Here is an 87,318-nt window from a genome sequence, read left to right as displayed (position 1 = left end):
CGCCGAACTCGCCCACATCGCAGAAGGCATCCAGGACTCCGGCACCACCCGCCAGGAAGCCGCCACCCTCCTCGCCGGCTGAATGGCGGCGGCCCGGCCTGGTGCTGTTTTGGGGGGCACCAGGCCGGACGTCGGCAGGAAAGTCAGCACGGCCCGGCAAGGCTCCCGGGGCGCTGCGGGGCAACCCGCTCAGCTGTTGCCGCGCACCACGGGGATACTCGCCGTCGGCAGCCCGCTGGGGAACACCGTGGGTTCCGGCTCTGCGACTGGCTCCAACGGCAGCTGCACGGGCGTGTTGCCCACCGTCACCCGCCGGCCGCGGACATCCACCTCCAGCGGGCCGCCGTCCTGGACCGTCAAGGTGATGGATCCGGAGGCGAGCTGGACCAACAGCAGACGGCCCCGGATCTTCAGGTGGAAGGCCAGACTTTCCCACTCCGCGGGCAGGCGGGGATCGAAGTACGGGACCGGGCCTTGGTCCCGCATTCCCGCGAACCCGCATACCAGCGAACTCCACACTCCCCCGCTGGAGGCGATGTGCACGCCGTCGATCGTATTGCCATGCGTGTCATCCAAGTCGATTAACGCGGCACTGGTGAAGTGCTCCAGCGCCTCCCTCGAATAGCCCACTTCTGCCGCCATGATCCCCTGGACGCAGGCGGAAAGCGTTGAGTCACCGGTGGTGATGGGGTCGTAGAAGTCGAAGGCCCGCTGCTTTTCACCTGCGGTGAAGTCCTGCCACTGCAGGAACATGGCCAGGACGGTGTCTGCCTGCTTCAGGACCTGGTGCCGGTAGATCACCAGCGGGTGGAAGTGCAGGAGCAGCGGATACTTCGACCGGGGCGTGGTCCAGTCCCATGCTTCCAGGGTCATGAAGTCGTTGTCCTGCGAGTGCACCTGCATCCGGTCATCGAACGGCAGTTGCATGCGGTTGGCGGCAGCCTCCCACAGCTGGCGCTCCTCCTGGGTGATGCCGGCATGCTCGAGCGCCGCGGCAGCACGCAGGTTGAAGCGGGCCATGACGTTGGTGTACAGGTTGTCGTTCACCACGGCCGTGTACTCATCAGGGCCGGTGACGCCGTGGATATGGAAGAGCCCGTCCTTGCCAAAGAAGCCCAGGGAGATCCACATGCGGGCCGTCTCGATCAGCAGTTCCGCACCCATGCCGTCCCGGAACGCGGCATCCCCGGTAGCCCAGAGGTACCTGTTGGTGGCGAAGGCGATGGCGGCGGCGATGTGGAACTGTGCGGTACCGGCCGCGTAGTAGGCGCTGGCCTCGAGCCCGTTGATGGTGCGCCACGGGAAGAGGGCGCCGTCCACACTCAGTTCCTTCGCCCGGATCCTGGCCTCGGGAAGCATGCCGTGGCGGAACTCGAGGACCTGCCGGGCTCCGTCGGGGTTGGTGTAGGTGAGGTACGGCAGCAGGTACACCTCCTGGTCCCAGAAGTAGTGCCCTTCATAGCCTGAGCCCGTCACGCCCTTGGCGGGGATACCGGCCACATCGGCACGCGCCGTGGCCTGGGCAAGCTGGAACAGGTTCCAGCGGATGGCCTGCTGCAGCCCGGGCCGGCCGCCCTCCACCACGATGTCGGAGGTAGCCCAGTAGGCGCGGTAGTGGGCCATGCTCTCGGCAAAGATGCTGTCCACCGGGCTGAGGGCCTCCTCAGCCACCGCGGCCGCATCCACGTCCGGGTCCTGGATGCTGCGCCCGGCCACGTAGCTGACGCTCTTCTCCAGCCGGAAAGGCTCGCCGGCATCAACCGCCAGGACGTACCGGACAGTGCTGTGGTCCTGGTCCACCACGGTTTCAAAGGGCTGCTGCCCGGCGGAGGTCCAGTGGTCCACTGCCAGGCCAACGCGCTGCTTGGATTCAGCCGCTTCCCAGGACAAACGCAGTGACCCGTCGCCGCCGTCGAGCCGCACAGGGAGCAGCACCCTGCCGGCGTGGCGTCCGGCCCGGCGGGGATCGTGCACGGAGTGGTCTTCCACCGGCTGGTCCTGGCGGTTGATCACGGCAGAGGTGACGTCCAGGGAGATTTGCCGGTCCGCGGCCACCTCCAGCGAGATGCCCAGGCTGCCGCGGGACTCATAACCAACGGCGCGGCGTTCAGTGGTGGTCACCGTGGCGCCGGACCGGCACTGCCACGTGATGCGGCACTCGTAGATCCCGGTGGAGAAGTCGACGCTGCGCCGGTATTCCTGCACCTCCGATTCGGCGAGGGTCAGGCTTTCGCCATCCACCACCACCGCGAAGTTGTTGGCGTCCGGGATGTAGAGGATGCGCTGCCCCGTCCGGGCAAAGCCAAAGGCATTTTCGGCGTGCTTGATGTCCCAGATCTCGTGCAGGCCATTGATGAAGCTGCCCGGCAGTTCGGCATCGGCCACGGCCCAGTGGGCGCCCCGGATGCCCAGGTGCCCGTTGCCCAGGGCAAACAGGGTCTCCAGGGTTCCCGCCGCGTCGGCTTCGTAGCGCGTTTCGACGATCTGCCAGGGAGTATCGGGGAACCGGTCGCGGTCCGCGGAAATCAGTGCCATGGTTGGGGGTCCTTTTGGCCTTGCTGTGGTGCCGGACTGGCCGGCACGAAGTATTCGGGGGAAGGGTGGTACTGGGATGGGCGCTGCCGGGGAAGCAGCGGTGTTGCCCCGGGGAAGGCAACGGGGGTCCTGCGGATTTTAGGGGATGAGTTCCTGGAGGTCGTTGACCACCAGGGTGGCGCCGGCGTCGAGGAGCGTCTGGCGGCCCGCGCCCCGGTCCACGCCGATGACGGAGTGGAAGGAGCCCGCGCGTCCGGCCTGGACCCCTGACACTGCGTCCTCCACCACCACGCACTCCGGACTGGAGAGGTCCAGCAGTTTGGCTGCGTACTCGTACGTGGCGGGGCTCGGCTTGCCGGGCAGCCCCTGCTCCGCGGCCACCACGCCGTCCACCACGACCGGGAAGTGGCGGCTGAGGCCGGCGGCTTCCAGGACGGCGGGGGCATTGCGGGATGAGGAGACGACGGCGACCTTGAGTCCGCGGGCAAGCGCGGCTTCGAGGAAGCGCACCGAGCCTTCGAACGGTTCGACGCCGGCGCTCACGATGTCATTGAAGACGGCGTTCTTGCGGTTGCCCAGGCCATGGACGGTCTCGTTTGCCGGATCGTCGTCAAGGGGGCCTTCCGGCAGCGTGATCCCCCGCGAAGCCAGGAAGTCACGGACTCCGTCAAAGCGGGGTTTGCCGTCGATATGGTCAAAGTAGTCGCTTTCCCGGTACTCGGGAACCTCCGGGTGCGAGGCAAGGTAGCCGTTGAACAATTCCTGCCAAGCACGCTCGTGGACGGTGGCCGTCGGGGTCAGGACCCCGTCCAGGTCAAACAGGATTGCCGCCGCGCCGGTCCAGTCGGCGGGCTTGGCTGCAGTTTCCAGAGTCATCGGCAGTGCGGTGTCCTTTCGGTTCGTGGACAGCCGGCCCTGCCGGGACAGCCTTAAGGAAGGTACTGCTGCGCCTCATGCGCGCAGCATCACTTCCTTGTCCGCCCACTGCAGGACCGATCATGGCCGTAGACGAGTGTAAGCGCTTGCAAATTTCGCTGGCAACTGTTTTTTCGTACCCACCGATGGGGCAGTCACACAGTCAGCGCAGCACGTAGTGGCGCAGGAAGGCGCTGACGTCCACCATTTCGGCCTTGGACATGGCGTGCCCCATGCCCGGGTAGGTCCGGGCCGTCAACAGCGTGTTCTCTTCAAGCCACCCGGCGGTGTAGGCAACGGCGTCTTCGTTGATCACCAGGTCCGCCTTGTCCCGCCCCCAGAAGAACGGAGGCTTGGTGTCGAAGGAGTCCATCGCGGACAGGAGCTCGTTGTTGAGCACGAAGCCGGACAGTCCCACAACCGCTTTGTAGTCGTCCGGGTGCAGCCGCAGGAGCGTGCTGGCCATGGCCATGCCCTGCGAATACCCCATCAGGGTGACGCTGCTGTGCTGGTCCCTCACTCCGTTGATCCAGGTCCGGACCGCAGTTGCTGCGGAGATGACATCAGCGAAATCGTTTGCCAGGAAGTAGTCGAGCAGGAACCAGCCCCAGTGGTCACCGATGGGCATAGGGGCCCGCAGCGCGGCGAAGGTGAACTCCTGTGGCAAGTATTCGAACAAGCGCACCATCCGCGACTCATCCGTGCCGTAACCGTGCATCATCACCAGCAAGGGAGTGCCGGCTCGCTGGCCTTCCGGCCTGGACCACACAACTGTTTCCACTGGTCAAGCCTAACCACGCGGAAGCCGACGCCCCGCCCGGATCATTGAATCCGCAACGACCGGACGGTAGCGTGACGCTTGACAGACAGCAGGCTTAGCTTTTGGCAGTGTACGCACCACCCTCCCGTATCGCCCTACCAGCGCCGCGCAGGCCGCGGCCATAAGGAGCAAGTCATGAGAATCGGCTCATCAATCTTCCTCATCGCCCTCGGCGCCATCCTTGCCTGGGCGGTAGCCCCCGGACTGATCCCCTTTGTGGACCAGCAACTGGTGGGATACATCCTGATGGCCGTGGGCGTGATCGGACTGATCGCATCGCTGATCCTTGCCTCCCCCGGCCGCAGCCGCCGGGTCAGCGAATCGCGTTCCGTCATCGATCCCAACACGGGCGAACGCATCACCCGCCACGAGAGCCGGGACGGCGGTATCTGACCACGCCGCCACCGGGGACGGGATCCGGGCCACCACTGATGAACCCGAAAAGCCGGGCTGGACCACCACGTGTCCAGCCCGGCTTTTCCATGCCCCCGCAAAGATTCCACACCGGATCTTGTTTCATGTTGGTTTCCATTGACAAACCAACAGAACCAAAGATAAAGTCAAGTAACTCAACATCAATGTGATGCCAGTCACGCCGAAGCCGGGAACGGAAGAGGCGGGCACCCAGCAGGACCTACGCAACGGAGGGTACGTGTTCGCCGAAGAGCGCCAGCAACAGATTGCCGAGCTTGTCGCCGGCAGCGGCCGGGTCAGCGTGACCCTGCTGGCTGAGCGCTTCCGTATCACCACCGAAACGGTGCGCAGGGACCTCGCCGCCCTGGAAAACGCCGGCACGGTGCGCCGCGTCCACGGCGGAGCCGTCGCGGCGGACCGCTTCAGCACCACGGAAGAAAGCGTCACCGAACGGGCCATCCAGCGGCCGGACCAGAAGGTCCGCATCGCCGAGGCAGCACTCGCCCTCATACCCCGGAACTCATCCGCCAGCGTCCTGATGGACGGCGGAACCACCACAGAGGTGCTTGCCGACCTGCTCGCCCGCCGCGCCGCCGTCGAGCCTTCCGAGGGAACGGGCCCCCGGCACGAACTGGTGGTCATCACCCACGCTGTACCCATTGCCAGCAAACTCTCCAACGTTCCCGGTGTTGCCCTGCAGATCCTGGGCGGCCGGGTCCGCGGACTCACCCAGGTGGCCGTAGGGCAGGCAACGGTCAACGCCGCCGCCCGGATCCGCCCTGATATCGCGTTCATCGGGACCAACGGCATCCACGCCACCTTCGGCGTCAGCACTCCCGATCCTGAAGAAGCCGCCGTGAAGGCAGCCTTCGTCCAGTCGGCACGCCGCATTGTGGTGCTGGCCGACTCCTCCAAGCTGGACACGGAAACCCTGGTCCAGTTCGCCTCCCTGAAAGATCTGGACACCTTGATTACAGACAGTGAACCCGGACCTGAACTCGCAGCAGCCCTGGAAGAGGCCGGCGTTGATGTGGTGGTCGCATGATCGTCACCTTCACGGCCAACCCCAGCCTTGACCGCACCGTAGCCCTCCCCGGCCCGCTTGAACGCGGCGAGGTCCAGCGGGCCGTCTCCGTCCGGCAGGAGTCCGGCGGCAAGGGCGTCAACGTCTCCCGCGCCCTGGTGGCCTCCGGACTGGAATCCCTGGCCGTCCTCCCCGGCGCGGACAGCGACCCCGTCCTGGCCGGCCTGCGCGAAAGCGCGGTGCCCTTCGTTTCGCTTCCCATCGACGAGCCGCTGCGCACCAACGTGGCGCTCACCGAACCCGGCGGCGTAACCACCAAGATCAACGAGCCCGGCCCTGCGCTGGATGGGAACCAGCAGGAAGCCCTCATCAAGCTCCTGGTGGAAAGCTCCCGCGGTGCCGGCTGGGTGGTCCTGGCCGGCTCGCTGCCGCCCGGATTCCCCGCAGACTTCTACGCGACGGTAGCCCACCGCCTGCGCTCCTCCGCCGACGGCGCCGCCCCGCGCATCGCCGTCGACTCGTCCGGACTGCCCCTCGCTGCCGCCCTCACCGGCGGCGCGGAGGGCATGCCGGACCTCCTGAAGCCCAACGCCGAGGAACTGGCTGAGCTGGCCGCAGCTGCCGGCTTCCCCCCGGCATCCGGTGACGAACTGGAAGCGGACCCAACGGCTGCCGCAGCCGCCGCAGCCGCCGTCGTACGTTCCGGTGTGGGTGCTGTGCTGGCAACTCTCGGTTCCAAGGGAGCTGTCCTCGTCACGGCCGACGGCGCGTGGTTGGCCACGCATCCGCCGGTCGCCGCAGTCAGCACGGTGGGCGCGGGCGACTCCGCGCTGGCCGGCTACCTGCTTGCCCACGGCCGGGGCGCCGCCCCCGCCGACTGCCTTCGCCAGGCGGTGGCCCACGGGGCCGCCGCTGCCTCGCTGCCGGGTTCCACTGTTCCGGCAGTAAACCAAACCACCCCGGATGCCGTAACCATCACGGCCCTTCGAAAGGATTGACAGTGACCCAGCTCATCACCACGGACCTGGTCGAGCTCGACCAGAACCTGGGCAACGCCCCCGAGACGGTGATCCGGCATCTGGCAAGCAAGGTAGCTGCCACCGGACGCGCATCAGAAGTCGAAGGCCTCTTCGCCGATGCGTTCGCCCGCGAGCAGAAGACCGCCACGGGCATCCCCGGCGGCATCGCCATCCCGCACTGCCGCTCCGCCGCCGTCACCGTACCCACCCTGGCCATGGCCCGCCTGAATCCGAAGGTGGACTTCGGCGCCAAGGACGGGCCCGCTGACCTGGTGTTCTTCATCGCCGCTCCGGACGGGGCGGACCAGGAGCACCTCAAGCTGCTCTCCAAGCTGGCCCGTTCCCTCATCAAGAAGGACTTCACCGCGGCCCTCCGCAACGCCTCCTCCGAGGCGGAGATCGTGGAGCTCGTGGACGGCGCACTGGCGGACAAGCCTGCCGCGCACGCTGCAGCTGCCCCGGCTGACGCAGTACCCGTGGGCGCCGGCGCAGCTGTTGGTGCCGCCGCCGGCAGCGCCCATTCAGGTGCCCCGGCAGCTTCCGCAGGCCGCGGACCCAAGCGCCTCGTGGCCGTGACCGCATGCCCCACCGGCATCGCCCACACCTACATGGCGGCCGACTCCCTGGTGGCAGCCGCCAAGGAAGTGGGCGTCGACCTGCAGGTGGAAACCCAGGGATCCTCCGGCGCCAAGGCACTGGACCCCGCCGTCATCGCGGCCGCCGACGCCGTGATCTTCGCCGTGGACGTTGACGTACGCGGAAAGGAACGCTTCGCCGGCAAGCCCGTCATCAACGCCCCCGTGAAGCGCGGCATCGACGAGCCGGACAAGATGGTCCAGGAAGCACTCGCCGCAGCCGACAACCCCCACGCCCGCCGCGTCCCGCACTTCGGCGCGGAGGAGCAGGCCGAGCACGAGGCTGAGGAGAAGGGCGAGCACATCGGCCAGAAGCTCAAGAAGGCCCTGCTCACCGGCGTCAGCTACATGATCCCGTTCGTGGCAGGTGGCGGCCTCCTGATCGCCCTCGGCTTCCTCATGGGCGGCTACCTGATCACCAAGTACGCGGACAACATCGTGGTCCAGAACAGCCTGTTCAACCTGCCCACCGAGTTCCCGGACAACGCGTGGGGTCCGCTGGGCGCCTACCTGGGTGCGGTGCTGTTCAAGATCGGCGCCCTGTCACTCGGGTTCCTGGTCCCTGCACTTGCCGGCTACATCGCCTACGCAATCGCTGACCGCCCGGGCATCGCCCCCGGCTTCGTCGCCGGTGCCGTGGCCGGATTCATGGGAGCCGGCTTCCTCGGCGGCATTGTCGGCGGCCTGCTCGCCGGTTACATCGCCCACGTGGTGGGGCGCCTGCAGGTAGCCCGCTGGCTGCGTGGCCTGATGCCCGTGGTGATCATCCCGCTGTTGGCATCGCTGGTGGCGTCCGGCCTGATGTTCCTGATCCTGGGCGGCCCGATCGTTGCCATCACCAAGGGCCTGAACGCCTGGCTGTCCGGCCTGACCGGTGCCGGCGCCATCGCGCTCGGCGTGATCCTGGGCCTGATGATGTGCTTCGACCTCGGCGGTCCCGTCAACAAGGTTGCCTACTCCTTCGCCGTCGCCGGCCTGGGGGCCGCAACCATCGACAACCAGGCACCGTGGCAGATCATGGCCGCCGTCATGGCTTCGGGCATGGTTCCGCCGCTCGCCATGGCGCTGGCTTCCACTGTCCTGAACAAGAAGCTCTTCAGCCTGGCGGAGCAGGAGAACGGCAAGGCAGCCTGGCTGCTGGGTGCGTCCTTCATCTCCGAAGGCGCCATCCCGTTCGCCGCCGCAGACCCGCTGCGCGTCATCCCCGCCAGCATGCTGGGCGGCGCGGTGACCGGCGCCATCTCCATGGCTGCCGGCGTCGGATCCAAGGCACCGCACGGCGGCCTGTTCGTCTTCTTCGCCATCGACAACTTCCTGATGTTCGTCGTATCGATCGCCGTCGGTACGGTAATCACCGCCCTCTCGGTCATCGCCCTGAAGCGCTGGGCAGTCAAGAAGACCGTTGATACGGTTGAACCGGTTCCCGTAACCGTCTGATCCGGTTTAGCCACATACCTTCCCGGCGCTGAACCATCAGCACGCCGAAAGACTAAAGGAGCAAAAATGCCAGAACGCACCGCAACCGTTGCCAGCCGCGTGGGCCTGCACGCCCGCCCGGCCGCCATCTTTGCCGAGGCAGCCGGAGAATTCGACCTGGACATCACCATTGCCCGTGAAGGCGAGCCGGCCGATGAGGCCATGGATGCCGCCAGCATCCTGTCCCTCATGAGCCTGGGCGCCTCGCACGGCGACGTGGTGGTCCTCCGCGCCGAAGGTGCCGGCGCGGAGGACGCGCTGGACCGCCTGGTGCAGATCCTGGAAACGGACCACGACGCCGAGTAGCAGCCATGCTGCCTCAGGCAGCGCAACGCGAGCGGCCGCCGTCGGGCTTTCCTCCGAAAGGGAAACGTCCGACGACGGCCGCTTGGCTTTAAGCCTTGGACACCCCGCCGGGGCGGCGTGGGTCAGCCGCGCTCGGCGAGCGCCTTTACGTCCGCCACGAGCTTGTCCCACATGCCCTTGGAGTGCGCGGCAGCTTCCTCGCTGGGGTTGTTGTCCTGCGACAGCGAAAGCTTTGTGGCACCGTCCTGGTCCTCCAGCGTCCATTCGAGCGTGTGGTAGTTCTCCGGCTGGTCCGCCTGGCCGGACAACGGGCTGAAGTGGGTGTACACCAGTTTCCGGCCCGGCTCGACCGCCAGGATCCTGCCCTTGTCCTGGAAGGGCTTCCCCTCCCACTCACCCTCCCAGGTGATGGGGCTGCCAACCCTCCAGTCAGTGTGCAGGGTGGCCCCGAACATGAACTCCTTCACGGCGGCGGGGTCGGTGATCACCTCCCACACACGCTCCGGCTCGGCGTCGATGGTGGTGACGGACGTTGCTACATGGTTTTCGGTCATGCTGCAGCCTTTCTTGCCGTGAAGAGCAGGTACTCCCACTCCATCTGGAACGGGGAATCGCCGTGAGCATCACCGAAGGAATCGGCAAGGTCGGTCAGGGCCTTGTCCAGGGCCTTGACCTTTTCCTGGTCCTCGGCGAGCGACTTGTACACGGAGATGATGGGTCCGTAGTGCGACTTGAAGTACCTGACGAAGTCCCCGGGCTGGTGGAAGCTCCTGACGGCAAGGTTCTGCTTGCGGGTGCGGACGTCCGTGATCCTCCCGCCCAGCAGTTCCCGGACGTGCTCTTCGCTCCCCCACAGCGTGGCCGGAAGCGCGCCCGGCGGGGGCGGCGGAGCGAACGGCTTCAGGACGGCGAACATCTGCCCGATGAATCCTTCCGGCGTCCAACACAGCAGCCCTATGGACCCTCCCGGTTTGCACACCCGGAGCAGCTCGTCGGCCGCCGCCTGGTGGTGCGGCGCGAACATGACGCCGATGCAGGACATCACAGCGTCGAATTCCGCATCGCCGAACGGCAGGGCCTCGGCATCCCCTTCCTGCCACTCCAGGCTGACGCCCCGGTTGGCCGCTTCCCGCCGCCCCGCCTCGAAAAGCTCCGGGGTGAGGTCGCTGGCCACCACTTTGGCGCCCATCATGGCTGCCGGGATGGCCGCGTTGCCGGTTCCTGCCGCTACGTCAAGGACACGTTGGCGCGATCTGATGCCGCAGGCCTCCACCAGGACGGCTCCCAGTTCCAGGAGCATCTCGTCCGCCAGGGCGGGGTAGTCCCCCGACGCCCACATGGCCCGGTGCTTTTTCTTTAGCTCCCGGTCCGCCTCCACTGCATCGGTCTGCTGGCTCATGTCCGTGCCCCTCTACGTGTCCGGTTCATCGGTGACAGCACGCTGTTGGCACAGCGGAGGCCGTGATGCGACTCATTGTGGACGCGATGAAGGCTGCTGTAAAGGCGCTGTTGCCGGGCGGCAGGCAACCCCGTCCAGCGCAGCCGGTCACGCCGGCTTGCGGGCCCTGGTGGTCTTGGCGGCGGGCTTGGCTGCGTCCTTCGTCCCGGACGTTTTGGTGCCCGTCGATTTCCCTCCGGCGGACTTGGACGCCGTTGACTTGGCCGCAACAGACTTCGATGCCGTGGACTTGGCGGAAGCGGAGGTCGATTTGGCAGATGACCGGGCAGGTTTTGCGTCGTCCGTCCCGGTTTTCACGGCCGCCGTCCTGGACGCGGCCGCCTTGGTGCCGGAGGTCCTGCGTGCCGGTTTGGCGGGCCCAGCCTCTTCGTCTCCGGCGTCCGCCTCGTCGTCGGACGCGCCATCAGCCGAGGCGGCCTCGCCACCGCCGCGCTTTCGGTCCAGGCTGCGTTTGAGGGCCTCCATGAGGTCGATGACCTCGCCCTTGCCCCCCTCGCCGGCCTCGACGCCGAAAGTCTCCTCCGTATCCAGCGATTCGCCCTGTTCCAGCTTGGCCTCGATCAGTTGGCGGAGCTGCACCTGGTACTCGTCGGTGAAGGACCCGGGCTCGAAGTCGGCAGCCATGGATTCCACCAGGGCCGCGGACATGTCACGTTCCTGCGCGGAAATCCTGATGTCCGCCTCCAGTGACGGGAAGCTTGCCTGGCGAACCTCATCCGGCCAGAGCAGGGACTGCAGCACCAGCACATCGTCCTTGATCCGCAGGGCACCCAGCCGCGTCTTCTCCCGCAGCGCAAACTGGACAATGGCCACCCGGTCCGTGTCCTCCAGGGCCCGCCGGAGCAGCACGTAGGCCTTGGGCGACTTGGAATCGGGCTCCAGGTAATAGCTCTTCTCGAACATCATGGGTTCGAGCTGCTCGGATGGCACGAACTGCACCACCTCGATTTCGTGGCTGTTCTCGGCGGGAATGGACTTGAGCTCGTCCTTGGACAGCACCACCGTGCGGCCGTCCTCCTCGAACGCCTTCTCGATGTCCGAGTAGTCCACCACCTCCCCGCAGACCTCGCACCGGCGCTGGTAACGGATCCTGCCGCCGTCGGCGTTGTGGACCTGGTGCAGACTGATGTCATGATCTTCAGTGGCGCTGTAGACCTTCACGGGCACGTTGACCAGCCCGAACGCGATGGCACCTTTCCAGATGGCTCTCATTCATACAGTCAACATCAGTGCGGGCCGGAGGTGAAGACCCGTGGCCGGCAGTAGGGAACGTGTCCGGGTGGCGGGACGCGAATTAACGCTCACCAACCTGGACAAAATCATCTATCCGGAGACCGGCACCACCAAGGCCGACGTGCTGGCCTACTATGCCGCGGTGGCCCACGTCCTGATCCCGGCCGCGGCCAACCGTCCGGCCACCCGCAAGCGGTGGGTCAACGGAGTGGGCACCGCGGACAAACCCGGCGAGGTGTTCTTCCAGAAGGACCTGGAGGATTCGGCGCCCGGCTGGTTGCCGCGGGCGGCGATTACCCACAAGGACCGGACCATCCATTACCCGCTGGTCAATGACGCCGCAACGCTGACGTGGTTCGGCCAGATCAATTCGCTCGAAATCCATGTGCCCCAGTGGCGGGTGGATTCGCACGGCAACCAGCTCAACCCGGACCGGCTGGTGCTGGACCTGGACCCGGGAGAGGGCGCCGGACTGCCGGAATGCCGGGAGGTGGCCCTGCTGGCGCGGGCCATCCTGGAGGATGTGGGGCTGGACCCGGTGCCGGTCACCAGCGGCAGCAAGGGCATCCACCTCTACGCGGCGCTGGACGGGACCCAGACCTCGGAACAGATCTCCGCCTTTGCCCGGGAACTGGCACGCGCCCTTGAAGCGGACCACCCGGACCTTGCCGTCAGCGACATGAAGAAAACCCTGCGAAAAGGCAAGGTGCTGGTGGACTGGAGCCAGAACAATGCCGCGAAAACCACCGTGGTCCCCTACTCGCTGCGCGGCAGGCCTACGCCCATGGTGGCAGCCCCGCGGACGTGGCGGGAAATCCAGTCGCCGAAGCTCAAGCACCTGGACTACCAGGAGGTGCTGCGCCGGGTGAGCGACGGCAAGGACCCGTTCGCCGCCGTCGTCAACGCTGCGGCGGGTGCCGCCGGCCAGGAGGACCCGCACGACGGCGACCCGCGCCTGGGCAGGTACCGCTCCATGCGGGACCCGCGGGAAACACCGGAACCATTTGCGGGGATCCCCTCCGGCGGCAACAGCTTTGTCATCCAGGAGCACCACGCCAGCCGGCTGCACTGGGACCTGCGGCTGGAACACGAAGGCGTCCTGGCGTCGTGGGCGCTGCCCAAAGGCATTCCCGAGGCCGGGGACAAAAACCACCTGGCGGTCCAGACCGAGGACCATCCAATGGACTACCTCACCTTCCACGGGACCATTCCCAAGGGGCAGTACGGGGCCGGTGAGATGACTATCTGGGACACCGGCACATACCAGCTGCACAAGTGGATCAACGGCAAGGAAGTCATCGTCACGCTGGACGGATCCGAAGGCGGCGGCCTGGGCGGCAGGAAGAAAGTGGCGCTCATCCACACCGGACGCGGCCAGGGCACGGACGACGGCGGCCAGTGGCTCATCCACCTGATGGACCAGGAAAAGCAGGGTGGACGACGGCGGCACGCGGCTCCGGCGGCACAGGAACCGTCCCGGGACACCAGCGGAAAAGAGCCTGCCGTTGCCCCGGCACCAGCCATCAGCGCGTCCGCGGACCCCCTGGATTACGCACCTATGATGGCTACCGCCGGGACGGCGGCAGACCTTCAGGGAAGTGCGTGGCAGTACGAACTCAAGTGGGACGGTGTCCGGGCCCTTCTGGTAGCGGACACCGAAAAGATCCGGATCTTCTCCCGCAACGGCAATGATGTCACCAGGACCTACCCCGAGTTCACGGACCGGGCCTGCTGGCCGGAGCAGCCGTTCGTGGCTGATGGTGAGATTATCGCCGTCGGGCCTGGCGGAAGGCCTGACTTTGGCCTGCTGCAGGGGCGGATGAAACTCACCCGGGCGGCCGACGTCGCCAAAGCCCGTACGGCCATCCCGGTCCAGCTGATGCTGTTCGATCTCCTGTTCCACAACGGAGAGGACCTCCGGCGGCTGCCCCTCAGCACACGGAGGCAGCGGCTGGAGGACTTTTTTGCGCCCTCCGGCTGCCCGGTGGACCTGTCCATGGTGCTCGAGGAATCCGTGGACCTCCTCCTCGACAGCGCCCGGGAGCTTGGCCTTGAAGGGGTGATGGCCAAGCGGACGGACAGCCGCTACGTGAGCGGGCAGCGGACCAGGACCTGGATCAAGCTCAAGACGGAGCAAACCCAGGAGGTGGTGGTGGGTGGCTGGCGGCCGGGAAAGGGCGGCCGCCAGGACACCGTGGGGTCGCTGCTGGTGGGAATTCCCGACGGCGGCAAGCTGCAGTACGTGGGCCGCGTGGGTTCTGGTTTCAGCAGCCGGGAGCTTACGGAACTGCGGCAGACGGTGGAACGCCTTGGCCGGAAGACGTCGCCCTTCCACGACGTACCCCGCCCGGATTCCGCCGATGCCCACTGGGTGTCACCGGAGCTGGTAGGCGAAGTAACCTACAGCGAATGGACGGGGCCCGGCAGGCTTCGGCATCCTCGCTGGCGGGGCTGGCGCGTGGACAAGGACCCGTCGGACGTGGTGCGGGAAAGCTGACCCGGGTTTTCGACGCGCCAACCATCCCACGACGCGCAAATTACCTGGCGCCCGCCAAATTTCGGGGGCGCCAGGTAATTTGCATGTCGAGAGTGGTTCCAGGTGTCGCCTACGAGGAGTGCGGCATCTGCGGCCGGCCGGTCCGGTGGACCGCCACCACGGCGGCCTCGTGGCCCATCCGCCCACGCCCCGCGTTGCGGTCCTTCGGGTGCTGCCGCTTCCCGTAACCGTCCGGCCAACCGCCCTGCCCTGCCAGGGGGATGCCCGCCCCGGTTGCTGCGGGTCCGGGGGCCACCGGTGCGTCCATGGCTGCGGCAAGGTGGTCCGCGACCTCAGGCTTGATGTGGAACTGGCTGGATTCTTCCATGGTCTGCTTTCCTTCTTTCCCTCGTTCTTCCTTGAAACGAAACGCCAACCAAAGCGCCCGGGCGCGTGGACTACCGCCCGGAAAGAAGTGTGTTCATCGCTCTACCATAGGCACGTCAAAGGCTCCTGTGAACCCCCTCCACGGACGGTGGCGGCGGTCACTTTTAGTGCGGCATCACCGGCCAAAACAGCCCCGGAACCGGCTGTGGACGAAAAAATTCGGTAACAATCCGCTTCGTCAGCCTGCTTCCCAATGATCACGCGGGAAAACCGCCGGAAAAATCTTCGGATCACCCCCGATCCAGGGGTTCAAACGGGCGTACCTTAGGCCATCCGGCGAGCCAACGGTACTGATTTCCCGTAAAATTGAAGGCCTGCCCGGAGCGGGGCAGCTACAAGTCGCAAGCAAATGACCTCCACAGGAGTTGCCCAAATGCCCACAGACCGAAGCAGTATCCACTCTCCAGCCGGCGTTGGGAACGCCCGCGGAACCGACCCGGCAGCCCCCGCGGCTGCCAAGAAGCCCAGGCTGCTGCCGCGGCGCCGGCTCAAGGAATCCGATGTCAACGTGGTTGACCAGCCGATGCTGAAAAAGGCACTCGGCGGAACCATCGTTGGCAACACCATGGAATGGTACGACGTAGGCGTTTTCGGCTACCTCATCACCACGATGGGCCCGGTCTTCCTCCCCGAATCCGATCCCACCACCCAGACGCTGTTCCTGCTGGGAACCTTTGCCGCCACCTTCATCGCCCGTCCGCTGGGCGGCGTGATCTTCGGCTGGCTGGGCGACAAGATCGGCCGCCAAAAGATCCTGGCCACCACGCTGATGATCATGGCGGCCAGCACGTTCGCCGTCGGCCTCCTGCCCGGATACGCCCAGATCGGCCTCTGGGCTGCGGCGCTCCTGGTCCTCCTCAAGGTCATCCAGGGCTTTTCCACCGGCGGCGAGTACGCCGGCGCCACCACGTTCGTCAGTGAATATGCCGCCGACAAACGCCGCGGCTTCTTTGCCAGCTTCCTGGACCTGGGCAGCTACCTGGGCTTCGCCATCGGCGCCGCCCTGGTATCAGTCCTGCAGCTGACCCTGGGCCAGGGCACCATGGAGGAGTGGGGATGGCGCATCCCGTTCCTCGTGGCCGGCCCGCTGGGCATCATCGCCGTGTACTTCCGGAGCAAGATCGAGGAATCGCCGCAGTTCCAGGCCACCCTTGATGCCCAGGAAGAGCATGCCCGGACCGCGTCCGAAGGTGAGACCGCACAGGCCAAGGGCCCCGTCGGTATCATCAAGGCCCACTGGCGCCCCATCATCGTCGCCATGGTGGTTGTTGCCGCCGCCAACACGGCAGGTTACGCGCTGACGTCCTACATGCCCACGTACCTGACGGACTCCAAGGGCTACGACGAAGTTCACGGCACGCTGCTGACCATCCCCGTGCTGGTGGTCATGAGCCTCTGCATCCCGCTGACCGGCAAGCTCTCCGACCGGATCGGCCGCCGGCCCGTGCTCTGGATCGGCGCGGTCAGCACCATCGTCCTGGCCATTCCGGCCTTCATGCTGATCGGTATTGGACAGATCTGGTCCACCCTTGCCGGACTGGCGCTCATTGCGTTCCCCGTGACCTTCTACGTGGCCAACCTGGCCTCGGCGCTCCCGGCCCAGTTCCCCACGTCCAGCCGGTACGGTGCCATGGGCATCGCCTACAACTTCGCGGTAGCCATCTTCGGCGGCACTACCCCGTTCATCGTGGCCGCGCTGATCGGCGCCACCGGCAACGACATGATGCCCGCATACTACCTGATGGCCACGTCCCTGGCCGGTGCCATCGCCATCTACTTCCTGAAGGAATCCGCCAACCGCCCGCTCCCGGGATCGATGCCCAGCGTCGACACCCAGGCCGAGGCGAAGGAACTGGTGGCCACCCAGGACGAGAACCCGCTGATCAACCTGGACGAGCTGCCGTTCGACACCCATGACGGCACCGACCCTCACTCCCACCGCGGGGTCCCGGCCAGGGCGTAGTCCCGCCGGCCGGCCGGGCATTCTTGTAGCCCACGCTCACAGGCCCGTCCCGCGTGGTTCCTTGGGGAACCACGCGGGACGGGCCTTTGCGTGCCCGCCTGATGTCCCCTTATGACTGACCGCATATGACGGTGCCCGCGGCGCGGTGGTACTTTCACAAGGGCCCCCGGGCTGCTGTGCCCCCACCAAAACAGGACAGGTCGACCATGAAGCGCGTCAAGGAGCAGGTGCGCGCACTGCACCGGCTCGAACCCGCCAACGGAGACCACCTTGCCGCCCTCCGCGTGGCCATCAGCGTGGCTGTCCCCTCGTTGCTCCTGCTGGCCCTGGGCCGCGCGGACCTCATCATCTACGCCGTCTTCGGCGCGCTGACCGGCATGTACGGCCGGCAGGAACCGCACCAGCTGCGGCTCCGCCACCAGGGCCAAGGTGCCCTGGTACTGCTCACCGGCGTGGCCGTGGGCGTAACCCTGTCCATCAACCACATCCATTCCTGGTGGCTGGTGGCCGTAGAAGCCACACTGGCCGGCGTAGGCTCGGTCTACGCGGACAGGGTGCGGCTGAAACCTAACGGGCCCTTCTTCGGGATCCTCGCCCTGGGTGCCTGCGCTTCCGTTCCCACCGCGGTCCCCTGGTACGCCGCCCTGCTTATCGCAGCGGGATCGTCGGTGTTTTCCATCCTGGTTGGATTCAGCGGCTGGGTGCGGCGGCGGTCCTGGGAGCCAGGGGCCACCCGGAGCGTTCCGCGCCGTTCGGCGGCGGGGCGCCGGGAGTTGTCGGTGCACGCCGCCCGGTACGTCCTGGCGGTGGGTGCTGCCGGGACGGTGGGCGTCATCAGCGGCAGCGGCCACCCGCACTGGGCCATGGCCGCAGCCGCCGTACCGCTCGCCGGTGCAGACCTCCCCAGCAGCGTCCGGCGGGGTGTCCACCGCATCGTGGGGACGTTCATTGGGCTGGGCGTCACCGCCGTCGTCCTCATTCCCGGGCCGTGGACCCTGTCCGCGCTGTACCCGGCCCTGCAGGAGCCGGTGCACCGGGGTGTGGTGCTGGCCCTGCTGGTGATCCTCTTCCAGTTCGCCACTGAACTGTTCATGACCCGGCACTACGGCCTGGCCATGGTCTGGTTCACCCCTGTCATCCTGCTGATGACCCAGCTGGCCTCCCCCATTGAACCGAGGGTCCTGATCCTTGAGCGGGCCGTGGAGACGCTGGTGGGCGCGCTGCTGGGGATCCTGGTGGTGGTGGCCGTCCGCAGGTCCGGTTCGAGGCCGCAGAAGGGGATTCCCCGGCTTCGAGGCAGGACCTCCGCCCTACTTCGGCTTCCGCGCCGGCCCGGCCATTAGCCGCGCCGGAGCCACCTTGGCCACCGCAGCCACCACTTTGTAGCGCTTGGACGGGATGGACACCGCCTTGCCGCGTTCGTTGTCCGCCAGGCCTTCCCGGACCACCCGCTCCGCCCGCAGCCACGTCCAGGACGGGGCCACCGATTTGTCCATCCCCATCCGGTCGTGGAATTCGGTGTGGGTGAACCCAGGGCAGACAGCGGTGACCTTGACGCCGCGCTTGCAGTAGGCCAGGTTTGCCCACCGGCTGAAACTCACCAGCCACGCCTTCGCAGCCGAGTAGGTGCCGCGCGGCAGGAATGCCGCCACGCTGGCCACATTGATGATCCTGCCGTCCCCGCGTTCCAGCATGCCCTTGAGGGCCGCGTGGGTAAGTACCATGGACGTTTCCGCGTGCAGCTTGAGGTGGCTCGCCTCCTCCGCCGGGTGGTTGTCCTCGAAGTTGTTCAGCAGGCCGATCCCGGCGTTGTTCACCAGGATCCCCACCGGCCGCGCAGGGTCCTTCAGGCGTTCGACGACGGCGGCGACGTCGTCATCCTTCGTCAGGTCCGCGGCGAGCACCTCAGCTGAGATGCCATAGCGGCGCTGGAATTCCTCCGCCGTTGCCGCCAGCCGGGAGGCGTTGCGCGCCACCAGCACCACGTCATGCCCCTGCGCGGCGAGTTGCTTTGCGAATTCGTGGCCCAGGCCGGCGCTGGCGCCGGTGACGAGTGCTGTGGTTCGGGTGCTGGTTGGCGTCATGCTGCAAGCCTAGCCAGCGGGAGCATGTTGTGGGCCGCTAGGCTGGTACCGCCGGCAGCCGGCCGGGCTGCTGCCGTGAGGGGGAAACATGGAACAGCAACACTCCGGGGCGCTCGGATTCCGCGAAGTGGACACACACGGACAACCCGTAGCGCCTGAAGCAGACGGTGCTGAGCCGGCAGGGACGCCAAGGTCATGGCCGGCGCCCAACCCGTTCATCGTGGCGCTGTGGCTGCTGTGCGCCGCAATGATTGCCGGCGGAGCGTCGGCGCTGCTGAACAACCCCATGTCCGTGTCCATGGGAGACCGGGCCACGTTCGACTATCTCGTGTTCGCCTTTGCCCCGCAGGGGATTTCCGGCGGGATTGCCGTCTTGATTGCCCTGCTGTTCTGGCACGCCTGGACCTGGCAGCGCCGGCGGGGCTGGAACCGGAGATGAGGCCCTGACTTGTGCACCAAATAATAAGCATGCTTTGCTTATGGTGACAGATGAACCTCCGCAAGCAGTTCGCGGCGGGACTGCCACCGCCGGCGGTTCCGTGAAGAAGCCCAAGGAAGAACATAATGACCACCGCAATGGAACACCAGCTGACGGCGTCCGGGGAAGGCACCCAAACAGCTGGCCCGGCCTTGTCCACCACCGTACCCGTGGACGCCGGCCTGCTGATGACCTTGAACTCGCGCATGCACTGCCGTACGCCGATGCAGCGCGTCGATCCGGACGAACTTCCGGTCCGGCAGCCCGTCTACGTGGACGGCAACACCGTCGTTGCCCTGCGTCCCGGCTCCGTGCCGGAGAGCATCGTCACCTACCGTTGCGCGTGCGGCTTCACCATCGACGATCCGGGAGCCGTAGCGGCAGTCAGCGACCAGGCCCTGGCCAGCTGACCACCGCCGGCACTCATGCCGGCGTCCTGGTGTCATCCCTCCGGCCAGTCGACAAACTGCTCGTAGCCTTCGTGCTTGCGAAGGTAGCTGGAAATAAACGGGCAGTGCGGGATGATCCGCTTGCCCGTGGCCACCACGTCATCCAGGGCAAAATGCGCCAGGACCTTTCCCAGCCCCTGGCCCTCAAAATCCCGGCCGGTTTCGGTGTGGGTGAAGTCGATGTGCCCGGGAAGGTCGTGGAAGAAGGCCTGCACCGCGAGCTGTCCGTCCACCAGGAGCTCGTACCAATGCTGCTCGTCGTTGCGCCTCAGCGAGACGTTGGCGGTGAACTTGTCCTCCGCGGACGTGGTGTACTCGGTCATGGTTCGACACTGGCACTACTTCAGTCCGCTGGCAATGGTCCATCGGCCATGGCGGCGCCGGAATGCCTGCCGGCGGCCCAGCGGTGAACCCCGCAGCAACAGGAGGGCCACCGAGAAACACACTGTTCCGGCTGCCAGCAGTCCCAGCGACAGTCCGCTGAGTGCGGCATCGGCCACCGGGATGAAGACCACCACGACGGCGGCCCCCGCCATGGCGGGCCGGCAGCGGATGGTGGCGGCCGGCGTCGTCCGGTCCTCCAGGCGTCCGAAGGCTGCGGCCACCGGCAGGAGCAGGATGACCAGCGCCAGCACCACCAGGGGCCGTGACCACCACCATGCGGCGGTGCCGGCGCCGGGCTTGGGAAACGGCACCAGGAGCAGCAGTCCCGACATTGCGCCCAGCAACGGCAGGTGCCACAAGTACACCGTCAGGGACCGGCGGCCCGCCATGGCCACGAGGCGGCCAATCCAGCGGACCTTGGCGAGCGCCGCCAGGACAGGCCGTGCCAGTTCCATCACGGCCAGCTGGGAAACGCCCAGAAGGACCAGGGTGAGGTTGGGTAGATTGAGGTTCACCAGCATGTTGCCGGTATACAGCCCCAGCCCCGTCACTAAGCCCAACGCAAGGTTTGCTGCCAGCGCGATGGCCAGCAGGCCGGAACGGGAAAGCCGGGCCGTCCAGCCGTCGGCCGCCAGGAAGCCCAGTTGCTGCACTGCGCACCAGACGAACACCAGGTTCGCGTAGGCAAGGTTCGGCAGCGCCTCCCGGAGGCAATCCACGGCAACCACGAGGCCGAGGAGCAGGCCGAGCGCCAGCCAGGGGGAACGCGCATGGAGCGCCGCCAGGACCGGAATGTTCAACTGCGCCGCGAGGTAGGCCGCCAGAAACCACAGCGGCATGCCCGCGCCGGTGGCCATGAGCTGGACTACCTGCTGGTCCACCCCGAGGGCACGGGCCAACGACAGTCCCAGGACCATCGCCGCGAGCAGCGCAGTGGCCGGACGGACCAGGCGCAGGAGCCGCGCACGGAGGAACTGGGCCGCCGTGCCGCCCCGCGCCTTAAGCCGGCGCCAGGACTGCAGCCCGGTCACACCCCGGTAACGAAGAACAGGGGCATCACCATGAAGATCCAGATGACCGGGACAAACCAGTCCTGGTCGCCAAGGGTGTTCTCCGTTGTCACGGTCCCGTCCGGGTGGAGGACCGGACTGACCATCATGGAATGCCCCACCACCACCAATGCCAGGCAGACGAAGCGGACAAGGTCGATCGCCGGATCACGGTCCGCCGTGTCCGCCCCGGTTCCTGTCCCCCGCCCTACGGTGCTGCGCATGGGACCTGCAACGATGCGACGCTGCCCACGGCTCTATTGTGCCCCCGTTACCTGCCCGGTTTGAGGACTTCCGTCCCTTCTGCCGCTATTGCAGCACTGCCAGCAGTCCGAGTACGACGGCGAGCAGCGGCGTGGTGCCCTGGGTTGCGGCCGCGCGGAGGTACTTGCGTCCGGTGAGCGCCAGGACGGCGGCCGCCAGCAGCATGGAGCCGCAGCAGCTGAAGATGAGGGTCCAGCCTGCCACGGCCTGCGCCGATCCGGCACCGGCGAAAGCCACAAGGCCCACGCCGATCAAGGCCCCAATGGCGAGGAACAGGTTGTAGAAGCCCTGGTTGTACGCCAGGGACTTGGTGGTTTCGGCGTCCGGCTGGGAGGCGACCCCGAACCGTTTCCACGTGGCGGGCCGGGTCCAGGTGAGGGACTCCATGGTGAAGATGAAGACGTGCAGCGCGCCGGCGAGGAAGGCAAAAAGAAGGGAGGCCAGGATCATGGCTCGATCCTAGCCTCCCCCCTCACCGCGGCTGTCCTATCGCGCCAGCGTGGCCAGCGTGGTGCCGGCAAACCCCTTCGCCGACTGGTTCCACAGCGCCAGCAGGCCCTGGAGGTTTTCACCGTCGGCTCGGTGGGCGGGAAGCTGGTCCTGGAGGGTGGCCAGCACGCCGGTCCGCAGTTCGGTGTTGAAGTTGACCTTGCCCACGTTCATGGCCGCGGCTTTGACCAGTTCTTCGGCCGGGATGCCGGAGGCGCCGTGCAGCACCAGCGGGATGTGGATCCGCGCCGCGATGTCCTGCAGCACGTCCCAGCGCAGCCTGGGCTCGCCCTTGTACTTGCCGTGGACGTTGCCCACGGCGACGGCCAGCAGTTCCGCGCCGGTGCGGGACACGAAGTCCTCCACCTGCGCGGAGTCGGTCAGGCCCGCCACGTCGACGCCGGACTGGCCGGGCTGGAAAGCACGGTCCTCGTCCCCTGCCAGGCCGCCCAGCTCCGCCTCGAGCACCACGTCTGCGCCGAGGAGGGCCCGGGCCGCCCGGACCAGCGCAATGTTGTCCTCATACGGGAGGGACGAACCGTCGGCGAGGACGGAGTCCGCCCCTGCCGCGACGGCTTCGGCCATGACTTTTAGGTCTGAAGCGTGGTCCAGCTGCAAGGCGACCGGCACGTCGGCAGAATCCGCCAGGCCCCGGAGGGCGGCAATAAGGCGGAGTCCGTTGGGGGTGGCGGCGGTCTTGGGGGCCACCAGCAGGATCACGCCCCGGCCGGATTCCTCGGCGGCCGCCACCACTGCCAGCGCGGTGGTGAAGTCGTAGCAGGTGAAGGCCGGCACGGCGGAGCCCTTCTGGAGGGCGGAGGTGACCAAGTAGTCCAGTCGGGTATGCATCAGGCGCCCAGGCCTCCCACCAGGATCCAGGCCACGAAGGTCAGCGCGAAGCCGGCCACGCCCAGGATGGTGGTCAGGACGGTCCAGGTCTTGAGGCCGTCGGACACCGTCAGGCCGTAGTACCGGACGACAACCCAGAAGCCGGCGTCCGTCACATGGGACAGGCCAAGGGCACCGAAACCGATGGCGATGACGATCACGGCGATCTGGGCCGGGCTGTAGCCGCCGCCGCTGACCGCAGCGGACAGCAGGCCGGTGGTGGTCACGATGGCCACGGTGGCTGAACCCTGGGCAGCGCGAAGGGCCAGCGAGATGATGAAGCCCAGGAGCAGCAGCGGCACACCGAGGGTGTCCAGGGTCTTGGAGAGGGCGCCGCCGATGCCGGAAACCTGCAGGACGTTGCCGAACACGCCGCCGGCGGCCACCACCATCAGGATCGAGGCGATGGGAGGCAGGGAGCCCTCGAAGATTTCGCCGGTTTCCTTGAAGGACCAGCCGCGGCGGACAGCCAGCAGGAAGAAGGACAGCGCCACGGCCACCAGCAGGGCCAGGAAGGGGTTGCCGATGAAGGAAGCGAGGCCGTACAGCGGATCGGACTTGGGGATGACGAGCGTGCCCACGGTGCCAAGCAGGATCTGCACGATGGGCGCTGCGATCAGGAAGATAATCAGGCCGGGGCGCGGCGGTGCGACGGCGGCGGCGCCGGGACCGTCGTGGCCTACCTTGACCAGTGACTTGGAACCGAACTCTTCAACCTGGGTCTTCACCGCGGGCAGCAGTTCGTAGTCCTTGCGGTTCATGATGGAAGCCACCCAGTAGGACAGGAAGCCCAGCGGCACGCAGATCAGGAGCGAGATCAGCGCGATCAGTCCGATGTCGGCGCCGAGGACGCCCGCGCCGGCAACGATTCCCGGGTGCGGCGGGACAGCCACGTGGATGGAGAGCATGATGCCGGCCATGGGCAGCCCAAACTTGACCGGGTGCACTTTGGCGATCTTGGCGAAGGCGTACACGATGGGCACCAGCACGATGATGCCCACCTCGAAGAAGACGGGAATGGCCACCAGGAAGCCGACGGCGGTCAGTGCCACGGCCACGCGGCGGGCACCGAGCTTGCGGGTGAAATGGTCGGCGAGGGACTGGACGCCGCCGGACACCTCGATCATGCGGCCCAGTACTGCGCCGAGCGCAATCAGGATGGCGACCTTGCCCATGGTGCTGCCCACACCGCTGGAGACCACCGTGAAGATGTCCTGCAGCGGGATGGTGGCGGCGACGGCCACCAGGATGCTGACGGTCAGCAGGGCCACGAAGGCCTGGATCTTGAAGCGGATGATCATCACCAGCAGGATGGCGATGCCCACCGCTGCGATGGTGAGCAGTACCGGGGTGCCCAGCTCAACGGCGGGCTTGATGGCCGGGGCATCGGCCGCCCGCTGCAGCAGCGGGTTCATCAGGTGGTTCACAGGGGGATGTCTCCTTTGACGTGCCGGTCCCGGGGCAGGGCGGCATCAGGGAATGGTGGGGTGGGGATAAACGTTGCGGGACTGCGCCGGCAACGCTGGGAGGTACGACGACGGCGGAGGGGGGACCGCCGTCGTCGTCGTACCTTTTGCCGCAAGGGCAGGAGGGTGGCTTATCAGGTGCGCTGGGCTACTTGGTGCGCTTTGCCGGCGCGACCACCTTGATGACGGCGGAGTCATCGGCGGCGGCGAGGCCCTGGGCCTGGCCCAGCAGGTAGAGCTGTTCGGCGGCGGCGGCAACGGGGGCCGCCAGGCCTGCGGCGCGGGTGGCCTTGCCCACGATGCCCATGTCCTTGACGAAGATGTCCAGGCGGGACAGCACCTCGGCGCCTTCCTCGTCGTAGGCCTCGAGGATGCGCGGGCCGCGGTTGGAGAGCATGAAGGAACCTGCCGCGCCTGCTTCCAGGGCGGCGAGGGTCTTGGCCTGGTCCAGCCCCAGGGCGTCGGCAAGGGCCAGGGCCTCGGCAGCGGCGGCAATGTGGACGCCGCACAGGAGCTGGTTGACCGTCTTCAGCGCTTGGCCGTCGCCGGGGTTGTCGCCCACCACGGTAAGCGTGGAGGCGAGCAGGTCCAGGGCGGGGGCGGCCTTTTCGCGGGCTTCGGGGGAAGCACCCACGACGATCAGCAGGTCGCCTTCACCGGCGCGCTTGGGACCGCCGGAGAGCGGGGCATCCACCAGGTCCACGCCGTATTCGGCCAGCCTGGCCACGGTGGCGGGGATGGCGTCGGTGCCCACCGTGCTGCCAAGGATCACCACGGCGCCGGGCTCCAGCACGGAGGCCACGCCGTTCTCGCCGAAGAGGACGTCGTTGAGCTGCTCGCCGTTGCGGACTGCCAGGAGGACGGCGTCAGCACCCTTGGCGGCTTCCCGGGCCGTGGTGAAGGTGGCAATCCCGGCTTCCCGGGCCAGCTCCAGGCGGGGCTCGGCGATGTCGAAGCCGTGGACGGTCAGCTGGGAAGCCAGGCGGGTGGCCATGGGCAGGCCCATGGCCCCGAGGCCCAGGACGGTGACGGTGTAGTTGCTGGTCATGGTGTTCTCCTTGAAATTTGCTGGGCCCACGCCGGCGAGGGCCCCGGCCCGAGCCTGCGAGGGTTGGGAGCCGGTGGGGACTAGAACTTGTTGCTGAGCTTGCGGGTGACCTGGGCCAGGGAATGGTCGTCGCCCACGTTGCCGGCGAAGACGATGTACGGGATGCCCTTGGCGGGACCGTCCACGGGCTCCCAGAGGCTGACGATGCCGGGGAGCATGGGTCCGCGGACGATCGCGTGGCGGATTTCCAGTCCGTGGGCTGCGACGTCCGAGGACGTGATGCCGCCCTTGGCGATGACGAACCGCGGCGGGAAGGTCTTCAGGGTCCGGTTGACCACGGCGACGACGGCGGCGGACACCGTACGGGCGATCCGCAGGCTTTCGGCGGGGTCGTCGGTCTTGATCAGCAGGCGGCTGGTGTGGACGATGACGTCCCCGGCGTGGAGGGCCTCGACGACGGCGTCCACGGTCTGGTCCAGGTGGGCTTTAGCGTCCGGTTCGGCACCGAGGAGCTTCTCGACGTCGATCTCAATGATCCGCGCGGAGCCGTGCTCCGCGGTGAGGACGTTGAGCTGGCGCGTGGTGACGCCGACGTGCGAGCCCACCACGATCAGGCCGCCGGCCCCGGACGGGGTGTTGCCGGCGTAGGCCTCCCCGGCCGTGAGTGCGGTGCGTACTTCCTGGCCGATGCGGCCGCGGACGAACGGCGGGCCAACGCGGTACAGGAGCTTCTTCCCGCGGCGCTCGGCTTCTTCCAGGCCCAGGGCCAGCGCGCGGAAGTCGTTCTCGGTGACGATGTCCGCGACGATGGGGGTGGAATCGGTGGCCGGCTCGATGGCATCGGCGATCGCCTTGGCGGAGATGGCCGGGTCCTGCGCGGAGGCACCTGCACGGATGATGTTCAGGTCCAGGACGATCACGGAGTCTGCCGGGAACCGGCCCTGTGACTTCTCTGCGATGTAGTCCGCCATGACGGACGTACTGAAGCCGAAGGAGGCGTCCTTGGCGAACTCGGTCTCGGAGACGGGGACCAGGGTTCCCGCCGCGTCACCGGTGCCGCGCATGTAATGGACGCCGCCAATGGTGAGCCGGCCGGCGTCGGGGAAGGCGGGGACCAGGACGACGCCGTCGGTCTTTTCGCCGCTGACTTCGGCAACCGTGGCTGCGATGACGTCCGGTTCCAGGGGGAAGTGGCCGCGGAGGGTGGAATCGCTCCGGCTGACGAATCCCAGCCGAAGACTGGAACCGGCAGACTCCGCCGAACCTGCCGCTTCAAGCGCGTTGCGGACCACTTCCTCGTTGCGGGCTGCAGCCTCGGCCGGGTCGAGGCTGCGGGTGTTGGTCAGGACATACACGGCGGGCTTGCCCTGGCCGAAGGCCCAGGTGAAATCTTCCACGTCCCAACGGGTGAGCACGGGCAGGTCAGCCACGGACTGCGTGCCGGTGGGGTCGTCGTCGAGCACTACCAGGACGCGGGGAACGTCCGCGTTGGAAGCGGCCAGCGTGGCAGCAACCAGCCTGGCGGGAATCTCGTGGTCTGCCGGATAGGCGGCCAGAACGTCTGCTTCATGCGTCACAGTGCACTCCGTTGTGTAGCGATCCGGGCTCGCGGATCCTGATGTAAAGAAAACTGTAAGATGTCAGACATCTTGCATTCGAAAATTAGTGTGGCACACGGTATACGGACGCGCAAGTACACTTGTCTGACATATCCGCCAGGAGTCGGCCGGGCAGAGTGATCGGGGGGAACATGGCAAGGAAGTCGCTGGTGGGCGTGGTGGCCGATGAGCTGCTGGACCGCATCATCGAAGGCGAGTTTCCGCCCGGTTCCGTCGTTCCCGGCGAGCATGAGCTGAGCGCCCGCCACGAAGTCAGCCGCATGACCGTGCGCGAGGCCATGAAGACACTGCAGGCCCAGCGCATCCTCAGCGTGGAGCGGGGCAGGGGTACCTTCGTCAATCCCTTGAGCCGCTGGGCCTCGCTGGAAGCCGTACTCCGGGCCGCGTCGGAGGGCAAGAACGACGCCGATGCCTCCATCCAGCTCATCGAGCTGCGCAGGATGCTCGAAACGGGCGCCTGCGAACTGGCAGCCGGACGGATTGCCGAGGAGGACATCACGTCCCTCTTCAACTACATTGCGGCGATGAAAGCCGCCCATGGCATTAACGACGTCGCAGCCTTCGTGGAAGCCGACCTCGCCTTCCACGACGTCATCCTGCGCGCCTCCGGCAACGTGTTCGTCTCTGTCCTCTTCGAGCCGCTGCACCGCGTCCTGGAAAAGCGCAGGGCCGAGACCTCCGCCGTTCCGGCAATCCAGGAGCACGCAATCGGCCACCACCAGAACATCGCCGAAGCGCTGGAGTCCCGCGATGCCGCCCGCTCACGCCAGGCCATGGATGCGCACATGCAGCAGACGCTCGATGACCTGAAGCAGCTGGTCCTGGACGCCAAGTAGCCGCCGTGCCCGCGGTTCCCGTTGCCATGGGACCCTGTTCAACGCTCCCGCAGGCCCACTAGGCTTCAGGGACGGCCCGCAACCGGGAGCATCGACGATCACGAGGAGCGAAGTTGTCCAACCACACGTACAGCATTTCTGAAATTGTTGGCACCTCTACCCAGGGAGTGGACGACGCCGTCCGCAACGGGATTGCCCAAGCCTCCAAGACCCTGCGGAACCTCGACTGGTTCGAGGTGAAGGAGGTCCGCGGCCACCTTGAGGACGGGAAGATCGCGGACTGGCAGGTGACCATCAAGATCGGTTTCCGGCTGGAAGAACACTAGGCCACGCAAACTGACCCGCAGCCGGCACCTTTCCAGCGCCGGCTGCGGGTCAGTCCTGTTTTAGGCGCCCCTAGTTCGCGGTGCCCGGGCTGCGCCGCCGCCATACGGTGGGCACGCCGTCGAACGCCGGAAAGACATGGCCTTCGAAGAAGGACAGGACGGTGTGTGGGTCCAGGTCCGGGCTCCAAAGACCCGAAGCCGGGCAGTGCGAACCGGTAGCGGTGGACGCGGCGCCGGCGGATGCCTGGCGTTCCTTCAGCAGGGCGATGCGTTTCATCGTTGAGACCATCCTGGGTGTCGAAAAATGGGCGTGGGTAAGCATGTACTCCCACCCTAGGAAAAGGCCGGCCGCCCACCAATGGGCGGCTGGCCAGAATCAACCCACTTCGATGGACGAATGTACAGTGGCCCACACCCGGGTCCCGCCAGGACGGACCGCTCAGCCCGCGGCTTCGGCCTGGGTGGCGGCAGCGGCGTCCCGTTCCGGGTCCAGGTCCGGCCCGGCGCCGAGGCTTCCCAGCAGGGCCAGCGCGTCCGACGACGGCGACCCCGGTCGGGCGGAATACACCCTCAGCGTCTGGTCGGGATCCTCCGGCAAGACCAGGTTTTCAAAGTTCAGTTCCAGGTCCCCCACGGACGGATGATGCAGCCGGATGGTCCCGGCAGCCCGAGTGGCCACACGGTGCCCCGCCCACCACTTGCGGAAGTGTTCGCTGTGGACAGCCAGTTCGCCCACCAGGTGGCTGGCCTGGGGATCATTGGGGTGCCGGCCCACGTCCAGCCGCAGGGATCCTGCCGCTTCGGCGGCAACCGTCTTCCAGTCCCTGAAGAGCTCCCGCGCCGCGGGGTCCAGGATGGTCCAGCGGGTCAGGTTGCGCTCTGCGGGGGGCAACGAAGGGAAGTCGGTGAACAGGAGGAAGGCCATCCGGTTGCCGGCCAGGACATCATTCCGGCGGCCCAGCACCATGGCGGGAACCTCCCCCACCGCGTCCAGGAGCTGGCGCAGCGCGGGCCGGACACCCTGGGCAGCGTTGGCACCGGGCTCGCGGGGAGCACCGGCGCAGTTCTCGAGCAGGTCCAGCATGTGCGCGTGCTCGCTGCTGTCCAGCCGGAGGGCCCTGGCTACGGCGTCCAGGACCGTGCGGGACGGGTGGATGTTCCGGCCTTGCTCCAGCCGGACGTAGTAGTCGGTGCTGACGCCGGCAAGCCGCGCCACTTCCTCCCGCCGCAGGCCCGGAACCCTGCGTGCCCCTGTGGTGGGTCCCGTCCCGGCGACATCCGGGCTCAGCCGGGACCGCATGGCTTTGAGGAATTTTCCGAACTCGGCGCTTTGACCCATGCAGACCATTGTGCCTGCGTGGGACGGCGCGCTCTACCACGAAGGTAGGACTGGCAGTCCTAGGAAAAACAGGAACAGCCTTGCCTGCTGACTTGCTGGACCGAAATGCATAGGCTCAGGAATGAGCCAGTGGAAACCGATTTCTCTTCCGCGGGGCAGCCGGCAGCAAACTCCGGCACCACCTTCCAAAAGGAGCACTCCCATGTCAGAGCTGACACTCAACAACGGCGTCACCATCCCCCAGCTTGGCTTCGGTGTTTTCCAGGTCCCGCCGGAAGATACCCAGCGGACCGTGGAGGACGCCCTGGAAGCGGGCTACCGCCACATCGATACCGCAGCCGCCTACCGGAACGAAGCAGGAGTCGGGGCAGCCCTCGCCGCCACAGGCATCGCACGCGAGGACATCTTCGTCACCACCAAGTTGCGCAACGGCGAACAGGGCAGGGCGCAGGAGGCATTCCAGAACAGCCGCAAGGCACTGGGCCTGGACTTCATCGACCTCTACCTCATCCACTGGCCGGTTCCGTCGCAGGGCCTCTTCGTCCAGGCATGGAAGGAGATGGAACGGCTTTACGAGAACAAGGAAATCCGCGCCATCGGAGTCTCCAACTTCCTCTCCGACCACCTGGACACCCTGCTGCAATCCACCGAAACCGTGCCGGCCGTCAACCAATTCGAGCTGCACCCCAGCTACCAGCAGGCAGACCTTGCCGCCAAATGCCGCGATTTGGGAATCGCCGTCGAGGCGTACAGCCCCCTGGGGCAGGGCGGGGACCTCAATGGAAACGCCGTCACCGCGATCGCCGCCGCCCACGATGCCACCACCGCCCAGGTGGTGCTCGCCTGGCACCTGGCCAGCGGCAACATCGTCATTCCCAAGTCCGCGAACCCTGCCCGCATCCGGGAAAACTTCGCGGCTTCGTCCCTGAAGCTGTCCGCGGACGAAATCTCCGCCATCACCGCACTGGAGACCGGCGCGCGCATTGGCTCCGATCCCGCCGTCGCCTCCTTCACCCAGATGTAGGTTCCAGCCTGCCCAACCACCGGCTTGGCATGCTTACCCGTTGAAAGGATTCTCCATGCAGTACACCCATCTGGGCCGCTCCGGCCTGAAAGTCTCCCGCCTCTGCCTGGGCACCATGAACTTCGGGCCGCAGACCGAGGAAGCGGACGCCCACAGCATCATGGACTCGGCCCATGAAGCCGGCATCAACTTCTTCGACACCGCCAACGTCTACGGCGGAGCCGACCACCGCGGCTGGACCGAAGAAATCATCGGGCGGTGGTTCGCCAAGGGCGGCGAGCGCCGGGAGCACACCGTCCTGGCCACCAAGCTCTACGGCACCATGACGGACCGCCCCAACGAGTCGAAGCTCTCGGCGCTGAACATCCGCCGCGCCCTCGATGCCAGCCTCAAGCGCCTGCAGACCGACTACATCGATGTCTACCAGTTCCACCACATTGACCGCGACACCCCGTGGGATGAGATCTGGCAAGCCATCGAGGTGGCAGTGCAGCAGGGCAAGATCCTGTACTCGGGCAGCAGCAACTTCGCCGGCTGGCACATCGCCCAGGCCCAGGAAGCAGCGCGCCGACGTAACTACACCGGCCTGGTCAGCGAGCAGTCCATCTACAACCTGTTCATGCGCCAGGTGGAACTGGAAGTCATCCCGGCGGCACAGCAGTACGGGCTGGGCCTCATTCCCTGGTCGCCGCTGCAGGGCGGACTGCTGGGCGGGGTACTGAAAAAGGAACGCCAGGGCGTCCGCCGCACCGAAGGACGGGCCGCGGAAACGCTGAAGAAGCATGAGGGCCAGATCCGCGAGTACGAGGACTTCGCGGACGAACTGGGCCACGAACCCGGCGACGTGGCCCTGGCGTGGCTCCTGCACCAACCCGCGGTGACGGCGCCGATCGTGGGCCCACGCACGCAGGAACAGTTGGACGCCGCCATCCGCGCACTGGATGTCACCCTTGACGCCGACGCCCTCAAGCGGTTGGACGACATCTTCCCCGGGCACCGTACGGCACCGGAAGACTACGCGTGGTGAGCCCAACCGCCACGGAGACGGTGGCGCCGAGGAGCATCCTCTTCATCGGCGGCACCGGGGTCATCAGCGCGGCGGCGGCAGAACGCGCCGCCGCGCTGGGCCACCGGCTGACCATTTTGAACCGCGGCCAGTCAGGCAGGCCTGCCCCTGAAGGCGCGGAAGTGCTGCACGCGGACGTCCGTGACGCAGCGGCTGTGCGGGAGGTGCTGGGCGGGAGGGAGTTCGACGCCGTGGCGGACTTCATCTCCTACACTCCGGACCAGGCGCAAACCAGCATGGAGTTGTTCCGGGAGCGGACGGGCCAGTACGTGTTCATCAGTTCGGCCTCCGCATACCAGAAGCCGCCCACCAGGCTCCCGATCCTCGAATCCACGCCTTTGAAGAACCCCTTCTGGCAATACTCCCGGGACAAGATCGCGTCCGAGGAGCTCCTCTTCAGGGCCTACCGGGAGGACGACTTTCCGCTGACGGTGGTGCGTCCGTCGCACACCTACGACCGCACCAAGATCGCCATGGTGGGCGGCTGGACTGACATTCACCGGATGCGCGCCGGGCTGCCGGTCATGGTCCACGGCGACGGTACTTCCCTGTGGACGCTGACGCACAGCAGGGACTTCGCCAAGGCGTTCGTGGGCCTGCTCGGCCGGCCGCAGGCAGTCGGTGAAAGCTACACCATCACCTCCGACGAATACCTGCCCTGGAACCAGATCTACCGGCTCTTCGCGAGGGCGGCCGGCGCCAAGGAACCCGAACTGGTCCACGTGGCGTCCGAAACCATCGCCGCCCACGACTCCGAACTGGGTTCCAACCTCCTGGGCGACCGGTCCCATTCGGTGGTCTTCGACAACGCCAAGATCAAGTCCCTGGTCCCGGACTACACGGCCACGATCCCGTTCGCGGACGGTGCACGGGAGATTGTTGAGTGGTACGACAGCCACCCGGAGCTGCAGCAGGTCAACGAGGCCTTCATGCAGCTTTCGGACAAGCTCACCGGCTGGGCGCGGCGGGGCGCCTGAGCCTGCGCCGCCGGCACCCCTGAGCCCTCCCGCATCCAGCGGCTGCCCGGCGGCGCCTGCCTGCTGTGCTAATTTCGGCGCATGACGTTGCCCCCTTCCGAACAGCCCGTCGACAAACCTGTCGCCGCCGCCATCGCGCTCCTGGCCGGCCAGGGTTTCGATGCAACGTCCGTTGAGGAACTTGCCGAAGCCTCGGGCATGAGCCGCAGCACGTTCTTCCGACGCTTCGGGTCAAAGGAGGACGTGGTCTTCGCCGACCACGAACGGATCCTGCGCCAGGTGAATGACCGGCTCGCGGAATCCAGGCTCGAGCCCCTGGCCGCCGTCGCGGACGCGGCACTGCTGGTCTTCGAACACCATGTTCGGAACCGCGATACGTCCCGGGCCCGGTATGGGCTCCTGCAGGCGGTTCCGGCCCTCAGGGACCGGGAACTGGTCACGTCGCACCGGTACGAGCGGGCATTCCTGCAATACCTGAACGAGCGGCTGCCGCAGGACGGGCGGAGCGGGTACAAGGCCGTGGCCTTCGCCGCAGCCGTGGTAGCCGTGCATAATGCCTTCCTCCGGCAATGGCTCCGCGCCTCGCCCGACCCCGCGGATGCTGGGGATGGGGACCGGAAAAGGGCCGCAGCCCTCGCGGCCGAACTTCGTACCCTGGCAGAAACCTTCCGGCCCGCACTCCTTGGCCCCGCCGCCACCGCACAACCCGCGCCGACCGTCGTCGTCACCGTTCTCCCGGGCCAGGCCGGCAGGGAAGCGATCGCCCAGGCCGTCCTCGACGCCCTTCCCTAGCTCGCTGCAACCTCCGTGGTACTCAGTTTCTTGACGTGGAACTGCGTTTCATAGCATCCTTGAACCGTGTGGGGCACGCCACACGGCCCCGGCCCCAGCGCCGCCGCTGATTCAAAGGATGCAGATACATGACGACGTCGTCACCCAGCCTCGCGCCCGCCGGCACCGGAGACCCTGCCGGCTTCCCGTCTGGAACGGTAGAGCCGGAGTATGTCCTGACCGAAGCCCTCGGGACGGACCCCGCATCCATCCTGGCCGGCGTCAGCGACGAGGACCGCAGGTACTGGGACCGAGCCCGAAACTTCGTCCAGGATGAGGTCCTCCCTGTCATTGACGGCTACTGGGAGCGTGGGGAATACCCGCTGCACCTCCTCCGCCGCCTGGGCGAACTGGACCTGCTCCGCGATGGCATCACGGTGGAGGGCTTCGCGCCCATGAGCAGCATGGCCGCCGGCTTGGTGAACATGGAAATCAGCCGGGGCGACGGTTCCGTAGCCACCATGATTGCGGTCCAGGGCGGCCTGGCCCTTCGGTCGGTTGCCGAGTGCGGATCCGCGGCACAGCAGGAGCGTTGGCTGCCCGCGATCGCCAAAGGCACGGAATACGCGGCGTTCGCCCTCACGGAACCAACCCATGGCTCCGACTCGGTGGCCCTGGAAACCACTGCCACCCGCTCGGAGGGCGGCTTCCTGCTCAACGGCGAAAAGAAATGGATCGGCAATGGTTCCGTGGGCGGCGTCAGCGTCGTCTGGGCCCGGGGCGACGACGGCCAGGTCCACGGCTACCTGGTTCCACAGGACTCCCCCGGCTACACGGCCAGGAAGATCGAGGGCAAACTTGCCCTTCGCGCCATCTGGCAGGCCCATATCCGCCTGGAGGACGTCTTCGTCCCGGAAGAAAACGTCCTGCCGGGCGCACGTACCTTCAAGGACACAGCCCGGGTCCTGCTGGCGACCCGCCTGGGCGTTGCCTGGTCCGCCGTCGGCCACGCCACGGCCTGCTACGAAACGGCCGTCCAGTACGCCAGGCAGCGCAAGCAGTTCGGCCGTCCGCTGGACGCGTCCCAGATCGTCCAGGAACGGCTGGCCCGGATGCTCAGCGAACTGGCCACCATGCAGCTGATGGTGGTGCAGATGACGCGCCTGGATGAGGCCGGGACGCTTACGCCCGAGCAGGCATCGCTGGTCAAGTACACCTGCACCCGGACCGCGCGCGGCATCGCCTCCAACGCCCGTGACCTGCTGGGCGGCAACGGCATCCTGCTGGAAAACCGGGTTGCCAGGCACCTTGCCGACATTGAAGCCATCCACACCTACGAAGGCACCGAAACCATGCAGGCGCTCATCATCGGCCGCGGCATCACCGGTACCTCCGCCTTCGCCTGAGCCTTGACCACCCGGCTCCGCCACCCGCCATCCCCCCCGAAAGGACTGTTCTTGAACCAGAACGCCAACATCCCCGTCATCCTGGGCGGCGCCCGCACCCCGTTCGGCAGGTTCCGCGGCGGCCTCACACCCTTTTCCTCCAGCGAACTGGGCGCCCATGCCATCCGCGCTGCACTGGAACGCACGGGCGTGGCGCCGGAGCAGATCGGGGCCGTCATTGTCGGCCAGGTGATCCAGGCCGGAGCGGGCCAGGGCCCCGCACGCCAAGCCAGCCTGGCCGCCGGAATCGGCTGGGACGTCCCCACCATCACCATCAACAAGCTCTGCCTGTCCGGACTCACCGCCGTCATCGACGCTGCCCGGATGATCCGCACGGGGGAAGCCGACTTCATCGTGGCCGCCGGCCAGGAATCGATGACCAACGCACCGCACCTGGTCCCCGGGCTGCGCGCCGGCGTCGTCATCGGCGATGCCACCATGCTTGATTCCCTGAACCACGACGGACTGCAGGACCCGGTCAGCGGGAAGCTGATGGGTGAGGCCACCGATTCCGGCAACGCCGAACGCGGAATCACGCGCGAAGAACAGGACGCCGTGGCGGCCCGGTCCCACCAGCGCGCCGAAGCCGCCCGCGCGGCCGGGATCATGGCGGAGGAGATCGCACCAATCGACATCCCGCAGCGCAAGGGACCCGCCGTGACGCTTGAACACGACGAGGGCATCCGTCCGGACACGACAGCGGAATCCCTGGCCCAACTACGCCCGGCGTTCTCCAAGGCGGACACGGCCACCATCACGGCAGGGTCGTCGTCGCCCCTTTCCGACGGCGCCGCGGCGCTGGTCATTGCCAGCAAGGCAGCCGCGGAAGCAGCAGGCCTGGAGTGGATTGCCGAGATCGGCGCCCACGGCCAGACCGCAGGCCCCGACGGCTCCCTGCACTCCCAGCCGGCGCAGGCCATCGAACGCGCGCTCAAGGACCAGGGGCTGACCGTCCAGGAGCTGGACCTGGTGGAAATCAACGAGGCCTTCGCGTCAGTCCTCATCCAGTCCGCCAACGATCTCGGCATCGACGCCGAAACCGTCAACGCCGAAGGGGGCGCCATCGCGCTGGGCCACCCCGTGGGCGCCTCGGGCGCGCGCCTGGTGCTGCACCAGGCGCTGGCGCTGAAACGCCGCGGCGGAGGCATCGGCGTCGTGGCCCTCTGCGGGGGCGGCGGCCAAGGCGACGCCCTCATCCTCACCGCGTAACCATCCCAACGAAGAAGCAGGACATGACCAACACCAACTCCGCCGACGGCTTCGCCACCATCTCCGTCGCAGCGATCCTCGCTGAATCAGCCAAGAGGACTCCCGGCAGCATCGCCCTGGTCGTCGGTGAAGACCAGGTCAGCTACGGCGACCTCTGGCGCCAGACCCGCGCCTACGCCGGTGCGCTGCGCGCCCGCGGCGTTGGTCCGGGAGACGCCGTCGCCGTCCTGATCCCCAATGTGCCGGACTTCGCGCGGGTGTATTACGCCATCCTCTCGCTCGGCGCCATCGTCGTCCCGGTGCACGCCCTGCTGAAGGCCCGCGAAATCGAATACGTCCTGCAGGACAGTGGCGCCCGGCTGCTCGTCTGCGCCGCTCCCCTGCTCACGGAGGGCGCTGCCGGCGCTTCGGCCAGCGGGGTCGATGTGCTGACGGTCATGGCGCCCGACGACGGCGGGTTTCCACGGCTGGAAGCGGAGGCGGCCGCCGCGGAGCCGATCCGGACGTACGAACCCTGCCGCCCATCGGACACGGCCACCATCCTGTACACGTCCGGCACTACCGGCAAACCGAAGGGTGCGCTGGGGACGCACTTCGCCCTGGTGGAGCAGACGTCGGTCCTGCTGACCAGCGTGATGGACTTCCGGCCGGGCGACACCCTCTTCGGCGGGCTGCCGCTCTTCCACACCTTCGGCCAGACGGTGGTGCTGAACACGGGCCTGCGCGCCGGGGCCACCATCGTCCTGATGCCCCGGTTCACGGGCCCGGATGCCCTGAAGCTGCTGGCACGGCACAACGTCAACATCTTCCTTGGCGTGCCCACCATGTATGTGGCGCTCCTGGAAGCTGCCAAGACCGTGGCGGAACGGCCCACCGCGCTGCGGTACGGCATCTCCGGCGGCGCATCCCTTCCGCTCGCCGTGATGGACCGCTTCCGCGACGTCTTCGGCGTGGAAATCCATGAAGGGTATGGCCTGACGGAAACTTCGCCGGTGGCGGCCTTCAACCACGTGGGCATGCAGCCGAGGCCGGGCACCATCGGGATTCCCATTTGGGGCGTCGACATCGAGATCGCCCGTCCCGAGGTGACCGAGCGGATCGAGCTGCTGCCCAACGGGGAACTCGGCGAGCTGGTAATCCGGGGGCACCTGCTGATGAAGGGCTACCTCAACCGGCCCGATGCCACCGCCGAGGCCGTGGTGGACGGCTGGTTCCGCAGCGGCGACCTTGGCACCAAGGACGACGACGGCTACCTCACCATCGTGGACCGCAAGAAGGACATGATCATCCGGAACGGCTACAACGTGTACCCGCGGGAGGTGGAGGAAGTCCTGCTGACCCATCCCGCCGTGGTCAGCGCGGCCGTGTACGGCGTCCCGCACGACGTCCACGGCCAGGAAATCGCGGCCGCCATCGTCCTGGACGCGGGGGCGACAGTCACCGAGACCGAGCTGATGGACTTCGCCAGCGCCCGGCTCGCGGCCTACAAGTACCCGCGCGTGGTCAGGATACTTTCCGAACTCCCGCTGGGGCCCAGCGGCAAGATCCTGAAGCGGAAACTGGCGGAGGAACCGGCCTAGGCTCCACCGGCAGTAACCTGCGGGCCGTCCCGAATCGCGGGCACCGGGAGCCGGGACGGCCCGCAGGGGGCAGACTGGTCGCATGACACTTGCACCGCTCATCCACCTCAATGACGGCAACAGGATTCCGCAGCTGGGGCTTGGCACCTGGCCGCTGGACGACGAACAGGCGGCCGCCGCCGTCGTGCAGGCTGTTGAAGCCGGGTACCGGCACATCGACACGGCCGTGAAGTACGGCAACGAGCGCGGCGTCGGGAACGGCATCCGGGCCTGCGGCGTGGATCGCGGCGAGCTCTTCATCACCACCAAGCTCGACGGCGAGTTCCAGGGCCTCGACCGCGCGGTGGCCGGCCTGGAAGGGTCACTGGGGCGCCTGGGCCTGGATTACGTGGACCTGTTGTTGATTCACTGGCCGCTTCCCGGCAGGGACCAGTACGTTTCCACGTGGCAGACGTTCGAACGCCTGCAGGCTGAGGGGAAGGTCCGGTCTATAGGCGTGTCCAACTTCAAGCCGGCGCACCTGGAACGACTGATGGCGGAGACTGACGTTGTGCCGGCGGTGAACCAGATCCAGCTGAGCCCGGCTATCACGCGGCGCGCAGAGCGGGAATTCCATGACCGGCATGGCATTGTGACAGAGTCCTACAGTCCGTTGGGCGGGTCGGGGGCAGGTTTATTGGCTGCTCCCATCCTCTCCCGGCTGGCGGAAAAGCATGGCAAAGCCCCTGGCCAAGTGGTCCTGCGGTGGCACGTACAAAACGGATTGGTAACGATTCCCAAGACGGCTTCCCCCACCCGGATGGCCGACAATCTGGACGTGTTCGATTTCGTCCTTGACCCGCAGGATCTCGCTGATTTAGCGGCCCTGGACGAGGGCCCAGGGGCAGGCAATGACTCGGACACGACGGGGCACTAAAACCGTCCTGAACTGCACTTTTTTCCAGAAACGGGGTTGGCAAAAAGATAGTAAGCATGATTACTATTGAGCCAGAAGGATGAAGTGCCTCCGGGACCCGGAGGCCTCCTTTACTTAGGAAGAGAGCTTCAAATGGGATTTATTGCATTTCTGATTCTCGGACTTATTGCCGGTGCGATCGCTAAGGCGATCCTCCCGGGACGCCAGGGTGGCGGCTGGATCATCACCATGGTGCTGGGCGTCGTCGGCGCTTTCCTCGGTGGCTGGCTGGGCGGGATGATCTTCGGCAGTGGACTGCAGGAGTTCTTCTCGATCCAGACGTGGCTGCTGGCGATCGTCGGCTCGCTGATCGTCCTTGCCATTTACGGCATGGTCACCAAGCGCAGCGCCCGCGGATAACTGCACGGGCACGCCAGGAAGCCGGCCTGGGGACATCATCCCCGGGCCGGCTTTCATTTTCCCCGGCAACTGGCGTCACGCCCCTAGCCGGGACTGACAACCGTCTCGCAGAGCAGGAGATCATCGTGAAAAACAAGCTTCTTTTGGGTGTAGGCGTTGCCGTGGGCTACGTCCTCGGATCGCGGTCAGGCCGTGCTGCCTACGACAAGCTGAAGGCCCGCGCGGCCGGCATCTGGGACAGCAAGCCGGTGCAGGACAAAGTCTCGGTGGCGACGGAAACCATCAAGGAAAAAGCGCCTGAAGTGGCCGACCAGCTTGGGGAAGCCGCACGCAGGGCAGGCACAGTGATCGGCTCTGCAATGCACCGCGACACTTCTGCGGGTCATGCTGCAGCAGGCACTTCTGCTTGGCCTTCAACGGGTACCGGCCCCGCCGACGCCCTGGGTGAGGACCACATCCCCGCCCACAGCACCCACCCGGAGACCACCAACTTTGGTACCTCCGATGGGACCGCCACGAAGTCCTAATCGACGCTTCACCGGTCATCCATGACGCTGGTCCCGCCGCATGACATGGGAATGACCAGCCTTTGTGCTACAACTGAATCGCCTTGCCGGCCGTCGCGATCCTTGGGGGACGCGGCGGCCGGCGGTTTTTAACTGGCACACCCATCGCAGTTTCCCCGTTTTCCACATAGGGGTTGTGGGGTCTCTTCATTGTCAGTGGCGGCTGGCAGAGTGTGGTCATGGAGGCAGTTGGGGAGCAGCTGGATGAGTCGTTCGGTGTGTTGTACGGCGGGCTGTTCAGCGGGAACGCGGACGACGCCGGCAGCCGGCGGACGGGTCCGGCCCGCCTTCGCGCCGTCCCCGGCGGGGAGGGATCCGGCCCTGCCATCCTCGGGGCGCTTGCCGAAGAACTCGCCACCGCCGCCCTGGCCGCCCCCGGCCTGCTGGCCATCGCCACCTACAGCGAGGCGGCCGATTACGCCGGCCACGCCGAGGAACTGGCCCGCACCGTGGAGTATCTTCAGCTCCTGGCCGCCGGTGCCGTGGAGCGGACCCGTACCCAGGCCATCACCCAGGCCGCGGCCCGGACCACCCACGCTGCCGTGCCCTCACCGGCCGATGACGGGTGCCGCAACACCGCAGAGTTCCTCCGCCTCCGGCTTCGGATCCCCATCCGCGAAGCCCGCCGCCGACTCACCCTCGCACAGCACACCCTGTCCGGCAGCACACTGACCGGCGAACCACTCACACCACCCCGGCTCCACCTTGCCGCCGCCCTTACACCCGGCACGGACTCCATCGACCCTTCCCGGATGGTTCAGGGCACCGCCGTGTCCTCCCACGCCGCGACCCTCATCACCGCCACCCTGGACCGGCTCCAACACCACACCACCCCAGAGACCCTGGACCGGATCGAAGAGCACCTCACCACCGCAGCCACCAACACCGACCCCGACTTCCTCACCCGCCTGGCCCAACGCTGGACCGACACCATCGACGCCGACGGCACCGAACCCACCGAAGAAGCCCTCCGCAACACCCAAGGCGCCTTCATCCGCAAACCCCGCCACGGCCTGCACCACCTCGAAATCTTCGCCACCACCGACCAATACGAACACCTCCTCACCGTCATGAACACCGCCACCAACCCCCGCACCACCACCCCAGCCACCAGCACCGGCGACTCGCCCGGCACCGGCACCGAACACAGCAGGCGAACAGCCGAAACAGCAGCCCTGCCCGACCTGCCTGACCTGGACCGGCGCACCCGCGCCCAAAAACAACTTGACGGCCTCATCACCGCCGCCAAAACCGCCCTCGCCACCAACACCCTGCCCACCACCGGCGGCAACCGACCCCAAATCGTCGCCACCATCCACTACCGGGACCTCTTCCCCACCCACGCCGCCACCTCCGCAAGAAAAGACCACAGCGCGGAAGCAGGGACAGGAACCTTCGCGTTCACCGGCCCCGTCGCCGCGGCCACCCTGCGCAAAATCGCCTGCGACGCCGACATCATCCCCGCCCTCCTGGGCACCAACGGCGAAATCCTCGACCTCGGCCGCAAAACCCGCCTCTTCACCCCCGCCCAACGCACCGCCCTCACCGCCCGCGACCAAGGCTGCGCCTTCCCCAACTGCACCATCCCCGCTCCCTGGTGCGAAGCCCACCACATCACCTACTGGTCCCACGGCGGACCCACCACCACCAACAACGGCGTCCTGCTCTGCAGCCACCACCACCACCTCATCCACAAAGAACAATGGACCATCACCACCACCACCGGCACATCCGCCTTCATCCCCCCACCCCACCTCGACCCCACCCAAAAACCCCAACAAAACCACTACTTCAAACCCCCACCACCACCCCATCAACACGAATAGGGAACGCAGCCTGGCAGGGCGCAGCCTGGCGTACTGGGGTTTCCGGACGGTTTAGAAGGATCGTTACGTGCGGTCCACGGCTGCTGGGCCTGGTTGGCTCGATCCTCCAGGCGGCAGGCCGGATATTGGGGAGGGGGAGGACGGTGTCAGTGGGTTCCTGCCGCCACGCGCCCGACGACCACGGTGCCGTCCACTTCCTCCGAATGGACTGTCCGTGTGCCGAACCCGGCGGCGGCCAGGATCGCGGAGGTGCCGGCTGCCTGCTGCTCGCTGGTCTCGATAAACAGATGACCGTCGGGCGCCAGCCAGTGAACACCCTCAGTGGCAACCCGCCTATGGAAGTCCAGTCCGTCAGGACCGCCATCGAGGGATGCCGCAGGTTCGTACAACCGCGCTTCGGGGGGCATGGTTCGGATTGCCTCCGTAGGTACGTAGGGAGCATTGACCACGAGCACCCGGATCCGGCCACGCAGTTCACGCGGCAGGGCTGCGAACAGGTCACCCGCATGAACCTGGCCACCCAGGGGCTCCAGGTTCCGCCGGGAGCACCTTACGGCAGCAGGCTCGATATCCGCTGCATGCAGTTCCACGTGCGGGGCGCTTCGCAGGATGGCCGTTCCCACGGCCCCGGATCCACAACAGAGATCCACCACTACCGGAGGCGCCGGCAGTGCGGCGTCCGGCGGCAGCCCCAAGGCCTCGCCAAGCAGCAGATCCAGGGCCTCGCTGACCAGAAGTTCCGTGCGTCGCCGCGGCACGAAAACGCCGGGCTCAACCACAACACGGCCGCCGGCAAACTCAGCCCATCCAAGGATGTGCTCCAAGGGGACGCCTTCCACCCGCCGCTGGACACTGAGTGAAAGTTCCGCGGGGCCGGCGCGCCCAGCGAGGAGGAGCCGGGCCTCATCTTCGGCGAACACACAGCCGGCAGACCGCAACCGGGACACGATCTGGTTGAAGCCCAGCGGCGCGGACTGGCCATGGACAGCGCGCGAGCCGGGAGGAGGCTGAACACCGCCCTCCGGGCAGCCCATGGTCACCTCCACGCCGGTCAGGCCCAGGGCTCCGGAGAGCGCCCGGTGCGGACAATCGACGTCAATTCAGCCCTAACCACGCCCGCCTCCGCTCTTCCACTGCCGGAAACCCCATGCTAATCGGCGGCCCGGGGTACGGGAATAGGGGGTGAAACCTTGGCAGGATTGGACCATGACCAACGGCGCAGCCAACAACAGTCCAGCCACCAACATCCTGTGGATCGGCACGTACACGCCCGACGGCGGCGGCCGTGCGGACGGTATCGGCGCCGTCCGCGCGTACCTGGATGGCAGCCTGGAATGGTTGGGAACGGCCGTCGAAGCACAATCGCCATCGTTCGTTGCTGTACACCCAACCCTGCCTGTGGTGTACGCGGCGGCCGAACAGCGCGGGAAAGTCCAGGCGTACCGCCGGCACGGCGAAGCCGCTTTGGAGGCCCACGGGGAACCGCAGCTTGCCGGCGAGGCGACCTGCCATGTTGCCGTTGACCCGCACGGCCGCTTTGTCACTGCCGCGTGCTGGGGCGACGGGCAGGTCCTCCTCTACGAGCTGGATTCCGACGGCGGCATAGCCCGGCGGTTTCCCGCCGCACCATCGGTTGATCCCCACGTCACCCTCCCGCCCGGAAGCCCCAGGCAAAGCCGCGCCCACGCGAGCCTGATGCTGTTGGACGGACGCATCATGACCACCGACCTGGGCCACGACACCCTCCGTATCTGGACCTACCAGGCAGGCGCCGGACTGGTGGCGGACCACGAGGTCGTCCTCCCCTATGGCAGTGGCCCGCGGCACCTGGTGCAGCACCCGAACGGGAACGTCTTCATAGTTTCGGAGTACTCCGTGGAAGTCTTCGTAGTCCGCCCCGAGGCCGGCACCTACGAGCTGGTATTCCGCGGACCCGCGACGGCGGGCGGAAGCCAACAAGGCGACTCCGCAGCCGAGATCTGCCTGGGCCCGCAAGGAAACTTCGCCTATGCCGGCGTGCGCGGGTCCAACCTCATCAGTGTCCTGGAAGTCGCCGGGGACGGCACCGAACTGATTCCCGTCAAGGACTTTGACAGCGGCGGGAACTGGCCGCGCCACCACATGGTCCGCGGGTACTTGCTCCACGTGGCGCATGAACGCTCACACAACATCGCCACGTTTGAGCTGGATCCCATCACCGGCCTCCCCGGACCAATCAGGCACACCGTCAACGTCCCGTCGCCCACCGCAGTGGTAGCCGCGGGATAGCAGAGCTGCCCCGGCGGATCCACCTAAAGGTCCCCTTCCCTAAACACTGGAGTAATTCAGTGCAAGCGCTTACAGTTGTGACTCGGTTCACAAGGCAGCATGCTGTCCTTCGAACCCTCCTGCCGCATCCCCATGTCAACGGCAAGCCTGTACAGCAGCGCTGCTTCCCAGGAAGGTCTCACCCTTGCTATTCCGCACCCCTCCCGGCGCTCCCCCACGCGCCCACCAGCCGGCCAGTCCAGCCGGAACGATGCACCCCTCAAAAACCAAGCCAACCCGGAAACGCGTTGCAGCCCGCTCCGCGGCCGGTCTTCTTGCGGCCGCCGTCGCCATCTCCGCCGCAGTCCTCCCCGCCCATGCCGCCCCTAACGGCCCGGGTCCCAAGGACCCCGGCACCAAGAACCAAGGCTCTGCAGAAACCCTGCATTCGCTCCGCGGTCCCGTTACCGACGAAAACTTCTACTTCGTCATGGCGGACCGCTTCAGCAACGGCAGCACTGCAAACGACCAGGGCGGCCTCGGACCCGACCCCATGGTCTCCGGTTTCGATCCCACGAAGAAGGGCTTCTACAACGGCGGCGACCTGGCCGGCCTCCGCAATAAGATCGACTACATCCAGGGCCTGGGCACCACATCGATCTGGCTGACCCCCAGCTTCAAGAACAAGGCAGTCCAGCCGGAGGACAAGTCAGCCGGCTACCACGGCTACTGGGTCACCGACTTCACCCAGATCGATCCGCACCTGGGAACCAATGACGAACTGAAGGGCCTCATCGACGAGGCCCATGCACGCGGCATGAAGGTGTACTTCGACATCATCACCAACCACACCGCTGACGTCATCGGCTACCAGGAAGGCGACCGCAAGGGCTACGTGTCCAAGGACACCGTCCCCTACAAAACAGCTTCCGGCGAACCCTTCGACGACCGCGATTACGCCGGCACCGGTGCCTTCCCCCAACTGGACGCGAACACCTCGTTCCCCTACAAGCCCGTCCTGGCACCGGGCGAAGAAAACCTCAAAGTCCCGGCCTGGCTGAACGACCCCACCCTGTACCACAACCGTGGCGACACCACCTTTACCGGCGAGGACTCCATGTACGGGGACTTCTTCGGCCTCGATGACCTGTTCACCGAAAACCCCAAGGTGGTGAACGGCATGGAGGACATCTACAAGTCCTGGATCGGCGATTTCGGCGTGGACGGCTTCCGCATCGACACCATGAAGCATGTGAACAACGAGTTCTGGCAGGAATTCGGCCCCAATGTCCTCACCTACGCCAAGGAGCACGGCAAGGACGATTTCTTCATGTTCGGCGAGGTCTTCGATACCAGCAAGAGCTTCACCTCGCAGTTCACCACCCGAAACAAGATGCAGGCAGTCCTGGATTTCCCCTTCCAGGACGCGGCCCGCAACTTCGCATCCAAGAGCCAGGACGCGAGGGCCCTGCAAACCTTCTTCGCCGGAGACGACTGGTACACCGACGCCGACTCCAACGTCTACGAGCTCCCCACCTTCCTGGGCAACCATGACATGGGCCGCATCGGCAGCTTCATTAGCCAGGACAACCCGGCAGCCAGCGACGCCGAGAAGGTGGCCCGCGACGAACTGGCCCACGAGCTGATGTACTTCTCCCGCGGCAATCCGGTGGTCTACTACGGCGATGAACAAGGCTTCACCGGCCCCGGCGGGGACCAGGACGCCCGCCAGACGCTCTTCGCCAGCAAGGTGCCGGAGTACCTTGACGACGACCTGCTGGGCACCGATGCCACGCACGCCACGGACAACTTCAACCCGAGCCACCCGCTGTACGCCAAAATCCGTGAGCTGGCTGCCCTGACCAAGGAGCACCCCGCACTGCGGAACGGCGCCCACCAGCACCGCTATGCCTCGGATGGCCCCGGCATCTACGCCTTCTCCCGCACGGACGCCCAGGACCAGCGCGAATACGTGGTCGCGCTGAACAACAGCGCCCAGCCGCAGACAGCCCCCATCCCCACCTACATCGCCAAGCGCAGCTACACGCGGATCTACGGCGAAGGACCCGACGAGGCCAAAACCTCGGAGGATGCCAAGCTGACGGTCACCGTGCCGCCGCTCTCCGCCGTCGTCTACGAATCCGCAGGCCGGATCCCGCACTCGAAGGCTGCGCCCGCCGTCGCCCTCCAGCAGCCGGCCGCAGCCCCGGGCGACAACGGGCGCATCAACGTGACGGCCGACGTCGAGGGTTCTTCGTTCAATGAGGTCACCTTCGAAGCCCGGACGGCCGGCGGCCAATGGCAGCCGATCGGCACGGATGACACCGCCCCGTACCAGGTGTTCCACGACGTCGCGGATTTGGACGCCGGCACAGCCCTGGAGTACCGCGCCACCGTGCTGGACAACGGCGGCCATACCGCCGCCAGCCAGAGCCGTCGGGCAAGCGTCCCCGCGCCGGTCCTGACCCTGCAGAAGCCCGCCGAAGGCAGCAGTGTGGAGGGAAAGGTGGAACTTAGCGCCACTGCCGATCCTGAGAAGGCGAGCAACGTTGTGTCTTTTGAGCGCAGCGTCAACGGCGGGAACTGGACCGCGGTGGGCACCGATTCCTCGTCCCCGGTGTATTCGGCAACCGATGATGTTTCCACGCTGGCTGACGGCACGAAGGTCCAATACCGTGCCGTCATGGCCGGCACGGGCTTCAACGTCACCAGCGGCACCCGGACCGTCACCGTGGGCCAGGCCCCGCAACCCGATTCGGTCTCTGTGGCCGGATCACTGAACCAGGCCATGGGCTGTACGGCGCAGTGGGATCCCACATGCCAGCGGGCAAAGATGGTCCTGGACCCGGCGGACCGCATCTGGCGGCTGACCGCCGACCTGCCGGCCGGGAAGTACGAATACAAGGCAGCGCTCAACGGCGGCTGGGACGAAAACTACGGTGCCGACGGCCAGTTCAATGGCCAGAACATCGTGCTGGACCATCCCGGCGGACCAGTCACCTTCCGCTACGACAACAGCACGCACCTGCTCAGCGCCGTCTACGCCTCACAGCAGCCGTCCGCCGTGGCGGCGGCGGGAAGCATGGACAGCGAGCTGGGCTGCGCCACCGACTGGGAGCCGGCCTGCCAGCAAGCCCAGCTGGCCCTGGACCCGGCAGACCTCGTCTGGAAGCTCACCGTGCCGGAGCTGCCGGCAGGGAGCTACGAGTTCAAGGCGGCCCTCAACAAGTCCTGGGACGCCAGTTACGGGGCCGGCGGCGCAACGCCCGGGGCCAACATCGTGTTTGAGCACGACGGCGGCCCGGTCACCTTCCGGTACGACCACGTCACCCACGTGATCACCGCAGGCTAGGCCAGCGGAGAAAGCACCATGGCCCCGCCGCTTGAGGAAGTGGCGGGGCCATCGTTCTTTGACCAGCTGCTCAGGATCCGTGCAGGGATCCCTCCACCGCGGCGAGCAGCGCGTTGAACCGCTTGTTGCCGGGAAGGTCGTCAAGGTAAACCGGCCTGCCGTCCGGGCCGCCCAGCGGAACCTGCCAGTTGGGATACAGGGCTTCCGTGGTACCGGGCTGGTTCTGGAGCCGCCGCTCCCCCACCGCGTCCACCAACGCCACGCCCAGCAATACCGACGGCGACTGGGCCAGCAGGAGGTGCAGCGCCTCGATGGTGTGCTCCTCCGCGGACTGCTGGCCGGCCCCGGCAGCAGTCCCCTCGGAGAGGTAGCCCCGTTCACGCAGCAGGGCGAACATTTTCTCCAGGGATGCGTTGTGCTCGGCCCGCTCTTCCTCTTCGGACCGCTCGAGCAGGCCAAGACGGCTCCGCAGGCCCACATGGTCGCCGGCAAGGTAGCCGGCCGTGGGCGGAAGATCATGGGTATTTACGCTGGCGAGCGCCTGTGTACGGTACTTTTCCGGTGCAAGGGGCGAATCGCCGTCGTACTCGAACCACAGGATGGACGTGCCCAGGATGCCGCGGTCCGCGAGGTAGTCACGCACCCAGGGCTCGAAGGTGCCCAGGTCCTCCCCGATCACCACGGCACGGGCACGGTGCGCCTCAAGGGCCAGGATGCCAATCAGGGCCTCGTGGTCGTACCGGACGTAGGCACCGTCCCCCGGCGCATTTCCGATGGGGATCCACCACAGCCGGAACAGGCCCAGGATGTGGTCCACGCGGATGCCGCCGGCGTGGCGCAGCACGTTGGACAGCATGTTGCGGAACGGTTCGTAGCCGGCTTCGGCCAGGCGGGCCGGGTGCCACGGCGGCTGGCCCCAGTCCTGGCCCTGTTGGTTGTACATGTCCGGCGGCGCACCCACGCTGGTGTTTGGGGCCAGTACACGGCCCAATGTCCACGCGTCGGCACTGTTGTGGTCCACGCCGACTGCGAGGTCGTGCACCACGCCCAGCCGCATACCGGAGCGGAGCGCCGCCTGCTGCGCGCTTTCCAGCTGCTCGTCGCAGATCCACTGGAGCCAGCGGTGGAACCCGATCCGGTCCGCCAACTGCTCCCGCAATGCCTCCGCGGCCGGTGTTCCGATGGCGCACTCCGGATCTGTCCACAACGGATCGGTGGGAGCAAGGTCTTCGCGGATGGCGGACCAGAGCGCAAAATCGTCCAGGCCGGGGCCGGAGACGCGGCAAAACTCCTCGAAGGCGGCCTGCCGGGAGGGCGAACGCCGGGTGTGGTAGAGCATCTCCAGTGCCTGCAGCTTGGCCGCGTAGACGGCGTCACGGTCCAGCCGGGTGCCGTCCCTGTTCAGGCCGGCCACCTCCTCGTGCAGCTTTTCCAGGGCCGCGCGCTTCCGTGGCCGGAGGTATGCCAGCTCGGGGATAGCCTCGATCCGGATGTAGAGGGGGTTGAAGAACCGGCGGGTGGACGGCGAGTAGGGCGAGGGCTGGACGGGCGGGACGGGCTCCGCGGCGTGCAGCGGGTTGACCAGCACATAGTCGGCCCCGCGTGCGCCGCTGACGGCCGCCAGGTCCGCAAGGTCCGCAAAGTCGCCGATGCCCCATGACCGCTTGGACCGGACCGAATAAAGCTGCGTGGCCAGCCCCCAGCCGCGCCGGTCCTCAAGGGGCTTGGCCGTGTCCAGCCTGGCCGGCGTGACCACCAGCGCGGCAGTGGCTGCGGCACCCTCCGACTCCGCGTGCAGGGTGTGCCAGCCCAAAGGCAGGTCCTCGGGCAGGGAGAACGTGGCACGCCCGGTGGAAACGCCGTCCACCTGCCGGGGCTGGATCCAGATGTCCTGCTGGAGCGCCTCCCGCGATCCGGTTCCCCCTTCAAGGGTGATGGTGAGGCTCGCGGTGGCACCGTCCCGCACGTGGACCGGAACCTGGGCCGGTTCGCCCTGCTTGATGACGACGGCGGCCGGCAGCATCCGCCGCCAGGGCGCCAGTTCCACCTCGGCGAGGGCGGCTTCGATGTGCTGGTTGGTGTGGGCCTCCACCCCCAGCGCGGCAAGTACCTTGATCAGCGTGCCCTCGGCGACGGAGTGCGGCAGGCCGTCCCAGCCCTGGAAGGACGTACCCACGCCATGCGCGTCGGCCAGCTGCTGCAGCAGGTGCGGATCCACCGTCCCGGGGGCAGCGGCAGGAGGATCTTCGGGCATCGTTGGCCGTGCTGCGTGCTGCTGGTCTGCTTCCGTCATGGGTGTCCGCCTCGTCTGTGATGGTCCCGGAACTTACAGTGCTGCCTGTCGTGCCGGGCGCTCACACCCCCGTGCACAACCGTTGGTTCAGATTATTGCAGGGCAGCGCAGGGGCGAAAGCCACGCAGCATGCAGCGGGGCGGGAAAAGCTTGAGGGCGGATCCGGCCGGGCTACGGATCGAAGTGCGTGGTCACCGGCCCGTCGCTCACCCGGCCAAGGACTTCAGCGGCCAGGTCCCGCAGCTTCTGGTTCCGGTGGCTGGACGCCTTGGTGAGCAGGGCCATGGCTTCATCCTGGGTACACCGGTTCTGCGCCATGATCACCCCGCACGCCAGGTCGATCGTGGTGCGGTTTGCCATGGCGGCCTTCAGGTCATCCGCCAGGTTTTGGGCGTCGGCGATCCGCAGGGCCAGCCTCAACGCCCTGCCGGCGAGGTCGGCAAACCCCTCCGCCGTGCGGAGGACTTTGGGAGCAAAGACGCCGGGTTCCGCGGCAAAGAAGTTCAGCGCGGCGGCCTGGTCGGCGTCCAGCGCCAGGGGAACTCCCAGCACGCTGCGGCACCCGTTGTCAGCCAGCACTTTCTGGTATTCGGGCCACCGGGTATCGGTCTCAACGTCGGACAGGATCATTGGCTGCATGGCATCCAGGGATGCGATGCACGGCCCCTCCCCGAGGACCTGCTCCAGTTTGTCCAGCACGGCTGCCCGTTCACTGCTGCCGGCAATGGTGGCGCTGCGCTTGCGGCGGCGGAGCGTAACCCCGCATTCGATGAAGACGCCTGCGGCATCGCTGAGCGTTGACGCGGCAACAGCCGAGAGTTCGGACAGGAAGTCAGCAACGTTGCTGCTGCCGATGATGAGGTCGTGCAACTGGACGAACGGTTCGTCGTTATTGAGGGTGCCCATGCCTCAATATAAGCGCTGTTTCCGGCTGTTTGGGCGCCACAATTCGTCATCCCCGCTGCTCTGGTTACTCCGTGCGACGAAAAGAGAAGGACTAAAACGGAAATCTGTGCCGGCCGCCGAATCTGTGTAGCGTCGTGACGATCCAGGGCATGGCCACTGAATGGAGGAGACCGGAGATGAGCCTGAGTGAACTGCGCGTGTTCGGGCGGTCGGGAACCCCCATCAGCCCCCTCACTTTGGGGACCATGAACTTCGGCGAGGGGACCGGCAACGGCCAGGGTGCCCCTACCGGCGCGGAGGAAAGCATCCGGATCATCCATGCGGCGCTGGACGCCGGCATCACCGCGGTTGATACCGCCGACGTCTACTCGCAGGGCGAATCGGAGCAGGTGGTGGGGCGGGCACTCCGGGGACGCAGGGACGACGTCTTCCTGGCCACCAAGTTCCATGGCCAGATGAGCCCCAACCCGGCCCACTCCGGCAACTCGCGGCGCTGGATCACCCAGGCCGTGGAAGGCAGCCTCCGCCGGCTGCAGACAGACCGGATCGACCTCTACCAGGCACACCGGCCTGACTACAACACCGACGTCCTGGAAACCATCACCACCTTGAACGACCTGATCCGCCAGGGCAAGATCCTGTACTACGGCACCTCGGTGTTCACGCCGGCCCAACTGGTGGAAGCACAGTGGCTGGCCACCACCAACCACCTGATCCCGCCGATGGGCAACCAGGTTCCGTATTCCATGCTGGTCCGCGGCAACGAGCGCGACGTACTGCCGATTGCCCAACAGTATGGCGTGGGTGTCCTCGCGTACGGCCCCCTGGCAGGCGGCTGGCTTTCCGGCAGCTTCGTCCTGGAATCCGGCCAGCCCGCCACCCGGGTGCACTCGCTTCCCGGCCGGTACGACATGTCCGGGCCCACCAGCGAGCGCAAGCTGCTGGCCAAGGATTCGCTGGCCCGCCTGGCAGACAAGCTGGAGCTGTCCCTGGTGGACCTGGCCGTAGGGTTTGCCCTGACGCATCCCGCCATCAGCAGTGTGATCATCGGTCCGCGGAGCGAAGAACACCTCCAGGCGTACCTTCGCGCCGCCGACGTCCAGCTGGGCGAGACGGTACTCGACGCCATCGACGACCTGGTGCCCCCGGGCACCAACTTCGTGGAGCGGGACGCGGGCGCCATCGTGCCATCCATCGAGTTCGCGGAGTTACGACGACGTTAGCCGGCTTCCCGGAGCCAGGCGCCCGCCACGCGGCGGCGCCAGGTACGGCGGCGCCGCACCTGCCTATGATGGCCGGGATGGAGACGCTGTTCACGATCGGCCACGGCACTGGATCCCAGGAGGACTTCACAGCGCTGCTGCAGACCGCCGGCGTGACGTCCCTGGTAGATGTCCGGATAGGCCCGGGCAGCCGCAAGTATCCGCATTTCGGAAAGGACCGCCTGTCGGTGTGGCTTCCGGAGGCGGGGATCGGCTACCGCTGGGAGAAACGGCTGGGCGGCTTCCGCAAACTGCTCCCGGACTCCCCGGACACGGCCCTCCGGAATGACTCTTTCCGAGCCTATGCCGGCTACATGCGCAGTGAAGACTTCCTGGCGGCAGCCGCAGAACTGGCGGCCGGATCCCAGGTGGCCCGGACAGCGATCATGTGCAGCGAAACCCTCTGGTGGCGCTGCCACCGCCGCCTCATCGCCGATCATTGCGTGCTGCTGGCCGGGCTGCCCGTTAAACACCTCATGCCACCCGGCAAGGCCGTACCCCACGTACCCACCCATGGAGTCCGGGTTGTGGGCGATGAGCTGCGCTACGACGTCCCGGCATGAGGGCAGCCCGGGGGCGGCTGAAACTATTGACTAAGTGGTAGAAGGCTCCTACGGTTTGATACCGAAACCGCCTCCCAGGGAAGCAGGGGCCTGCCATGCCAATGTCCGACGAGGAGCGACGCCTGCTCAAGGAGCTGGAAATGGGGCTGATCGTGGATGACCCCCACCTGGCCATGGAACTGCTCTCCGGCTATCCGGCACGTCGTCTTCCTGCAGGCCTGTTCCCGGGCATGGCGGCGGCCCTGATCGGCGTGGTGCTCATCCTCGCCGGGGCCGGGATCCCCGCGCCGGGGGCAGTGGTGCTAGGGATTTTGCTGCTGGGGCTGGGGGCATGCCTGCTGCTGGGGCCCACGGTACTGGCCCGGAGCGCCCGGCGGCAGCACACCGGTTGATTCTGCCGCCGGAGGTTCTGCAGCACGCGGCTGCCCCGCTGGAACTTTTGCCGGGCGGGGGCGCGGCGCCAGGATGAACAGGCTGGCCAGGACGACGGCGGCGCCAAGCCACCCGGGTGCCGGGAGCCTTTCGCCCACCACCAGCACGGCCAGGACGGCTGCCACCGCGGTTTCCAGCAGGGAGATGCCGGTGGCGGTGCTTGCCCCCACCCGGGCCAAGCCCCAGCCGAACAGGAGGTACCCGGCAAACATGGGGACCACAGCCATGTAGGCACCCACACTGACGTTGCCCCAGGACTCCAGCAGCGGGCCGCCCGTCACCGCAAGGACGGGCATCAGCAGGAGTCCGCCCAGCCCGAAAATGCTCCCCATCGCAGCCCTGGACGTGACCCCGGTGGCCGCCAGGCGGTGCGCCGTCCAGGAGTACAGTGCGTAGGTTGTGCCGGCCAGCAGGCCAAGGAGGATTCCCGCCGTCGGACTCCAATCCGCGGCTGCTTCCGCAGCAGCCGGTGCGGCTGCTGCTGGGGCAGGCCCTGCCGGCGTGTGCCCGGCGAAGGAGAGCAGCGCAGCGCCGCCGACTCCCAGCAGTGCCCCAAGGATCCATTGCCGGCCCAGCCGTTTCCTGTCCGCGAAGCGTTCAATCAGGGCTGCCGCCACAGGGGCGGAACCGATTGAGACGACCGTTCCCACTGCAACGCCGGAGAGGTGCATGGAGCTGTAGAAGGCCAAGGGGTAGACGGCCACGGCCACGGCACCGAGCGTCGCAAGGCGCCACCGGCCGAGCAGGCTGCCCGCCTGGGCCGCGATGTGCCGTGCGGCGAAGAGTGCCTGCAGCAGGCCGCCCAATCCCATGGCCACGGCGCCAATGGCGAGCGGGCTCACGCCGGGGGCGAAGGTGGCCGCGGTCCCGGTGGTGCCCCAAAGGACGGAGGCCGCCACCACGCACATTGCTCCCCGGAGTTGGGCTTTGGGGTGGTGCGTGACGTTCACAGGGCGTCCAGCAGGTGCCCGGCAATGCTCTTGGCTTCCTTCAGCGGACCGTCATCGCCTTCCAGCCCGGCCCTGGCCATGGCACCCTCGAGCAGGAAAGCCAGGTGCGCCGCGGTGGCGGGGGCCAGCTCTTCCCGTCCCGGCAACAACCCCGCCACATGCGCGGCCAGGAGCTCCTGGACCTCCTCCTTGTGGCGGCGCACAGCTTCCCTCCCGGGATCGCCGGCCGGGAGTTCCGCGGCGGCGTTGAGCAGGCCGCATCCCCGGAAGCCGTGCCGGTAGGCGAAGTTGGCGTGGTCCAGGTAGGCATCGAAGACCGCCAGGGCCTGGTCCCGCGGCGTTTTCGCCGTCTCCAGCCGCCGGCGGTACAGGCCCAGCCATTCCTCATGCCTGGCCTCCAGGTAGGCGGCCACCAACTCCGCTTTGGAACTGAAGTTGTTGTAGAGGCTCTTTTTGGCCACTCCGGCCTCGGCCGTGATGGTGTCGATCCCGGTGGCTGCGACGCCGTTGGCATAGAAAAGCCGTGCGGCAGCTTCCAGCAGCAGCTCGCGGGCCGGGCGCCGTGCCGGGGCCGGGAGGCCTTGGGTTGGGAGGCCTGCTGCAGCCATGGTTCACTCCTCGCACGTTGGTAGGTAGACCAGTCTACCTACCAATGTGCGAGCGTGAAACCCCTGTCCCGGCCGGCTCGCCGGCGGTGGACTTGCCGCAACCCGAGACTCCCACCACGACCAAGGGTGGCAGTTGCCCGCTTATTGGGCCTGCCCGGCGTTGCCGAAGGAGAGGAGCACTTTGCCGGAGCGGGTGGAGTCCTTGGCTACCTCGAAGGCGCGGAGGGCATCGGCCAGCGGGAATTCGTGCGTGATGACGGGCTCGATGTGCAGGGACCCCTCGGCGAGGGCCGCGATGACGTCATCAATCTCGTCGTTGAAACGGAACGAGCCGAGCAGTTGCAGTTCGCGGGTGATCGCCAGGGAGATGGGCACCGGCTGCATGCCGGTGGGCAGCAGCCCCACCATCACCACGGTGCCCCCGCGCACCGCGCCGCGGATGGCAGAGGCCAGCCCATGGTGGTTGCCGGAGGATTCGATCACGACGTCGGCCTCCACGGCGGCGATGGCTTCGGCGTCCGCGGCGTTGATCACCTGGTCCGCACCCACGGCCTTGGCGATTTCCAGCGGTTTGGGATGGAGGTCGACGGCGGTGATATGGGCTGCGCCCGCGCGCTTGAGGACGGCGACGGCGAGGGCGCCGATGGGGCCGGAGCCGATGACCAGCGCGGTTTTTCCGCGGACGTCCCCGGCCCTGGACACGGCATGCCAGGCGACGGATGCGGGTTCGATCAGTGCTGCAGTGCGCAGGTTGAGGCTGTCCGGGAGCGGGCGGAGCATCCGGACGGGCAGCGTGACGTAGCGGCTGAAGGCGCCGTCCTTATGCGGGTAGCGGGCGGCGCTGCCCAGGTACGTGCAGCCCGGGGAGAGGTTGGGACGGTCCGCGGGATACCTGGCGGCGCCTGGACCGGGCGTTGCGGGGTGGACGGCGACGGCGGTTCCTGGCTGCGGCCCTGAGCCGTCCGCGGCCTGGCGCACCACCGTGCCGGAGATCTCGTGGCCCAGGACCAGAGGCGCTTTGAGGATGGACTCCCCCGCCGCGCCGTGCAGCCAGTAGTGCAGGTCTGAGCCGCAGATGCCGCCGTAGAGGACCTCGACCACCGCTTCGTCGGGTGCGGGCTGGGGCACCGGGACCTCGTCGATCCGCAGGTCGCCGGCGGCGTGGGCCACCAGCGCAGGACCCGTGGCCGGCAATGCGATATCAAGGGGCGTTGCCATCAGACCACCACCGTCATTCCGCCATCGATGAAAATGGTCTGTCCGTTCACGAAGTTGGAGCCATCCGAGGCCAGCCACACCACGGGACCGGCGAGGTCCTCCACGGTGCCCCAGCGGTGGGCGGGTGTCCGGCCGAGGATCCAGGAGTTGAACTCCTCGTCGTCCACCAGGTTCTGGGTCATCTCGGTGTGGATGTAGCCGGGTGCGACGGCGTTGATCTGCAGCCCGGAGGCCGCCCATTCGGCGGTCATGGCCCGGGTGAGGTTCCGCAGCCCGCCCTTGGCCGCGATGTACGGGGCGATGGTGGGGCGGGCCAGGTCGGTCTGCACAGAGCAGATGTTGATGATCTTTCCGCGGCCCCGGCCGATCATGTGGCGGGCCGCCTCGCGGCCCACCAGGAAGGCACTGGTGAGGTCCGTTGAGAGGACGCGTTCCCAGTCCGCCACATCAAGATCCAGCATGGGGACCCGATGCTGGATGCCGGCGTTGTTCACCAGGATTTCCAGCGGGCCCACGTTGTCCTCGATCCAGCGGATGCTGCGGGCGGCGGCGTCGTCGTCGGTGACGTCGAAGGCCACACTGTGGATCCGGCCGGGCGGGAAGCCTGCCGCCATGGCCGTCTCGGCGTCCTTGAGCCGCTCCGGGTTTACGCCGTTGAGCACTACTGTGGCACCGGCGTCGGCCAATGCCTTGGCAAGGGCCGAACCGATGCCCCTGCTCGAACCCGTGACCAGGGCTACGCGCCCCGTGAGATCAAAAAGCCCTGTCATGTCCTGGTTACTTCCTCTTCATTGTTGTGTCGTGCCGCCGTATGCATTAAATCCCGGCAGCCGTTTAGACCGAGCCCTGCTCGAAGGGTCCCTGCTGAACCAGGTTGGCCGGGGTTTGCCCGGCCGCCAGGGCCTCGAGCTGCTGTTTAAGGAGTTTCAGGATCCGGGGCTCAAAGGCCGAGGCGTTTCCGCCCACGTGCGGGGTGATGAGGGCGTTCTCCGACGACCAGAGCGGGTGGCCGGCGGGAAGCGGTTCGGGATCGACGACGTCGATGGCGCACTGGAGGCGGCCGGAGACCACTTCGCGGGTCAGGGCCTCCGTGCTGATGACGGCGCCGCGGCCTACGTTCACTACCAGGGCACCATCGGGCAGGGCGGCCAGGACGTCCCGGCCCACCAGGTGGTGGGTGTTGCCGTTCAGGGGCAGGACGGAGACCAGGATGTCGTGGTCGGCGGCGAGGGCCACCAGTTCGTCCGGGCCGTGGACCTGCCCTTCGGCGTCCGTGCGGGCCGTGCTTCCCACCCGGGTGATGGTGACTTCGAAGGGTGCCAGGCGGCGGGCCAGTTCCTTGCCGATTCCGCCGATGCCCAGCAGCAGGACCTTGCGGTCGGCCAGGGACTGGCGGCGCTGCGGCTTCCAGCTTTCAACCTGCTGGTCCCTGACGGCCTGGTCGATGCCGCGCAGCTTGGCGAGGATGAGGCCAACGGCCAGCTCTGCGGTGGCAGCTGCATGGACGCCCGAGGCGTTTGCCACTGCGGCGCCCGGACCGGCGGCCTCGCAGACGCCGTCGTACCCTGTTGACTGCGTCTGCACGAACTTGAGGTCCGGGACCTTGCCCAGGGAGCCCAGCACTGCCCCGGCGTTGAGGTAGGGCAGGATGACGCCGTCGATGCCGCCCAGGTCCACGCCGGGTGCCTCCTTCATGTCCCAGACCACCCCGCGCAGGCTGCCGGGAAGCGGCGACAGGTCGGCCAGGAGCTGGGAATCGGGAAAGCTGACGGTGTGCACGTGCTGCATTGGTGGTGGCCTATCGGGTAGTGGTGGTTGAAGTGCCGGGCGGGCGTCAGGCGGTGGGCTCGCGGCGGTCGAAGGTCAGGCCGCCCGGGACCTGGAACGTGGGCATAAGCTCAAGCATGCCAACATTCACGTGCCGCGGGGTCTCAATGGCGTAATCAAGGGCGTTGACAATGTCGTCGGTAGTGAGCGACTCGTAGCCTTCGTAGAACGTCTTCCAGGCTTCTTCCATGGCTTCGGGGCTGCCACCCATGTTGCGGCCGAAGATTTCGGTTTCCACCCGGCCGGGGCAGATTTCGGTGACGCGGATACGCTTGCCCACGGTGTCGTTGCGGAGCTGGCGCGAGATCTGGTGCACCGCGGCCTTGGTGGCGTGGTACACGGTGTGGCCGTAGAAGTTGTACACGCCCGCGATCGAGCTGATGTTCACCACGTGGCCCAGGTCCCGCTCCACCATTCCGGGCAGCACCAGCCGGGTGAGCTGCAGCAGCCCGCGGAGGTTCACATCCACCAGTTCGTCGATGTCCTGTTCGGAGGAGTCCAGGATGTTGCCGGGCCGGGACACGCCGGCGCAGTTCACCAGGACGTCCACCTTGAGGTCGCGGACGACGGCGGCGAGCGCAGCAGTGTCTGTCAGGTCCACCACGTGCGGGACTGCTCCCGTGCGGTCGGCCAGTTCGGCGAGGCGTTCCTCGTTGCGGGCCACCGCGTGGACGGTGAGGCCCCGCTTGGCAAGCCGTTCGGCGATGGCGGCGCCCATGCCGGTGGAGGCTCCGGTGACCAGGGCCGTGGTGTAGTCGGAAAAAGGCATTTGATACTCCAAAGTGGGAATGGACGGGCTCTTGCGTCCGGCAAGGGGCTGGACGCAGTGGTGGGCAGGGGGTTAGGGGTCGCGCAGCACTTTGTGGGTGCGGTCCTGGGCGGTGGTCCGGGCATTCATGACGTTCAGGCTCCTGACGCCGGGCTGAGTTCGTACCAGCGCTCGCCGGCGCCGACCCCGAGGAGTCCGAAGACTGTGTCGATCGTCTTCCGGAGTCTGTCCAGCTCCTGGCAGGCAGTGCGGTGCATGGCTGTTGCTTCAGCCACGGTTGTCTTTCTGAAGGTGACGGTGTGTCCAGGCCTGGACTGTGCCAGGACATCCAGGGAGCGGCTCGTAACGACTCCCAGGACCGGATAGCCCGCGGTAACGCCGCGTCCCCGGTGCAGGACCAGCAGTTCGTCCCGGGACGGAACCTCGATGGCCCCCACCGGGACACCGCGGGACAGGACCTCGGAGGTGAGCTGGCGTTCGGGCAGTGCGCCGCCGAGCCGGAGTCCGATGTGGTTGCTTCGGGGGCTCACGGTGTACTGCGAGGTGAAAAGCAGGCCTGCGGTGTCGCCGAATTCGGCTACGTCCGGCCCGTCGGTGACGTCGATGACCGGGTGGGTGGTGAATTCCGGCTTTGCCAGCCCCAGCCGGAACAGGGGCAGGCCGAAGTATGGCTGGGTGAGGGGTGCGGTGGTCTTTTGCGTTGCAAGCCGGGTGCCCTCAACAAGTTTCAGTCCGAAGCCCACAACCGTGTCCGGTGCGCAACTGCCCAGCAGCGTGGGGACAGTGAAGGATCCGCGGACGGCGATGTAGGCGCGGAGACCGGTGCGGATTCCGCGGACCGTCACTGTTTCGCCGGCCCGGACGGAGACGGGCTCCCACTGGGGGCAGCCGCGGCCGCCCACAGAGAGGTCCAGCGGCGCGCCGGTCACGGCGATCAGCAGGTCCGTGGTGGCGCGCATCCTGAAGTCCAGGGCGGTGAGTTCCAGCAGCGGATCGTTGTCGCCGTTGCCGGCCAGGATGTTCGCGGCCTTGGCCGAAAACTGGTCCAGGGCGCCGTTGACGGGAAGTCCGAAGGCAGGACCCTTCGTCCGGCCAAGGTCGGTGACGACGGAGTGTCCGGGCTGAAGGACGATGAGTGACCCGGTCATGGCCGGGCCTCCAGGAACTGCCCCTCGTACTTTCCGAAGTCCTCCGGAGGAATGCGGTAGAAGCGCAGTTCATCGCCGGGGACGTAGGGCACCAGGGGTTCGCGTGCTGCGTCCAGGACCGTCAGGGGGGTCTGGCCGATGACGCACCAGCCTCCCGGTGCGACTGCGGGCGCGATCACGGCTTGGCGTCCGGCCACGGATACTGCACCGGCGGGTACGGACAGCCGCGGGTCCTTGAGCCTGGGGACGGGGACCGGGAAGTCTGGTCCGTCCATCATGGGCGAGCCTGCCGGCGCTCCGAGGCAGCGGATGACGTAGGTCTTGGCCGTGTGCCGGGTGATCACGTCCTGGACATCCAGGCCCTGGTGGTCTGCCACGCTTTCCAGGTCCGGCCCGTAGCTGCCCCCGTAGACGACGGGTACTTCGAAGCGGCGCGGCTCGCGCAGGGTGGTGCCCACGAAGTCCAGCTGGCGCATCCCCAGGAGGATGAACGCCCTGACCTGGCGGGCGGAGGTGAGGTAGGGGTCGTATTCGACCAGGACGGAGTCGTAGGTGGGAACGGCGCCGTGGATGCCTTCGACACCGACGGTCGCCAGCCAGCCGGCCAGGGCGTGGACCGTGGCCCAGTTGGCTTCTGCGTCACCGGACTGTGCCACCACGCGCAGGGCGGCGTCGCCCGACTCGTAGATGTCCAGCATTGTCCGGCTGGTTGTCGTTGGGGCGGCCATGGTCAGGAAGCCTTTTGCTTTGCGGCGAGCACTTGCGCCAGCGGGGCAATGGTGACGCCCGCGGCGATCAGTTCGCTGCGAACCAGGCGGGCAAGTTCGACGGCGCCCGGATTGTCGCCGTGGAGCAGCACCGTGTCGGCATGGACGGCGATGTCGCTGCCGGAGACTGTTTCGATGAGTCCTTCGGTCACCATCCGCACAGTGCGCCGGACAATGACGGAGGGGTCGTGGATCACGGCGCCGGGCCGGCTGCGCGGCACCAGGGTCCCGTCATCCTGGTAGGCGCGGTCCGCGATGCCAACGATGGCCACCCGCAGGCCGCGCTCCGCCGCCGCAGTGGCGAGTTCACCGTCCTGCGCCAGGATGATCAGTTTCGGGTCCACCCGGGCGGCGGCATCCGCTACGGCTCGGGCGTAGTCCGCGCGGGTGGCCACCAGGTTGCCCAGGCGGCCGTGGGGAGCCAGGTGGGAGACGGTACCGCCGTGGTAGGCGGCAAACGCCGACAGGGCACCCAGCTGGTAGATGACATCGTTGCGGACTTCGTCAGCCGTGAGGTCCATGGCCCGGCGGCCGAAGCCGCGAAGATCCGGGAAGCTCGGATGGGCGCCGATGCCGACTCCCGTCCTGACACATTCAGCCACGATGGCGTCCATGATGTCAGGGTCCCCTGCGTGGAAGCCGCAGGCGATGTTGGCGCTGGACACGATGTCCAGGAGGGCGTTGTCGTCGCCGATCGAGTAGGCGCCAAAACCTTCACCAAGATCCGCTACGAGATCAACTGTGGGCATTGCGGGCCTTCCTCTGCTGGTGCTGCGGGTGTAAATCAGTGTGGCATCGGGATTGGAGCCACACAAAGACGAATGCGGTATCACGCTATAGGGAACAGTTATGACCTTTAGAGGCGCTATTGGCGGCCCAAAAAATGCAAGCGGCCCTTATTTCGTGACAACAAGACTGGCTTTTCCAATAAATTGTTTCCCTACTTATGCACAAAATATATGCCGGCATCAAAACCGGCGATGGCTTGGGTCGGGATAGAATGCTCTGGTCATTGGAAAGTCATCTGCAATTAACCTATGCCCGAGACTCGGATCACACAAAGACGTATTGCCTGTCCCGCCATAGCGCCAACGTATGACCCCGCATGCTGTGCCGTCCCCGGCTGGAAAAGAGGAGCGCTATGGACACCCGGAAGCTGGCGTACTTCGTGAAGATCGTCGACTCAGGAAGCATCACGAAGGCGGCCGCCGCCCTCCACGTCGCCCAGCCGGCGCTGAGCCAGCAGGTGTCGGCGCTGGAAACGGACCTGAAGCAGCGGCTCCTGATCCGGAGCAAGCAGGGCGTGGAGCCCACTGCGGCGGGCCATACCCTCTACCGGCATGCCCAGACCATCCTGCGCCAAGTGGAGCAGGCAAGGATCGATGTGGCAGCTTCAGGAGCGGCACCTTCCGGGCGCGTCTCCATAGCAATCGCTCCCTACAGCATGGCCTCAAGCCTTACCCCGCGGATTATCCGCGAAGTAGGGCGGCGCTATCCCGACATCGTGCTGCACCTGACCGAGATTTACGGCGGCGTACTCAGCGAGGCCATCAAGAACGGGCGGCTGGACATGGCCCTCATCTATGAACCGGGGCCCATTCGGGGTGTGCAATTCACCACCCTCATCGTCGAGGACCTGTACCTGGTGGTCAACGCCGCGCGGGAGCTTCCGGTGGACCCCGGGGCCGGCACCATCGCCCTGGAAGCGGCGGCCACGCTGGGCCTGTTCCTGCCAGAACGGATCCACACCCTGCGCCAGGTGGTGGAGGCGGGCTTCGACAGCAGGGGCCTCACGCTGCACCTGGTGGGGGAAGTGGAATCCGTGCCGTCCCTGACCAGGCTGCTGCGCAGCGACCTGGGTGCGACCATCCTGCCCAAGTCGGCCGCGGATGCCCTGTTCCATGAGGAGGACTTCCGGGTCCTCCGGATCACCGGACCTGCACTGCAGTGCAAGATCGCACTGTGCACTCCGGACCACGAACCGCTCTCCGAGGCCGGTTCCGCCGTTCTGCTGGTACTGAAGGAAATGCTCCAGGAAATGCTGCGCAGCAAATACCAGCCGCTTTCCAGCGGAACACCCTCAGCTGGCGCGGATGCATCATAAGCGGGCCTTATCAGGTCACGCCCCATTAGTCTTATCCATAGATTTTGCTGCGTCCTAGGATAAAAGCCATAAAGGTTCGCCAACGGCGTTTACCCGGCACAAATGATTCCCTTGGAGCCCAGCATGAAAAAGATCACCAGCCTGCAATACCGGAAATCCTCGGAACGAAGGATCCAGCTTAAGGCCAGCACCGGTTCGCATTGCCCCACCAATGGATTCTGGCGGGCCGAGGACGGCGCTGCCTCGGATCCGGTGTTTGTCTTCGAGGGCAGCATGATGCCGCCGGGCAAGCGGGGATCCACCATGTGGTACCTGGACGACTGCCAGGTGGGGCCACCTGCGTACCTTCTTCCCGGGATGAACTGAGGTGGCTTGAACCACCGCACCGCCGGCGGCCAAGAGAAGGCCCGGAGTTCCAGAAGGAACGCCGGGCCTCTGTGGTTTAACCCCATCGGCGTGAAGCTACAGCGCGGGCTCCAATTCGGCGTCTTCCACCAGCAGCCCCTTGGCCTTCAGGACCTCAGTCAGCTTGCACAGCTCGATGGTGGTGCCACCCTCCTTGTAGCGGCGGATGAGGTCGTCCTCAGCGTCCACGCGTGCCTGCGACAGCTTGATGACTTCCTCGATCTCATCCTTGCGGACCACCACCACACCGTCGGCATCACCCAGCAGGACATCGCCCGGGTAGACAATTTCGTCGCCGAACACCAGGGGATGGTTGATCGGGCCAATGGTTTCCTTGACGGTCCCCTTGATGCAGACGCTGCCGGAGAACACCGGCAATCCGAGTTCAATCAGGTCCTTGGTGTCGCGGACCCCTGAATCCGTGACCATACCCGCCAGGCCTTTCGCCTTCATGGCGTTGCCCAGCACGTCGCCGAACGTCCCGGCTTCCTCGTACTCTCCGGCTGCCACCAGGACAACGTCGCCCTTCCGGGCGTAGTGGATGGCCACCTGAAGCATCAGGTTGTCCCGCGGTGCACAGACCACTGTGACGGCGGGGCCGCAGAAGGACATGCTGCGGTCAATCGGCTTGATCTTCGAATTCAGGGCACCTTTGCGGCCCTGTGCTTCATGCACTGTTGCAGAGGAGAACTTGGAAAGTCGCTGAACGGCATCTTCGGAAGGCCGGTCGAATTTCGTTTTGACATGGATCATGAGGTGCTCCTGTTTTGTAGAACGCGTGGGCAACGTGGTGGTTTGGGTCAGGCCAGCGCCCTGACGGCCTTTTCGATGGCAGCGATGGAATCCTCGATCACCGGCAGCCCGGTGGCATAGGAAATCCGGAAGTAGGGGCTTAGTCCATACGCCGACCCCTGGATGACGGCAACAGACGCCGCTTCCAGCAAGTACAGCGTGAAGTCCTCGTCGTTGCTGATCTGCCTGCCATCGGGCGTCGTCTTGCCGATGACCCCGGCGCAGTTGACGTACGCGTAAAAGGCGCCTTCCGGCGTCGCGCACTGCAGGCCGTTGACCGCGTTCAGCCCGGACACTGCCGCATCACGCCGCTCGCGGTACACGTCAACACTTTCGCGGACGAATGCTTGGTCTCCGGTGAGTGCTGCGGCGGCAGCTGCCTGGCTGATCGAGGACGGGCAGGAGGACATTTGGGACTGCAGCTTGTTGATGGCAGCCACCAGGGGGGCCGGTCCGCCGGCGTAACCCAGCCGCCATCCGGTCATCGCGTAGGCCTTGGAAACCCCGTTGGTGACCAGCACACGGTCCTTAAGCCCAGGGGCAACGGCCACGAGACCCGTTATGAGCTCTTCGCCGAAGTGGATCCCGTCATAGATCTCATCAGTGAGGACATAAACGCCATGGTGGTCCTTGAGGACGGCGGCCAGGCCTGCCAGTTCTTCGCGGGAATACACCGCTCCTGTGGGATTGGACGGCGTGTTGAGGATGACCCACTTGGTGCGCTCCGTCAGTGCTCCTGCCAGTGCCTCAGGGGTTAGCTTGAAACCGGTGTCCTCACCACAGGAAACGATGACGGGGGTGCCTTCGTTGGCGAGCACCATGTCCGGGTAGGAGACCCAGTACGGCGCGGGAATGACAACCTCGTCTCCCGGATCGAGGGTGGCCATGAACGCGGTGAAGATGACCTGCTTGCCGCCTCCCCCGATGGTGATTTCGCCGGCAGTGTATTGCTGACCGGTTTTGCGGTGCAGCGTCTGCAGGATGGCTTTTTGCAGTTCGGGCGTCCCGGTGACCGATGTGTACTTGGTTTCACCACGGTCGATGGCCGCGACGGCAGCGTCCTTGATGTGCTGGGGCGTGTCGAAATCCGGCTCGCCGACCGTCAGGTCCAGGATCCGGCGGCCCTCGGCCTTGAGCTCCCGGACACGGGCCGCCGCGGCAACGCTGGGTGAGGATTTGATACGGGTTACGCGTGATGCGGGCACGAATTCAGGCATGGTGTCTTCCAGGCTTCCGGTACGGATGAGGGTGGTTCATTCGAGACTAGGGAAGGAGCTTGCCCCTTGGATAAGACCTAAAGTGCGTGGACAGATAAGCAGCCCTTATGACGGAGCACATAGAACTTTCGCCTATTGCTCCACGCACTTTTGGTATTGCCCTCCCGGCTTGCCTGAGGCGTAGCCTGCAGGGTGGATAACTGACCTCATGAAGGCACACCGCCGGCCCCCGCGGAGCCTCCAAGGCCGACGGGCCGGCCCGCAGGAGGGGTACGCCTGCCGGCGGGAAGCCGCGCGGGCAGTGAAACACCAATGGAGACAAGGAGCAGAGGTGCCTGGCAGAGAAATTCACGTTCGGATACCTCCGCGTTCAGCCAGCACCGGGACGGGCGCGGTCGGCGCGGCAGCGTACCGGTACCGCGGCGTCCCGAAGCCGGACCCCGCCACGGCCCGGGCCCAACAAGCCCTGGCCATGCTGGCCCAGCTGAGGACGACCCTGGCACTTCGGTCCAGCAGGGTACGTGCCCTCACCGCCGAGTTGGGTGATTGCCTTGCCCAGGCCGTGTGCGATGGCGTGAAGGTTGCCGCTGTCGCGAAGGCCGCCGGACAGCCGGCAGCCAGTATCCGGTCTGCCACACTGGCACGCGGGGAGCTGTACCCGTCCGGCCAAACCCGAAGCGGGCATCTTCACCTCATTGCGGGATTGGCTTCGGAGCTGGCGGCAGCAGAAGGCGCCCGGAGTGACGCGGAAGAACAACGAACGCAGGTACTGGCCCTGGCCAGGAAGTCCCGGCTCCTTGACGACTACCAACTTGCCGGGGCAAGCGGCCTCAAGTCCGACGAAATCCGCAAAATGACCAGGGGGCGTCGGCTTGCGTGTGGCTCAGCCCAGTAATCGTCCCGCCTGATCCCCTGCCGGCGGCCTTACGCTCTGCCATCCCCGTTCCAAGGCGAGCTTCCTGTTGTCCCAGGTCCCCGGTTCTTCTACTCCAAGCCATAACAAATCGCTATGTAGGTACATAAAAGCGGACTTTGTGTGACCCACACCGCAAACGTTAACTTGATGTTTGAGGCCGGTCCGCAAAGCCGTAAACACGATTTGCGAGAGAGCTCACAGCAGGACCAACAGGACATTCCACTCAAGATCTCTTTCCGAGAGCCCAGGTTTAGCGGCAACCGGTGTTCACCCATCACCCACGGAGACGAAATGACAGAAACCACACTTCCCAGGAAGACCCCGGTCAAGGCCGCAATCGCGGCCTGGATCGGTACGACGTTGGAGTACTACGACTTCGCGGTGTACGGCACCTCGTCGGCGTTGGTTCTGAACGTGCTCTTCTTTTCACCCGAGCTTCCCCAGGGCCTCAGCGTACTGCTCGCCATGATCACCTTCGCGGTCGGCTACGCGGTGCGCCCCCTCGGCTCCCTCATCCTGGGGCCGCTGGGCGATCGTCGCGGCCGCAAGTTCGTCATGATGATCACACTGTTCGGCATCGGCGGCTGCACCTTCCTGATCGGGTGCCTGCCCACATACGCCCAAATCGGTCCTCTTGCTCCAGTCTTGCTCGTGCTGATCCGCGTCATCCAGGGACTGTGCCTTTCCGGTGAGCAGCCCAGTGCCATCACCATGAGCCTGGAGCATGCTTCCGAAGGCCGGCGCGGGTTCCTCGCGAGCTTCACCACCTTGGGTTCCTCCTCCGGCACGCTGCTTACCCTGTTGGTCTTCATCCCGATCGCCGCCATGCCCTCGGAGCAGTTGCTGAGCTGGGGTTGGCGGCTGCCGTTCTGGGCCTCCGCCCTCGTCGTCGTCGCTGCCTACCTGATCCGCCGCCACATCGAGGAGCCGCCGGAGTTCGTAAAGGCCCAGGCCGCCAAGGTGAACGCGGCTCCCCTCCGGCATCTTCTGCGCTTCCACTGGCGTGCTGTGCTGCGGATCGTGTTCTGTGCCCTCATCGCGGGCACCAGCTACATGATGCAGACCTTCTCGGTGGCGTTCGGTACCGCCGGATACAAGCTGGATAAGCCGACCATGCTCCTGACGACTACCGTCTCGGCCGTGATCGCGCTCGGCATCACACCCCTGGCTGGATTCCTTGTGGACAAGATCGGCCGCAAGGCAATGTTCCTCATCGCAACGGGCGGCGTGGGCGTCACGATGGCGCCTTATCTGTGGTCAATCACGACCGGCAACTGGTCGCTGATCTTCCTGTTTGGCATCATCAACTACTCCCTTTTCTACTCGATGGTGAACGCGTCCTGGCCGTCATTCTTCGCAGAGATGTTCCCCGGCCGGCTGCGCGTCTCCGGACTCGCCCTTGGGACCCAGGTCGGCTTTGCCATCTCGGGCGTCATCGGCCCCGTTCTCTCGACAGCACTCGCTGGCCCCGATCTGAAAGATTGGGTCGGACCGTCCATGGTGGCGCTCGGGTTCATGGTCCTGGCAGGAGCCTCAGCCCTCACCGCCAAGGAGACCAAAAAGTACACCCTCCAGGAGCTCGACGAGGTGCAGCAGAGCGAACGGGAAACGTCCGTCCTCACGGCCGCGGCCATGTCCCCAACCTCAGCTGCCCGCGGCCTCGCCGGTTAGACCGAAAAGCAGGATGACGGGATATCTCCCTTGAGATGATCACGGACTCGCTGTACGTCCCACAACGTTGATTCCGTTGTGAACAAGTGAAGACCTCTTAGTGACGGCACCAACAGCCAACCACTAAGAGGTCTTCCTGTTGCCAGGGCCGCCGCACCACCAATACCCGCGTACCCTGGTTCCGGTCCGGAAGACCCTGGCCAGCCGCCCCGAACAGGTGCTGGGATAGTGTCGTCCGCTGCTGGCGATGTGGAGGCGATGGCATGGCACGGCTGGACGGGCGTATTGCGTTGGTGACCGGTGCCACCGGTGGGATAGGGCGGGCAGTAGCTGCCGGCCTCGCCCGCGAAGGTGCAACGGTGGTGGTCGTGGGCCGGAGTGTGGCGCGGGCCCAGGCGGTGATGGCGGATATCCGCACCCACGTTCCGGGAGCGGACCTTGAGCCACTCGCCTGTGACCTGTCACTGCAGTCTTCGATTCGCTCTGCCGTGGACCAGTTCCGCTCCCGTCACGGCAGGCTGGATGTGCTGGTGAACGCGGCCGGCGTGTTCCGCAAAGAACGCCACGAAACTGCCGAAGGGCTGGAACTCACCTTCGCCACGAACGTGATGTCCTACTACCTGGTCACCGGGCTCCTGCTGGACGACCTCAGGAAGGAAGCGTCCGCCGCGCTGCCGTCACGCGTCATCAATATTGCGTCCAAGTACGGTAACGTCCGGATCCCCTTCGATGACCTGCAGACAGCGACGGGGAAATACAGCTTCCTGCGTTCCACGCCGCCCACCATGCTGGGCCGGGTCCTCCTGACCCAGGAATTCGCCGCCAGGCTGCGTGGAACTGGGGTGGTGGTCAACGCCGTCCATCCCGGACTGGTGAAGAACACGGGGCTGTTACAGGACGTGGGCGGCCCGTTCCGGTGGATCACGAACACCTTGGGAAAGTCGGCAGAGAAAGCTGCCGACACGCCCCTCTGGCTGGCAACCTCGCCCGAAACGGCGGGGCTGACCGGCAAGCTGTGGGCAGGCCGGAAGGAGCTTCCCACCCCCGGCATGGGTTCTGACCCGGAGGCGCGGCGGCGGTTGTGGGACGCCTGTGCCGGGCTGGCAGGGAACGACTTCCGGTGACCAACGCCGTTCGCGCCCGCCTCAGGGGGCCGGATGCCGGGGCACGGGAATTAGTTGCGCCCATCCGGCGTTGTCGATCTGTTCAGAACAATCTGGACAACTAAAGCTCGACAGGAGAAAACACCACATGTCAGTTGACTACGACGCTCCGCGGGTGGCTCCCGAGGAGGAGCCGAATGTCGCCCTGGAGGAGCTGAAGTCCGATAAGTCCGGCCGCCGGGAGGCCGCTCCCGACATGGATGAAACGGACCTCGCGGATAGCTTTGAGCTGCCCGGCGCCGATCTCTCCAACGAGGAACTCCTCATCCAGGTGGTTCCGGTGCAGGCCGACGAATTCACGTGCATGTCCTGCTTCCTGGTGCACCACCGCAGCCAGTTGGCCCGTGAGAAGGACGGCAAGAAGTACTGCAAGGAATGTGAAGGCTAGCAGGGGGACAATGGCGGCCAGGTTTGGATTTCAACTAATGGAATCCGGGCTCGTGGCCCGGGCGTGGGACGGCCATGCTGGAACTCACGCTCCGGCAAGGCCGGCCGACTGGAAAGAAGGAAACCATGTCCCTCAGCGTTGAGGAAATGAACAAGCAGCTCCCGGTGGCCAATGCGCTGCCCGGCGAGGCAGTCCCGTATTACATGGCGTCGGGCGAAGGCGCGCGCTACGAGATCAACGGCCAGTTGGTCACGGTCATTGCCCGCGCCGCCGACACCGGGGGCATCTTCAGCGCTGCCTACATCTCCGGCGGCATGGGAGCCGAATCCCCGTTCGTCAGCCACAAGGTGGAGCACAAGACGCTCTACGTTTTCGACGGGATCCTGCACGTCTGGCTGCCGGGCGAGAGCCGCATCCTGGCCCCGGGCGATTCGGTGGTCATCCCGCCCAACACCCCGCACGCCTACCGGATGGCCAGCCACTACACCCGCCTCCTGAACTGGATGACCCCTGGCGGCGGCGAGGCTTACTACGAGCGGGTGGGCACACCCATCGATTCGCACGTCCCGCCGGTGCGCGCCGGCCACAACGCCAGCCTGCAGGAGCAGGCTGAGGTGGGCGCCGAGTTCGGCATCACGTTCCCCGACGTTGAGCGTGTGGCGCCGTCGTTCAAGCACGACGCCGGGCTGCCGCCCACACAGAGCCCGTACTTCCTCAGCGCCGGAGAGGGTGAGCGCATGGTCAGCTACCAGACCATGTTCACCTACCTGTCCCGGCCCGCCAACACCGGCTCCAACTACTTCGCCGTGCACACCAAGGGCGCCAAATCCCCCTACATTCCGCTGCACTTCCACTCGCAGCACACGGAGAACTTCCTCTGCACCGAGGGCCGGATGTGGCTCTACGCCAACGGCCGGGAGATGCTCCTGACCAAGGGCGACTTTGTGCATGCCCCCGCCGGAACCGTCCACTCGTTCGCGCTCGATGCCCACAACACCCAGATGGTGGGTTTCCTGACGCCGTCGGTGTTCAACGGGTTCTTTGAGTACTTCAACAAGCCCACGGAGGACTACATGTACACAGAGGGCGGCGAACCGTACATGGACATGGAGGGCTTCGGCCGTGCCCAGGCCGAGATGGACCTGACCGTCGTCGGCCCTCCGCCGCAGCGCCGCGCGGCCCTGGACATCCCCTAACCCCACCCAATACGTAAGGCCCGGACTTCCGAGAGGAAATCCGGGCCTTACGTATTTGTGGGAGGGTGGGTCAGGGGGTGGCTTGCCTGACGAGTTCGCGGCCATAGTCGTTGCCGTTGGGGGTGCGGACCACGGTGTGCATGTGGAACGGGGCGGGCTCATCGTTGCTGAGGAACACGCCGGTGTGGTGGTCCAGTTCCAGCACCACCACCGGGCTCTGCACCCGGAAGTAGAAGGCCTCCTCCCCCTCCCAGCCGCCGATCCAGCTGAAGAACGTCTCTGAATAGTGTTCCTGGATCTCCCGGCGCCGCGCGGCCCGTGGACCGTCGGGCAGGTAGGCGATGAAGTCCTCCACCACCGCGTCCAGCAAGTCACGGGCCCCGGCCGGCAGTTCCGCCACCCGGATGCCCTCGTACGGAATCACCCGGTTGTCCTGGAAACAGCCACCCAGGTGCCGTTCGTCGCCCGGGTGGAGGCGGCCTTCGGGCATGGCAGGATCCACCATCTCCGCGTAAACAACAGCACGGTCCCGCAGGTCCACAGGCAGGGCGGCCATCAGCTGCCGGGCCAGGGTGATGCGCTCCTTGAACACTATGACGCCCTTATGCGGGCCGGCGTCGATCATGTCCGGCTCTGCGCCCATGAACACCGGCGAGATCACCAGCTGCGTCCCGGCCACCAGGCAGTTCAGCGCCGCGTGGTGGCCGAAGAGCTGCCACCCCCACGGCGCCGTCTCGGACGGCTCCCCATACAGGGCGAAGTTGTAGCTGAACTCGTTCATGAGCAGCGGCAGCTCCACCAGGTCACCCAGGAACCCGTTGATGCGCATCAGGTTCCGCACCAGCTCAAACCCGGAAGCGCTCAGGCTTGCTTCCACCACGCCCAGGGCGGCGTCGCGGACCGGTGGTTCCAGCTCGTCCAGCCGCAGCCCGGTGTCGTGCTGCATGAACTCGGGGTTGGCCCAGCTCTGCCACTCCGGCGCGTCCACGGCGTAGCGAAGCCTTCCGGCCTGGTCCGCGGTGGCGGCGCCAAGCAGCTTCCGCGCCGCAGCCACCATGTCCGCGGTGGGTGCTTCCTCCCCGGGGCGGGCAGGCACCAGCGGATAGAGGGCCTCCCGGCGGACGCCGTCGCTGGTGATGCCCGTGAACGGCTGCGGGTAGAGCTTCCGCCAGCCTACGATCATTGGCCCGGCGAACACATCGGCTTTGGCCGCTTCGGCGTATTCGCGGGCAGCCAGCCCCCGGATGTCCGCTACGCGGGGATGGTCCGGGGCAAAGAGGAAATCACGGAATGACGGCGTCGACACGGGCGCTCCTGGTTTCGATGGAAGGTGCAGATTCTTCGGGACGTGCGGGCGGGAAAGCCGGCGCCCAGCCCGCGGCGACGGAGAGCGCGGCGGCGGCCTCTACCGGGGAGTTGCCGCGCCAGGCCACGTGCTGGTCGGGACGGACCAGCACGGCGGCGGCACCCCACAGCTGGGACAGGGGGGTTCCGTCCTCGGAAGGCCCGACGGCGGCGACGGTCACCGGGATGCCGTGCCGGGCACCGGCGGCCAGGACCGGCCCGAAAACTCCGCCCGCGTCCAGCCCGCCCAGCGATCCGGCATCGGCCAGCAAAGTGAAGCCCGCACCAAGGGCGCTGTACAGGGAACGGGAATCTGCCAGCCAGGCGTGCGGCAGCAGGGCCCCCGGAGCAGCGGACGGAACGTAGCGGATGGGGTCCTCGTCGGGGAGGGCTGAACCGTCCGGCACCACGACGGGTGAGCCGCCGTAGTCGTAGCCCAGCACCAGGCCCAGGGAATCGAACTCGCTCTGCTTCACGGCGAGTGCCCGGTGCGCAGCCCGGCGGGCCGCTTCCCCGGCAGGGCCGGCCGCAACGAGCTCCGGGTCTGCGAAGTGGTAGGCCAGGGCCTTGCCGTTGGTGGCGGCGTCGCGGATGGTGCGCGCAGCCACGGGGCGGCGTTCTGTCCCATAGCTGGCAAGCAGTCCGGGTCGGGCCCAGCCGTTGACGGTGGCGGCGAGCTTCCAGGCCAGGTTGGCGGCGTCGCCGATGCAGGTGTTGAACCCGTGGCCTCCCCAGGGCGGGTTGAGGTGGGCGGCGTCCCCCACCAGGAAGACGTTGCCGCGGCTGTATTCGGGCGCGAGCAGCATCCGGGCCGTCCAGGGGTCGGTGGCCACCACCTCGATGTCCACGGCCGGCCCCACCAGGGAGCGGACCATGGCGGCTGCCTCCCCCGCGGTGGGGTTGACGGACGGATCCACGCCCTGGACGATCGCCCACCACATGCCGTCACGGTCCATGGGTCCCACCATGCCGGCGGTCTCCGAGCCCACTACCCAGTACTGCACGGCCGGGGCCAAGGACACAGCGGACGCCAAGGACGCCGAGCGGAAGAGGATGCTGATGTTGGACAGCTCGGCGGAGCCGCCTTCCAGCCGCAGCCCCAGGCTGCGCCGCACGGCGGAGGATCCGCCGTCGGCCCCGATGACGTACTCCGCGGCGGTGGTGCGTTCGGCCCCGTCAGGATCCCGGACGACGACGGCGCAGGGTTCCGTGGCTGCCCCGCTTTCCGGGACGCTGACGCCAGTGACGGTCCAGCCGGCCAGGAACGTCACCAGCGGGTGGCTTTCGACGGCGGCCCGGAGCACCTGCTCGAGGACGGGCTGGGGCACCTGCTGGCCGCACTCCGGCTGCGGCCCGTACCGGCCTGGAACCAGTTGGAAGGCGTTGCGGAACCGCCGCAGCTCATGGGCGGAAGGGCCGGTGAGGCCGGTGCAGAAGATGACGTCCTGTGCGTACTCCACCGGCAGCGGCGCCGCGTCCCGGAGGACCTCGGCGAGGCCCAGCCGGCGCAGGTGCGTCATGGTGCGGGCATTGGTGGTCTTGGCACGCGGCCGGGTGTGGTCCAGCGCTGTCCGCGGTTCGATGACGGTACTGGGCACCCCCCGGGAGGCGAGGTCCAGGGCGAGGAAGAGTCCGCTGGGTCCTCCGCCGGCAACCAGGACGTGCACCTCCGACGGCAGGTCCGCGGCGGTATGGAAGCCGTTCATCAGGCACGGCTCCGCAGGGAGATGTCGCCCACCGGCGTGGTCAGGGTGCCGAGCTTCTCGATCTCCACTTCCACGGTGTCGCCGGGCTGGAGGAGCCACTGCGGGGTACGGGCGTAGCCCACGCCTTCGGGGGTGCCCGTGGCGATGACGTCGCCCGGGTGCAGGGTGAAGGTTTGGCTGATGAGCGAGATGATGGCCGGGACGGAGAAGATCATGTCCCGGGTGTTTCCGTTCTGGGCTTCGATCCCATTGACGCGGGTGCGGACCTGGAGCCCGTCGCGCAGGTCGCCCACTTCGTCGCGGCTCACCACGGGACCCAGGGGGCCGCTGAAATCGCCGTTCTTGCCCAGGGTCCACTGCGACGTGAGCTTCTGGGCCCTGCGGGAAGTGATGTCGTTGAACGTGGAGTAGCCAAAGACGGCATCGGCAGCGGTGTCCTCGCCGGCGGACTCCACGCGGTGGCCGATGTAAGCGGCAACTTCGCCTTCCCAGTCCAGCCCTGCCTCGCCCGCCGGGACCGGGACCGGGACGTTGCCCACGGACAGGGAGGCTGTCCAGCGCGCGAACAGCGTGGGGTAGGGCGGGAGTTCCTGGTCCTTGAAGCTGCCCTCGGCTGCGTGCGCCTTGTAGTTCAGCCCCACGCAGATCACCCGCGCGGAGGCCGGGACCAGCGGGACTTCGGTGACGCTGCCGCGCTCCAGCCAGCCGTCGTCGTCGGAGGCTCCAGCATGTGCAGCGCCGGCAACCAGGGCTGCGGCCTTGTCCTGCCAGCCCTCGGCGTCGGCCCAGAATTCGTCGACCGATGTGAGCGGGAGGACGCGGGAGCCGGCGAGCGCCGCTGCCCAGGGTCCGCCGTGGTGGGTGATGCCGATGAACTGCATGGGAGGCCTTTCGGTCTGGTCCGGGGTGCGCGTATTGCCCCCGCATGGTGGTGGGAAATCAGTGCTGTTCCGACTGGCGGCGGAGGAAATCGATGGTGGCGGCAATGGCCCGTTCCGCGGCGCCGCTGTTGCCGTCCGGGCTGGCCCACATGTGGTCCGCACCATCCAGCAGGAGGAGTTCGACGGCGTTGCCCGCGCCTTCGAGCGCCGCGGCCAGCGAGGTGGACTGCTCCACGGGGACGAAGCGGTCCGCCGTTCCATGGATGAGGAGGAAGGGCGGGGCGCCTGCGTGGACGTAGCCGAGGGGGCTTGCGGCCCTGGCCTTGTCCGGGGCGTCGGCGGGCTGCGCGCCGATCAGCAGTGCTTCGCGGGAACCGGGGTCATCCGCCCGGGCTACGGCGTCCGGCCGTGCCTGTCCCCCCATCTGGAGCAGGTCAGTGGGCGGGTACCAGGCCACGACGCCGGCAACTGAGTCGTCACCGTCCGGCCCGTCGTTGCCGCCCCGGCCTGGAAAGTCCGGGGCCCCCGCGGTCAGGCCCACGAGGGCGGCGAGGTGGCCGCCGGCCGAGTCTCCCCAGGCGTAGATGCGGTGTGGGTCCACGCCGTATTCGGCCGCGTGGCTGCGGAGCCAGCGGACGGCCGCCTTGGCGTCCTCCAGCTGGGCAGGAAACGTGGCACCCGTGCTGAGGCGATAGTCGGCAGAGGCCACCACGAACCCGGCATCTGCCAGCTGCCCGATGGGGCTGAGCCCTAAACCGTCAACAGCGGGGCCCAGCGAAGACCGCTCCCCCGTCCGCCAACCGCCGCCGTGGAAGTGGACCACCGCCGGCCGGCCGCCCGGGTGCGTTTCTCCTGTGGGAAGGTAGAGGTCCAGCAGCAGCGGCTCCGCGTTCTGTGGCCGGGCAAACTCGATCCCCTTGAGGATCTGCCGTCCCGTCATCGTTGACTCCATGTGTGGCGCGCCGTTTCTGTGCTGTGTTGGCCGGACTGCTGAATGGGCTGGGCGGGCCCGCAACGGGACCCGCATCCATGGATTCAACTCTGTGGCATGGGCAGGGATGCACGCGCTGGCAGTTTCACTGATTGAAACTGGTTCGCCCGGAACAGGGCGCTGGGAAGATCCGGGTGCGCCGGCGGTTGCACGGGCAGGCGGCCCGGGAGCTGCTGAGGGTTCCCGCAGCTGGCGCTTAGCTGACCAGGACCTGCGTGGCGGATTCCTTCAGTTTGCCGTTGGCCCATTTCATCTGGCGGATGGTCTGCGGGTGGCACTTCTGTGCCAGGGCCAGCAGGTTCTTGTCCTTCATCCCCTGGGCGGCCTGGGCCAGCAGTTCCCAGTCGGCTGACACCCCGCAGGCCTTCAGGTAGAGCTCGCGGAGGTCGCGCAGCAGCAGCATCCCGGTTTCGGGGCGCCTGCCCACCATCTCGCTGCCCTTTTCCCTGATGGTTTCCATTAGCCCTGCCTCGCCGCGGGGCTCCGGGTCCAGGTTTTGGCCGTAGTTTTTGGCGATGTCCGCGATGTCCCGGACGTGCTGCTGCGACCAGCGTGCCAGGTCCCGGGCCAGGTGGTGGATCTCGTGGTCTACCTTGTGCCGCTCGGAGATGACCAGCAGGTGGTGCGCCAGGTCGTTCTCGGAGCGGTGCATTTCCTCCAGTACCAGCCCGAATTTCATCGTGCCCCTCCTGCCGTTTCGGTGGCCTCGTCAGTTTCGGTGGCCTCGTCCGCCAAAGCGGTGGGTATGCCCTTGGTCCTGGCGTCTTCCGGGAAGTACCCGGCAGGTGCCGATGCCGTGGTGGTGGGCGCCGGAGCGGGTCCGTCGCCGCCGGAAACGCGGGTGATGCGGGCGGCCGCCGTTTTGAAGATGGGCTGCTTGGACGCCGCGTCCCAATCGGTGATGGTCAGTTCGTTCGCAGCCCTGCCGGCCCCGTCCGGCCGGTGTCCGCCATCGGTGTCCCAGTAGCCGTAATGGAAGGGCAGGAAGAGGACGCCGTTGCGGATGCCGCTGATCCGCACCTTGGCACGTACGGACCCGCGGGGTGTCTCCACCTCCGCAAGGTCGCCTTCGGCAATCCCGTACGCGCCGGCGTCGTCTGCTGACAACTCAACCCACACGTCGGGCGCGGCAGCCTGCAGCTCAGGTGCCCGCCCGGTCTTGGTGCGGGTGTGGAACTGGTAGAGCGTGCGGCCGGTGATGAGCTGGAGCGGGAAGTCCTGGCTGGGCAGCTCGTGCGGCGGCATGTATGCGGCGGCCTTGATGATGGCCTTGCCCTCGGGGTTCAGGGCCTTGTACTCCGTGGGTTCCACTGGCGCACCGGTGATGAGGTCGCGGCCGTAGGTTTCGCAGTACTCTGGGTGCGCCCAGAACTTCCCGTCAGCGTAGATGCGTTCCGTACCGTCCGGGTTCTCCTCGTTGCAGGGCCACTGGATGCCCGAGCCGCCGCGCAGTTTGTCGTAGGTGATGCCGGTGTAGTCGCAGGGCCTGCCGCGGGTGCATTCCTTCCAGGCTTCGAAGGCCGATTCGGGGTCGTGCCACTTGATCAGCGGCTGCCCGTCCTTGTCCTGCAGGCCCATGCGGTGGGCGTAGTCGATGAAGATCTCCAGGTCCGGCCGGGCCTCGCCCGGCGGGTCAACGGCTTTCTCGGAGAGGTGGACGGTGCGGTCCACGTTGGTGAAGGTCCCGGTCTTTTCGCCCCAGGTGGCGGCGGGAAGGACGACGTCGGCCAGCTGGGCCGTCTCGGAGAGGAAGATATCCTGCACCACCAGGAACAGGCGGTCCTGTTCCAGGATGCCGCGGATGCGTGCCAGCTCGGGCAGCGAGACGGCAGGGTTGGTCCCGCTGACCCACAGCATCCGGATGGAACCGTCCTCCGCGTACCGCATCATCTGCATAACGTGCGTGGGCGGGGAGTAATGCGGGATGGACATGGGATCGACGTTCCAGACCCGCGCCAGGTCCTGGATGTGTGCGTCGTTGGACCAGTTCCGGAAGGCGGCGAGGTCGCCGTCGGCCCCGCATTCGCGGGTGTTTTCGGCAGTGGGCTGGCCGTTCATTTGCAGGATGCCGCAACCGGGCCTGCCGAGCATTCCGCGAATGATGTTGACGTTGTTGACCTGGACCGCTGCCGCGGTGGCCTGGTTGGACTGGTAGAAGCCCTGCAGCACCGTGGACAGCAGCCGCTCCGCGTGGCCGATGATGCCGGCCGCCTCGGTGATCTGCTCCGCCGGGACTCCGCAGATTTCCGCCACGAGTGCCGGCGGGTAGTTCTTGACCTCGTCTTCGAGTTCGGAGTACCCCACGGTGTGCGCCTGGATGTACTCCTGGTCCACCCAGCCGTTGGTGATGATCTCGTGCAGGATGCCGTTCATCAGGGCCACATTGGTGCCGGGCCTCGGCGCCAGGTGCACGGTGGCGGCCCTGGCCACGGGCGTCATGCGCGGGTCCACGCAGATGATTTTTGGTGGGTTGGGGCCGGCCAGCCGGTCGAGCATCCGGGTCCAGAGGACGGTCTGGGTTTCGGCCACGTTGTGCCCGTACAGGGCGATGACGTCGGCGTGGTCCACGTCCGTGTAGGAGCCGGGTTGGCCGTCGCAGCCGAAGGATTCCTTCAGCGCCTCCCCCGCCGTCGCCGTGCACAGCCGGGTGTTGCCGTCCACGTGGTTGGTGCCGATGCCGCCGTGCGCCAGCGTGCCCAGGGTGTAGTACTCCTCGGAGAAGAGTTGGCCGGTGGTGTAGAAGCCGAGGGCGCTGGGGCCCTGCTCCGCCAGCAGCGCCTTGGACTTGTCCACGATGCGCTGCATGGCGGTGTCCCAGTCCGTTTCCACCAGCTTCCCGCCCTCGCGGATGAGGGGCTTGGTGAGCCGGTCCGGGGACGCGTTCGCCTGCCAGCCGTACAGGTCCTTGGGGCCCAGCCGTCCATGGTTGACGCGGTCTACGGCCCGTCCCCGCACGCCAACGATTCTGTTGTCCTTGACCGCGATGTCCATGGCGTCGCCGTTGGAGTGCAGGAGCGAGGCCGTCTGGACCCACCGGTCCACGTCCTCCGGAGCCACTCCTTCGGCCAGGTGGGTGTCCACCCTGACGGGCCAGTCACCGCCGCTGCCGTACGGTGTCCGTGTCCCCCATGGTTCAGCTATCCGGTCGATCCGAGCCATCTGTCCATCTCCTTACAGGAACTGGCGGACAGCGTCGAAACAGCGCTGTCCCTACCGGATCCTGTACCCGGAATGGTGGGCCGGAAACGCGCCCCTTAGGCCTGCGTGTCCTGCAGCGGCCGCCGGGCGAGCCAGGCGGCCACGATGGCACCGGAGATGTTGTGCCAGAGCGAGAAGACCGCGGACGGCAGTGCAGCCAGCGGGGTGAAGTGCGCGGTGGCGAGCGTCGCCGCCAGGCCGGAGTTCTGCATGCCCACTTCGAAGGCGAGGGCGCGGCGGGCCTTGTCATCCAGGCGGCCCAGCTTGCCGGCCAGGTAGCCAAGGCCCAGCCCGAAGCCGTTGTGCAGCACCACGGCAAGGAACACGATGGCCCCGGCGTCGATGATCTTGTTGGCGCTGCCGGCCACCACGATGGCCACGATCAGGGAAATCACGACGGCGGACGCCCACGGCAGCGCGGGCAGCACCTTGGCGACGAGCTTCTTGAGGAAGACCCGGGCGAGGAGGCCGGCGACCACCGGCAGCAGCACGGTCTTGACGATGTCCAGGACCATGCCGGCGGCGTCGATCTGCAGGTAGGAGCCGGCCAGGAACAGGACCAGCAGCGGGGTGACGATCGGGGCGATCAGGGTGGAGACCGAGGCCACCGCCACGGAGAGGGCAACATCGCCCTTGGCCAGGAAGGCCATGACGTTCGAGGCTGTGCCGGAGGGGGCGCAGCCCACCAGGATCACGCCGACTGCCAGTTCGGGCGGAAGGTTGAGGGCGCCTGCGATCAGCCAGCCGGCGCCGGGCATGATGACGTAGTGCGCCACGATCCCCAGGGCCACGGCCCACGGCCGCTTGGCTACCGCGGCGAAGTCCGGCGGAGTCAGGGTCAGGCCCATGCAGAACATGATGATGCCGAGCAGGTAGGGCACGCTGGGGGCCATGGGCTTGAAAAGGCCGGGGAGCAGGAACCCGAGGATGCCTGCGACAACCACCAGGATGGGGAACACTGTCACCGCGATGCGGGCGATTTTGCTTTCCGCTTCGAGCGCGGGGTTGACGGGTATCCCGTCCGAATTCTGGGGTTTAGTTGCCTCAAGCATCCAATCATGGTGGCACCGGCTGGTATGGTTCCGCCAATTGATGACCGTGAACGGTAACAACGGCGGAACCATACCGGCGGCAGTCCGGGAGGGGGTTCCGCCCTTAGAGCTGTTTCCGGAGCTCCATCTTTCGGATCTTGCCGCTGGCGGTACGCGGCATGTCCTCCACCACCACCATTGACTTGGGGATTTTGTAGCGGGCAAGCCTGCCGTCGAGGAAGCTGCGCAGCTGCTCCGCAGTCAGCGATTCCCCCTCCCTCAGCGTCACGATCGCTTGGGGGACCTCGCCCCATTTCTCATCCGGGACGCCGATGACGGCGACGCTGCCCACAGCGCTGTGCTCGGAGATGACCGCCTCCACCTCCGCCGGGTAGATGTTCTCCCCGCCGGAAATGATCATGTCCTTGAGCCGGTCAGAGACGAACAGGAAGCCTTCCTGGTCGCGGTAGCCCATGTCGCCCGAGCGGAACCAGGCGCCGTCCGCATAGCTGGCGGCTGTGGCCTCCGGCCGGTTCCAGTACTCCTTGATGACGTTGGGTCCGGAGATCTGGATTTCCCCCACCTCGCCCGGTTCCACCGTGCCGCCCATGGGATCGGCGATCCGGACGTCGGTGAAGAAGTGCGGCAGTCCGGCCGAACCCGCCTTTTCCCGCGACCGGTCCACGGGGAGCATGGTGACGCCGGGGGCTGTTTCGGTCATGCCGTAGCAGCTGGTGAAACCGATGCCGCGGTCCTCGTACGCGTCCAGGACCCGGCGGGGAATCGCTGAGCCACCGCAGGTCAGCTTGTCCAGGGAGCTGAGGTCGGCCGCCGCCCAGCCCGGATCTTCGCAGAGCAGCTGGAACGTGGTGGGCACTCCGTTGAGGGTGGTCACCTTGTGTTTCCGGATGAGTTCCAGGACCCGGGCGGGATCGAACTTCGCCTCAAGGACCACGGTGGCCCCCTTGAGGAGCATCGGCAGCAGCCCCATGTCCAGGGACGCCACGTGGAACAGCGGCGAAATCATCAGCGCCACGTCGTTGCGGTTCAAGTCCATGTCCACGATGGTGTTGATGCAGTTCCACGTGATGTTCCCGTGCGTCAGTAAGGCGCCTTTGGGTTTGCCCGTGGTGCCGGAGGTGTACAGGATCATGGCGCCGTCGTCGTGGCCCACCGGCACGTCGATGGGTTCGCCGGCTGCCCCCTGCAGCGCCTCCCCGTAAGACACAACCACTGCAGAATGTTCGACGGCGGCCGGTGGCGTGGCGGCGGAAGGTTCCGCCCCGCCGTCGGCCGTTACGACCATGCGGTGGGTTACCGCCGTTCCTTGCACGGCAGCGGAGGCGGAGGCCTCCAGGGCGCCGGCGTTGACCAGGAGCCGGGCTCCGGAATCCTGGAGCTGGAACTGCAGTTCCGGCGGTGCCAGCCGGGTGTTGAGCGGGACGAAGATGGCGCCGAGGAGGCCGCAGGCGAAGAACGTTTCCACGAACGAAGGGTGGTTCTCCCCCAGGTAGGCCACCCGGTCCCCCTTGGCCACTCCGCGGTCGCGGAGCGCGTTGGCCAGGCGGTCCGTCCGTTCGGCGAGCTCTTCGTAGCTCAGGGTGCCCGCTGCTGACAGCAGGGCCGTCTTGGCGCCCGACTTGCGGCGGCGGCGCTGCAGCCAGGAGCCAACTCCGTTGTTGTCCATGGTTCTCCTAACGGACCGTGGTGAGGTCGTTGTTCTTAGATTCCCGCGTCAGGGCGATGAAGACAATCGAGACCAGCGCCATGACGGACAGGAACACCACCACCGGGAGGATGCTTTGCCCGGAGTCCTTGTAGAGGCCGGCGATGATGCCCGGCGTGAAGCCGGCGCCGATGAGGGTGGCCAGCTGGTAGCCCACCGCGGCACCGGTGTAGCGGGAGGTGGTGCCGAACTGTTCGGACACGAATGCTGCCAGCGGCCCGTAGAGGGAGGAGTGCAGGATCAGCGCCACAGTGAAGGCCACGAACACCATGGCAACGTTGCCCGAGCCAAGCATCCCGAACATCGGGAAGAGGTACGCAATGAACAGCGCCAGGCCGGTGATCATCACCGGGCGGCGGCCGAAGCGGTCCGAAAGGCGGCCGCCCAGGAGGACGAAGACGATGGAAATGGCCGAGGCCCCGGCGAACGCGTAGAGCACGCCCTGCTGCGGTGCGCCCTTGGACACGGCGTAGGTCACCGAGAAGGTGGGCAGCACCACCTGCAGGCCGAACCCGGCAGCCCCGGCGAACATGATCATGATCAGCGCCTTGGGCCGGCGGAGCACGTCCAGCAGCGGGATCTTGCGCTTGGCGCCCTGTGCTTCTTCCTTGGCCACGGCCTCGGCGAAGATGGGGCTTTCAGAAACGCGGAGGCGCACGAAAATGCCCACGATCAGGAGCACGAAGGACAGCAGGAACGGCACCCGCCACCCCCAGGCCAGGAACGCGTCCTGCGGCAGGGCCGAGAAGGCACCCATCACCAGGGTGCCCAGCACGGCGCCGGTGGGCGCCCCGGCGTTGACGAACGACGCCGCGAAGCCGCGCCGTTTCGGGTCCGCGTGCTCCAGTGCCATGAGGGCGGCCCCTCCCCATTCACCGCCGACGGCGATGCCCTGGCAGACCCGCAGCAGCACCAGGATCACGGCGCCCCACGGCCCGATGACGCCGGCGCCGGGAATCAGGCCGATGAGGGTGGAGGCGATGCCCATCATGGCCATGGAGATGATCAGCATCCCCTTGCGGCCCACCTTGTCACCAAAGTGTCCGAAGATGATGCCGCCCAGCGGCCTGGCAACGTATCCGGCGGCGAAGGTGGCGTAGGCGGCCACGACGCCTACCCATTCGTCCGTGCCGGCGAAGAAGACCTTGGGGAAGGCCACCGCTGCGGCCGTGGCGTAGAGCAGGAAGTCGTAGAACTCGATGGTGCTGCCCAGATAGCTGGACAGGATGACCGTGCGCGCTTCCTTGCGCTTGGCGGCCGTGCCCGCGGGTGCGAGCGTGGTGTGTCCGGACATGGCTGTTCCTAAAGACGGAGGAATGTGGGGTTTTTGGGGTTGCCTGAGGCGGCGGCGCCGGGGGGGCGCCGCCTGGGGTTTGGGACTGCTGTTACTGGTGGAAGTGGCTTACTTGTAGAAGCGGCTTACTTGTAGAAGCGGGCCAGGAATTCGGCCACGACGGCGGGGCGTTCCTGGCCTTCGATCTCGATGGTGGCGTTGACCTTGATCTGGGCGCCGCCCTTGACCTCGGTGACGTCGGCGATGGTGGCCTGCATGCGGACCTTGGAGCCGACCTTGACCGGGGAGGTGAAGCGCACCTTGTCCAGGCCGTAGTTGACCTTGGTGGTGACGCCTTCGACGTCGAACAGCTCCCCCCAGAACGGGATGATCAGCGAGAGCGTGAGGAAGCCGTGGGCGATGGGGGCGCCGAACGGGCCGTCCTTGGCGCGTTCGGGGTCGGTGTGGATCCACTGCTGGTCGTCGGTGGCGTCCGCGAACTGGTTGATCTGGTCCTGGGTGATCTGGCGGTAGTCGGTGGTGCCGAGGTCCTTGCCGGACAGGGTGAGCAGGGTGTCGAAATCGACGACGAGATTGGGCATCGTTGCCTCCTGGCAGTTCTTTGTTGGTTGGGGAAGTAGTGGTTCAGCGGGTGAAGGCGCTTTCGCCGGTGAGGGCGCGGCCGATGATGAGGGCGTTGATCTCGTGGGTGCCTTCGTAGGAGTAGACGGCTTCGGCGTCGGCGTGGAATCGGGCGACGCCGGCGGCGAGCGTAATGCCGTTGCCGCCCACCACCTCCCGGGCCAGCGCTACGGTGTCGCGCATGAACAGGGATGTCTGCATCTTGGCTAGGGCCGAGTCCTGGTCCCGGTAGATGCCTTTGGCCTGCTGCTCGGTGAGCCTGACCACCAGGGACAGGCTGGCCGTGACGTTGCCGAGCATGCGGGCCAGTTTCTCCTGGACCAGCTGGAAGGAACCCAGCGTGCGGCCGAACTGACGGCGTTCGTTGATGTAGGCGAGGGCTGCCTCGAAGGCGCCGGCGGCGATGCCGGTGGCGATCCAGGCGACGTCCGAGCGCATGGCCCGGAGCATCGCCGCGACATCCCTGAAGGAGTTCACATTGTGCAGGCGCATGGCCTCGGGGACGCGGACACCGGTGAGGGTGATGTGGGCGTTCTGCATCATCCGCAGTGCCGTCTTCCCGTGGATCTTCTCCAGGGTGACGCCGTCGGCTGTCCGGTCCACCAGGAAGGCCTTGACCTGCCCGTCTGCGGTGTCCCGGGCGAATACCGCGAGGACGTCCGCGGTGGCGGCGCCGCCGATCCAGCGTTTGGCCCCGTCAAGGATCCAGCTGCCGTCGGGCTGCCGCCGGGCGGTGGTGGAGAGTCCGCCGGCGATGTCCGATCCGGATTCCGGTTCGGTCAGCGAGAACACGCCCTTGAGTGAGAAGTCGATGACCTTGGGCATCCATTCGGCCTGCTGTTCCGCCGAGGCACCCACGCGGATGGCTGTCCGGAACAGGCCGGCCTGGGCGGTGTACCAGGTGGCCAGGGACGCGTCGGTGCGGGCAAGTTCGAAGATCCGGAAGCCCTGGTAAATTCCACGGGCCGGACCGTCGGCCGTGAGGCCGGCAGGTTCCATCAGGTCGAGGTCGATCAGCGGCCGGGCGAGCTGCTCCGGAAATTCGCCGCGTTCCCAGTACTCGGCCAGCAGGGGTTTTGCTTCCCGGTCCAGGAAGGACCGCAGCCGGGACAGGACCTGGCGCTCTTCCGGCGTCAGGAGGGACTCGGCGTCGTACCAATCCGCTGCCTCATAGAGCCGGGCACCCGGGCCGGCCTCCGCCGTCGTCAACGTTCCCATCTCAGCCTCCCAGCCCGAGGAGCCGCACCGCGTTGTCCTTGAGGATCTTTGGCCGGACCTCGTCCTTCAACGGGAGGTCCGCGAAGGCACCGAGCCATTTCTGCGGGGTGATCAGCGGGAAGTCGGTGCCGAACAGCACCTTGTCCTGGAGGTAGGAGTTGGAGGCCTTGACCAGCGATTCCGGGAAGTACTTGGGCGACCAGCCGGAGAGGTCGATGAAGACGTTGGCCTTGTGCGTGGCGATGGAGTTGGCCTCGTCCTGCCACGGCACCGAGGGGTGGGCCATGATGATCTGCAGGCCGGGGAAATCCGCGGCCACCGCGTCCAGCAGCAGGGGGTTGGAGTAGGCGAGCTTGATGCCGTACCCGCCGGGAAGGCCTGCGCCCATGCCGTTCTGCCCGGTGTGGAAGATAGCGGGCAGGCCGAGTTCCTGGAGGGTCTCCCACAACGGGTAGAAGCGCTCGCTGGACGGGTCGAAGCCCTGCAGGGACGGGTGGAACTTGAAGCCGCGCGCGCCGAGTTCAACGGCCTGGTGCTTGGCTCCGGCGATGGCGTCTTCACCGGTGCGTGGATCGACGCTGCCGAACGGGATCAGGACGTCGTTGTTCCGGGCGGCGCCGGCGATGAGTTCCGGGATGCTGTTGGGTTCGTGCTTGAGCTGGGTGCGGGCGTCGACCGTGAAGACGACGGCGGCCATGTTCAGTTCGCGGTACACCTCGGCGATGCGGTCCAGGGAGGGGGTGCGGTCCTCGGCCTTGAAGTATTTTGCCGAGGCTTCGGTCAGTTCCTCCGGCAGGGAGCCGTGGCCGCAGCTGTCCACCTCGAGGTGGACGTGCATGTCGATGGCGTCGAGCTTGGCCGGGTCGATGCCCAGTTCGTAGCGGTCTGCCATGGTCAGCGGGCCTCGGCGGGCTGTGCGGGCTTCAGGTCCTCCGGCAGTGGGAGGAATTCCTCGCCGTAGCTCTGCAGCGTTTCCGCGGTGAACAGCTGGCCGGCGTTTTCCTGCAGCGCCTCGTAGCTCCAGCCGCCCTCGCGGTATTCGGTGGTGGCCGGTTCCGGGTGGGTCCAGACCTGGAGCCGGTCACCGCCGGCTCCGATCGCCTGGCCGGTGATGTTGGCTGCCTCGTCGGAGGCGAGGAAGGCAACCAGTCCGGAGACGTCGTCGGCCGTTCCAAAGCCCAGGTCGTGGCGGAAGAAGGACGGCATGGCCTCGCCGCGTTCGTCGGCCTCCACGGCTTTCTGGAAGTAGGGGACGGTCTTGGTCATGGCGGTGGCAGCCACGGGGATGACGCTGTTGACCGTGACGCCGGCCTTCTTCATTTCCAGCGCCCAGGTGCGGACCATGCCCACGATCCCGGCCTTCGCCGCAGCATAGTTGGTCTGGCCGAAGTTGCCGCGCTGGCCCGTGGGCGAACCGATGGTGATGATGCGGCCGGCGACGTTGTGTTCCTTGAAGTACGCGTAGGCCTCCCGGACGCAGGTGAAGGTGCCCTTGAGGTGGACGTTGATGACCAGGTCGAAGTCCTCGTCCGTCATCTTCAGCAGGGACTTGTCCCGCAGGATTCCGGCGTTGGTGACCAGGATGTCCAGGCGGCCGAACGTGTCGACGGCTCCGGCCACCAGCGCCTTGGCGGCGTCCGTCGTCCCTACCGGAACCACCACCGCGGTGGCCCGGCCGCCGTCGGCCTCGATCTGCGCGACGGCCTGCGCGGCCGTGTCGGCGTTCACGTCATTGATGACGACGGCGGCGCCCTGGCGGGCCAGTTCCCTTGCGTAGGCAAGGCCGAGGCCCTGCCCGCTGCCGGTGACGATTGCAACCTTGCCGTTCAAGCTCATGGCCTGCTCCTTCGCATGCGCCGGCCGAAGCCGTTGGGGTGGTCCCACTGCGGTGTGAGATCCTTGTTGAAATCAATGAAATTACGGATCATTGAAAAAGTCAACGATTGTTTTTTACACCGGAGTTGTGATGGCCACCTTGGGCACCGAAGTTCAGACCCCCCGCCTTGCGGCAGCCAGGATCGGCAGTGACGTGGGCCTGCTGCTCGCCAAGCTGCACGCCGCCGGCTCGGTGCTGAACAACAAGGCGTTGGCTGACTTCGGGCTGCGGGAGCGGTCCTTCTCCATCCTGACGCTGGCGTGCAGCGGGCTGGAGCCCACGCAGCGGGAACTGGCGGATTTCCTCAGCCTGGACCCGAGCCAGGTGGTCACCCTCGTGGACGACCTGGAACGCCGCGGGCTCGTGGAACGGGCGCAGGGCAAGCAGGACCGGCGCGCCAAGATCATCGTCTCCACGGCCGAGGGGCGGAAGATGCATGCGAAGGCCCGCACTGCCATGGACGAGGCCGAGCTGGCCCAGTTGGCCGGACTGACCGACGATGAGTCCCAGGAACTGAAGCGGCTTTTGCGCAAAGCCCTCTGGGGCGCGGCCGAATAGGGCGCTGCCGGCCGAGCGGGTCCGTCGCAAGCGTGCTTTGGGTGTCTTATAACTAACGAAGTGTGCAGCGACTCGAGCGCGGGTAATGCGACATAGTTAGGAGAACCATGTGGCCCCACGAGTAGGGGCAGCTTCGACAACTCGTCCGAGGACTGCTGAGACGTTGCCTGTCACAAGGGTTTCGAGGCAGTCTGAGGCGTAGCGGTTAGGGCACCTCCACCGTGCATGTCATCGTTCGGGGTAAACGTGCATATCAGGGGTCGGCAACGAAGCTGAGGGATGAATCCATGCCCGGGCTCACATCCGTGAGCATAGCGGCGTAGCAAAAGTACGCCCGCTGAAGGATCGGCTAACGGGCATATCGCAAGACGACATTGTTCCGGTTGCCGATCCTACCTCAGCGCCCTTTTGGTGCCTTGCGACTAACGTTTTGATGATTATGACCATAGACGGTGCAATCGGGGAACCAGGCCCCAAGAACCTGTTAGAGCTCCGGTGGGCTGGAGATACCCAGCCCGTGTGGTTCCTTGACCTCGTCCAACCGCAGATTGGCGGTGGAAAATTTGATCCAGGAGATCTCCTGCGGATCGAGGCACGCCCTGAAGCGACGGCGCTTCGTATCAGCGGGCTGGACCAGGCTGTGTTTGAGCGACTAGTTTCCAGCTACGGACAACAGTTCACAGCAATTGAGTTCTGGAAGTGCCCCAGAATTGAAGACCTCACCCCGCTTGAGGACCTATCAGGGCTCCGGATGGTCTCGTTCTATTGGAATCAGCGGTCCGCGCGACTATGGAACCTATCCCGTACGCCACATTTGACTGAGTTACGGGTACAGGACTTCACACGCTTTCATCGGCTGGATGACCTCTCGGCCGGACACGCACTAAAGGAACTCATCCTCGGCGACGCGGTATGGAACAAGACCACTTTCGAGACGCTGGAGCCCTTGGCCTCGCTGACTGGATTACTCAGCCTAAGCTTGCTTCCGAAAAGCATCGACGATGGTCGGATCCAGCCTCTTGGTAAACTTACCGACCTCGAAAATCTACAGATACCTTTCAACCTGTTCACGAGAGAGCAGATCGCTTGGCTCCGAGCACGGCTGCCTGAAACACTGGAATCGGAAGCATTGAAGGCCATTCTCCCGCTTAGGACACCCTTCGACCTTGCCGGTAAGCCTCGCGACGTTCTCTTGATCGGGAAGCGTAAGCCCTGGCTCAACGCTGAACAGGACGCAGCAAGGATCCACAAGCACGTTTCCAGCTTCGAACAACTCTTGGCCAGCTTTCGAAGCGATCCGAGCCTCGAGCCGAAGTGACAAATCGCGCTAAACGCGAGTACTCCATGAGCCCGCGGCCCATCCGACGCTATGGTGTCCGTTCAAGGATCGGCGGATTCAAGCGGTCATTGCAACAGGAGGTTTTCGATCAGTTCGATCGGTTTCTTGAACTCTAGTCTTT

The 87,318-nt window shown here is 66.6% G+C and carries 82 protein-coding genes; 37 read left to right on the top strand and 45 right to left on the bottom strand.

What is annotated here, in order from left to right:
• Nucleotides 1–189: 189 nt before the first annotated feature.
• The 3 genes from PV772_RS13695 to PV772_RS13685 form a co-directional block, all read right to left on the bottom strand.
• Complete coding sequence (locus tag PV772_RS13695; RefSeq protein ID WP_347886495.1) at nucleotides 190–2,535, bottom strand: glycosyl hydrolase family 65 protein; 2,346 nt, start codon at nucleotides 2,533–2,535, stop codon at nucleotides 190–192.
• A gap of 138 nt (nucleotides 2,536–2,673) precedes the next feature.
• Nucleotides 2,674–3,411 carry an HAD-IA family hydrolase gene (locus PV772_RS13690; protein WP_347886494.1) on the bottom strand — a complete coding sequence of 246 codons (738 nt, stop codon included), beginning with the start codon at nucleotides 3,409–3,411 and terminating at the stop codon, nucleotides 2,674–2,676.
• A gap of 202 nt (nucleotides 3,412–3,613) precedes the next feature.
• Nucleotides 3,614–4,231: a phospholipase gene (locus tag PV772_RS13685; protein WP_141158414.1), complete on the bottom strand. Its 618-nt coding sequence runs from the start codon at nucleotides 4,229–4,231 to the stop codon at nucleotides 3,614–3,616.
• A gap of 174 nt (nucleotides 4,232–4,405) precedes the next feature.
• Between PV772_RS13685 and PV772_RS13680 the strand changes: the two genes are divergently transcribed.
• The 5 genes from PV772_RS13680 (at nucleotide 4,406) to PV772_RS13660 (ending at nucleotide 9,144) form a co-directional block, all read left to right on the top strand.
• On the top strand, nucleotides 4,406–4,663 hold the full coding sequence (locus PV772_RS13680) for a DUF6458 family protein (RefSeq protein ID WP_141158415.1): 258 nt from the start codon (nucleotides 4,406–4,408) through the stop codon (nucleotides 4,661–4,663).
• 259 nt (nucleotides 4,664–4,922) lie between these two features.
• Nucleotides 4,923–5,729: a DeoR/GlpR family DNA-binding transcription regulator gene (locus PV772_RS13675; RefSeq protein WP_141161390.1), complete on the top strand. Its 807-nt coding sequence runs from the start codon at nucleotides 4,923–4,925 to the stop codon at nucleotides 5,727–5,729.
• Nucleotides 5,726–6,706 carry a 1-phosphofructokinase family hexose kinase gene (locus PV772_RS13670; RefSeq protein WP_141183123.1) on the top strand — a complete coding sequence of 327 codons (981 nt, stop codon included), beginning with the start codon at nucleotides 5,726–5,728 and terminating at the stop codon, nucleotides 6,704–6,706. Before PV772_RS13675 ends, PV772_RS13670 begins: the two co-directional genes overlap by 4 nt.
• Before the next feature lie 2 nt (nucleotides 6,707–6,708).
• The gene (locus tag PV772_RS13665; protein WP_347886493.1) at nucleotides 6,709–8,799 is read left to right on the top strand and encodes a fructose-specific PTS transporter subunit EIIC; all 2,091 of its coding nucleotides are present in this window, start codon (nucleotides 6,709–6,711) and stop codon (nucleotides 8,797–8,799) included.
• A gap of 66 nt (nucleotides 8,800–8,865) precedes the next feature.
• On the top strand, nucleotides 8,866–9,144 hold the full coding sequence (locus PV772_RS13660; protein WP_141158418.1) for an HPr family phosphocarrier protein: 279 nt from the start codon (nucleotides 8,866–8,868) through the stop codon (nucleotides 9,142–9,144).
• A gap of 122 nt (nucleotides 9,145–9,266) precedes the next feature.
• Here PV772_RS13660 and PV772_RS13655 read toward each other — a convergent pair whose 3' ends face one another.
• The 3 genes from PV772_RS13655 to PV772_RS13645 form a co-directional block, all read right to left on the bottom strand.
• Nucleotides 9,267–9,698 (bottom strand): SRPBCC domain-containing protein, encoded by a 432-nt coding sequence (locus tag PV772_RS13655; RefSeq protein WP_307359015.1) that lies wholly within the window; start codon nucleotides 9,696–9,698, stop codon nucleotides 9,267–9,269.
• Nucleotides 9,695–10,543 carry a class I SAM-dependent methyltransferase gene (locus tag PV772_RS13650; protein WP_347886492.1) on the bottom strand — a complete coding sequence of 283 codons (849 nt, stop codon included), beginning with the start codon at nucleotides 10,541–10,543 and terminating at the stop codon, nucleotides 9,695–9,697. The genes PV772_RS13655 and PV772_RS13650 overlap by 4 nt, the downstream gene beginning before the upstream one ends.
• A gap of 147 nt (nucleotides 10,544–10,690) precedes the next feature.
• Complete coding sequence (locus PV772_RS13645; protein WP_347886491.1) at nucleotides 10,691–11,815, bottom strand: Ku protein; 1,125 nt, start codon at nucleotides 11,813–11,815, stop codon at nucleotides 10,691–10,693.
• Between the two features lie 40 nt (nucleotides 11,816–11,855).
• Between PV772_RS13645 and PV772_RS13640 the strand changes: the two genes are divergently transcribed.
• Nucleotides 11,856–14,333: an ATP-dependent DNA ligase gene (locus PV772_RS13640; RefSeq protein ID WP_347886490.1), complete on the top strand. Its 2,478-nt coding sequence runs from the start codon at nucleotides 11,856–11,858 to the stop codon at nucleotides 14,331–14,333.
• A gap of 109 nt (nucleotides 14,334–14,442) precedes the next feature.
• Here PV772_RS13640 and PV772_RS13635 read toward each other — a convergent pair whose 3' ends face one another.
• A complete protein-coding gene (locus tag PV772_RS13635) occupies nucleotides 14,443–14,700 on the bottom strand; it encodes a hypothetical protein (protein ID WP_347886489.1) in 258 nt (85 codons plus the stop codon).
• A 432-nt stretch (nucleotides 14,701–15,132) separates the two neighbouring features.
• Here PV772_RS13635 and PV772_RS13630 point away from each other — a divergent pair, with 432 nt between their 5' ends.
• Both PV772_RS13630 and PV772_RS13625 read left to right on the top strand, forming a co-directional pair.
• Nucleotides 15,133–16,722 (top strand): MFS transporter, encoded by a 1,590-nt coding sequence (locus PV772_RS13630; RefSeq protein WP_347886488.1) that lies wholly within the window; start codon nucleotides 15,133–15,135, stop codon nucleotides 16,720–16,722.
• 206 nt (nucleotides 16,723–16,928) lie between these two features.
• A complete protein-coding gene (locus PV772_RS13625; RefSeq protein ID WP_347886487.1) occupies nucleotides 16,929–18,065 on the top strand; it encodes an FUSC family protein in 1,137 nt (378 codons plus the stop codon).
• On the opposite strand, the gene PV772_RS13620 is transcribed toward PV772_RS13625, so the two are convergent.
• Complete coding sequence (locus tag PV772_RS13620) at nucleotides 18,033–18,806, bottom strand: SDR family NAD(P)-dependent oxidoreductase (RefSeq protein WP_347886486.1); 774 nt, start codon at nucleotides 18,804–18,806, stop codon at nucleotides 18,033–18,035. The genes PV772_RS13625 and PV772_RS13620 overlap by 33 nt on opposite strands.
• Nucleotides 18,807–18,894: 88 nt before the next feature.
• On the opposite strand from PV772_RS13620, the gene PV772_RS13615 reads away from it, so the two are divergent.
• Both PV772_RS13615 and PV772_RS13610 read left to right on the top strand, forming a co-directional pair.
• On the top strand, nucleotides 18,895–19,245 hold the full coding sequence (locus PV772_RS13615) for a hypothetical protein (RefSeq protein ID WP_141183115.1): 351 nt from the start codon (nucleotides 18,895–18,897) through the stop codon (nucleotides 19,243–19,245).
• A 125-nt stretch (nucleotides 19,246–19,370) separates the two neighbouring features.
• Nucleotides 19,371–19,694 (top strand): hypothetical protein, encoded by a 324-nt coding sequence (locus PV772_RS13610; protein WP_141158428.1) that lies wholly within the window; start codon nucleotides 19,371–19,373, stop codon nucleotides 19,692–19,694.
• A gap of 32 nt (nucleotides 19,695–19,726) precedes the next feature.
• Here the strand turns inward: PV772_RS13610 and PV772_RS13605 are convergent, their stop codons facing one another.
• From PV772_RS13605 to PV772_RS13570, 8 genes are all read right to left on the bottom strand, one after another.
• Nucleotides 19,727–20,056, bottom strand: a complete 330-nt coding sequence (locus PV772_RS13605) for a GNAT family N-acetyltransferase (protein ID WP_141158429.1) — start codon at nucleotides 20,054–20,056, stop codon at nucleotides 19,727–19,729.
• 15 nt (nucleotides 20,057–20,071) lie between these two features.
• The gene (locus PV772_RS13600) at nucleotides 20,072–21,148 is read right to left on the bottom strand and encodes an acyltransferase family protein (RefSeq protein WP_347886485.1); all 1,077 of its coding nucleotides are present in this window, start codon (nucleotides 21,146–21,148) and stop codon (nucleotides 20,072–20,074) included.
• Entirely contained in the window at nucleotides 21,145–21,390 is a 246-nt protein-coding gene (locus tag PV772_RS13595; protein ID WP_347886484.1) for a hypothetical protein, read from the bottom strand. The genes PV772_RS13600 and PV772_RS13595 overlap by 4 nt, the downstream gene beginning before the upstream one ends.
• 85 nt (nucleotides 21,391–21,475) lie before the next feature.
• Nucleotides 21,476–21,880 (bottom strand): DUF1304 domain-containing protein, encoded by a 405-nt coding sequence (locus PV772_RS13590; protein WP_141158431.1) that lies wholly within the window; start codon nucleotides 21,878–21,880, stop codon nucleotides 21,476–21,478.
• A 36-nt stretch (nucleotides 21,881–21,916) separates the two neighbouring features.
• Nucleotides 21,917–22,768 (bottom strand): class II fructose-bisphosphate aldolase, encoded by an 852-nt coding sequence (locus tag PV772_RS13585; RefSeq protein WP_347886483.1) that lies wholly within the window; start codon nucleotides 22,766–22,768, stop codon nucleotides 21,917–21,919.
• Nucleotides 22,768–24,234, bottom strand: coding sequence for a GntP family transporter (locus PV772_RS13580; RefSeq protein WP_347886482.1), 1,467 nt, complete (start codon nucleotides 24,232–24,234; stop codon nucleotides 22,768–22,770). Before PV772_RS13580 ends, PV772_RS13585 begins: the two co-directional genes overlap by 1 nt.
• 187 nt (nucleotides 24,235–24,421) lie before the next feature.
• Complete coding sequence (locus tag PV772_RS13575) at nucleotides 24,422–25,321, bottom strand: NAD(P)-dependent oxidoreductase (protein ID WP_347886481.1); 900 nt, start codon at nucleotides 25,319–25,321, stop codon at nucleotides 24,422–24,424.
• Nucleotides 25,322–25,401: 80 nt separating this feature from the next.
• Nucleotides 25,402–26,898, bottom strand: coding sequence for a four-carbon acid sugar kinase family protein (locus tag PV772_RS13570; protein WP_347886480.1), 1,497 nt, complete (start codon nucleotides 26,896–26,898; stop codon nucleotides 25,402–25,404).
• A 173-nt stretch (nucleotides 26,899–27,071) separates the two neighbouring features.
• On the opposite strand from PV772_RS13570, the gene PV772_RS13565 reads away from it, so the two are divergent.
• Both PV772_RS13565 and PV772_RS13560 read left to right on the top strand, forming a co-directional pair.
• Nucleotides 27,072–27,776, top strand: coding sequence for a FadR/GntR family transcriptional regulator (locus PV772_RS13565; RefSeq protein ID WP_307358986.1), 705 nt, complete (start codon nucleotides 27,072–27,074; stop codon nucleotides 27,774–27,776).
• Between the two features lie 113 nt (nucleotides 27,777–27,889).
• On the top strand, nucleotides 27,890–28,102 hold the full coding sequence (locus PV772_RS13560) for a dodecin (RefSeq protein ID WP_141158437.1): 213 nt from the start codon (nucleotides 27,890–27,892) through the stop codon (nucleotides 28,100–28,102).
• A gap of 70 nt (nucleotides 28,103–28,172) precedes the next feature.
• Here PV772_RS13560 and PV772_RS13555 read toward each other — a convergent pair whose 3' ends face one another.
• Nucleotides 28,173–28,379 carry a hypothetical protein gene (locus tag PV772_RS13555; RefSeq protein ID WP_056331347.1) on the bottom strand — a complete coding sequence of 69 codons (207 nt, stop codon included), beginning with the start codon at nucleotides 28,377–28,379 and terminating at the stop codon, nucleotides 28,173–28,175.
• Between the two features lie 162 nt (nucleotides 28,380–28,541).
• A complete protein-coding gene (locus tag PV772_RS13550) occupies nucleotides 28,542–29,441 on the bottom strand; it encodes a helix-turn-helix transcriptional regulator (RefSeq protein WP_141158438.1) in 900 nt (299 codons plus the stop codon).
• A 202-nt stretch (nucleotides 29,442–29,643) separates the two neighbouring features.
• Here PV772_RS13550 and PV772_RS13545 point away from each other — a divergent pair, with 202 nt between their 5' ends.
• The 11 genes from PV772_RS13545 (at nucleotide 29,644) to PV772_RS13495 (ending at nucleotide 41,220) form a co-directional block, all read left to right on the top strand.
• The gene (locus PV772_RS13545) at nucleotides 29,644–30,465 is read left to right on the top strand and encodes an aldo/keto reductase (RefSeq protein ID WP_141158439.1); all 822 of its coding nucleotides are present in this window, start codon (nucleotides 29,644–29,646) and stop codon (nucleotides 30,463–30,465) included.
• 55 nt (nucleotides 30,466–30,520) lie between these two features.
• A complete protein-coding gene (locus PV772_RS13540) occupies nucleotides 30,521–31,492 on the top strand; it encodes an aldo/keto reductase (RefSeq protein ID WP_307358979.1) in 972 nt (323 codons plus the stop codon).
• Complete coding sequence (locus PV772_RS13535; protein WP_347886479.1) at nucleotides 31,486–32,508, top strand: NAD-dependent epimerase/dehydratase family protein; 1,023 nt, start codon at nucleotides 31,486–31,488, stop codon at nucleotides 32,506–32,508. Before PV772_RS13540 ends, PV772_RS13535 begins: the two co-directional genes overlap by 7 nt.
• An 81-nt stretch (nucleotides 32,509–32,589) precedes the next feature.
• Nucleotides 32,590–33,300 (top strand): helix-turn-helix domain-containing protein, encoded by a 711-nt coding sequence (locus PV772_RS13530; RefSeq protein WP_347886478.1) that lies wholly within the window; start codon nucleotides 32,590–32,592, stop codon nucleotides 33,298–33,300.
• Nucleotides 33,301–33,428: 128 nt separating this feature from the next.
• The gene (locus PV772_RS13525) at nucleotides 33,429–34,685 is read left to right on the top strand and encodes an acyl-CoA dehydrogenase family protein (protein ID WP_347886477.1); all 1,257 of its coding nucleotides are present in this window, start codon (nucleotides 33,429–33,431) and stop codon (nucleotides 34,683–34,685) included.
• A gap of 51 nt (nucleotides 34,686–34,736) precedes the next feature.
• A complete protein-coding gene (locus PV772_RS13520; protein ID WP_347886476.1) occupies nucleotides 34,737–35,933 on the top strand; it encodes an acetyl-CoA C-acetyltransferase in 1,197 nt (398 codons plus the stop codon).
• 23 nt (nucleotides 35,934–35,956) lie between these two features.
• Nucleotides 35,957–37,513: a long-chain fatty acid--CoA ligase gene (locus tag PV772_RS13515; RefSeq protein WP_347886475.1), complete on the top strand. Its 1,557-nt coding sequence runs from the start codon at nucleotides 35,957–35,959 to the stop codon at nucleotides 37,511–37,513.
• An 82-nt stretch (nucleotides 37,514–37,595) separates the two neighbouring features.
• Nucleotides 37,596–38,429 carry an aldo/keto reductase gene (locus PV772_RS13510; protein ID WP_347886474.1) on the top strand — a complete coding sequence of 278 codons (834 nt, stop codon included), beginning with the start codon at nucleotides 37,596–37,598 and terminating at the stop codon, nucleotides 38,427–38,429.
• 132 nt (nucleotides 38,430–38,561) lie between these two features.
• Entirely contained in the window at nucleotides 38,562–38,828 is a 267-nt protein-coding gene (locus tag PV772_RS13505) for a GlsB/YeaQ/YmgE family stress response membrane protein (protein ID WP_141158447.1), read from the top strand.
• Between the two features lie 125 nt (nucleotides 38,829–38,953).
• Nucleotides 38,954–39,355, top strand: a complete 402-nt coding sequence (locus tag PV772_RS13500; RefSeq protein ID WP_141158448.1) for a YtxH domain-containing protein — start codon at nucleotides 38,954–38,956, stop codon at nucleotides 39,353–39,355.
• 218 nt (nucleotides 39,356–39,573) lie between these two features.
• The gene (locus PV772_RS13495) at nucleotides 39,574–41,220 is read left to right on the top strand and encodes a DUF222 domain-containing protein (RefSeq protein ID WP_347886473.1); all 1,647 of its coding nucleotides are present in this window, start codon (nucleotides 39,574–39,576) and stop codon (nucleotides 41,218–41,220) included.
• Between the two features lie 146 nt (nucleotides 41,221–41,366).
• Here PV772_RS13495 and PV772_RS13490 read toward each other — a convergent pair whose 3' ends face one another.
• Nucleotides 41,367–42,254: a putative protein N(5)-glutamine methyltransferase gene (locus PV772_RS13490; RefSeq protein ID WP_347886472.1), complete on the bottom strand. Its 888-nt coding sequence runs from the start codon at nucleotides 42,252–42,254 to the stop codon at nucleotides 41,367–41,369.
• Nucleotides 42,255–42,426: 172 nt separating this feature from the next.
• Between PV772_RS13490 and PV772_RS13485 the strand changes: the two genes are divergently transcribed.
• Nucleotides 42,427–43,488, top strand: a complete 1,062-nt coding sequence (locus tag PV772_RS13485; protein WP_347886471.1) for a beta-propeller fold lactonase family protein — start codon at nucleotides 42,427–42,429, stop codon at nucleotides 43,486–43,488.
• Nucleotides 43,489–43,738: 250 nt separating this feature from the next.
• Nucleotides 43,739–46,819, top strand: coding sequence for an alpha-amylase family glycosyl hydrolase (locus PV772_RS13480; RefSeq protein ID WP_347886470.1), 3,081 nt, complete (start codon nucleotides 43,739–43,741; stop codon nucleotides 46,817–46,819).
• Nucleotides 46,820–46,889: 70 nt separating this feature from the next.
• On the opposite strand, the gene malQ is transcribed toward PV772_RS13480, so the two are convergent.
• Together malQ and PV772_RS13470 are read right to left on the bottom strand one after the other, a co-directional pair.
• Nucleotides 46,890–49,112 (bottom strand): 4-alpha-glucanotransferase, encoded by a 2,223-nt coding sequence (malQ, locus tag PV772_RS13475; protein ID WP_347886469.1) that lies wholly within the window; start codon nucleotides 49,110–49,112, stop codon nucleotides 46,890–46,892.
• A gap of 171 nt (nucleotides 49,113–49,283) precedes the next feature.
• Nucleotides 49,284–50,018 (bottom strand): GAF and ANTAR domain-containing protein, encoded by a 735-nt coding sequence (locus PV772_RS13470; RefSeq protein ID WP_141158452.1) that lies wholly within the window; start codon nucleotides 50,016–50,018, stop codon nucleotides 49,284–49,286.
• Nucleotides 50,019–50,194: 176 nt separating this feature from the next.
• Here PV772_RS13470 and PV772_RS13465 point away from each other — a divergent pair, with 176 nt between their 5' ends.
• From PV772_RS13465 to PV772_RS13455, 3 genes are all read left to right on the top strand, one after another.
• Entirely contained in the window at nucleotides 50,195–51,241 is a 1,047-nt protein-coding gene (locus PV772_RS13465) for an aldo/keto reductase (RefSeq protein WP_347886468.1), read from the top strand.
• 77 nt (nucleotides 51,242–51,318) lie between these two features.
• On the top strand, nucleotides 51,319–51,843 hold the full coding sequence (locus PV772_RS13460; RefSeq protein ID WP_141158454.1) for a DUF488 domain-containing protein: 525 nt from the start codon (nucleotides 51,319–51,321) through the stop codon (nucleotides 51,841–51,843).
• Nucleotides 51,844–51,938: 95 nt separating this feature from the next.
• Nucleotides 51,939–52,235 (top strand): DUF3040 domain-containing protein, encoded by a 297-nt coding sequence (locus tag PV772_RS13455; protein ID WP_246857335.1) that lies wholly within the window; start codon nucleotides 51,939–51,941, stop codon nucleotides 52,233–52,235.
• Here the strand turns inward: PV772_RS13455 and PV772_RS13450 are convergent.
• The 9 genes from PV772_RS13450 to PV772_RS13410 form a co-directional block, all read right to left on the bottom strand.
• The gene (locus PV772_RS13450) at nucleotides 52,146–53,183 is read right to left on the bottom strand and encodes a DMT family transporter (protein ID WP_347886496.1); all 1,038 of its coding nucleotides are present in this window, start codon (nucleotides 53,181–53,183) and stop codon (nucleotides 52,146–52,148) included. The genes PV772_RS13455 and PV772_RS13450 overlap by 90 nt on opposite strands.
• Nucleotides 53,184–53,221: 38 nt before the next feature.
• Nucleotides 53,222–53,833 carry a TetR/AcrR family transcriptional regulator gene (locus PV772_RS13445; protein ID WP_347886467.1) on the bottom strand — a complete coding sequence of 204 codons (612 nt, stop codon included), beginning with the start codon at nucleotides 53,831–53,833 and terminating at the stop codon, nucleotides 53,222–53,224.
• Nucleotides 53,834–53,974: 141 nt separating this feature from the next.
• Nucleotides 53,975–55,051, bottom strand: a complete 1,077-nt coding sequence (locus PV772_RS13440) for an L-idonate 5-dehydrogenase (protein WP_141158456.1) — start codon at nucleotides 55,049–55,051, stop codon at nucleotides 53,975–53,977.
• Nucleotides 55,051–55,821 (bottom strand): SDR family oxidoreductase, encoded by a 771-nt coding sequence (locus PV772_RS13435; RefSeq protein ID WP_141158457.1) that lies wholly within the window; start codon nucleotides 55,819–55,821, stop codon nucleotides 55,051–55,053. The genes PV772_RS13440 and PV772_RS13435 overlap by 1 nt, the downstream gene beginning before the upstream one ends.
• 64 nt (nucleotides 55,822–55,885) lie before the next feature.
• Entirely contained in the window at nucleotides 55,886–56,839 is a 954-nt protein-coding gene (locus PV772_RS13430; protein WP_307358935.1) for a 2-hydroxyacid dehydrogenase, read from the bottom strand.
• Between the two features lie 46 nt (nucleotides 56,840–56,885).
• The gene (locus PV772_RS13425) at nucleotides 56,886–57,647 is read right to left on the bottom strand and encodes an SDR family oxidoreductase (RefSeq protein ID WP_141158459.1); all 762 of its coding nucleotides are present in this window, start codon (nucleotides 57,645–57,647) and stop codon (nucleotides 56,886–56,888) included.
• Nucleotides 57,648–57,781: 134 nt separating this feature from the next.
• On the bottom strand, nucleotides 57,782–58,795 hold the full coding sequence (locus tag PV772_RS13420) for a biotin-dependent carboxyltransferase family protein (protein ID WP_141158460.1): 1,014 nt from the start codon (nucleotides 58,793–58,795) through the stop codon (nucleotides 57,782–57,784).
• The gene (locus tag PV772_RS13415) at nucleotides 58,792–59,523 is read right to left on the bottom strand and encodes a carboxyltransferase domain-containing protein (RefSeq protein ID WP_347886466.1); all 732 of its coding nucleotides are present in this window, start codon (nucleotides 59,521–59,523) and stop codon (nucleotides 58,792–58,794) included. Before PV772_RS13415 ends, PV772_RS13420 begins: the two co-directional genes overlap by 4 nt.
• Nucleotides 59,524–59,525: 2 nt before the next feature.
• Nucleotides 59,526–60,311: a 5-oxoprolinase subunit PxpA gene (locus PV772_RS13410; RefSeq protein ID WP_347886465.1), complete on the bottom strand. Its 786-nt coding sequence runs from the start codon at nucleotides 60,309–60,311 to the stop codon at nucleotides 59,526–59,528.
• 392 nt (nucleotides 60,312–60,703) lie between these two features.
• Here PV772_RS13410 and nac point away from each other — a divergent pair, with 392 nt between their 5' ends.
• A complete protein-coding gene (nac, locus tag PV772_RS13405; RefSeq protein WP_347886464.1) occupies nucleotides 60,704–61,666 on the top strand; it encodes a nitrogen assimilation transcriptional regulator NAC in 963 nt (320 codons plus the stop codon).
• A 123-nt stretch (nucleotides 61,667–61,789) separates the two neighbouring features.
• Nucleotides 61,790–62,032 (top strand): hypothetical protein, encoded by a 243-nt coding sequence (locus PV772_RS13400; RefSeq protein ID WP_141183090.1) that lies wholly within the window; start codon nucleotides 61,790–61,792, stop codon nucleotides 62,030–62,032.
• A gap of 96 nt (nucleotides 62,033–62,128) precedes the next feature.
• Here the strand turns inward: PV772_RS13400 and PV772_RS13395 are convergent, their stop codons facing one another.
• Nucleotides 62,129–62,824, bottom strand: a complete 696-nt coding sequence (locus PV772_RS13395; RefSeq protein WP_141183089.1) for a 4-carboxy-4-hydroxy-2-oxoadipate aldolase/oxaloacetate decarboxylase — start codon at nucleotides 62,822–62,824, stop codon at nucleotides 62,129–62,131.
• 47 nt (nucleotides 62,825–62,871) lie between these two features.
• Nucleotides 62,872–64,080: an aspartate transaminase gene (locus PV772_RS13390; RefSeq protein ID WP_347886463.1), complete on the bottom strand. Its 1,209-nt coding sequence runs from the start codon at nucleotides 64,078–64,080 to the stop codon at nucleotides 62,872–62,874.
• 331 nt (nucleotides 64,081–64,411) lie between these two features.
• Here PV772_RS13390 and PV772_RS13385 point away from each other — a divergent pair, with 331 nt between their 5' ends.
• From PV772_RS13385 to PV772_RS13365, 5 genes are all read left to right on the top strand, one after another.
• The gene (locus tag PV772_RS13385) at nucleotides 64,412–64,975 is read left to right on the top strand and encodes a hypothetical protein (RefSeq protein ID WP_347886462.1); all 564 of its coding nucleotides are present in this window, start codon (nucleotides 64,412–64,414) and stop codon (nucleotides 64,973–64,975) included.
• 312 nt (nucleotides 64,976–65,287) lie between these two features.
• Nucleotides 65,288–66,667 (top strand): MFS transporter, encoded by a 1,380-nt coding sequence (locus tag PV772_RS13380; RefSeq protein ID WP_347886461.1) that lies wholly within the window; start codon nucleotides 65,288–65,290, stop codon nucleotides 66,665–66,667.
• Nucleotides 66,668–66,930: 263 nt separating this feature from the next.
• Entirely contained in the window at nucleotides 66,931–67,791 is an 861-nt protein-coding gene (locus tag PV772_RS13375; protein WP_141183087.1) for an SDR family NAD(P)-dependent oxidoreductase, read from the top strand.
• A gap of 127 nt (nucleotides 67,792–67,918) precedes the next feature.
• Nucleotides 67,919–68,218 (top strand): DUF4193 domain-containing protein, encoded by a 300-nt coding sequence (locus tag PV772_RS13370; RefSeq protein WP_141158469.1) that lies wholly within the window; start codon nucleotides 67,919–67,921, stop codon nucleotides 68,216–68,218.
• A gap of 125 nt (nucleotides 68,219–68,343) precedes the next feature.
• Entirely contained in the window at nucleotides 68,344–69,414 is a 1,071-nt protein-coding gene (locus tag PV772_RS13365; protein ID WP_347886460.1) for a quercetin 2,3-dioxygenase, read from the top strand.
• 70 nt (nucleotides 69,415–69,484) lie between these two features.
• Here the strand turns inward: PV772_RS13365 and PV772_RS13360 are convergent, their stop codons facing one another.
• From PV772_RS13360 to PV772_RS13300, 13 genes are all read right to left on the bottom strand, one after another.
• On the bottom strand, nucleotides 69,485–70,720 hold the full coding sequence (locus tag PV772_RS13360) for a DUF3500 domain-containing protein (protein ID WP_347886459.1): 1,236 nt from the start codon (nucleotides 70,718–70,720) through the stop codon (nucleotides 69,485–69,487).
• On the bottom strand, nucleotides 70,698–72,464 hold the full coding sequence (locus tag PV772_RS13355) for an FAD-dependent monooxygenase (RefSeq protein ID WP_347886458.1): 1,767 nt from the start codon (nucleotides 72,462–72,464) through the stop codon (nucleotides 70,698–70,700). The genes PV772_RS13360 and PV772_RS13355 overlap by 23 nt, the downstream gene beginning before the upstream one ends.
• Nucleotides 72,464–73,345, bottom strand: a complete 882-nt coding sequence (locus PV772_RS13350; protein WP_347886457.1) for a fumarylacetoacetate hydrolase family protein — start codon at nucleotides 73,343–73,345, stop codon at nucleotides 72,464–72,466. The genes PV772_RS13355 and PV772_RS13350 overlap by 1 nt, the downstream gene beginning before the upstream one ends.
• 58 nt (nucleotides 73,346–73,403) lie before the next feature.
• On the bottom strand, nucleotides 73,404–74,372 hold the full coding sequence (locus PV772_RS13345) for an alpha/beta hydrolase (RefSeq protein ID WP_347886456.1): 969 nt from the start codon (nucleotides 74,370–74,372) through the stop codon (nucleotides 73,404–73,406).
• Nucleotides 74,373–74,532: 160 nt separating this feature from the next.
• The gene (locus tag PV772_RS13340; RefSeq protein WP_141183081.1) at nucleotides 74,533–75,015 is read right to left on the bottom strand and encodes a hypothetical protein; all 483 of its coding nucleotides are present in this window, start codon (nucleotides 75,013–75,015) and stop codon (nucleotides 74,533–74,535) included.
• A complete protein-coding gene (locus tag PV772_RS13335; RefSeq protein WP_347886455.1) occupies nucleotides 75,012–77,495 on the bottom strand; it encodes a nitrate reductase in 2,484 nt (827 codons plus the stop codon). The genes PV772_RS13340 and PV772_RS13335 overlap by 4 nt, the downstream gene beginning before the upstream one ends.
• A 95-nt stretch (nucleotides 77,496–77,590) precedes the next feature.
• Nucleotides 77,591–78,586 carry a bile acid:sodium symporter family protein gene (locus PV772_RS13330; RefSeq protein WP_141183079.1) on the bottom strand — a complete coding sequence of 332 codons (996 nt, stop codon included), beginning with the start codon at nucleotides 78,584–78,586 and terminating at the stop codon, nucleotides 77,591–77,593.
• Nucleotides 78,587–78,689: 103 nt separating this feature from the next.
• On the bottom strand, nucleotides 78,690–80,252 hold the full coding sequence (menE, locus tag PV772_RS13325) for an o-succinylbenzoate--CoA ligase (protein ID WP_347886454.1): 1,563 nt from the start codon (nucleotides 80,250–80,252) through the stop codon (nucleotides 78,690–78,692).
• Between the two features lie 7 nt (nucleotides 80,253–80,259).
• Complete coding sequence (locus PV772_RS13320; protein WP_347886453.1) at nucleotides 80,260–81,585, bottom strand: MFS transporter; 1,326 nt, start codon at nucleotides 81,583–81,585, stop codon at nucleotides 80,260–80,262.
• A 125-nt stretch (nucleotides 81,586–81,710) separates the two neighbouring features.
• On the bottom strand, nucleotides 81,711–82,166 hold the full coding sequence (locus PV772_RS13315) for a MaoC family dehydratase (RefSeq protein ID WP_141183076.1): 456 nt from the start codon (nucleotides 82,164–82,166) through the stop codon (nucleotides 81,711–81,713).
• A gap of 43 nt (nucleotides 82,167–82,209) precedes the next feature.
• A complete protein-coding gene (locus PV772_RS13310; RefSeq protein WP_347886452.1) occupies nucleotides 82,210–83,424 on the bottom strand; it encodes an acyl-CoA dehydrogenase family protein in 1,215 nt (404 codons plus the stop codon).
• Between the two features lies 1 nt (nucleotide 83,425).
• Nucleotides 83,426–84,316, bottom strand: coding sequence for an amidohydrolase family protein (locus PV772_RS13305; RefSeq protein ID WP_347886451.1), 891 nt, complete (start codon nucleotides 84,314–84,316; stop codon nucleotides 83,426–83,428).
• A gap of 2 nt (nucleotides 84,317–84,318) precedes the next feature.
• The gene (locus tag PV772_RS13300) at nucleotides 84,319–85,260 is read right to left on the bottom strand and encodes an SDR family NAD(P)-dependent oxidoreductase (RefSeq protein WP_347886450.1); all 942 of its coding nucleotides are present in this window, start codon (nucleotides 85,258–85,260) and stop codon (nucleotides 84,319–84,321) included.
• A gap of 130 nt (nucleotides 85,261–85,390) precedes the next feature.
• On the opposite strand from PV772_RS13300, the gene PV772_RS13295 reads away from it, so the two are divergent.
• Both PV772_RS13295 and PV772_RS13290 read left to right on the top strand, forming a co-directional pair.
• Nucleotides 85,391–85,858: a MarR family transcriptional regulator gene (locus PV772_RS13295; RefSeq protein WP_347886449.1), complete on the top strand. Its 468-nt coding sequence runs from the start codon at nucleotides 85,391–85,393 to the stop codon at nucleotides 85,856–85,858.
• Nucleotides 85,859–86,297: 439 nt separating this feature from the next.
• Nucleotides 86,298–87,176, top strand: a complete 879-nt coding sequence (locus PV772_RS13290; protein WP_347886448.1) for a hypothetical protein — start codon at nucleotides 86,298–86,300, stop codon at nucleotides 87,174–87,176.
• The last annotated feature ends 142 nt before the right edge of the window (nucleotides 87,177–87,318 follow it).

This window comes from Pseudarthrobacter sp. CC12 (genome assembly GCF_039907755.1).
Classification (GTDB): Bacteria; Actinomycetota; Actinomycetes; order Actinomycetales; family Micrococcaceae; genus Arthrobacter; species Arthrobacter niigatensis.
This window is presented reverse-complemented; position numbering and strand designations above follow the sequence as displayed.

What these genes read in the sequence shown, in the direction of transcription:
- PV772_RS13335 (WP_347886455.1), bottom strand. Translation starts at nt 77,495, where the DNA reads ATGGCTCGGATCGACCGGATAGCTGAACCATGGGGGACACGGACACCG.
- PV772_RS13620 (WP_347886486.1), bottom strand. Translation starts at nt 18,806, where the DNA reads ATGACGCCAACCAGCACCCGAACCACAGCACTCGTCACCGGCGCCAGC.
- PV772_RS13470 (WP_141158452.1), bottom strand. Translation starts at nt 50,018, where the DNA reads ATGGGCACCCTCAATAACGACGAACCGTTCGTCCAGTTGCACGACCTC.
- PV772_RS13415 (WP_347886466.1), bottom strand. Translation starts at nt 59,523, where the DNA reads ATGGCCGCCCCAACGACAACCAGCCGGACAATGCTGGACATCTACGAG.
- PV772_RS13310 (WP_347886452.1), bottom strand. Translation starts at nt 83,424, where the DNA reads ATGGGAACGTTGACGACGGCGGAGGCCGGCCCGGGTGCCCGGCTCTAT.
- PV772_RS13660 (WP_141158418.1), top strand. Translation starts at nt 8,866, where the DNA reads ATGCCAGAACGCACCGCAACCGTTGCCAGCCGCGTGGGCCTGCACGCC.
- PV772_RS13565 (WP_307358986.1), top strand. Translation starts at nt 27,072, where the DNA reads ATGGCAAGGAAGTCGCTGGTGGGCGTGGTGGCCGATGAGCTGCTGGAC.
- PV772_RS13425 (WP_141158459.1), bottom strand. Translation starts at nt 57,647, where the DNA reads ATGCCTTTTTCCGACTACACCACGGCCCTGGTCACCGGAGCCTCCACC.
- PV772_RS13485 (WP_347886471.1), top strand. Translation starts at nt 42,427, where the DNA reads ATGACCAACGGCGCAGCCAACAACAGTCCAGCCACCAACATCCTGTGG.
- PV772_RS13555 (WP_056331347.1), bottom strand. Translation starts at nt 28,379, where the DNA reads ATGAAACGCATCGCCCTGCTGAAGGAACGCCAGGCATCCGCCGGCGCC.
- PV772_RS13550 (WP_141158438.1), bottom strand. Translation starts at nt 29,441, where the DNA reads ATGGGTCAAAGCGCCGAGTTCGGAAAATTCCTCAAAGCCATGCGGTCC.
- PV772_RS13445 (WP_347886467.1), bottom strand. Translation starts at nt 53,833, where the DNA reads ATGGCTGCAGCAGGCCTCCCAACCCAAGGCCTCCCGGCCCCGGCACGG.
- PV772_RS13290 (WP_347886448.1), top strand. Translation starts at nt 86,298, where the DNA reads ATGACCATAGACGGTGCAATCGGGGAACCAGGCCCCAAGAACCTGTTA.
- PV772_RS13625 (WP_347886487.1), top strand. Translation starts at nt 16,929, where the DNA reads ATGAAGCGCGTCAAGGAGCAGGTGCGCGCACTGCACCGGCTCGAACCC.
- PV772_RS13510 (WP_347886474.1), top strand. Translation starts at nt 37,596, where the DNA reads ATGACACTTGCACCGCTCATCCACCTCAATGACGGCAACAGGATTCCG.
- PV772_RS13505 (WP_141158447.1), top strand. Translation starts at nt 38,562, where the DNA reads ATGGGATTTATTGCATTTCTGATTCTCGGACTTATTGCCGGTGCGATC.
- PV772_RS13440 (WP_141158456.1), bottom strand. Translation starts at nt 55,051, where the DNA reads ATGGCAACGCCCCTTGATATCGCATTGCCGGCCACGGGTCCTGCGCTG.
- PV772_RS13690 (WP_347886494.1), bottom strand. Translation starts at nt 3,411, where the DNA reads ATGACTCTGGAAACTGCAGCCAAGCCCGCCGACTGGACCGGCGCGGCG.
- PV772_RS13305 (WP_347886451.1), bottom strand. Translation starts at nt 84,316, where the DNA reads ATGGCAGACCGCTACGAACTGGGCATCGACCCGGCCAAGCTCGACGCC.
- PV772_RS13350 (WP_347886457.1), bottom strand. Translation starts at nt 73,345, where the DNA reads ATGCAGTTCATCGGCATCACCCACCACGGCGGACCCTGGGCAGCGGCG.
- PV772_RS13400 (WP_141183090.1), top strand. Translation starts at nt 61,790, where the DNA reads ATGAAAAAGATCACCAGCCTGCAATACCGGAAATCCTCGGAACGAAGG.
- PV772_RS13430 (WP_307358935.1), bottom strand. Translation starts at nt 56,839, where the DNA reads ATGCAGCACGTGCACACCGTCAGCTTTCCCGATTCCCAGCTCCTGGCC.
- PV772_RS13340 (WP_141183081.1), bottom strand. Translation starts at nt 75,015, where the DNA reads ATGAAATTCGGGCTGGTACTGGAGGAAATGCACCGCTCCGAGAACGAC.
- PV772_RS13575 (WP_347886481.1), bottom strand. Translation starts at nt 25,321, where the DNA reads ATGACCAGCAACTACACCGTCACCGTCCTGGGCCTCGGGGCCATGGGC.
- PV772_RS13610 (WP_141158428.1), top strand. Translation starts at nt 19,371, where the DNA reads ATGACCACCGCAATGGAACACCAGCTGACGGCGTCCGGGGAAGGCACC.
- PV772_RS13635 (WP_347886489.1), bottom strand. Translation starts at nt 14,700, where the DNA reads ATGGAAGAATCCAGCCAGTTCCACATCAAGCCTGAGGTCGCGGACCAC.
- PV772_RS13670 (WP_141183123.1), top strand. Translation starts at nt 5,726, where the DNA reads ATGATCGTCACCTTCACGGCCAACCCCAGCCTTGACCGCACCGTAGCC.
- PV772_RS13515 (WP_347886475.1), top strand. Translation starts at nt 35,957, where the DNA reads ATGACCAACACCAACTCCGCCGACGGCTTCGCCACCATCTCCGTCGCA.
- malQ (WP_347886469.1), bottom strand. Translation starts at nt 49,112, where the DNA reads ATGACGGAAGCAGACCAGCAGCACGCAGCACGGCCAACGATGCCCGAA.
- PV772_RS13460 (WP_141158454.1), top strand. Translation starts at nt 51,319, where the DNA reads ATGGAGACGCTGTTCACGATCGGCCACGGCACTGGATCCCAGGAGGAC.
- PV772_RS13375 (WP_141183087.1), top strand. Translation starts at nt 66,931, where the DNA reads ATGGCACGGCTGGACGGGCGTATTGCGTTGGTGACCGGTGCCACCGGT.
- PV772_RS13585 (WP_347886483.1), bottom strand. Translation starts at nt 22,768, where the DNA reads ATGCATACCCGACTGGACTACTTGGTCACCTCCGCCCTCCAGAAGGGC.
- PV772_RS13410 (WP_347886465.1), bottom strand. Translation starts at nt 60,311, where the DNA reads ATGCCCACAGTTGATCTCGTAGCGGATCTTGGTGAAGGTTTTGGCGCC.
- PV772_RS13435 (WP_141158457.1), bottom strand. Translation starts at nt 55,821, where the DNA reads ATGACAGGGCTTTTTGATCTCACGGGGCGCGTAGCCCTGGTCACGGGT.
- PV772_RS13680 (WP_141158415.1), top strand. Translation starts at nt 4,406, where the DNA reads ATGAGAATCGGCTCATCAATCTTCCTCATCGCCCTCGGCGCCATCCTT.
- PV772_RS13540 (WP_307358979.1), top strand. Translation starts at nt 30,521, where the DNA reads ATGCAGTACACCCATCTGGGCCGCTCCGGCCTGAAAGTCTCCCGCCTC.
- PV772_RS13695 (WP_347886495.1), bottom strand. Translation starts at nt 2,535, where the DNA reads ATGGCACTGATTTCCGCGGACCGCGACCGGTTCCCCGATACTCCCTGG.
- PV772_RS13380 (WP_347886461.1), top strand. Translation starts at nt 65,288, where the DNA reads ATGACAGAAACCACACTTCCCAGGAAGACCCCGGTCAAGGCCGCAATC.
- PV772_RS13390 (WP_347886463.1), bottom strand. Translation starts at nt 64,080, where the DNA reads ATGCCTGAATTCGTGCCCGCATCACGCGTAACCCGTATCAAATCCTCA.
- PV772_RS13330 (WP_141183079.1), bottom strand. Translation starts at nt 78,586, where the DNA reads ATGCTTGAGGCAACTAAACCCCAGAATTCGGACGGGATACCCGTCAAC.
- PV772_RS13420 (WP_141158460.1), bottom strand. Translation starts at nt 58,795, where the DNA reads ATGACCGGGTCACTCATCGTCCTTCAGCCCGGACACTCCGTCGTCACC.
- PV772_RS13490 (WP_347886472.1), bottom strand. Translation starts at nt 42,254, where the DNA reads ATGGGCTGCCCGGAGGGCGGTGTTCAGCCTCCTCCCGGCTCGCGCGCT.
- PV772_RS13480 (WP_347886470.1), top strand. Translation starts at nt 43,739, where the DNA reads ATGCACCCCTCAAAAACCAAGCCAACCCGGAAACGCGTTGCAGCCCGC.
- PV772_RS13320 (WP_347886453.1), bottom strand. Translation starts at nt 81,585, where the DNA reads ATGTCCGGACACACCACGCTCGCACCCGCGGGCACGGCCGCCAAGCGC.
- PV772_RS13525 (WP_347886477.1), top strand. Translation starts at nt 33,429, where the DNA reads ATGACGACGTCGTCACCCAGCCTCGCGCCCGCCGGCACCGGAGACCCT.
- PV772_RS13345 (WP_347886456.1), bottom strand. Translation starts at nt 74,372, where the DNA reads ATGCGGGTCCCGTTGCGGGCCCGCCCAGCCCATTCAGCAGTCCGGCCA.
- PV772_RS13315 (WP_141183076.1), bottom strand. Translation starts at nt 82,166, where the DNA reads ATGCCCAATCTCGTCGTCGATTTCGACACCCTGCTCACCCTGTCCGGC.
- PV772_RS13465 (WP_347886468.1), top strand. Translation starts at nt 50,195, where the DNA reads ATGAGCCTGAGTGAACTGCGCGTGTTCGGGCGGTCGGGAACCCCCATC.
- PV772_RS13630 (WP_347886488.1), top strand. Translation starts at nt 15,133, where the DNA reads ATGCCCACAGACCGAAGCAGTATCCACTCTCCAGCCGGCGTTGGGAAC.
- PV772_RS13395 (WP_141183089.1), bottom strand. Translation starts at nt 62,824, where the DNA reads ATGATCCATGTCAAAACGAAATTCGACCGGCCTTCCGAAGATGCCGTT.
- PV772_RS13590 (WP_141158431.1), bottom strand. Translation starts at nt 21,880, where the DNA reads ATGATCCTGGCCTCCCTTCTTTTTGCCTTCCTCGCCGGCGCGCTGCAC.
- PV772_RS13355 (WP_347886458.1), bottom strand. Translation starts at nt 72,464, where the DNA reads ATGAACGGCTTCCATACCGCCGCGGACCTGCCGTCGGAGGTGCACGTC.
- PV772_RS13530 (WP_347886478.1), top strand. Translation starts at nt 32,590, where the DNA reads ATGACGTTGCCCCCTTCCGAACAGCCCGTCGACAAACCTGTCGCCGCC.
- PV772_RS13495 (WP_347886473.1), top strand. Translation starts at nt 39,574, where the DNA reads ATGGAGGCAGTTGGGGAGCAGCTGGATGAGTCGTTCGGTGTGTTGTAC.
- PV772_RS13615 (WP_141183115.1), top strand. Translation starts at nt 18,895, where the DNA reads ATGGAACAGCAACACTCCGGGGCGCTCGGATTCCGCGAAGTGGACACA.
- PV772_RS13605 (WP_141158429.1), bottom strand. Translation starts at nt 20,056, where the DNA reads ATGACCGAGTACACCACGTCCGCGGAGGACAAGTTCACCGCCAACGTC.
- PV772_RS13650 (WP_347886492.1), bottom strand. Translation starts at nt 10,543, where the DNA reads ATGAGCCAGCAGACCGATGCAGTGGAGGCGGACCGGGAGCTAAAGAAA.
- PV772_RS13365 (WP_347886460.1), top strand. Translation starts at nt 68,344, where the DNA reads ATGTCCCTCAGCGTTGAGGAAATGAACAAGCAGCTCCCGGTGGCCAAT.
- nac (WP_347886464.1), top strand. Translation starts at nt 60,704, where the DNA reads ATGGACACCCGGAAGCTGGCGTACTTCGTGAAGATCGTCGACTCAGGA.
- PV772_RS13300 (WP_347886450.1), bottom strand. Translation starts at nt 85,260, where the DNA reads ATGAGCTTGAACGGCAAGGTTGCAATCGTCACCGGCAGCGGGCAGGGC.
- PV772_RS13645 (WP_347886491.1), bottom strand. Translation starts at nt 11,815, where the DNA reads ATGAGAGCCATCTGGAAAGGTGCCATCGCGTTCGGGCTGGTCAACGTG.
- PV772_RS13545 (WP_141158439.1), top strand. Translation starts at nt 29,644, where the DNA reads ATGTCAGAGCTGACACTCAACAACGGCGTCACCATCCCCCAGCTTGGC.
- PV772_RS13655 (WP_307359015.1), bottom strand. Translation starts at nt 9,698, where the DNA reads ATGACCGAAAACCATGTAGCAACGTCCGTCACCACCATCGACGCCGAG.
- PV772_RS13455 (WP_246857335.1), top strand. Translation starts at nt 51,939, where the DNA reads ATGCCAATGTCCGACGAGGAGCGACGCCTGCTCAAGGAGCTGGAAATG.
- PV772_RS13595 (WP_347886484.1), bottom strand. Translation starts at nt 21,390, where the DNA reads ATGCGCAGCACCGTAGGGCGGGGGACAGGAACCGGGGCGGACACGGCG.
- PV772_RS13295 (WP_347886449.1), top strand. Translation starts at nt 85,391, where the DNA reads ATGGCCACCTTGGGCACCGAAGTTCAGACCCCCCGCCTTGCGGCAGCC.
- PV772_RS13370 (WP_141158469.1), top strand. Translation starts at nt 67,919, where the DNA reads ATGTCAGTTGACTACGACGCTCCGCGGGTGGCTCCCGAGGAGGAGCCG.
- PV772_RS13450 (WP_347886496.1), bottom strand. Translation starts at nt 53,183, where the DNA reads ATGTGCGTGGTGGCGGCCTCCGTCCTTTGGGGCACCACCGGGACCGCG.
- menE (WP_347886454.1), bottom strand. Translation starts at nt 80,252, where the DNA reads ATGGACAACAACGGAGTTGGCTCCTGGCTGCAGCGCCGCCGCCGCAAG.